The organism is Exiguobacterium sp. s26 (assembly GCF_018618235.1).
Classification (GTDB): Bacteria; Bacillota; Bacilli; order Exiguobacteriales; family Exiguobacteriaceae; genus Exiguobacterium; species Exiguobacterium chiriqhucha.
The window spans coordinates 168995-283976 of record NZ_JACSLS010000005.1; the positions used below are offsets into that span (position 1 = coordinate 168995).

A 114982-nucleotide genomic window follows, 5' to 3' on the forward strand; every position below is an offset into this window, starting at 1 on the left:
TTGACTGTACACGAGGAGCCAGCTGACCATGATGGCAACAGTCATGCCTTTCCAATGAAAACAAATGAGTCCTGTCATAATCAATAACAGCACCGACCAATGTAAATCATAAAAATCGAACAATACTCCGTGCCAAATCACGACGAGGCTACTCGACCCAGCGAGCAACCAGCGATTCAGGACGGGGGTCGTCATCAACCGAAGGATGTTGAAGACGATGGTGATGAGGACGATGCCGCCAATCAACAAGCCATAAACCATGATTATCCCTCGTTTCATTAAATCGATTCACCTATACTTTTTATTATAAGTCGAATCACGGGTAACTTGCCGAAATTCATTGAATCACTTACCAAACTTTCAATTACTTTGAAATATTTACCACAAGAACTTGCGCATGATGATTGTACTTTTGATATGAGTGATTTCACATAATCCTTTCATTTACTTTAGCGAAGTAACGTGGAATGATGGAATTAACTAACCCATTTAAGCGAGGTGGAAGCGTGACCCGTACCGAACATCTTGAAGCAACACGGATTTTACAGCATTTGTTTAACGCATCTTCCTTCGTCGGAATCGACTTCGGTTCTGGCCCCAATCATCATCTACTCTACTTCAACCGAGACGGCAACGAGTCGTGGCTCTCGATTGAAGGACCTTGGTACGTCCATTCATCGGGACCGTTGTTCAACGAAGATGAACAACTCCATCACCTCGTCGGACTCCGACGTGAACGCGTCCGTTCCATCCTGTTATCTGAAGACAATCCCCATCTTGAACTGACATTTGAATCTGGAGCCGTCCTGTTCGTGAACGGCTATCACGAACAGTATGAAAGTTGGCAGGCCGGAGACGCCCGTCCGCTCGGAGGCGAACACTTCTTACTCGTCGCCATGCCTCAAGGGGACTTGGCTGTCTTCGCGGAGGAGGATGTCTGATGACAGCTTGGATGGAGATTCTCACGTATATGTTGATTGCCGGTGGCGTCAGTCTCGCCATCATCGTCTTGCGCAAAGTCACGAAGTCATAAGAAAAGAGCGGCCGCGGCCGCTCTTTTCTTATTTCACCGTCTCGTCCTCGAACAAGCTCGCCCCGTTCGTCTGGATGACGTCTTGATACCAGAAGAACGAGTCTTTCCGTGAACGCTCGAGTGTCCCTGACCCATCGTCGTGCTTATCGACGTAGATGAAACCGTAACGTTTGCTGTACTCCCCGGTCGATGCGCTGACAAGGTCGATACAGCCCCAGCTCGTATAACCGATGACGTCGACACCGTCTTCAATCGCCTCCACCATCGCTTTCAAATGGTCACGCAAGTACTCAATCCGATAATCGTCATGGACCGAACCGTCCGCTTCGACCTTATCATAAGCCCCGAGACCGTTCTCGACGATGAAGAGCGGCAATTCATAACGCTCATACAGTTTGTTCAAAATGACGCGAAGTCCCATCGGATCGATTTCCCAGCCCCAGTCGCTTGCTTTCAAGTAAGGGTTTTTCACACCGCTCATGATGTTCCCTGCTGCTTCGTCTTCTGTCTTCTCCGCTTTCTCGGTACGCGACATATAGTAGCTGAGTGAGAAGAAGTCGACCGTGTGTGCTTTTAGCGTCTCGAGATCGCCATCTTCCATCACGAGTTCAATCCCGTTCTCACGGAAGAATCGTTTCGCGAACGACGGATATTCACCGCGAACGTGAACGTCGCCGCAGAAGAAGTTCATCATGCGCTCGGCGTCATGCGCGTACCAAATGTCTTCCGGGTTCGAGCTGTACGGATAGACCGGCGCCGCGATGAGCATGCAGCCGATTTGCATCGACGGGTCGATTTCGCGTGCTGCTTTTGTCGCGAGCGCACTTGCCACGAGTTGATGGTGCAACCCTTGATATGTCAATTGCAACTGGTCGTCCCCTTCACGGATCGCCATCCCGAGACTGAGCATCGGCATGAATTGGGCCCCGTTGATTTCATTGAACGTGAGCCAATATTTGACCTTGCCTTGGTAACGTTCGAACAAGACACGGCTGTACCGCTCGAAAAATGTCACGAGGCGGCGGTCACGCCAACCACCGTATGCTGTCGCCAAGTGGAGCGGCAACTCATAGTGCGAGATGGTGACGAGCGGCTCAATCCCCTGCGCGACGAGCTCGTCGATGACGCGATCATAGAATTGAAGACCTTCCTCGTTCGGCTCGAGTTCGTCACCGTTCGGGAAGATGCGCGACCAAGCGATCGACATGCGGAATGTTTTGAAGCCCATCTCTTTGAAGAGAGCGATGTCTTCCTTGTAGTGATGATAGAAGTCAATGCCTTCGTGGTTCGGGTACGTATACTCGTCATGTAACTCGAAATCGAACGTCGGGTCATGGATGATTTTCATCCGGTCCTTGCCGCCCGGCATCACATCCGCGATCGACAGTCCTTTGCCGCCTTCTTGATATCCGCCTTCAAATTGGTTCGCCGCTGTGGCGCCACCCCATAAAAAGTTTTTCGCTACTTGTTTCATATCCATTTCCTCCTTTTAGGCTAAGACGCGCAAGACGCCGTGGTTTGGTTCGACGATGCCGCTATGTGTCGGCAAGACATCTAAGTAATTCCCTGTATTTGTGACAATTACCGGAGTTATCGTGTCGTAACCGGCTTGAGCAATGGCTTCTAAATCAAATTTCACCAACACGTCGCCTTCGGTCACTTGTTGTCCGTCTGTGACGAACGATTCGAAATGTTGGCCTCCGAGCTGGACCGTGTCGAGCCCGACGTGAATCAATACTTCGACACCGCTATGCGACCGGAGTCCGATTGCGTGCTTCGATTGATAGACCGTGACGACTTCCCCGTCGAACGGCGCATAGACGACGCCTTCCGTCGGCATGATGGCAATTCCTTTCCCCATCGCGCCACTCGAGAACACTTCATCGCGAACGGTCTCAAGTGCGACGACTTCCCCTTTGACCGGTGAGGAGACCGGTGTACCGACGTGATCAGTCAAGACAGGTGCTGATTCGACACGCGGCGACGTTTCTTCCGATGCTACTTCTTTATGGAATGCGAACGTGAGTCCGAACGAGACGAGCGTCGCAACTGCCATCCCAATCAACGCACCATAGAATGTCATATCAAGGCCCGTTGCCGGAATCATGACCGGGATACTGAACACGCCGAGACCACCCATCGCATAAGCGGCCGTCCCGAGCATACCGCCGACGACACCGCCGGCCGCGCCGCCAACCATCCCAAAGACGAACGGTTTTTTACGCGGGAGCGTCAATCCGTAAATCGCCGGCTCGGTGATACCGAACACACCAGCGATCGTCGACGAGGTACCAAGTCCTTTCGTCTTCGGGTCACGCGCCTTCAATGTGATGGCGAGCGTTGCCCCGACTTGACCGAATGTCGCCATGAGGACTCCGACGACGATCGTGTCCATGCCGACGACTGCCAAGTTGTTGATGATAATCGGCACGAGCCCCCAATGGAGACCGAACATGACGAGCACTTGCCAAAATGCACCGATGAAAGCGATGGCGACGACTGGACTGAGTTCATATAAGAACGAGTAGCCGCCGGCGAGACCTTGACTCGCGTATGTTGCGACCGGACCGATGGCGAGGAACGTGAGCGGGACGACAATCAAGAGTGCCATCATCGGGGTCGTGAAGTTACGGACCGCCTCATGCGTGTGTTTGTTGAAGAACGTTTCGACTTTCGATGACACGTACGCCGCCAAGATAATCGGGATGACCGAGGACGCGTAGCTCATCAAGACGACTGGCACCGTGAGGAATGAGAGTGACTCGCCCGCACCTTGTATCGCGACGATAGCCGGATAGACGAGCGCACCCCCGATAATCATCCCAATATACGGATTGCCGCCAAACTTCTTCGCTGCCGAATGGCCGAGGATGACCGGTAAGAAGTAGAAGAGCGCGTCGGCCGCTGCGTTCAAGACGATGTATGTGCCCATGTCTTGTGTCAGTAAGCCGAGGGCGACGAGAATGGCGAGCAACCCTTTCAATAGACCACTACCGGCCATCGGACCGAGAATCGGGGTGAAAATCCCCGCAATCACATCAATCAAACGGTTAAAGACGCCCGTTTTTTCCGTATCGTCGTTCGATGACGTCTGGAATCCACCCGCCTCGACCACGTCTTGATAGACGTATGGGACGTTGTTGCCGATGACGACTTGGAATTGACCGCCGCTTTGGACGACCGTGATGACGCCGTCATGATTTTTTAACGCTTCAGGATTGGCTTTCTGTTCATCTTTCAATTTAAAACGTAGCCGTGTTGCACAATGGAACACGCTTTTGACGTTATCTTTCCCGCCGACGTGACGAATGATGTCCGCGGCGAGCGTTTTTGTTTGGCTCATAATGTTCACTCCTTCAATTTGGGTAAAAAGAAAAACCTAAATGAACGCACACGGGAGGTGCCGTCATTTAGGTTTGGCCTGCATCATCAGTAACCATCCTTAGGATCGTCGTTCTTTCATTAAGTTTTCGATATGAATCATCATATACAACCGCTCATCGGTCGAAACCTCGTAATTGTACTTCGTGGCGATTAGACCGGCGATTTTCTCGACACATTCGTAAGCATCCGGATAGCGCAGCTTCACCATCTCGAACAGTGTCTCGTCGCCCCCCTGCTTAATCTTCTCACCTGAGGCAAGCCGTTGGACGAAATACTTCAAGTGGGTCAAGAATCGTGAATAGGCGTATGATTCTTCATCCAAATCAATTTGAAAGTGGTACGTGATGATGGTGAGGATTGCTTGTGTGGCGCGTGTCATCTCGGTGACGAGATGCAAATTTTCACCTTTGGCGCCCGACATCGTCGCGTTGACGAGATGGAGCGCGATGGCGACCGCCTCGTCTTCGTCTAATTTGACGTCGTGCCGTTCATTGATGAGGGCGACCGCTTCTTTCCCGATGGTGAACTCGGGTCCGTAAAATCGTTTCACTTCCCAAACGAGCGGGTTCCGAATGATGATTCCATCCCGATACCGACTGAGGGCGAAATGGATGTGGTCGGCGAGGGTCACATATAGCGAATCATGGACCGACTTCTCAAGCCGCGTCTCCGCCAACTTGACGATTTCTTTGACCGTATCCATCTCCGCCGCTGGCATCTCATTCAAAAAATGAACGAACCGTTCGTGGCTCTCTTTACTCTCGAGCGTAAAGACTTTTTCAATCCGCGCTTGATCAATCGCATCACCCGGACGTTTTTGAAACGCAATCCCCCGTCCCATGACGACTTGTTCTTGACCGTTCGCTTGAATGGCCACGACGTTATTGTTGAACACTTTTGAAATCTGCATGGAATCAATTCACCTCCGCTCAAGTTCGAGTGAAAAGAAAAAAACCTAAATTCACACCGGTCCGCCCAAATTTGGATGATCGGCATCAATTTAGGTTTTGCCTGCTTGACCAGTAACAATCCCAAAATGGATTTTCTTCTTCTCGCTACTAGCATACTCCCTTGAAATCTTGACGTCAACATAAAAATAAAACGCTTACACCGTGACCGTTTTCACTCGAACAGGATGCGTTGCATCCGTTCTGGTGCCGCTAGAAAGTCACGCATGACACGGACGTGCTCGAGTTCGTCGAACGTCGTCGGCCGGAGTCCCGTCTCGACTTGGAGTATGTCGGCGTCAGGATACGACATGAGGATTGGTGAATGGGTCGCGATGATGAATTGACTGCCCGATTGGACGAGTTCATGCATCCGCGCGAGCATCGTCAACTGCCGCATCGGGGACAAGGCGGCCTCAGGCTCGTCCAATATATAGAGCCCGCCATCCCGGAAACGATGGAGCATGAGCGACAAGAACGCCTCCCCGTGCGATTGCTCATGGAGCGATCGACCGCCGTAAGACGCATAGAACCGTTCCGGGTCGGGCGACGTTCGTGCAATCTCATCCACATAACTCGACAATTGATATGCCGTCTCGGCCCGGAGGAAAAATCCGTCCTTCGGTCGATAGGCACCCCGAATCGGACGGAGCGCCTCGAACAACGGGCTATGCGTTGCCTCGGTCTCAAAACGGAACGTCGTCGCCCCACCTTCCGGATTGAATCCGGCGGCGATGGCCATCCCTTCGACCAACGTCGATTTTCCACTCCCATTCTCGCCGACCAAGAACGTGACCGGCTTCGTCAGCGTCAGTTCATCAAACCCCTCAAAAATCGGTAGCGAGAACGGATAGCCAGGTGTCTCAATCCGGTCCCGTTCCAAGCGCACACCCCGCAAAAATAAGTTTATTCCCATTCGATCCAAAACAGTGCCCCCTCTCTCGACTCAATCCCGTACGACAGCCCTTGTGCCTCGAGTAACAGCTTATTGATAGCCAGACCAAGCCCGTGCCCGTTCGAACGGTCGCCTTTCACATACATGTCCCAGATGTTGGCACGCATCGATTCTGTGATGCCCGGACCCTTATCCTCGATTTCAAGCCGTCGCTCAGTGAGCCTGATTGTAATCACACCGCCAATCGGACTCGCGTGATATGCGTTCTGAAGAAAGTTCGACAGGATGCGCTCCATCGCCAACCGGTCCGCCTGTACTGTCACATCCTCAAGTTCAAGCGTGACCGTCACTTGCTTGTGCCGGAACCATTCCTCCATCCGCGCGACCGTCGCTTCAATCAATTCATTCATGTGAACAGTTTCAATCGTGAGCGCCAGCTTGCCTGCCGATAGCTTCGAGTATTCGAGCATCTGGGTGACGAGCCGGTCGATGCGATCGACTTCTTCGGTCATGCTACGTCCCGTCGCGGCCACGTCTTCTTGTTTAACGACACCGAGTTCAAGCATTTCTGCCTCGTTTCGGACGATGGCGAGCGGGGTGCGGACGTCGTGCGTGATTCCCGAGATGAACGTGTTTTGCAGTCGCTCTTTCTCTTCAAGCGACGTGTTCATCTGACGGACCGCTTCTGTCAAATCGCCGATTTCATCGTCAGTGACCGGTGGCAACGTGAGATCATGACGACCCGACATGATGGACGCGGTCGCCTGCTTCAGCTCGATGAGCGGGGACGTCAAACGCCGACCCATCCAATACGTGACACCGACGGCGACGAGGAGTGCGAGCAAAAAACCGCTGCCAAGAATGACATAAATTTGGCGAAACTGAGGGTTCGACAGCGGGATAGGTGCATACGTCACGATTTGAACATCTCCTTCTTCCCGAAGGAACGTCAATAGCCGCATCCCGTTCACGCTGACCTCGTCTCGTTCGGACAATCCGTCCGGGTCGAGCATCGGCGTCATCTGTCGACGCATCCTACCTCCCCGTTCAAGATTGACCGCCTCCCCGCCTTGAAACACGAGGACATCGAGCTGTCCGGGTATGCCGCGCCCATCCACGAGAGCCTCGTAGACGATATCCGCCTCACGCGCTAATTGGTCATAGCTCTCTGTCTCAGCGAAACGTCCAATCAATAGCGACGTCAGGCCGAACGTGAGCAACGCCATGACGACGAGGGGAAGGATTGCCGTCCAAAGCAATTTCTTCATCAAACGGCTCATCAGACTTCCTCCAATCGATAACCGACGCGGTGCACCGTCTTCAAGTACCGCTTCATCGTCGGCAATTTGTCACGCAACTGTTTGACGTGCGTGTCGACCGTGCGCGTGTCCCCGGCGAACGTATAATCCCACACCTCGTCAAGTAGGCGGTTGCGATCGAGCGCTTCTCCACTATGTTTCAAGAAGAAGAGGAGCAACTCGTATTCTTTATTGGTCATCCGAATCGCTTGGCCGTGATCGGTCACCGTACGGGATCGTGCGTCCACCATCATGTCGCCGAACGAGATCTCGTCCGTCTGTTTGACGAGACGTTTCAGGCGAATTTCGAGTTCCTTTAACACGATCGGTTTGACCAAATAATCGTCGGCCCCGAGCTCGAGGCCGAACACACGGTCATCCGCCTCTCCCCGTGCCGTCGCCAAGATGATGGCCGGCCGTGGCTTGAGCGTCTTCAGTTTTGGAATGAGCGTCCATCCTTCCCCGTCCGGCAGACGAACGTCGAGCAGGACCGCATCGAACGGTTGCTCGAGTTGTCGTTTCGCCTCGGCGAGTGTACCGGCCACACTGACATGAAACCCCGCGTACGTTAAAAAGCGGGCGAACCCGTCCGCTAATTTCGGTTCATCTTCGACTACGAGTACGTTCATCTTTATCGCCTCCACCCCCATTATATCGCATCGCGAAACGAACCCATCATTTCCCAAAGACAATTTGCAGAAACCTTGCAACTCCCTCACAACTTTTGAACGTCCACGTCCTACACTTGAAGTAGTAAAGGAGGAGATTAATATGAAAACATCTAAATTAGCCATCGCCCTGGCCGGCCTACTTGCCGTCTCAGGAACCGGCGTCTATGCCGCCACGAACGATACGACAACAACCGACGGAACGGAAACGACGACCCAATGCGAACGCGGAGAACGCGGCGAGCGGGGCATGTTCGGTGACCGGGCAGCCGGGCAGGCCGCTTTGCTCGAGGCGCTCGGTTTGACCGAAGCCGAAGTGGAAGCAGCGCGAGAAGAAGGACAATCGCTTCCTGAACTCGCGGAAGAAACAGGAATCACCATCGAACAGTTCATCGAGGCGATCATCACTTCTCATGAAGCGAAACTTGAGGCAGCCATCGAATCCGGTGACTTGACGCAAGATGAGGCCGACGCGATTCTTGCCGACCACGAAGAACGTTTTGCTGACATCACGAGTTACGACGACTTAGGCGACATGCGCGGCTTTGGCGGTGGACGTCACGGAGGCGGGCATGGCCCTCATCACGGTGGTCAATTCGGTGGCCCGAACCAAGATGAGGACACACCTGCGGCCGATGATAACGTAGACAATCAGAGCACCAATTCACTGTAAGCAAAAAGGCAACCGCGAGGGTTGCCTTTTCATATGGCCAATAACAGTAAAGCGTATCCGATGAGCCCGACAGCAAACGCACGAAAGCTGCTGTCTCGTTCTTCTGGCAGCTCTTCTTTCATGACGTTCAAAATAATCCCCCCGGCCAAGAACGCGACAATCATCGACAGCGTCACTTCATGGAGCGCTGAAAATGAGCCGACGCCCCACCCGGCAAGCACGGCCAACGACAACCACAATCGGCCTCGCCTGTCGTACGACTCCTGATGGTGATGCCTCAGACCCTGGTCGACCGTGATGAAATGAATCCCTAATGCGACAAAGTAGAGTGTCATTGCCCATGCCGTATCGAACTCGCTCTCCGCGAGCACATAGCCGATGCTGAAGTTGTAGACGATGAACAACGCCATGTGAATCCAAAAAACGCTGTCGTTGCCACGCCGTTTCATTTGCGTGGCCAACCGTTCCAAGCCATAAAACACTGCCAGACCGAGCATGCTGACGACGAGGATATGATTCTCGATCGAGGCAAATAGCCCACTCTCGAGATGTCCTTCGAGTTCTTGTTGATATTCGTTCAGTTCAGGCAAGAGATGAAGAAACACATACGCGACGGCGACTCCGCCGGCGAGTGACAGAAACCGGCTCCGCGGCGTCTCGCGCACGTGAATCAACTGTCCTGAAAAGTAGTGAATCAAGGCAAATCCGATGGCGAACAACAAGCTTAACCAAAACATCCAGTCACCTCCGACACGTTACCCGAAAGCCGAACTGTACGTGATGACTCCCGGTCCTTGTTCCTTACCCGAGTGTCTTCCCGGATACACTCATTTGCTTCGTTCGGCACGTTGCCGCGCCCGAATCTCTTTCTCGACGCGACGGAGCGCCTTCTTCGAACCGCGAGCAAAGTCATGGGCTTCTTTCCGGTCCCGGTAATCGATGAATAACGTTTCCAGGTCATAACCAGCTGGATACAAGTCGAGCGCTTTCGCCTCGCGTCGAACTCGGCGGAGCGGTTGCTCACTGTAGACACCGTCGACATAGACGGTGACTTGGCGCAACGATTCGTCCATCGCATAGACAAGACCGACTTGATCCGTCTCGAGCAGGCGGACCCGGTCCCCTTTTGACAGAACTTGATCTGGTTCGATGACGGATGAGACGACTGCTTGCGTCAGACGTGCCGGATCGACGAGCGACTGGTCGTACGTCTTGTCGTGCATATAGCGGGCCGCCTGCTTCAAAATCGATTCGGGCAATTTCATTTTCCGGGCAATGAATAAGGCGTTGCTGTCGCCGGACTGCCCAATCAACAGCCGATACTTCGGTTCGAGCGTTTCCGGGTCGAACTGCATGGCCGCGTTCATGAAGTCCGGATGCGTCTCGGAGTACGCTTTGATTTCGCCGTAATGGGTCGAGGCGACGACGAGATGTCCGTGTCCGGATGGGCCGGGATATGAAGCCCGCTCATCGTCATCAAACTGAGCAGACCGATCGTCTTCAAGACGACCGTCTTCCCGCCGGCGTTCGGTCCGGTGATGATCAGACCGCGGTACGTGTCCCCGAGCGAGAAGTCGAGGGGGACCGCCCGTTCGAGGAGCGGATGGCGGACTTGTTTCAAACGGATTTTCCCGACAGCGTTCACGCGAGGGGCGATGCCATCGATGGCTTGGCTATACTTCCCTTTCGCGAACACCATATCGTATTGGGCGATGACATCAAGCGTCGCCTCGATGGTCGGCAACGCTTCCGCCACCATGCCGGTGAGCGTGGCGAGCACTTGATAGATTTCGACCGCTTCCTCCGTTCGTTTGACGACGAGTTCCGCGTTCAACTTCGCGACCGCCTCTGGTTCGATGAAGACCGTCGTCCCTCGGCTCGACGTGTCGATGATTGCCCCAGCGACTTTATGTTTATATGACGCTTTGATTGGAATCGTGAATCGATCTTGTTTCTTCGTCACAAAGCCGTCTTGAATCGCTTCCCGGTTCGCAGCGCTCTTCAAGAACTTGCTCAACCGCTCCTCGATCCGTCCTTCGAGAATGTCGATTTGTTTGCGGACGCGTTTCAATTCTTTGGACGCCTCGTCGACGACCCGTCCCCCACGAATCGATTGGACGATGTCTTCCTCGATGCTGCGCCACTCGCTCATCTCTCCCGCGTAAAGGGACAAGAGCGGGGCAAAGAACGCCTGCTCGGCCATGAACCGCTTCAGTTTACGGGCCCCGCGGAAAAATTCGGCGACGGCTTCGAGTTCGCTTGCCTCGAGCTGGATGCCACGGCTGATTTTACCGATGAGTGGTTCCATATCGGATACCCCGATAAAGGGGACGTGTGACGTCGCGTCGAGAATCGCGCGTGCTTCCGATGTCTCTTGAAGCCGTTTTTTCACCGTTTGCAGATGGCTCGTCGGACGCTGGTTTCGTAACAAGTTGCGTCCGAATCCGCTGATGCAGTAGCGTTCGACGTGATGAATCAAGTCGTTGTATTGTAGTTTGTCTAATGTTTGTTCATTCATGATGGAGTCTCCTTATTTTGTGATGGAGATACCGCGCAAACAAAAAGCGTCGGCCGATGACGACCAACGCAAAAAGACAGACCGGTGTCTGGCAGTTTATGAAGGGCGGTATCTGTAACAGAACATGAAGGCATGACAAAGAGACGCGTCATCCAACATTTTTCAGTTCGTTAGGCAGATACAACCTCACTCATTAACATGCAACACCTTTCCCATTCAGTTTCGCCCTAACTATACAACAGATTTTCGAAGAAGTAAAATTTCTAGAGAACGCTTTCAAATTAGGTCTTGATATCTATACATCGGCGTGCTATCTTGAGGGTGACGAAACGAATAATGATCACATGTGACTGATTCGATCAGGCATGGGGTAAGACGAAAGGCTCACGCCACCCGTCTATACTCCATGCCTGTTTTGTTTTTTCACAATCATTTTTCAAGCGAAAGGATGAATCGAACATGTTATTGAATAAGTGGATGAAGAGACATACACTGACACTTTACGCACCCATGGAAGGAGACATCATTCCACTTGAGGAAGTGACCGACCCCGTCTTCAGCGAGAAGATGATGGGCGACGGGATTGCCATCATGCCGACGGACGGAACGGTCGTCGCACCGGTAGATGGAACCATCATCCAAGTCGCACCGACGAAGCACGCGATCGGTATCCGTTCGGGAGACGGAGCTGAAATTTTGATTCATGTCGGACTCGATACGGTCGAACTCGCGGGTAGCCCATTCAACGTCCACGTCAAAGTCGGTGACACGGTCACGACCGGACAGCCACTGTTGACGGCCGACTTGGAACAAATCCAGCGAGCCGGTAAAGACACGGTCACTCCGATGGTCATCACAAACGGGAGCACGTTAGAGCACCCGTATTCGTTCCATGCAGGAGGCCCATCGCTTCCCGGGAAAACCGTCGTCGCTCAAGCGGAACAATGACTCCTCGTTAGGAGGACACATGTTAAAAATTAAAAAGATTTTAAACAACAACGCGGTCATCGTCTCGGACGAGGGCGAAGAGAAGATCGCCATCGGACCAGGCGTCGCGTTCAAGAAGGCTCGCAACGATATCGTCAATCCGCATAAGGTGGAAAAGCTGTTCGTCATGTCGGAGAATGATAAGTTTCAACAACTGCTGACACGGATTCCAATTGAGCACTTCACGATTTCAGAAGAAATCATTTCGCATGCGGAAAAACGGCTCGAGACGACGTTCAACGAACACATCCATATCGTGCTCACCGATCATATCTCGTTTGCCATCGAGCGCGAGCAAGAAGGCATCTCGCTCCGCAACAAGCTGTTGAACGAGATTAAGATTTTATATCGCAACGAATACGAAATCGGGTTATGGGCGCTTCACCTCATCGAGGACAAACTCGGCGTGAAGATGCCCAAAGATGAGGCGGCCTTCATCGCGCTACACATCCATACACTAAAAGTGAAGGGAGGTGATTTACGCAAGACGGTCAAACAGACGACAATCGTACGTGACATGATTCAATCGATTTCGAGACGGCTCGATCTATCTATAGAAGAAGATGACTTATCCTATCAACGCTTATTAACTCATTTACGATTCGTCATGGATCGAGTCAACCATTACGATCACCATACGATCGACGAAGATATGCTTCAGATGATTCAAACGAAGTTCTCGTCTGCCTATGCATGTGCGTCTGACGTCGCAAACGAAATGGAAGACTTATACGGCATCGTCTTGCCCGAATCAGAGCTTGGTTACATCACGCTCCACATTCAACGCTTGCAAGATCAACACCATCAAAAAGGAGGACATTCACAATGATGAACTTTTTACAACGTCTCGGACGTTCCCTCATGTTGCCAGTTGCCGTACTTCCTGCAGCTGCCATTCTCATGGGGATCGGTTACTGGATCGACCCGGTCGGCTGGGGTTCTGAAAACATCGCCGCCGCATTCTTGATCAAAGCCGGTTCAGCGATCATCGATAACATTCCAATTCTCTTCGCAGTCGGGGTCGCCCTCGGGATGGCGAAAAACCGTGACGGCTCAGCCGCTCTAAGCGGACTTGTCGCCTTCCTCACGGTCACGACACTCTTGTCTTCGGCAACGGTCGCCTTGTTCCAAGGTGTCGACGTCGAAGCCGTCAACCCAGCGTTCGGTAAGATTGCCAACGCGTTCGTCGGTATCTTGTCAGGTATCGTCGCCGCTCAAATGTACAACCGCTTCAGTCATGTGAAGCTACCAGATGCACTCGCCTTCTTTAGTGGGAAGCGTCTCGTGCCAATCATGACGGCATTCTCGATGATCCTCGTCTCGGTCGCCCTTTACTTCGTCTGGCCGGTCGTGTACACAGGACTCGTCGGATTTGGGGAAACGATCTCTAAAATGGGTGCAATCGGGGCAGGCCTTTACGGCTTCTTCAACCGTCTGTTAATCCCAACTGGTCTTCACCACGCCTTGAACTCGGTATTCTGGTTCGATGTGGCCGGCATTAACGATATCGGTAACTTCTGGTCAGGTGAAGGTGTGAAAGGGATTACTGGACGCTATCAAGCCGGGTTCTTCCCGATTATGATGTTCGGTCTTCCGGCAGCAGCCCTCGCCATGTACCATACAGCGAAAACAAAACGTAAAAAACAAGCGGCCTCGCTCCTTCTCGCCGCAGCGTTCGCATCGTTCTTCACAGGTGTCACGGAACCGCTCGAATTCTCGTTCATGTTCCTCGCACCAGTTCTCTACCTCGTCCACGCGGTCTTGACAGGGGTTTCCCTCTTCATCGCGGCGACGTTCCAATGGACGGCCGGATTCGGCTTCAGCGCCGGTCTTGTCGACTTTGTCCTCAGCTCACAGTTACCGCTCGCGAACCAGCCGTACATGTTGCTCGTTCAAGGTCTCGTCTTCGGTGCCATCTACTACGTCATCTTCCGCTTCATGATCGTCAAGCTCAACTTGGCCACACCTGGCCGTGAGTCAGACGAAGCGGTTGACGCAGTCGCAACGGAAACGACTCCTGAAGGCGAAACGAAGACGGCTCCAGTCGCTGCCGGCGGTCAATATTCAGCGATGGCAGTGATGATTTACGATGGTCTCGGTGGCGATCAAAACGTCACAGGCATCGAGTCATGCGTCACACGTCTCCGCGTCGATGTGAAAGACATGGATACGGTCGACCAAGCACAAATCAAGAAAGCGGGCATCCCTGGTATCAAGGTTGTCAGCCCGAACCATATTCAAGTCATCGTCGGAACGAACGTCCAATTCGTCCTCGAAGAGATTGAAAAACTCCGGAGCCATCGCGCCGGGTAACTGACGAAAGCCACCTCGCGCGCGAGGTGGCTTTTTTTACTGTCTTTGCTCATATGTTTTGTAAAATTGAATCAAAAAGTAAAGAAAGATCCATGGCAACACGTATGTCGTCATCCACATGAATGCCTCGATGAGTAATCGCCACGGGTTAAATCCGAAAAAACCGAGTATAGATAGCCCGATGAACAGCGCTAGTCCGATCCATAGACGCGTTTGACCGTTTTAATCATGTACCCTCTTCCACTCAGCTCTTCTTCTTAGCTGACATCAACATGAGCGAAACCGTGATGGAATAAATCAATAAAAATAGGACAATGCCTAACTCGAGTGCCGATTCAAACATGGAATCTCCTCCATTTCATCCTCTTTTTTCTATCATTCCCATTTAATATTGATACAAACTGAATTCGCGAAATGAGTTGGTCCTATTCACGTACAAAAAAGCCCTCTTCTAAAAAGAGGACCTTCGTTATAGGCTACATACTGCGAAGTCTGGCAATCCGTTCAGCCGGGTTCGGGTGCGTCGAGAACAGACCGCTCAGCTTTTTCTTAAGCGGGTCTGAAAAGTAGAGCGACGCCGAGGCGCGAGAGGCTTCCTTCACCGGTGTTTGGATATTCGCGATTTTCTCTAGCGCCGACGCGAGCGCATCCGGATTACGCGTCAACTCGGCCCCGCTCGCATCCGCCAAAAACTCGCGATTTCGCGAGATGGCCAAGTTGACGAGCGTGGCGATGAGCGGCGCAAGAATCAATAACACCAGCCCGACGATCATAAAAATCGGGTTTTGGTTGTTGTCGCGGCGGCCGCCGACACTTCGGAAGAAGAGCATCCGCGACCCGATATCGCTTATGATGGCGATGACCGAGACGAGGGCGAGCGTCACTGTCGCCAGTCGTACATCGTAATTTTTGATATGGGCGACTTCATGGGCGATGACACCTTCGACTTCTTCGCGCGTCAACTGGTCGAGCAGTCCGGTCGTCACGGCGACAGCCGCCTTTTCTGGTTTCAGGCCGGTCGCGAACGCGTTCGGTGACGCATCGTTGATGATGAAGATGCGCGGCATCGGGACACGCGCGACCATCGCCATATTCTCGACGGTGTGCCAGAGAAACCGATGCTGATCGACCGACGTGATCTCTTGGGCATGGTTCATCTTCATGACGATGTTCGTGCTCGACATGATGACGATCCCGATATAAAACAGCGAGAACACCGGCGTGAAGATGAGGCCTGGGAGCGGGTCACCATAATTCAAATACGAGATGACCACCCCGACGCCTAAGACGAGAAGGACGAATCCGGCCACGATGAACACGGTCTTGATTTTATTTTTCCGAATCTGTTCATATAAAATCATCGTCGCCACTCCAATCCATTAAAATGAAACTCGCACGTTTTCGCGTTCTTCTTCACGAGCTTCGAGCATGTCGCGTTTTTCGAAGTTGTGAACGGAGGCGATGATGTTCGTCGGGACCGATTCGACTTTCGTGTTATATTTCATGACCGTATTGTTATACAACTGTCGTGAGTAGGCGACTTTATTTTCGGTCTGCGTCAGTTCTTCTTGGAGCATCTTAAAATTCTCATTCGCTTTCAAATCTGGATATGCCTCACGGAGAGCGAACAAGTTTTTCAGCGCGCCGCTCAATTGATCGTTCACTTCCATCTGTTCTTGACGGCTCGTCTTCGACCCGAGCTGATTCCGGAGCTCGACGACTTTCGCAAGCGTCTCTTGCTCGTGTTTGGCATAGCCCTTCACCGTTTCGACCAAGTTCGGAATCAAATCGTAACGCCGTTTCAACTGTACATCAATCTGTGCCCACGCCTCGTCGACCCAGTTTCGATATTTGACAAGTCCGTTGTACATCGAGAAATAGACGAACGCCAAGACAACGATAATCCCAATTGCGATAATCCAACCCATTTCGACACCTCATTTCATGATTTTCTCCTGTATTAATTCCCTCTCGTCGTATACCATAAGCATAACTTAGGAAAATATAGTAAATGATTCGTGATGATTATGTGTCACCCCGTTCACGAGAGGGGTTACATACTGGATAACCATAAAACCAATTAACTGACAGGAGTGCTTGCTATGCTAGTGACTAACCTCGATTCACGATTGACGGAACTGTACGACGAAATGGTGACGCTTCGACGTCATTTCCACCAACATCCCGAACTCTCGTTTGAAGAGCAGGAGACGCCACGGACGATTGCGGCGTATTTGCGTGAACTCGGGCTCGACGTGCGCGAACACGTCGGCGGCAACGGTGTCGTCGGACGGATTCGGGGCGGAGACGGTCCGACCATCGCGTTCCGGGCCGACTTCGATGCGTTACCGATTCAAGATTTAAAAGACGTCCCGTATCGTTCGAAAGTGAACGGCTCGATGCACGCCTGCGGTCACGATGCCCATACGGCGACGCTGCTCGTCCTAGCGAAAGCACTCACGGAAATCGAACTTCCAGGAGACGTCGTCCTCATCCATCAATTCGCGGAAGAACTCGCGCCGGGCGGGGCCAAACCGATGATTGAAGACGGCTGCCTTGACGGGGTCGACTACATTTACGGTTCTCATATTTGGACGCCGCTTCCATTCGGCACGATCGGTGTGAAGACCGGACCGATCATGGCGGCGGCGGACCGGTTCGAACTGACTGTCAAAGGCAAAGGCGGGCATGGGGCCATTCCGCAACATACGGTCGATGCCGTCATAGTCGGAACGAACATCGTCAGCCAGTTGCAACAAGTCATCAGCCGCCGCATCGACCCGCTCGAACCGGCCGTCTTGACCGTCGGGACGTTCGTCGCCGGTCAAGCGTTCAACGTCATCGCCGACGAGGCGAAACTGTCCGGCACGGTACGGACGTTCACCCCGGAGACACAGACGCGCATCATTACCGAGATGGAGCGCACCATCGCCCACATCTGTTCGGCGAGCGAGGCACATTATGAGCTCGATTACATTCGCGGCTATCCCGCTGTCATCAACCATGCGACCGAGACCGACCATGTGCGTCGCAGTGCCGCGCGTGTCGTCGGGACGGATGGCGTCATCGAGATGGCACCGCTCATGGTCGGAGAAGATTTCGCCTACTATATGCAACACGTCCCCGGTAGCTTCTTTTTCACAGGGGCCGGCAATCCGGAAGTCGGGGCCGTCTTCCCCCACCATCACCCTCGGTTCGATGTGGATGAACGGGCGATGCTGCATACCGCCCGCATCCTCATGCAGGCGGCGTTCGAGACGTGGAACATGCACAAAAAAGAAGACTGACGCCGCGGCGTCAGTCTTCTTCTGTTTGATCAGATAGCATCGACACAAGTACTTGGTCGACACGTTTTCCGTCCATATCGACGACTTCGAACCGGAGTCCGTACGCCTCGACGACATCTCCCCGTTTCGGGAAGTCACCGAGCGAATAAATGACGAGACCGGCAAGCGTATGATAGGAATTTCGTCCTTCATCGAAGCGATTGTCTCGAATCCCGAACGTCCGCTTCAAATCCTCGATGCCGAGCAATCCATCGGCCAAATATGAGCCGTCTTCACGGCGCACGACTTCCGGTGTTTCTTCTTCAATCATCACTTCGCCGACGATTTCTTCCAAAATATCGAACAACGTGACCATTCCAAGGAACCCACCATACTCATCGAGCACGAAGGCGATTTCGACGCCATTCTTTTGCATCATCTGCAACACTTGGCTCGCTTCTCGCTGTTTTGGCACGACGAGCGGTTGTTTGATTCGTTTCAAGATTTGCGATGGCTCCCGAAGCGTCGGTAACGTCAAAATATCACGGACATCGATATAGCCCACGAATTCATCGAGCGTATCGCGACCGACCGGGAGTTTATTGTGTTTACTCTCATAAATCGATTTCTTGATATCGTCCATATCATCTTCGAGGTCGACCCATTCGAGCGTCGTCCGCGGCTGCATCAACTCATAAATCAACTGGTCATGGAACGCAAACACGCGCTCGACCTGTTGTACTTCTTCGTGAGCGAACGCCCCTTGTTGGGCCCCTTCGAATAAGAGCTGTTTAATCTCGAGCTCCGTCTCGCCACTCGATTGTTCTGCTTTCAAGCCGAGCAGTTTAAAGAGGAACAACGTCGATTTCGATAAAATCCAAATGAACGGTCGCATCACTTTGCTGAATACATCCAACGCTGGAATGATGGCCATCGTGACTTTCTCTGGTGACACGAGGGCAATCCGCTTCGGCACGAGTTCACCGATGATGAGCGACAAGTATGTGATAATCGTGACCACGACGACGTAACCGACGGTCGGTGCGTATTGGGCACTCATTCCGAGCTGTGCGAACAATTCGCCGAGCGGTGCCGAGAAACGCGCACCCCCGTAGGCCCCGTTAATGATCCCGATTAACGTGATTCCGACTTGGACCGTCGATAACAGGTCGGTCGGATCTTTTGAATACTTGAGTGCGATTTCGGCACTGCGCTTACCGCGGTTCGCCTCGACTTCAAGTTTGGCCGGTTTAGACGAGATGAGCGCGATCTCCGTCATCGCGAAAATCCCGTTCAACACAATCAAGAATAAAACAATCAGTAAATCGATTACTATGGAAGAATCCACCGTTTTCATCACCTCTACGTATATTTCGTACTGCTTCCCTCTCTATCCTATCAGAGATTCGTTATCCACCTGTACCCGTTTTGCTCAAAAAGAAGCCACTTCAACGTGAAGTCGCTTCGTTTGAACTTTCTTGCTGAAGAGCCGTTGCTTGTGACTGCTTGAAGACGATGACACCGAGAAGTAGCACCATCAGTCCGATGACCTGACCTGGGGACAATGACAACCGTGGCATTCCGAACGCTCCGGACAAGTCGACACCGAGTGCCCAAATCAATTGAGAGACGAGGATAATCGACACCGATAAAGTCGGCCCGAGCAATTGAATGCTTCGCATCACACAGAAGACGACACCGACACCGAGCAGACCGCCGAGCGCATAAATCGGCGAGATGTCAAACAGCCCTTGCAGATTACCGCCAAATAGAACAAGTGGAACGAGCGAACCGAGCAACCCGACGATAAAGACGAGCACCGTCGTCGCCCAGGCGCCTAAATAGACGTTCATTTTTGCATTGACCGCCGCTTGGACACTTATGAATGCGCCGGCCACTGCCGAACAGATGATTCCTACTATCATGAATTTCCTCCTTATTCGTACAACATGCCATTGGCACGTTCTTTTAATCGAGTCGCATCTAAAATCGTCACTTGCGTCCGTGTTTTCTCGACGAGTCCCTCATCCGCGAACGCCTGTAACGTCCGGTTCAAATGGCGATAGCTCGTCCCGAGCCATTCCGCGACTTCTTTTCGCTTCAACTGGCTCATCTCATCTTGGAACAACTCATTCCCTGACTCGCTGAGCGAGACGAGATAACCCGCCAACCGTTCTTCGAGCGTCGACATGAGATGGTTCGATGAGGCGTTCGCCTCGATAAACAACTTCTCAGACACGCCACGGAGAAGGTGCTCCGTAAATTCGATTGTCCGGTTATGTGTGCGCAACACATCGAACGGGATGCGCAAACACGTCACCGGGCCGACTGTCTCGACCGTGTGGAGCACGTTGCGTCCACTCGCATATTCGATATCTCCAATCAACGTCGGGGCCATCTTTAAACGCAGTAAGCGCAACTTGCCTTCCTCACTTAACGTATAGATTTTGACACGTCCCGACAACACGACGAAGAGTGACTCAATCGGGTTACCATTCGTGCAGAGCATCGCCCCGGACGGATAGGTCATGATTGTCGACGCCTCTAACGTTTGTCCTGAAAACAGATGGGCCCACCCGAGCCGTGCTAACGCTGTTTCTACTCTCATCTGGCTCCTCCTTACGTGAACGTGTAAATCCCAATCCCGATGATCATTAAAGCGAGCCCCAAAAGCTGACCTTGATTGACGGGTTTCTGTTTCACCCCGAACCATCCGTTCACATCAATCAAGAACGCTCCAATCAATTGGGCGACGAGCAAAACGCAAATGGCCCATGTGACACCGAGCTGTTGAATGGCTGTCAATTCCCCGAAGACGACGAAGACTCCGAACAAACCGCCGAGGCTGTAATACCAAGGCTCGCGCCGAAACGCCGTCAAATCTGCATCCCGTTTGAACGCATAAATGAGGAGTGCGAGCACGAGACCGACGAGATGGACGACTGTGACCGACAACCAGGCGCCGACCGCGTAACCGAGCTTAGCGTTAAAAATACCTTGCAACGCGATGAAGGTGCCCGAGAGCACGGCAAATAAAATTCCCAAACAAGTTCCCCTCCTATCTCCTCGTCTGACTGTACGTGAGATGGAGCGCTTTGAAAAGGACATATGTCCGAAAAAAAGACAGCTTAGGAATGACTCCCAAGCTGTCTTCACGATTATCCAAGCAACTTAACGATTTCGGCGCCGACTTGTTCTGACGACTGCGGGTTCTGACCCGTGACAAGGCGCTCGTCCACGGCTACGTTGACGGCCCAGTTGTCGGCGTTATCGAACTTCCCGCCACGCTCGCGCATCGCCGATTCAAGCAGGAACGGCACCGCTGAGTCGAGTTGCATCTCGCGCTCTTCTGCGTCCGTGAATCCTGTCACGCGCTTGTCTTTGACGAGCGGCTCTCCGTTGCTCAACTTGACGTTGACGAGACCGATTGGGCCATGACAGACGGCCGCGACGACGTTTCCACCTTCATACGTGTCACGGATGACACGCTGTAACGTCTCACTGTTCGGGAAGTCGACGACCGTCCCATGCCCACCCGGAAGGAAGACCGCGTCATACGTGTCATCCGCCACTTGATCAAGTCGGGCTGTATCTTTCAATAGATGTTGCGTATCCAACACCTCTTGCGGTAATTCGCCCTCTAAGCTGTTCGCATCGATTGGCACGTCTCCGCCTTCGATGCTCGCCACCGTGACTTTATAGCCTTGCTTCTCGAATTGAAGATACGGTGCAGCGAATTCCTCGAGCCAAAGCCCTGTCGCGTGACCGTTCTCTAATTGATCGGCAGACGTCGTGACAATCAGTACATGTTTAGACATTGAAAATTCCTCCTTCTAAATTAAGCATACGAAAGACTTGTTCCCGCTCTGGTTCCATTCAAACCTCTGGATCTGCGACGTCGGTCTTTTTTTGACCTGGTCCGATTTTGGAAATGGCTTTTGCTTGCCGACCGTCTATACTCATTACATGCTGGCAGAAAGGAACGATTGTGATGAGATACGTACTCGATTGGGGATTTCTTGCCGTCGCCGTCTTAATTGTATTACTCGTGATGATGAGTGGGCTGTGAAAGAAGTTCGGTTCGGATTCACCGAGCTGTCACAAGGATGGCTGTTTGAAGCTAGGGTTGAATCGGGAACAAATCTACTGTTGTCCTGTCGTGATTGCTACTTCAGAAAGGATGTTGAATATGTCAGAACGCGTATTTATCAGTCCAGCCAAGTACGTGCAAGGCAAGAATACAATCGATCGAATCGGGGACCATGTCGGTCACTTCGGGTCACAAGCGTTGCTCATCGCCGATGACATCGTCTGGCGCTTGATCGGGGAGCGGGTGACCGATTCCCTTAAAGCGAGCGGCGTCAACGCTGAGAAGGCCGATTTCGTCGGTGAGGCCTCCCGTCACGAGATTGAACGGATTGCCAAAGCGGCCGCAGAGAGCCATACCGCAGTCGTCATCGGGATGGGCGGCGGGAAAACGCTCGATACGGCCAAAGCCGTCGCTGACGAACTGGACGCCCGCATCGTGATCGTGCCGACCATCGCTTCGACGGATGCGCCGACGAGTGCCCTCTCTGTCATCTATACGGATGAAGGAAACTTTGAGACGTATCGGTTCTATAAAAAGAATCCAGATTTGGTTCTCGTCGACACGAAACTGATTGCTGAAGCCCCGGCTCGGTTCCTCGCCTCAGGAATTGCCGACGCGCTCGCGACATGGGTCGAGGTTCGAAGTGTCCTTGCTTTTGGCGGAAAAACGATGGCGGGCGGTGTCCCGACCATTGCCGCGGAGGCAATTGCCAAACGCTGTGAAGAAGTGCTGTTCGATTACGGGATTCTAGCTTACGAATCCGTAAAAGCCAAAGTCGTCACGCCGGCACTCGAGTCCGTCGTCGAAGCGAACACGCTCTTGAGCGGTCTCGGGTTCGAGAGTGGTGGATTAGCCGCTGCGCACGCCATCCATAACGGATTCACGGCCCTGCATGGCGACATTCACCATTTGACGCACGGCGAAAAAGTCGCCTTCGGCACACTCGTCCAACTCGCACTCGAAGGCCGGACGCAGGCAGAGTTCGACCGCTATGTCGCCTTGTATATGGCGCTCGAGTTACCGGTCACGCTTGAAGACGTGAAATTGAAAGATGCTTCCCGCGAGGACATCTTAAAAGTCGGCCAAGCCGCGACCGCAGAAGGCGAGACGATTCATAGCGGATTCGATGTCACCCCAGAACAAGTCGCCGATGCCATCATCGCGGCCGACCGCTACGCCCGCCTGTATCAAAGTAAACTCCGCTAAACAAACAAACGAGGAACGGCTAGTTGAGCCGTTCCTCGTTTGTTTGTTTGCGGGTGACGAAGGAAAACGCCACTCCAAGTGCCATACAACTGACCGTCAGGACGAAAAACGTCAATTGGTTCGCATAAATGATGTTCGTGAACTGATTCCATCCTGACGCATAGGCCGCGTTCTCAGAAGCACGGATGCCAGCGCGGAGCGAAGCGGCCTGCTCGGCGTTAATATAGAAACCGACTCCCGCCATGACGAGACTCCCCACCAAGAGACCGATTCGCGCCAAACGGTTTACCGATGCGACGGTGCGCTGCGCGAGCCGAATCGTAATCCAAATGAACAACAGGATGAACGGCCAACCGACCAGCAAGACGAGCACGTATGGATTCCCCTCGCCCGCCGATTCCGTATATGCGGCGGTCATCGTCTCACCTAGCTTAAAAAGCACAAATGTAATGAGCGTGATGATGAACCACGCCTTAAGCAATTTATCCATGACAACACCTCGTCCTCAGTATAGCAAAAAAACACCATGCACTTTCGCACATGGTGTCCGGTCAAGCTTTCGGACGGACGGCATAGTAAATCAAGATGACGAGCCACGTCCAGACGCCAGTGAAGATCCCGATAATCCCGATGATGAAAAATCCGAGAGGAATCATCGATTTCGTCCGATTGTAATCTTTCCACATACTCGATAGCCCTTTGATGTTGAAATACAAAAAGGCAAAGAATAGGACAAGTAGTAACAATGGTAAACCAAAAATGAGTTCCATATATGCCCACTCCCTTCGCTGCGTCGATCTATCTCTTCCCTATACGATAAGTGTATCGTTTTTGAGCTACCGGCACATCGGGCTCAGGCAGTACACACTTCAGGTCAAGAGACGGAGATGATTTATGTCTTATTCCCTGATTCGTTATCTTTTCATCATTTGAAAAAAGGAAAGGATGAGTGGACACAAAAAGGAGGTGCTGGCATACTAACGAACCATGGCATCTCCGGTACGTCGGTGTGAAAGAAGCGACGACGATGAAACAACAAAATTGGACGTTCGAGGAGTGGTGGGCCACACGTTGATGCGAGCATCTCGAGCGAGGCATCGATCGTGTTCCATGTATAATGAACGCGTACGATATCGCAGAGGAGGACATGTGCATGTGGATTGTCATGAACAAACTAGACGTTGAAAAAGGGAAAGTTGAGGCGGTCACCGCTCGTTTCCAAACGACGAAAGGCATCGAGTCGATGGATGGATTCGTCCGGATGCAAGTGTTGACGGATACATCGGATGAGACGAAGGATCAGGTCGTCATCATGACGACGTGGCGCGACGCGGCGAGCTTTGAGAATTGGCGCGATAGCGGTGCGTATAAACATGCCCACAAAAAACGGGACGATGGCACTTCTGAAGTGAAGCCCATCGTCCTCGGAAACACGGTCACCCAATATGAGGTCGCCATCGAGCACGGCGCCTCAACCGATGACGTATAAAATATCTTGTGGTCTGATAATCCCGAGTAACGGCTCATTTTCTTGTCCCGTCTCGGTAATGAGCAAGGCATCGAGACGGACGCCGTCCTTCATACTGATAAAATGATGGTGCGCCTCGATGACCGACGTCTCTTGCGCGATAAACCGGTACCGTCGCAGGTGCGGGTCGTGATGGAGTACGTCCTTGACTTGAACGCCTTCGAGTGACACATGTGGCCCGTCGACCGTTTCGGCGAGCCAACTGGTCACTCCTTTTTTCGTCAACAACCCTCGCCACGACCCGTCTTGGTTATAGACGGGGAACTGCGAATAATTCTTGTCTCGAATCTCACCGAGCACGGCGACCAGCGAGTCATCGGCGTTGAACGTCGTCACGATTTTACGGAACAGCGGGATGACTTGACGCGGATGGAGGAGTTCTTTCTCCACTTCGAGAATCAAATTGACGATGGAGTCATGTGGTTCAGCGATGATGAAGTCCGGCTCCCGTCGTTCGTGGACGATGGCGTTCCGCAACTGACTCATTTGATGTAAATCTTCTTTATATCGATCAATAATCGGATTATGTTTGGCAAGACGGTTGACCATGTTGCTGAAACTGAAATGCTGGCCGTCCCCCATCTCTCGACTTAAATAATCTTCAATCCGATGATACGATGCGATAAACTCTTCAGCTCGACTCATATATTCACGCTCCTTGTCGCCTATATATACCCTATTTTTTTAAGTTCGAGCAGGAAAGCGTGACCCAATCTCGAATCCACAACTAATCATCTATGAAATGGAGGGGTTCTCATGGCAACTCCGGTCTCGCAAATGACACCGATCCCGAACAAGGACGCCTTCCGTTCCGGCATGCGTGCCGGCATTCCCGTCGCCGTCGGCTACATCCCGATTGCCATCGCCTTCGGTCTGCTTGCGAAATCATTCGATATGCCAAACGTCATCACGCTCGCCATGTCATTATTCATTTTTGCCGGCGCCAGTCAGTTCATCGGTGTCCAGTTGATTATGGCCGGTTCGATGTATTGGGAGATTATCTTGACGACGTTCATCCTGAACTTACGGCACTTCCTCATGTCGGCGTCGTTGTCCCAGCGTCTCGAGACGACCTCGAATCGATTTCTGGCCGCCATCGCGTTCGGCGTGACCGATGAGACGTTCAGTGTCGCCTCGACGCGTGACGAGTCGACGCGCGGCCACTTTGTGCTCGGGCTAAACCTAATCGCCTTCTTGGCTTGGAACGTCGGAACATGGATTGGCGTCTTTCTCGCCTTTGGCTTGCCCGCCTCTGTCCAAACGAGTATGGGCATCGCCTTGTACGCCATGTTCATCGGCCTACTCGTCCCATCCCTTACCCGCAAACCGGTCATCGTCGTGGCTGCAATCGCCGTCTTGACTCAAGCCATTCTCTACTTCGGCGTCTCTCCATTCATCCCGCTGTCGTCCGGTTTGAGCATCATCTTGGCCACGATGGTCGCAGCCGGCATCGGCGCTTTGGTATACAAGGAGGATGAGGCATGATCAGTCTGTTTTTGCTCGTCCTGGCCATGGCGTTCGTCACATACATCCCGCGGCTCGTTCCGCTGCTTTGGCTCCGGGACATCAAGTTGCCGCCGTTCTTGAAGCGATTTTTACTGTTCACGCCTTATGCGGTGCTCGCCAGCCTGATTTTTCCGGGCATCTTACAGGCGACGAACAGTCTCACGTCCGCTTTAGCGGGTGGGGGCGTCGCCGCAGCGCTCGCATTACTCCGGGCCAACTTGATGCTCGTCGTCATCGGCGGCATCGCCGGGGTGTATCTCGTTGATGCGCTCCTCTAACAAACAAGTCCGCCCAAATCGGGCGGACTTGTTTGTTTAGGCAGAGACGGCCTGACGTCGTAATTGAACGAACACGTCGACGAATGCGGCATCCCACTGGGTATTACGTCCACTCTCGAGAATTGAGAGTGCTTTTTCGACAGGCATCCCTTTCCGATACGGACGGTCCGATGTCATGGCGTCATACGCATCGGCAATCGCCATGATGCGACCGAAGAGCGGGATCCCTTCCCCAACTAATCCGTCCGGATATCCGCGCCCGTCAATCCGCTCATGGTGAGACCGGACCCCGGCCATAATCGGTTGCAGTGACTCGGGCAAGGCGATTTGATTCAATATATGAATGCCGATCGTCGGATGCTCTTGAATCTGAGCGAACTCGTGGTCCGTCAGCTTCCCTTCCTTCAACAGCACATCGTCACGAATCCCGATTTTTCCGATATCGTGCAGCAACGCCGATTTGCGGAGCAACTCAATCTGTTCATTCGGCAACTGAAGCGCCTGCGCCAATTCGACCGAATAAGCGGCCACCCGCTCAGAATGTCCGGCCGTATACGAATCGCGGGCGTCGAGTGTCGCGGCGAACAACACAAACAGGCTATTTAAGAGTTGCTCGTTTTCCTGATCACGGTACGTGACGTTCGTCACCATCTGGTTGAAGCCGGTGACGAGTTGGGCGAACTCATCGGAGTAAGGGTTGTCGATTGTGTTCAACCGCCCGGCATCCAATGCGGCGACCCCTTCGGTCAAGGCACTGATCGGACGTTTGATATTGTCATACAGCAAAAAGCTACTGAACGTCGCCACTCCGATGATGACGACCAAAATCAAAGCTGCCCATTGCCAATACGCATCGGCTTGTTCCACCGTCGACAGCTGCACGCCGGACGCCAGAATGAATAACGCGACCGGAAACACCCCGATGACGAGCATGCTAATCAACAATTTCGTCCGGACGCTGATGGACCGGTACGTCGCTTGCAGCGGGCGTTGATGCAAGCGATGACTCATCTCTTGCAACTGGAGCAACATCGGTTCCACTGACCGGTACGTCAAGAAGAATTCGATGAGCGCGTGTAAGATGGCAATCAAGATGGCACCGAACGCCGCCAGACCAATCAACCGGTATGGGAGATTGACCCAGCCTTGATGAATGGCGAACGCCGTCAAACTCATCGCCGGGACGGATAACCCGAATAAGTGTGGACCCAGAATCCGCTTTACCGTCAACGTGGGAAAGTGACTCGTCTGATTGAACGCCTGCTGTAGCGCCTCATAGGTTGGCGCATCCGTATGGAACACGTGATAGATGGGCCGAATATGACGCCGATAGAGAAGGAGTTCAAGTCCGATCATCGTCATGCCCGACATCCCCATGATGACGGCCAAGATGAACATCTCGGCCTGGGATAGACTGAGCGTCTGAAAAATGAACAGTCCCCCGACGCCGAACACGGCGATGCCTGATCCCCATATGTAGTTCATAATGAGCGTACGTTGAAACTGTTTGAACATGGATCTGTCACTCCTGCCTTCTTGCCAATCTATTTCTTATTATATCGACAAAAGTGACACTATTTTACAGCAAAACAAAACGGGCCCCAATATAGGGACCCGTCATTCACGGTTATGGACGAAGTGGACCTTCGTTGTCATCAAGTGAACGGTTATCTTGATCTGGTGTGATGTTGTCATGGAACGGGTTCGGTTCTGGACCGTCTACGTTCGTCACATCAGATTGTGGGGCTTGGGGACGATTCGTTTCGCGTTTCAATTCTTGTTTCGTTTGATTCGCTTCACGTTTCGACTGATCCATTCCTTGTTTCGCCTGTTGCTTCGCAGCTTCGGCTTCTTGATTCATTTGCGCTTTCTCTTGCTCGAGACCTTCTTTCGATACTTCTGTCTCATCGATTCGTTTCTCAGCTTTCTTCAAGTAGCGAGCCGCTGTCTCACGTCCGCCAAGACCGAAGGCAAGGCCGAAGGCGAGAGCAACCGCACCGAGGATGAGCAAGAATGCCGTATTGACGATCATCGGTGCGATGCCGAGTTGGCTGATCGCCATGAAGAAGGCGATTCCAAGAATCGCGTACTTCGCGACGTGGCGCAAGACGCTCGGTTGACCAGCTCCATCTACGAGCACACTGCCGACGAGACGCTCTGCCATGTTCGCGAGCCAGAAACCGACCGCCAAGATGACGATGGCTGCGATGACCATTGGCAAGTAAGCAAAGATTGCTGTTGCGAGTGAAGCCATAAAGTCGAGGTTCGCGACTTGAAGTGCTTCCGATACGAACAACAAGATGATGATGATTTGAACGATTGTACCGATGACTTGTGCAATCGATGTCGATGACGTCGAGCGGCCACCTAGACCCATTTTGCTAGCGAGTGAATTGACGCCCAAGTTCTCAAGGAGAGAAACGACGACACCTTTCAACCACTTGGCAATGAATACACCGGCGAGAATCAAGACGATTGCCACGATGATATTCGGAATCATCGCCAAGACATCATTGAGCATCGAGATGGCCGGATCTGAAATTCCACGAACATCAAGTGCTTCAAGCGCTGAAATCGTGACCGGAATCATAATCAAGATGAAGACGATCGTTCCAACCGCTTTTGCGAGACTTGACCCTTTCACGTAATCAGCCAAGTGAAGTTTCTCGGCGAAGCGGTTAAGACCTGCCGCTTCCAAGAACTTCGTCAAAATATCGCGGACGATTTTCGCAACGACATAACCAATCGCGAAGATAAGGGCTGCAGCGACAAGTTTTGGAATGAAGGCAAGGAAACTGTTCAACAAGTCTTCAAACGGACCGCTGATGCCTCGTAACCCAAGCGCATCGAGTACCGCTGGAAGAGCTAACAATAGGACAAGGTAAAAGACGATATTGGCGACCGTGTCAACCCATTTCGTCTGATTGACACTAGTCGACTCTTGGCCTGTCTTCTCCATCAACTTGTTCAAGTTGAGACGATGACCTGCCATTTGAATCCCTTTTTTCAAGAGCGTGGCGATAATCCATGCGACGAGCAGGATGAGACCTGCTTTAATCACGCCTGTGATCAAGCCAGAGAAGCCGGCATAGATTTGACTGAACGGTTGAGCGACAGCTGGTACGTTCAAGAATTCAAAGATAATTAAGAATGCGAGAAGCAGTACGCCGAAGAAGACGACTTTTGCGATGATGCGTTCAGGCGTCCACCGCTTTTCCTCTCTTCCAGGCTTTCCGGGTTCACCTTCTTGTTTTACCCCTACACGGTCGTCAAGACGTGCTTTGCGAAGCGCTTTGCGCGTCACGTTTTCAAGAACTTTCGCCAAAATGAATCCGACGACAAGAATGACCAAGGCAAGCAAAAGCTCAGGCAGCCATGACATGAACGTGTTGAAGTTATAGGTAGTATTGTTCATTTAACATCTTCCTCCAATCTCTTTTTGAAATGATTTCATTTATTTGACTCTTTGTATAAATACCAACATTTGCAGTTGCCTAAACCTTGCCAGTTCTTATTCCTCTATACATGATTCAAGTCAAAACGTTTTTTTAGAAAGTGATTCTAGTAAGAAAGAAGTCGTGTCTTTCTCAAGTAAATGTGATACGAATTAAAAGAAGAAGTCTTTTGAGGAGGAATCAAGATGAACATCGCCCTGATTGCCCACGATAAGAAAAAAGATGATTTGATCGTGCTCGTAAAAGCGTATGCCCACGTCTTGCAAAAGCATCAATTGTTCGCGACCGGCACAACCGGGAAGCGCGTCGCCGAAGCGACCGGTTTGCCGGTCCATTGTTTTCAATCCGGTCCGCTGGGCGGGGACCAAGAAATCGGCGCCGCCGTCGCCCGCGGCGAGATGGACATGATTATTTTCTTCCGCGACCCGTTGACGGCCCAGCCACACGAGCCCGATGTGAGCGCCTTGATGCGTCTCTGTGACGTGTATTCGATTCCGCTAGCGACGAATATGGGAGGCAGTGAGATTCTCATCCGTAGCATCGAACAAGGTGACTTCGAATCATTGACGCTATCGCATAACGACCCACCCCCGGAATAATCTAACTATGAGAAGAGAGGAATTTTTCTGAAATCACACGTATCGAACGATCCAATCGTTCAACAGTTTTACGATCAAGTCCGAACGCACTTGCACGACCTGCTCAATGATGAGACGAAAGCCGATCGGTTGCTCGACAGTTTAGCGGGCTATATTCGACAGGCGGAAAAGAACGGACAGTCGCTAGAGGGGCTGACCAAGCAAAACCCGAAGGATTATGCCTTATTCTTAATCGAACAACCGACGACGAACGAAGAGTATCGCCGCCGCTACCATACGATGATCGAGGCGTCAGAAGAATTGAAATCGCATGAGAAAACTCAAGCCAATCGGGAATTCGACTGGGCCATCGATCGGCTCAACGACGTCCAGGTCAAGCTTCAAGATGTCGAGATGCGTGACGTCTCCTTTTTGGCCTATACAAAAATCGAGGCCATCAAATCATCGCGTCGCGTCTGGAATCAATTCGGTTGGCTGCTCGGCATGATTTTAGCGTTCGCCTATGCGAATCTGTTGCTCGTTATGGATGACGTGTTCAGTTTGCGCTTGTTCACGGCACCGGCCACGCCTTACCCGCTCGACTACTTCGGATTCGTGCTCCCCGTGTTGTTGACTGGTGCCGTGTTTGGACTTTTGACGCGGTTTCGCCATCACTTTCAGACGTTAGGACGACGGATTCTATTCGCCTTGCTCATCATTGTCGTATACGTCGGGTTCGTTTTATTGACCCAGCCCATCCTGTTCTCGCTCGGATGGTCATTCTTGATTCAATTGACGCCTGTGTATGCGCTCATTCTGCTCGCGATCAGTGGATTCATGGCCATGTGGACACTCGTCGAGTTCGTTTGGAAGAACACGCGATGCCATCTCGGAAACGAAACATTAATGATTTATTATTGATGACGCCATTCTCGTCTTGAGATGGCGTTTTTTGTTTGAACCTTTGTTAGAACGGAAATTACTAATAGCGTGACGTCGATTTAACAAATAAACGATTACGAAGGAGGCACAACATGTCGGATCGCAAAATCATTGGGTTATTCCATAATGAGCAAGAAGTCATGGATAAGGTGAATGAACTCAAGCAAGCTGGGGAAGCAGAGAAAAACATGCACGTCGTAGCCAAGCGGGACGGGGAAATTTCTGCCTTGCGTTACCACACCGATGTGAATGCCGAATCGGGGATTCGTGATGTCAACTGGTTGGACCGTGTGAAAGCGTTCCTTCACGGAAGCGACCGCATTCGCGATGAGTTGCGGAATATGGGGCTTAGTGACGCGGAGGCGGAAGAATATTACACGTCCATCGACGCCGGCAAATTACTGCTTTACGTCGATAAGCATTCGTACGAACGCTATCCGAACATGTACAAAAAAGATAGTGCGCTCGACCATGATAAAGGGGAAGAAGCGGATGGCATCGCTTTCGATGCGAAACCGTTCAATGATCACGACGAAGAACCACGTGGCACGAAAGAGGACCCGATCGTCCGCGGACATTCTGGCTTAGAAGACCATCGCCGATTATAAGGAGGAAGACACTATGAGTGAGAAACGATTCATCAGCATGTATGACACGCAAGACGCGGCACTCGGCAAAGTCGAGGAGTTGCGTGCGAAAGGCTACAAAGATTCAGATATCTATGTCGTCGCCAAGCATGAGGACAATGTATCGATTTTGCGTCGTCAGACAGACGTCCATACCGAAGCGTCGCACCATACCGGATGGTTCGATAAAGTTCGGGCGTTCTTGAGCGGGCATGAGGATGTCCACGCGGGACTTCGAAATATGGGATTGAGCGAAGAAGAGGTAAATCGCCACTATAGCGATGTCGAGGCCGGAAAAATCTTGATTTATGTGGACGAAGATTTCGAACGTCGCCACAATGAAGGACTGACGGTCGATTCGACGCCTTATAACGACTCGAGACACGACTCGAGCCATCAAGGCCACCATACGGCCGACGGTCTCGAAATCGATTCGACTCCATATAATGAACCAAAACATGCCACACATGATGCGAACCGTTCTGACCGCCCGTCATCTGATGGCTTAGAGGTCGATTCGAAACCGTTCAATGAATCGGTCGGTGATGACCCGAACCGGGCCGTCGACCCTGAACAGGATCGCTTGGACAAAGAATCCCATATAAACGACCGCGAGAACAAATTGCGCGGACTCGATGATCGGGCACTCCGGAACGACTACGAAGACCCAGATAATATCCGTCGCTTCTAATACGTAAAAAACCTGACCGCGGTCAGGTTTTTTTTGTTACGTCAATCGATTCTTCGGCTCATCCCCGTCGAGCACGTTCATGATGGCTTCCCGATTGAGCGCCATCATCGCGAGCCGTGTCTTGATCGAGGCGCTGCCGATGTGCGGGAGCGTCGTCACGTTCGGGAGCGTCAAGAGCGGATGGTCCATCGCCACCGGCTCTTTGGCGAACACATCAAGTCCTGCCGCCCAAATCCGCTGTTCTTTTAACGCCTCGTACAACGCCGCCTCATCGATAATCTCGCCACGGGCGACATTGATGAAGCTGGCCGTCTGTTTCATTTTGGCGAACTGTTCCGCACCTAACATCCCACGTGTTTCCTCGGTGAGGGGCGCAAGGACGACGACGAAATCGGATTGTTCGAGCAGTTCATCGAGTTCCGCGTAGACGAACCCATACATCGATTCCGATTCATGCCGTCGCGTCCGATTATGATACAACACGTCCATGTCGAAGCCACGGGCCCGGCGTGCGACCGCCTCGCCGATACGTCCCATTCCAATAATCCCGAGCTTGGCCCGATACAAGTCCATGCCGACGTACCCCATCGGCGTCCACGACTTCCACTCCCCGGCCCGTAAATCACGTTCCGCTTCCCCAAGCCGGCGTGCCGTCATCATCATCAGTCCGAAGGCGAGGTCGGCCGTCGTCTCGGTCAACACGTCTGGCGTGTTCGTCACGATGATGCCACGTTCTTTCGCCGCCTCGATATCGATATTATTATAGCCGACCGCCAAGTTCGAGATGACTTCGAGCTGTGGGGCTTGTTCAATCAGTTCCCGGTCGATCGTGTCACTGAGCATCGTCCAAAGCGCATGCGCCGATGCCGCTTCTTCCACTAACACGTCGCGTGGGACACTCTTCGCTTCTTCCTCCCACATGCGGACCTCGTACTTGTCCCGCAACGGTGCCACAGCCTCTTCCGGTAATCGCCTCGTAATGTAAATTCGTTTCTTCATAATCGTTTCCCCCTTTTGTCTCGTCTCGACCAGTGTATCAAACCGGTTCGATCAAGACTTGTTTTTCGTCACTGGATTTTGTTCCATGAACTTTTCGAACAACGAGCCAAAGTCGCTGTCGAGCAGTTGCTCAATCGTCTTCGATGAGTCCATCGCGTTCCGGTACGCGACTTCGTTGATGGCGAGGCCGATTGCCCACGTGATGCCTGAGGCGACAGTCGCATTGATGACGCTCGCCGCCGCGTTCGCCCCCGGGAAGAATTTCATGACGTTCAGTAAAATCGTCTTCGAGAGCGCCCGTCCGATTTGCGGGATGATGGTGCTGCCAATCAGCGTCTTCAGCATATCATCGTTCGCTTTCACGCCCCAGTAGCGAAATAAGTGGACGCTCATCGTCACTTGAATCGGTGTGAGCGCGATGGCATCAGCGAACGGGAGTGGCACGGCGGCGGCCGTTCCGGCACTGGCGACATACCCTGAGATGATGCGGTTCGCCTTCTTCCGCTTCAATTTGAGCATCGCCTCACTCTCGGCATGAATCTCCATGAGCAACCCTTCTTGGAGCGAGTGGTCGAGCTGTTCGACCGACCACGTGACAAGACGTTCCCAATCGAGATGGGCCCGTAATTCCGGGTCATTCAACAGCTCGGCGGCGACGCTGACTTGGAACACGGCCTCTTCCGGTACCACATCCATTAATTCCTGTCGGAGGGCCGTGAGCTCATCTACATCGACTTGGTCGATTTGTGTCAACAGGACGGCGACCGACGTCGCTTCGTTTAACTGCTTGATGAGCGCCCGGTCGAGCGGGGTGACCCGTTTCATCGAGGCGTTGATGACGTACCAGACGAGATGAATCTGTTCGGCCGCCCCTTTCGTCTGCGCCCGCTCAACGAAACCGATGACTTCATCGGCATACGCCTGTTGCCGGGCGCTCCCGATTTCATATCCTTCACTGTCGTAGAGCACGATGGCGATCTCATCACTCATGAACTGATGAATCCCTCGTGTCACCGGTTCACCGGCGGCCACTTTCGTCAAGTCGCGACCGAACACGTGGTTGACGACGGAACTCTTGCCTGATCCGGTCGCTCCCGCGATTAAGATATTCGGTTTTTTGACTTTCCCTCGCAATCGGTCGAGCTCTTCCTTCAAATCGTACGTATCAAAATTGAATGGGGTCTGTTTATCCATGTCCGTTCCTCCTCATTGATTGAGCGTCCGGCCGAGCCGTCGCATCTCTTCCTCGAATCCGCGGTGCACGTCCAGCTCGATTGTCTGTTTGACCAGCTCGTATTGTTGATTGACGGCTTTCTTGATGCCGCGCTCCGCCGTTCGCCGTTTGAACGCCCAATAAATGAAATGGACGCCCGGAATCATGCCGAGCACCATCTTTCGGACGGTCCGGTTAAACGAATAATCAAACCCGAGCTCGACCCGACGCGTTTTAAAGACAAGGTCGGACGGGGCACCGACGAGCGGGTAGCGTTCCATCAATTGAATATAATGCCGAACGCCTTGGGCCATCGCCGCCTCTGTCGTCTCAGCGGCCGCTTCGAGCGTTCGTTCCAAGTCTTTTTCGATTTGCCGGGCTTTCCAGCTGATCATCACTTGCGGGGTGATCATGCGAATCGTCTCAGCCGAACGATAGCTCCGGGCGCGCCACGCCTCTAACTCGGTCAATAAATGACGCGTCAAGTTATGCGGTAGCTTTCGTTCGATGTCTTTCCAGAGGTTGGTCCGATTACGTTGCCACACCGCCTCATAGCCGATATGCGGCACGACTTGTCCGCCGAGCAATTTCTTTTCGACACTGTTGACGCGAATCATCGCATCTCGTGAAATTCCGAGTTCGCGTATGAGCACGTCCTCCATCGCTTCCGCCTTCTCGACGTTCATCGCACTGTCTGGGTTATAGTTCGTCAAGATGATTGTGACATTGCTTCGCTTCGCGTAGAGCGGTTTGAGAATCGATTCGAGTTCGTACGCCTCGACGCGCCCCGAGTTGATCGAGAGTAAATAATAGATGGTATGGAACCAGTCGGCGATATCGAGCGCACCTTCTCGCTTGTTGACGATGGAGAGGACCGCTTCATGCCATTCGTCGGATCGGTCCGCCTCGAGTCCCCACGTATCGAAGAAACGGAACAGGATACCGCGCTCGAGATCGTAGTACTCGTATTCGTGAAGTCCTTCGGCCGTCACCGGGCTGCCGGCACGTGACTCAGCAACGTCACGCCCATAAATGTAATTTAAAAAAGCGCTCTTCCCGACCCCGGTCTTCCCCGCGATCAATATGTTCGAGACAAGCCCCGTGTTGTCCATATGGTTCCCCCTGCATTCGTTATATAATAACCATTATACTAAACGGACACATTTGAAACGTCCGACGGAAGGATGAGACCGATGCTGCACCATGTCGAACTGTACGTTTCGGATTTAACGAAGAGCCTCAACGCTTGGGACTGGCTTCTCACCGAACTCGGCTATACCGTCTATCAACAATGGGACGAAGGGCGAAGTTATCGCTTCGGCGCCACGTATCTCGTCTTCGTCCAAACTGAGGCCGACCACCTCGAACCGCCGTATCATCGTAAAAAGACAGGGTTGAACCACCTCGCCTTTCATGCCGCGTCATTGGAGCACCTCGAGCGACTGCGCTCGGAATTGCCTCAGCACGGATTCACGGAGCTCTATGCCGACCGCTTCCCTTATGCCGGTGGTCCGAACTATATCGCTCTTTATTTCGAGGATCCCGACCGCATGAAAGTCGAACTCGTGGCAACGATGTGAACAGTTGAAACGGCTTTCAAAAAAGTTTGTGAAAACAATTGCAAACTTTTGTTGGACCTCCTAGACTTAAGTTGTCTAAAGGAGGCCGTGTTCAAATGGAAAAACAAGCTGTCGAGTATATGGAAGAAGCCGCCTATAAAAAAGCGACGCTGTTGCGTCATGCGTTCGGTCACTACGCACTCCGTTCCATCGTCGCTGGTTTTCTAATCGGGATTGGGGTCGTCTTTGCCTTTTCGGTCGGTAACATGTTCATCGATGTGCCCGGGACGATGCTGTTCGCCGGGATGAGTTTCTCGGTCGCGCTCGTCTTTATCGTCTGGATGGGCGGCGAACTGTTCACGAGCAACACGATGTATCTGTATACGGGCGCGAAACGCGGACGTGTCGACTGGCGCGATTTGACGGCCGTCTGGGGCATCAGCTGGCTCGGTAACCTCGTCGGTGCGCTCATCCTCGTCGGGCTCGTCATCGGTGCCCACAGCATGGGTGACGTCGACACGGATCATCTCTTGTCCGTCGTCGCTGCAAAAAAGATGGGCGGCGAGGCGCTCGCGATTTTCTTAAAAGGGATTTTGTGTAACATCCTCGTCTGTATCGCTATCTTCATGCCGCTGAAAACAAAAAATGATGTCGCTAAAATCATGCTGACGATGCTACCGGTCGTCGTCTTTTTTGCCGCCGGCTTCGAGCACTCGATTGCCAATATGGGCATCTTTGGGCTCGCGCTCTATTATGTGCCGTCCGAGGCGATTAACATCGGTCTCGCACTGCATAACCTCGTCTTTGCCACACTCGGCAATATCGTGGGTGGCGCGCTGTTCGTCGCCGGGACCTACGTCCATTTGAACGCAAAACCTGCCGAGGGAAATATCGAATCGATCCGCCAAAATGCATAAAAAGACAGGGGCCCCGATGCGCAGGGCCCCTGTTGTTGCTTATATGCTGAGATTAACCTTTTGTCGTATCGGCAGCGGCCGCTTGGACCGCACCTTGCGCGACTTCTTCTTCTTCGACGTCCCAACATTCCGTATTCTCGATACCGAGTTTACGTGCCGAGAAGCGTGGGTTGAGACCTTGGGCACGCTGTTCTTCGTAGTCACGAAGGACTTTGAAGGCGACACCGCCGAGTAACGTGATGGCCGAGATGTTGATTAACGTCATGCCTGCCATGAACAAGTCAGCCAAGCTCCAGACGAAGCCGAGGCTTGCGACTGCTCCGATGAAGACGAACGCCATTGTCGCAATGCGGAAACCAAGAACTGCTGTTTTGCTCTTCTTGATGAACTCGATATTCGTTTCACCGTAGTAGTAACTACCTGCGATTGAACTGAAGGCGAACAAGAAGACACTGACAGCGACGAACGCTGGCGCCCATGATCCGATTTGTTCGCTCAATGCGTTTTGAAGCATAACGATTCCTTCTCCGTTACCGGCAGCATAGCTGTCTGAAAGGAGGATGATGGCTGCTGTTGCAGTACAGACGATCAACGTGTCCAAGAAGACGCCGAGCGCTTGAAGGAAACCTTGTTTCGCTGGGTGTGAAACTTCCGCGGCGGCTGCTGCGTTTGGTGCCGAACCCATACCTGCTTCGTTCGAGAAGAGACCGCGACGTACACCCATCGAGATGGCTGCCCCGACCGATCCACCGAACGCTTGCTCGAGACCGAACGCGCTCTTGAAAATCATCGCAATCACGCCTGGGATTTCTGTGATGTTGACGACGACGACATAAGCTGCGATTGCCAAGTATAAACCAGCCATAACTGGAACGACGAACGTAGAGAAGTTCGCGACACGGTGTACGCCACCAAAGATGACAATACCTGTAAGAACGACAAGAATGGCTCCACCGACGACGGCGTCGATGCCGAACGCGTTATCAAACGCGGCTGCGATTGTGTTCGATTGAACCGAGTTGAAGATGAGACCGAACGTCACCGCGATTAAGACGGCGAAGACGATACCAAGGGCCCGGTTGTTGAGTCCTTTTTCAATGTAGTATGCTGGACCGCCGCGGTACGCGACGTCATCTTTTACTTTATAGACTTGTGCGAGCGTGCTCTCAATCATCGCTGTCGCTCCACCGAGAAGCGCGACAATCCACATCCAGAAGACCGCTCCTGGTCCACCGACCGTCACGGCGACGGTGACACCGGCCAAGTTACCCGTCCCGATTCGTGTGGCTGCTCCGATGAAGAACGATTTCATTGAACTGATGCTCTTGCTGTCTGTGACCTCCGGTTTTTCAGCGACGACCCGGAACATCTCTTTTAAGTAACGGAACTGCATAAAGCGTGTCCTCACTGTAAAGTAAATCCCGGCTCCGACGAGCGCGACGATCAGAACATAAGTCCATAAGATGTTGTTCATGTAATCGACGCTTCCTTGTAACATGCTTTGCACGGCTTCCATAAGTAAGTTCCTCCCTGTTGTGTGAATCTAAAGTTGTTTAAAAATTTTATGATGTCTTAGTTCTGAATTATACAAAGATTCTGACAATTAGCAATAATTTTTTTATAGGTCAGTTCACACAATTTTCATATGTTATATAACAAAAGTTGAGCAATAGCTTTATTTAAAGCGCTTACAAATCCTTTTAAAAGAAATAATAAATCTTTATTTCCCCGATTTTTTTTGATGTCCCCATTCAACTTGTTTCAAACTATTCGCTTTGTGAATAGGTTTTAAAGTATAGAAAGTATTCATTCAAGTTCGCTATTCATTTGGGAAATAAAAAAACAGTCGCTCATGTGAGCGGCTGTTTGTTAAACGCCTGTCCGTTTCTTCTGGTTGTTCGGCTTCTTCGTCAACTGGTTCGTCAACGGTTTCTGCTTCGTCCCACGAAGTCCTGTCGGCACTTTCGTTTCGTTCTGTTTCTTTTCAGCGAGCTTTTGCTTCATCGCCTCTTGAAAACTTAATTTCTTTTCAGTCATATTATTCACCTCCAGCTTCGATCACTTTCACCCGACCGACCTGTCCATCGCTTAAGCGTACTTTAATGCCGTGCGGGTGACGCGGCGAGTTCGTCAAAATGTCTTTGACGACGCCTGACGTCAACTTCCCACTCCGCTGATCTTGTTTTAGGACAATCTGGACGTGGAGCCCTGGGCGAATGTCCGTGCGTTTCGTGCCATCCATACCCGACACCCCTTTCCGTATAGTCAACCTCTATCATATGCTCTTTTCCCTCGTTTGTCACAATCTATTCCACGATGCCGATTTGTCCGACCGTCCTCGTCAAATAACTTTGATCGGTCTTAAATCGGTTCGTCCCCTGTCCCCAAGCCGTCTCGACCTCGACGCGGCCTCGTTCGAACGAGATTGTCAAAATCACTCGCCCTGCCTCATTTTGTAATCGGGCCACTCCTTGCAACGCGTGAAAGGCATGGGTCAACTCCCGTGCGAATTGGAGATACGCCTCCGTCCGGACCGTCTCGATGACTTGTGCATGGACGAGTCGTAACGTGTCGCGTGACGCTTCCGCGATGACGAACTCGAATGTCGTCTCATCGTTTCCCATCTCTATTTGATGCTGCATCTTCCTACCTCCTAAAAAGACACCTTCGCCGGGAAGGTGTCTTCTCATTATAAGCGGTACAGTCTTGCTTCGAACGGACGCAGCATAAACGTGTCCGTCTCGATTGTCTCAGGATCCATCTCATTCGTTAACACGAGCGTCGCTTTGTCGAGACCAGGCAGCGTCGTCTCGGCAGGGTTTGCCGTCAAGTTGACGATGACATAAAACGTCTGTTGTTCGAACGTGCGCTCATAGGCGAACACTTGCAGATGTTCCGGCAACAAATCGCGGTAACTGCCGTACGTGAACGTGTCTTCCGTACGACGAAGACGAATCATCGCCTTATAGAACGAAAGAATCGAATGGGCATCCTTCGATTGGGCGTCGACGTTGAGCGTCTCATACTCTTCATGAATCGGCATCCATGGCGACGCTGTCGAGAAACCAGCGTTCGGTGACGCGTCCCATTGAACCGGGGTGCGGACGTTGTCGCGTGATGTGCCCCATACGTGCTGCATCGAATCGATTTCGCTCATCCCGTTGGCAATCCGTTCGAAGTATTCATTTTTCGTCGCCACATCGTCATAGTCATGGATGGACGGAAGCGGCACGTTCTTCATGCCGATTTCCTGCCCTTGATAGATGAATGGTGTCCCATGCATGAAGAAATACATCATGCCGAGGGCGGTCGCGCTCTCACGCCAATAGTGGTTCTCATCCCCGACGAGCGAGACGGCACGGACCATGTCATGGTTCTCGATATAGAGGGCGTTCCATCCCGTCTCGAGCAAGCCTTGTTGCCACTTGTCAAAGATGCGCTTCAGCTCGACGACATCGAGCGGCGCTAGACGTGATTGACGCATGATGTCAACATGATCGAAATGGAACGCCATGTTCATCGCCCCGTTTTCCGGTCCCATCCATAGATCGGCGGCTTGCGGTTCAATCCCGTTCGTCTCGCCGACCGTCATAATATCGTAATTGGCGAACGTCGCTTGTTTCATCTCTTGGAGATAGTCGTGGATGCCATCGATGTTCGAATACATCGAGAACGCCGTGACGTGCGGTTTTCCGTCTGGAGACGGCAACATCGTCTCGGTTGGCATCTTCTTGATGTGGCTGATTGCATCGACCCGGAATCCGTCGATGCCTTTGTCGAGCCACCAGTTGATCATATCGTAGACGGCACCACGCACGTCTTCATTTTCCCAGTTCAAGTCCGGCTGTTTTTTGGAGAAGACGTGCAAATAGTATTGCTCGGTCGTCTCATCGTACTCCCACGCCGAACCACCAAAGATGCTCGCCCAGTTGTTCGGGGGTCCCCCATCCGTCCCATCGCGCCAGATATACCAGTCGCGTTTCGGGTCGTCTTTCGAGCGTTTCGATTCGACGAACCACGGGTGCTCATCGGACGTGTGGTTGACGACGAGGTCCAAGAGCAGCTTCATGCCGCGTGCATGGACGGCCTTGAGCAAGGCGTCAAAGTCTTCCATCGTCCCAAATTCTTGCATGATGTCTTGATAGTCCGAGATATCATAGCCGTTGTCATCGTTCGGAGATTTGTACATCGGACATAGCCAAATCACATCGATGCCAAGGTCTTCTAAATAATCGAGCTTCTCGATAATACCGCGGAGATCCCCAATCCCGTCTCCGTTCGAATCTTTAAAGCTACGCGGGTAAATCTGATACGCGATCGCTTCTTTCCACCACGTGCGGGTAACCGTTTTTTTCGCCACTTGTTCTCTGCTGACCATTGACTCCATACGCCGCTTGCCTCCTACATCTCATCATTTATATTTTATATTCTTGAACAGCAATACCTGTTTTAGGCTGAATCTAATCCTACAATAGCACTTGTGCAAGCGTTTGCAAATAATGAGATATAAAAAATGTAGTCCGGAGACTACATTTTCGGGGCTGTCGCAACTTGTTCACAGAATGCGCCGATGACGTCCGCTAACCGCTCCCGGTCATGGTCCATCGTCGCCACATGATACGACTGTTCGAGCACCTCTCGTTGTTTTGGGGCTTGAACAGTCTCGTACAACCACATCGAGTCCTCGGGCGGCACGACATTATCGATGGCCGAATGGATGACGCACGTCGGCACGGTCACCTCGGCCGCCATCGGTCGCACTTCCTCGATGAGCGCGAGTAATTCCCGAATGGCTGACGTCGGCACTTTGTCGTAGACGATCTCGTACACGCCCGGTGCACAGATATCCGGTTCGTCTTCATCAATGAAACGACAGACATCGTCCGTGGCGTGACAGGCATAGCCTGGCACGGACAACGCCGCATTGATGGTGACGATTGCATCGGCCTGCCCGGCCAAAGCGGCCTTCATCGCCAGCGTCCCGCCCATTGACTGCCCGACAACGATGACGTGTCGACATCGCTCACGCAAGAGACGGATACCGGCTTCCATCGACTCATACCAGCAGCGGCGTGTCGATTGCCGAAACTCTTCCGGATCCGTCCCATGTCCTTTGAGCCGCGGTGCGAAGACGGTGAATCCTTTCTCCATCAAGGCGATTCCGACGTCACGCACACTTTGAGGCGTCCCGTTAAAGCCATGGCATAACAAGATGCCGATATCATTTCCTTCACAATAAAACGCGCCCGCTCCCGGGATGACCGGATAAGTAATTGTCGTCATTCGTTTCCTCCCCATTTAATCCACAGTTAACCGATACACTTAATTGTATTAATGAATTGTAAGAGTTGGGGGACGTCCCGTCAACCCGATTGCCTACTTGCTCAGTTCTCTTCAAGTCTGTAATCAAACTGTAATATGAACTTCGCAATAAGTGGATTGAGTTCTGACGTCTGCTTGGTTATGTTTAACATGTAGTTGAAAAGTTGGTAAATGATAGTGAAATCCGTCAATCGATGGAGGGAGTACGAACGCAACTTCCTTACGTCAAGTCGAGTAATGTAAGCGCTATCATTTTTTTGGCCTAAAGGGGCATCCGCTCAAGCAAGTGACCACACGAACTGGGACATCGTATCGGCCATCTACATAATCAAAGGGAGACTAACACATGGGGAAACCACAAGCACGTTCATTCAAACAAATGACCGGACTCGCCTTATCAGCCGGACTCATCGTCAGCAGCATGACGCCGATCGCGGCAAACGTACACGCAGAGACGCTGAACGCTTCAGACCTATTCATCTCGGAATACGTTGAAGGCTCGAGCAACAATAAAGCGATCGAACTGTTCAATGGAACGAATGCGGCCATCGACCTCTCGGCCTATAAACTTGAACTGTATTCAAACGGCGGTACGGCTCCAGGCACGACCCTCAACTTGACAGGTACGCTCGAGCCAGGTGGCACGTATGTCATCGTTAACGCCAGCGCGAGTGATGCCTTGAAAGCGAAATCGAACACGACAAGCGGTGTGACGAACTTTAACGGCGACGACACGCTCGTCTTGAAAAAAGGGGACACGGTGCTCGACGTCTTCGGTCAAGTCGGATTCGATCCGGGTACGAAATGGGGAACGACGGTCGCCACGGCTGACCAGTCGTTGGTTCGGAAAGATACGATCACGACAGGGGATGCGAACGGCGCGGATGCGTTCGACCCGGCCACTGAATGGAACACACAACCAATCGATACGTTCACGAACCTCGGATTGCACACGTTCCAAGGCGTCGAATACGGCGATGGCGGTACGGTAGAACCACCGGCGCCGGTCACTCCGATTTCAATCAGTGACGCTCGTACGAAAGCAGAAGGTGAAACGGTCACGATTAAAGGAATCGTCACGGCGAAATTGGCCAATACGATTTCGATTCAAGATGCGACAGGCGGCCTCTCGGTCCGTCCGACGTCACTTGCCGTCAACGTCGGTGATGAAGTCGTCGTCACAGGTGCCATCGGTTCGTATCGTGAATTGCTTCAATTGAACAGCGCCGTCGTCGTCTCGAAACAAGCGGCGAGCGTACCAGCTGCGCAAGTCCTAACTGGCGAACAAATCAATGAGGACGTCGAGTCTGAACTCGTCACCGTCAATAACGTCACCCTCTCAGGTAGCGGGCAAAACTTGACGGCCACGGATGGAACGAAAGAGTTCGTCGTGCGTGATGAGCGCGGCATTCTCGATTTACAGACGGACGTCAACTACTCGTCGATCACGGGTATCGTGCAACAGTTCGATAATACGTATCAAATCATTCCGCGCGACGTATCTGACGCAGTAATCGACGCATCGGTACTCCGTCCGGCAACAGCGAAGCCAGGTGCAGGCACGTTCGTCGGTCCACAAGACGTGACACTTTCGACGACGACAGCGGGCGCTGACATCTATTACACACTCGACGGGTCGGACCCGAAAGTGAACGGTACCCTTTATACGTCACCAGTCCGCATCGAGGAGACGAAAACGCTCAAAGTTGCCGTCAAATCGGGTGATGCGTTCAGCGCCGTGACGACGTTCGACTATAAAATCACGGACAAAATCCGCATTCATGACATCCAAGGCGCAAGCCACACGTCACCGATGAACGGACAGACTGTTGAAGGCGTCGAGGGCGTCGTCACGTACTCGTTCGTCTCGATGGGTACGACGTATTACTATATCCAAACGCCTGACACGGAAGCCGACCAAGATGCACGCACGTCAGAAGGAATCATCTTGTATGGTGGCCGTTCAATCGCGGGCATCCAAGTCGGTGACCTCGTCAACGTGAAAGGTCTCGTCAGCGAGTACGCCATCGAAGGCTACAGCGACCGTCAACAGACGGATATGAAGATGACGCAAATCGATACACGCAACGGAAGTGTCAACGTCGTCAAGAGCGGTGTCACACTCCCGACGCCAGTGAAAATCGACGCGTCGAACTTGCCGACCGAGTTCATCGACAGCGATGCCCTCGCCGTCTTCAACCCGGACAAAGACGCCATCGACTTCTGGGAGAGCCTTGAAGGGATGCGCGTCGAGACGGGCAACCTCAAATCGGTATCACCGCAACAGAACGGCGACCTCGTGACCGTGCTCGAAGCAACACCGACCGAGACGTTCAACGGTGGTATTCTGTTGAAAAAAGATGATGCCAACCCGGAACGGATTCAATTCCGTCTCGAACCAAATGCCGACGCTCGTGATTTCGATGTCGCGACCGGTGACCGCTTCAACGGCCCGATTGTCGGTGTCGTTGGATACTCGTACGGCAACTATAAGATTCAAGCTGGTCTTGATGAGATGAAGGCTGCCTTCGTCAAAGGTGATGCCAAGCGCGAGACGACGTTCATCGAAGCTGAAGAGGACAAATTGACAATCGCCTCTTACAACCTCGAGAACTTCTCGAACAACGTCAAAGAGACGTCGGACGAGAAAGCCCTCAAACTCGCGAAAGCGTTCGTCGAGGAGTTGAACAGCCCGGACATCATCGGCGTGACCGAAGTCCAAGATAACAACGGGGAAGGTACAGGCGATTCTGCGGCTGATCAAAGCTACCAACGTTTGATCGACAATATCGTCTCGATTGGCGGCAAATCGTACAAGTACGTCAACATCGACCCTGAGTACAATAAAGACGGCGGCGCACCAAATGCCAACATCCGTGTCGGCTTCTTGTATGACCCGGAACGTGTCTCGCTCACAGAAGGCATCCCTGCCGGTGACGCAACGACAGCTGTCGGTTATGAAAACGGCAAGTTGACGCACAACCCGGGCCGCATCGACCCGCTCAACCCAGCGTTCAACAGCTCACGTAAACCGCTCGCGGCCCAGTTCGACTTCCAAGGCGAGAACGTCGTCGTCATCGCCAACCACTGGAACTCGAAAGGTGGCGACACTGGTTTCTTCGGCTCGAAACAGCCGGTCGTGCTCGGCAGTGAAGTCCAACGAAAACAAATCGCTCAAATCGTCCATGACTTCGTCGCTGACGTGAAAACGGACAACCCGGACGCGAACGTCGTCGCCCTCGGTGACTTCAACGACTTCGAATTCTCGGATGCGATGCAAATCTTCAAAGGCGACTTGATGACGAACATGGTCGAGAAAGTCCCAGCTGTCGACCGTTACTCGTACGTCTATCAAGGGAACTCGCAAGTGCTCGACCATATCCTCGTGTCAAACCGTTTAGCGGCGACGACCGAAATCGATATGATTCACGTCAACGCTGACTTCACGGAAATGTCGGGCCGCGCCAGTGACCACGATCCGGTCCTCGCACAAATCGACCTCACTCCGGAGCCAGAAGTGGAATTGACGCGTTACACAGTCGTGAACAACAAGGCTGCACGCCTCGTCCTCCAAGATGACTTCATCGGCGTGACGATCGGTAAAGGCACGAACTTCAAGAACGGCATCTTCGTACGCGGCGCCTACACGGAATTGACAGGTGACCCGCTCAAAAACATCGTCGTTCAAGTGAAACCGAAAGAAGCCGGTGCCATCATCGACTTCGACGGCGCAACTGTCAAAGAAGTAATTGTCGATGGAACGAACTTGGCTGAAATCCGTGGCGCAGAGAATGTGAAACGGATCAGCTACACGAAAGGCGCATCCGCGAACATAGTCGTCATCAAAAAGTAACGATTGAATCGAATACGCAAGCCGCAGACAGATTGTCTGCGGCCTTTTGCGTTTTCATTCGTGAAATTCGGGGATTAAGTAGAAGATGCTGATTATCGGAGGATGACGTCATGGAGATGCACAACGGGAACTTATATTGGCCGACCACAGAATCGGAACAGATCGTCTTACAAAAACCAATCAAGAAAGAGCGCTACGACGTACTCGTCATCGGCGCGGGCATGTCGGGAACGCTGACAGCCTATACGCTTTACAAGGACGGTGTCGATTTCGCCGTCATCGACCAAGGGAAAGTCGGAGCCGGGAGTACGGCCGCGAACACAGGGCTCATTCAATACTCGAACGACATCATGTTGCACGAACTGGCCGAACAAATCGGTGAAGAGGACGCGGTCCGCTTCTATCAACTGTGTGCCGAGGCGGTGGATGCGCTCGACGAGGTCGCCGGGACAGTCGACGCCAAGGACGTCTATATCCGGCGTGACAGTCTTTGCTTCGCCAGCAGCGAAGCGGATGTCTCCAAATTGGAACGAGAGTATGAGATGCTGACGAAACACGGACTCGCGGTCGAATGGCTCGACCGGGAGGCGTTACAAGAACGCTATCCGTTCGATAAACCGGCTGCCTTAATTACGAACGGCGATGCCGAGGTCAATCCGCTCACGCTCAGCCGTCAGGTCGTCCGCTACTTGTCGACCCAAAACGTCCCCATCTTCGAAGAGACGGACGTCACAGAAGTCGTCTCCGACGGAGACGACTGGCTCGTCTTGACTCCCGCAGGAACGTTCAAAGCGGGCCACGTCATCTTCGCGACCGGCTATCGTCCGGCCCCGCTCCTCGACACGCATCGGATCGAGCTCAACCGCTCTTATGCGATTGCGACGAATCCCGTCCCTGACTTCGACGAGTGGGAAGGTCAGGCGCTCATTTGGGAAACAAAACGGCCGTACCTCTATTTACGGACGACCGTCGATGGCCGCATCATCGCCGGTGGACTCGATGAAGAAAAAGCAGAGACCCCGCATAGCGAAACGCTCATTCAAAAACGGGCCGAGCGGTTGCGCCAAGAAGTCGAGGCTCTGTTCCCGATGTATGATTTGACAGTTGAATACGCCTGGGTGGCCCTGTTCGGTGAGTCAATCGACCAGCTACCCTTTATCGGGGAACATCCGGACCGTCCGAACCTCTACTATTTACTCGGATATGGGGGCAACGGCACGGTCTACAGCATGTTAGGTTCTAAAATTTTGAGCGAGTTGGTCCGCGGCATCGACAATCCAGATGCTCGAATCGTACGATTAGATCGGACACGTTAATCCCCTGACATCAGGGGATTTTTTTATACATACGCATTGGAGTGAGTGAAATGACAACAAAACAAAAACCAAAATGGGTGTATCGCCTGAGGCGCGGTCTTCTCTTCATCCCTGCCATCGCCTTGACCGTCTACGTCTGGCCGCATGAGCCGGCCGAAGAAACGCCAGAGGAAACCGTCACGCAAGCAGAGGCGACAGACGATGAGCAACGCTACACGATTGAAACGAGACAAGCTGTGACAGAAGACGAGGCCGTCCGCTATACGTATGACATTGTGGTCCACGGACAACCTGACGTCGAGACGCTCCAGTCCATCAGTCAGGATGTCATGGACGAGGTGACGGCGCGCGATACGTTCCAAGCCGCCCTCCTCCGTTTTTATGATCACGAAGCCTATATCGGTACCGAATCACCACTCGGCGAAGCCGTATTTGCCCCTGAAGGCGATTGGAGCCTGGCGAGTACGGTCCAACCCGGCGCCTATGAGGAGATGTCGTTCGGCTGGCAATTGAAAGAGAAAGAATGGGACACGCAACTGTCGGACAAGGAAGCGCGCGTCTGGCAAGTCTGGAATCGCGTCTACGAGGCCGAGCAATCGGACGACCCTGACTTGAAAGCGAAAGTGACCCGAACCGTTTCAACGAAATATGATCTCAATCCCGAAACGGTCCAACGTATCGTCCTGAAGCAGAGTGTCTGGGCCGCATTATAACCTGATTCATCCAAAAAGATAGTACGAATTTTCCTTTCTTTGGCTAAATATATAATTGTATACTAATTGTATACATGTAACCGTTGAACGGTCGGAGAAAGGAAGACGTTATGAAACGATGGATGCTTTTATGCCTACTTCTGGTTATGATCGGTGCCACTTTGACGCCGCGACAGGTCGACGCCGCATCAATTTCACCTTATGAGGTGAGTGCGCCTACTGGCACGACGCTTTATCAATTTGTCGGAAAGACGCTCAAGTCGAAAGGAACGTTGCGCGCGGCGAAGCGGTTCAAGGCGCTCAGTACGTCCGGTCACTACTATAAGATTCAAGACGGAAGAACCATCTACTACGTAAAAAAGCAAGCCGTCACACTAGTGGCGACGAACTTGTCGCTGACGACGTTTTCCGGTTCGACCTACTCACGGCTGACGCACGAGTATATGCGCTCGCTCACCCGGGGACAGACGCCTTACTATTACGATGAGTTGACCGCCAAGACGGCCATCGCCCGGGCCGACGCCGCCATGAAGGGGAACTGGTATATCCCGTCCCCGCCCTATCAGTTGCGTGTCCCGAACATCGATACATACCGTTTTGATGTCAGCGTCCCTGCGGTCGATTCGACGTCATTCAAGTTTCAAATCCATTATTTCACGACGTTGAACCAGTTGACGCAAGCGTATGCCGCCACCGGACGAGACGATTATCTCCGCTACGGGAAGCGAATCGTCACGAGTTGGACCAAGCAATACCCGGCCGCGAACTATACACGCTACCGCTGGCCGTATCACGACCATGGCACCGCCATCCGGACGTTCCATTTGCTCAATTTTTGGAATGAATTCCGCTCGTCCGCGGTGAACACCGATCCGGCCTTCTCGCAGCTGTTCGCCAAGACACTGTATGAACACGCGACACTGCTGGCGACGCCAAGCTTTTATAAACCGAACAACAATCACGGCATGTTCCAAGATATGGCCTTGACCGCCGTCGCGGAGACACATCGGAGCTTTTATCGTTCCTCGGCCTGGCGCTCTCTCGCGACGAACCGGCTCACCCAGCAGTTGAACCACAGCTTAAGCACGGACGGCGTCCATCTCGAGCACTCGCCGTTCTATCAAATCTATCTGTACGACACGCTCGCCCGTTTCAACGACTGGGCGGCCGCCAACCGCTTCGCCCTATCGAGCCGGATGCGTGACGTCAAAGATATGCCGAGCGCGCTGACGTATATGTTGAAACCGAACGGGACGTTGCCGATGTTTGGCGACACCCCGTCCATCACGCACCGCACGGACGCGATTCCGTATATCGATCGCTATCCGCACTTGAATTACGCGATGACACAAGGGAAATCGGGAACCCAACCGTCGACACGGGTCGGTAAGCTATCGAACCAGTACGCCTTCTTCCGTCAACATTGGGGCGGGGCTTCTGGTCCGTTCCGGGACGCGGTCCAAGTAATGATGACGGCCGGCTATCATAGCAACATCCATAAGCACGCCGACGATTTGTCGATTGACCTGTACGGCTATGGCCGCGACTTCCTCGTCGAGAGCGGACGCTACGCCTATACGAACCGTCCCGAGCGCAGCGTCGTCATGCAGGCCGCGGCCCACAACACCGTCCATGTGGCAGGTAAGAGCTTTAACTTGACGACGAACAACTTGCGGAGAAGCCAAATCACATCGGTCGGTGCCGCGTCGACGCAATGGACGGCCGCGGGAACGAGCGGGCTGCTCGGTAACGGGATGACGCACACGCGTCGTATCGCCTACGACCGCGACGGGACGGTGCTCGTATACGATGACATCACCAGCCCGACCACGACCTCGTTCGTCCAGCGATTCCATCTCGGGACCGGTTTGAATCGCGTCTCGAGCGGCAGCCGTCATGCCATGTATAAGGACAACGAGAACCGCTCGATTCATCTGTTACAACTCGAGGTCGGCACGACGCCGAAAGTCGCCGTCGGTGCGAGTTATGTGTCGTATCGGGACTACGACTGGCAACGCCGCAATCAAGTCGTGACGACAAAGCGTGGCAAGCAAGTCGAGTATTTGACGCTGATTCATATCGGCGAGAAGACAACCAAAATCACGTCCGCCACGGTCCAGACGACGTCACGCCACTATGTCGTGCGCTACAAACTGTCGGACGGCAAGACGAAAACCTTATCGATGTTACGCTAACCTCCATTTCAAAAATGGGGGTTTTTTCTTGAAGTGTTAGGGAACATTCGTAAAGTAGGCCAAAATGTGGCTTACGACGTGTGCGCATACTTAAAGGGGAGGCAACAACATGGGGAACAAGAAAGAAGAGCAGTTAAAACAACATACGATTGATAACGAGCAGCAAGCCGGGCTCACGACGAACCAAGGGCTGAAGATGGCCGAGGACGAGTTCTCGCTCAAAGCCGGACGTCGCGGACCGACATTGATCGAGGATTTCCACTTCCGCGAAAAGATGACGCACTTCGACCACGAACGGATTCCTGAACGTATCGTGCACGCACGAGGCGTCGGGGCGCATGGAGAGTTTCAGGTGTATGAGTCGCTCGCCGAGTATACGAAAGCCGACTTCTTGAACGACCCGTCGAAAGTGACGCCGGTGTTCGTCCGTTTCTCGACGGTGCAAGGTTCGCGTGGGTCTGGGGACACCGTGCGCGACGTCCGAGGGTTCGCGACCAAGTTCTATACTGATGAAGGCAACTATGACCTTGTCGGGAACAACATGCCGGTCTTCTTCATCCAAGACGCCATCAAATTCCCGGACCTCGTCCACGCCGTGAAACCGGAGCCGCACACGGAAGTACCTCAAGGCGGCAGCGCCCACGACACGTTCTGGGACTTCGTCGGACAAAACCATGAGACGGCCCATATGATCATGTGGGCGATGAGCGACCGGGGCATCCCGCGTAGCCTTCGCATGATGGAAGGGTTCGGTGTGCACACGTTCCGTCTCGTCAACAAAGAAGGCAAGGCACACTTCGTCAAGTTCCATTGGAAACCAAAACTCGGTGTTCATTCACAAGTCTGGGACGAAGCGCAGAAAGCGCTCGGTAAGAACGCTGACTTCCACCGCGTCGACTTGTACGAGGCGATTGAAAAAGGCGACTATCCGGAATGGGAGCTCGGGCTTCAAGTCATCGCCGAAGAAGACGAGTTCAAGTTCGACTTCGATATTCTCGATCCGACGAAACTTTGGCCGGAAGAAGATGTGCCCGTCAAACTTGTCGGGAAGATGATGCTCAACCGCAACGTCGACAACTTCTTCGCCGAGACCGAGCAAGTCGCGTTCCACCCTGGCCACCTCGTGCCCGGAATCGACTTCTCGAACGACCCGCTCCTTCAAGGGCGCCTGTTCTCGTATACGGATACGCAACTGTCACGTCTCGGGGGACCGAACTTCCATCAAATCCCGATCAATAAGCCGGTCTGTCCGTTCCATAACAACCAGCGCGACGGCATGCATCAGATGGCCGTCCATAAAGGGCAGACGAGCTACCATAAAAACGCGCTCAACAACAATCAACCGGAGCCCGTCCCAGCCGACCAAGGCGGATTCGAGCACTATCAAGAGAAAGTCGACGGCCATAAGATTCGGGGCCGGAGCGACAGCTTCCTCGACTTCTACTCGCAAGCGAAGATGTTTTATAACAGCATGACCGACGTCGAAAAGCAACACATTCAAGACGCCTGTAGCTTTGAGCTCGGCAAATGTGAGTCGGACATGGTCAAAGAGAACGTCGTTGATTTGTTGAATCGAATCGACCGTCACCTCGCCTCGGTCGTTGCCGACAACCTAGGTGTCGACCTCCCGGCCGAGAATAACGAAGTCGTCTCGGACAAGGCATCACCGGCGCTCAGCATGGCCAACACGATTGCGAAGCCGGACACGAAGAGCGTCGCCGTCCTCCTTGCCGGAGACGTCGATGCCGCGCAAGTGAAGGCGTGGGTGCAAGCGCTCGCCGATCATAAGGTCAATTACAGCCTCGTCGGCAAGAAATCATATACGCTCGGCGATCTTAAAGTGAAAGAGACGTACGACACGGTCGACTCGAGCCTGTTCGATGCGGCTTTCCTCGTCAGCACCGCGACCTCGGTCGAAGACGACGTGCTCGAGTTCATCGAGAACACGTATAAACACTTCAAACCGCTCGCGTTGCATCTTCATCATGATGAAGTGCTCGACCGTTGCCGCGTGAAGACGGACCAACCTGGCGTCTACACGTTCAAACAACATAGTCTCGATGGCTTCGATACGTTTATCGACGGCATCGCAAAGGGCCGGTTCTGGGACCGCCAATAAATGCTTGACGTAACCGATTCGCTTCAGCGAATCGGTTTTTTGATTAGAATGCGTCTGTTCGGACAAACCCCTCTTCGTTTGTTATACTGCTTTAGTTATGTTTATTAACTATTTATAATCAAATGAAACAGGAGGCGGGTGGCAGATGCATTTAACCGCACAAAAACTATGGACGAAAGACTTCCTCATCATCTCTCTCGTCAACTTCTTCTTAACGCTCATCTTTTTCTTATTGATGGTGACGATTGGTGTCCACGCCGTCTCGGCATATGGGGCTTCGACGAGCGAGGCTGGCCTTGTCACCGGCATCTTCATTATCGGGACCCTCGTCGGGCGACTCTTTATCGGGCGCTTGATCGATTCGATTGGACGTCGCAAGACGCTCCTAATCGGCCTCACGTTCTTCACCGCTACGATTTTGCTCTATTTCCTCGACTTTGGCATCGGCTTCTTACTGTTCACCCGCTTTGTCCACGGTCTCGGGATGGGACTGTCGAGCACGGCGACGGGAACGATTGTCGCCCAAGTCATTCCCGGCTCCCGAAAAGGTGAAGGCATCGGCTATTACAGCATGAGTTCGACGCTCGCCACCGCCATCGGACCGTTCGTCGGTTTGATGATGAGCCAATACACGAGTTTCTCGGTCATCTTTCTCACCTGTCTCATCGTCGGTCTCATCAGTCTCGGGAGCGCCTTGTTCGTGAAGGTGCCTGAAGCTGAGAATCCGCAAGTCATCCGAGGGTTTTCGCTCGGTGCATTTGTCGAACCGAAGGCGTTACCGATCGCGCTGATCATCGGCGTCGCCGCCCTCAGCTACTCGAGCGTGCTATCCTATATTAATTTCTATGCGAGCGAGCTCGACCTTGTCGAAGCCGCGAGTATCTTCTTCCTCGTCTATTCGATTGCCGTCCTCATCTCGCGCCCGATCACGGGTCGTCTGATGGATGCACGCGGCGCCAATGTCGTCATGTATCCGGCTATCGTCCTGTTCGCCATCGGCATGCTCGTCTTGAGTCAAGCGAACAACGCCGTCATGCTGTTACTCGCTGGGGCATTGATCGGACTCGGCTTCGGCAACATCCAGTCCGGCACGCAGGCGATCGCCGTCAAGGCTGCGGACCCCCATCGGATGGGCATGGCCACGTCGACGTTCTTTATCGCGCTCGACGCAGGCCTTGGATTCGGCCCTTACTTGATCGGATTGCTCATTCCGTTGACCGGTTTCTCAACGCTGTATCTGTTGCTTTCCGGTGTGGCCTGCTTCACCGTGCTCCTCTACTACTTGATGAACGGCCGCCGCGAGCGGACCGAAATGAAACGAGCAGCCTGACAGGACTTTTCACAGTCCTGTCTTTTTGGAATGTTCACACATTTTGTCTCAACTTGCGGTAATATGAAAATGACGCGCCGAAAAGTTTTTGATTGAAATGAGGGACATGATGCACGCCGACCAGACCATTCAACACTATTCCTCCGTCCTGCTCCGTACGTTCGACAAAATTTCAGATTTTGTCTTCTTCATGGAAGTGGACGGTTCAACTTATCGCTACTTATTTGTAAATGAACCGGGACGACAGGCGATTGGCTGGACAGATGCCGATATCGGGAAACGTGTCGAGGACATGGTTCCGCCCGAGACGGCCACTCTCGTCACACGCCATTATGACCAGGCCGTCCGCGAACGAAAAAGTCTCGTCTTCGAGGACTATCGCTTGGCCGAACCGTCTTATACGACATCGTCCGTCTCACACGAGATTCGCTTGCCGGTTCATTACTATGAATCCGAGGTGACGCCGGTCTTCGATGAGTCGGGTGCCTGCACGCACGTCATCTCGGTTGTCCGAGAAGTGACGGACCGGAAACGTCGTGAACTCGAGCTGTCTATCTTGAAAGACCAACACGAATCGCTCCAACGCTATTCACCTCACGGCATCTTCGTTCTTGACGACGCATTACGTGTCCAATCGGTCAATCCTGCCGTCACGCAAATCACTGGCTACGAGGAAGCCGACTTGTTGGGGCAGTCTTTTCTGTCATGGCTACCCGAGTCGGAACGGGACCTTGTCGATGAGGGCCTCCGCTTCGCCTTGTCCGGAACGCCGCATAAATACGGCATGACCGCACCTCAAAAGACGGGCGACTGGCTTGATTTGGCCATCTTGAACATCCCGATCGAGGTCGGGGGACACATCACGGGACTGTTCGCCATCATTATCGACCATACGCCGGAGAAGAATGCCGAACGGGCGACCCAGGAGAGCGAACGTCGTTATCGCCAATTGATTGAAACGATTCCTGAAGGCATTATTGTCCATAAAGACGGTGTGATTCTATATGCCAACGCCTTGGCGCTAGAAACGATTGGCGAGAGGTATATCGAGAATGAATCGATTTTCACGTTCGTCGCCACGGAATATCATGAGACGACCAAGGCACGCCTTCATGCGTTGCGCCAAGGCGATCCGGTCCAAGACACCGAGGTCGTGCTCGTCACCCCGGCTGGACGAAAGCTGCATATGGATATCGGCAGCCTGTTAATCAATTATGAAGGAACGACTGCCGTCATGACCTTGTTGCGCGACGTGACTGAGAAGCGTGAGATGGAGCGGGCCCTGCATCAGAGCGAGACGCAATATCGTCTCATCACGGAGAACATGAGCGACCTCGTCTGTATTCTCGAGCGTGACGGACAAGTTCGCTACGCCTCGCCATCCCATCAAACCGTGCTCGGATATGCCCCTTCTTTCTATGAGGGCAAGAACACGCTCGACTTCATCCATCCGAACGACGTCGAACCGGTTAGACAACAACTTCGGATGATGACGGCGACGAGCGAGCCACTCACGCTCGAATTCCGACATCTGCATCAAGATGGCCGTTGGATTTGGCTCGAGACGAAGATTCAAGCGATTTATGACGACAGCGGGCAACTACTTCATTATTTGACCGTCACGCGTGAAATCATGAAACGAAAAGTGCTCGAGAAGCAGCTTAAGCATTTGGCTTATCATGATACGTTGACCGACTTGCCGAATCGGCGCTACTTCCTTACCTATTTAGAAGAGACGTTAGCACGGTTCACAGAAGAAGACGAGGCACTCGCCATCTTGTCGCTCGACATCGATCGGTTCAAACAAATCAATGATACGCTCGGTCACGACATCGGTGACGAGTTGCTGCGCCAATTCTCCGCTCGTTTGACCGACGTGTTGCGCAACCAAGATGTGATCGCCCGCTTCGGCGGTGACGAATTCTCAGTGCTCATCCGCTACACAGAAGCAGACGCACCAAAACGGGTGGCCGAAAAACTGATCACCGCCCTACAACACCCATGGCAACTAGAAAACCATTCGTTCGTCACGACTTCAAGCATCGGTGTGGCCCCGTACCGTGCTGGCATGTCGACGAAATTGTTGCTTAAACAGGCAGACTTGGCCCTTTATCAGGCGAAAGCCAACGGGCGCAATCAATACGTTGTGTATGAAGACCGCTCTTAAAGCGGTCTTTTTTCACGTGAAACATTTTAAATTATCATCTAAACACGAACATTAAATACAATTAAACGAAAATCATAAAGAATTTTTACCTTCTATCACCATATTCCTTTGACATATATCTCGATTTAAGTTACATTACCGAATGGGCGAAGTATTTACCAATCAACAAATCAAATTGTTCGTAAATAGGGGTGTGACAACATGGATAAAGTATTTGATTATGAAGATATTCAATTAATTCCCGCAAAATGTGTCGTTGATAGCAGATCTGAATGTGATGCGAGCGTGACGCTCGGAGGCTTCACGTTCCGACTGCCGGTCGTTCCAGCCAACATGCAAACGATCATCGATGAGAAAGTGGCGTTATCACTCGCCGAGAACGGCTATTTCTATATCATGCATCGCTTTAACCCGGAGACGCGACTTCAGTTCATTGAAGATATGCATGGACGCGGTTTGTATGCATCGATCAGTGTCGGTGTGAAAGAGGACGAATATCGCTTCGTCGAGATGCTCGCGGAAGCCGGACATACGCCGGAATTCATCACAATCGATATCGCCCACGGCCACTCGAATGCGGTCATCCGGATGATTCAACATATCAAACACCATCTTCCAGGTTCGTTCGTGATCGCCGGGAATGTCGGGACACCAGAAGCGGTCCAAGAACTCGAACATGCCGGGGCGGATGCGACGAAGGTCGGCATCGGGCCAGGTAAAGTCTGTATCACGAAAATCAAGACGGGCTTCGGCACGGGCGGGTGGCAACTCGCCGCGCTCCGTTGGTGTGCCAAGGCGGCGACAAAGCCGATTATCGCGGATGGGGGCATCCGGACACATGGAGACATCGCCAAATCGATTCGCTTCGGGGCATCGATGGTCATGATCGGTTCGCTGTTCGCCGGACACGACGAGTCTCCGGGTGAGGCGTTCGAACAAGACGGAAAATTGCTCAAAGAATACTTCGGGTCGGCTTCTGAATTCCAAAAAGGGGAACGGAAAAACGTCGAAGGCAAGAAAGTGTTCGTCGAGCATAAAGGGGCGCTCCAAGACACGTTGACCGAGATGGAACAAGACCTCCAATCGGCCATCTCTTACTCGGGTGGGGACAATCTCGATGCATTGCGCACCGTCGATTACGTCATGGTGAAAAATTCAATCTTTAACGGGGATAAAGTATATTGAAAAAAGGCGACTCACGCGAGTCGCCTTTTTTCAATCAGCTGTCAGTTGCTTCGTCATCATATAGTAGTCCGATCCCGGCGGATAATCATGGAGCACGCCGGCGACTTGATAGCCGAAGCGCTCATAAAACGTCTTCGCTTGAAAGGAGAACGTCGTCAACTTGACGCGCGTCGCCCCGAGTTCACTGGCCAACCGTTCCCCTTCCTTGAGCAGACGGCTCCCTAGGCCAGCTCCCGCATGTTCTGACGCGACCCAGAGTCGGTCCAAGTCGAACCAGCCCCAATAGACGCTCCCGAACAACCCCGCGATCACGTCCCCGTCCTGTTCCACTTTCAACTGAACGACCGGGACGTCGGCGTTGCGAATTTTGCGATGGTGTACCGAATGAGCGTCATTGAATGTTCGCAATCGACTGGTCAAAAATTGTTGAAACGCTTCGTCCTCATCGTGAATTCGTTTGATGTCCATCACGCTTCCTCGCTCGAACCGTTCACGAAGAACGAGATCAACTCTTGTGTTTCTTCGTCGACGGTTCGACCTGTCAGACGTTCGTATTGAGCGGTTATCGCTTCTTTATTTCCTGGGAAATTAGTGGTGATTCGGGCCAAATGGCGTAAAACGTCTCGGTCTTTCTCATATTCGGGACGGGTCACGACTTGGCCATGCGACCAGACGTACGCCTCGGCCTCAAACTGATCGAGTAGTTCTAAGAGACGCAATGTCCGTGCCGGGGTCATCCTCCAAGACGGCGCGTACAAGTTCGCATAGAGGGCATCCCCTAAAAACAGCACCTTTTCCTCTGGCACATAAGCGACGACCGCATCAGCAGCGTGATCTCCACCAACGTGCTTCAGAATGACGTGTACCCCGCCGAGGTCGAGGGTGAGCGTATCATCGAACGTCAGCGTCGGTAAGACGACGCGCATCGACCGCTCCGCACCATATTCGAGTTTGATCGCTTCCGCACAAAACGCAATCTCTCGTCCGTCTTCGACCCGGTCGGCTAAGGAAGCATCGTCCCACGCATAGGGCAGCAACCGTTCCATCCCGGCTTTTGTCGCCGTGCTTGCGATGGAGACGGTGTCAGTCAGCGCCGACAATCCAAAGATATGATCCCAATGCCAATGCGTCAACGTGACGATTGACGGTCGTTTGATGCCCCGCTCGGTCAAGGCGTCTAGAAATAAATTCGTGTGCGCCTCAGAGTTCCCCGCATCAATCATGAGCGTATGGATGTCGCCGACGACAGCCCCTAAAATGGGACGATCGGTCTCCGCGACCGGGTCCATATACCAAAATCGGTCCGAATGCTGTTTAAGTGACTGCATGATTGGCCCCCTCCTTCATCTGTAATACTTTAAATGCCTCCGTATCAATTTTCTTGATGTGAGTCGTACACGTAATAGCCATCTCCCCCGCATTTTTTGGCGACATACATCGCCGCATCCGAGTGATGGATCATCGCATCGAGCGAAGCGTGGTCTTGTGAGCAAGCGACGCCGATACTGGCCGACAACCGCAAGGATAAGCCATCTCCGACGTTCATTTCCTGGGAAATGAGATGGTTTAACTCCTCAAATCGGTCTGCCTCGACTATTTCTCGCTCCGTATCGATGACGATTAAAAACTCGTCGCCCGCGAAGCGATACGCCTTCCCGTCATACGTTTGACTGAATGAGCGAATCCGTCGTGCCGTCTCGATGAGCACTTCATCCCCGATCAGATGACCGTAGGAATCGTTTACTTGTTTAAAATCATCCAAATCGATGAACAACAGCACGACCGACTGCTTCCGATTCATCTTTTGTCTCATGTCGGTCATGAACGAGTGCCGGTTCGCCAGTTTCGTCAAACTGTCTTGGGTGATGAGTTCGATGACTTCCTGATGCTTACGTTCGCGCCGAATCTCGTTCTCCATCCACCGGGTCACGAGCAATATCGTATCCGTCATCTCGTTGATCGTCGCTGCGTCGACTATGTCGTTCAAGCTACCCTGTTCGGCCAAGAACACGACCCAACCGAACGTCTTGCCATCATTGGACAACGGCAGACTGATCATCGAGCTAAACTCGATTCCATCGATCACAAGTTCGGCACGACCTAATTTTTGGTGCCCGATTGTCGTCAAAGCATGAAGTTGTTGCAGGGCATCACTCGTCCAGTCGAGCTTGCCTTCCCCGTCCTCGGATAAGACGCGATGTTTCGACTCCGTCGAGAAGACGACGGCATGGGAATAGCCGATCCAGCCGCGGAGCACCGTCTGAATCCGTTTTAGTTTATTGCCGAACGGTTCATGAAGTGCCGTCACCTCATAAAGTGACTCGAGCGTCTGTTGACGTTGTGCCTGGGCCCGTGCCTGTTCCGTCAATTCGATTTCAGCCATGACCCAACGCGCGAAATCTTCAAGCGACTGCAACGCTGCCTCGTCAAACGTGCGAGCTCGTTCGTCCGTTACACAAAGCGTACCGATGACATGTCCGCTTCGCGTCGTGAGCGGAACACCGGCATAAAAACCGAGGTTTTCAAGCAACGGATTGTTTGTCCCGGCCTCAGACGTCTGCACATCCTCGATGACAACCGACGATTGGCCAGTCACGACCCGATCACACAGTGTCCATTCCCGGTCCACGTGTGGGCTCTCAAGCAAGGGACCCGCGCAGGACTTGAACCATTGTTGGTCTGTCGTCAAAATCGAGATGAGCGCGACCGGCATGTTCAGCGTGCGCGCGACAAGTCGCGTAATCCGATCATAGCGCTCCTCTCGCGGAGTGTTTAAAATCTCAAGGCGCAGAATCGTCTTCAATCGCTCGGCTTCTTGCTCATCAAGTACCGTCGACGGAGAAGTCGTGGCCAACTCGAGTTGCCGTAGCGCCGCATGTTGATAGACGAGCGCATCGAGCGCCTGTTGGAGATCATTCAGCGGGAGCGGACGACTGAAGAAATACCCCTGAATCTCATCACAACCGAGCTGTTCCATCACCCGATACTGTGCTTCTGTCTCGACCCCCTCGGCCGTGACCTCTAAATTCAATTTTTTAGCGAGTGAGACAATCAATTTGACGATTTCATACTCTTTCAGGCCGTTGTCTTTATCTAATTGACTGATGAATGAGCGGTCGATTTTAATGCCGTCGATTTCAAACATCTTCAAGTAATTGAGGGAAGAGTAGCTGACGCCGAAGTCGTCAATCAACACGCGAAAGCCTTTCGTTTTCAAATAGTCGACCGTCTGAATGCCAAGGAGCGGTTCTTGCATGAGCGTATGTTCCGTGATCTCAAACTCGAACTGTTCTGGTCTCAACCCGTATGTCGCGAGCACCTGTAATAACTGTTTGATATAGTCTTGCCGAAACAACACCGGGGATACATTGACCGCGACACGTCGCCCTGCAAACAGGTCCGGTTGCTCGATCATGTCACGACAGACACGGTCGAAAACGAACCCGGTAATGTCTTCAATCAAGAGCGACGTTTCGGCAATCTTAATAAACGTTTCCGGTGAGACGTTACCGAGCGCCGCACTATGCCACCGCACGAGCGCCTCAAAATGAACCATCCCGTCCTGACAGCCAACTTTCGGTTGATAGACGACGCTCAGTTCATCTGCTTTCAGTCCCTTGATGAGTTCCATCTCAATCGTCATCTCATCGATATAATGTTGGACGTAATCGTCCTTTTCGTACACTTTGATGATTTGCTTGCCCGCTTGTCTCGCTTCGAGGAGCGCCGTTGACGCATTCATGATGACCCGGTCGGCGTCCTCGCTCCCCGCGCTGATTCCGAGACAACCGGATAAAGCGAACTCGGTCTCGGCCACTTGGTACGTGTACGCTGCAATGGCCGCAAGCAATCGTTCGCCATGTATCGTCGCCGTCTCGATTGAGGTGTAGGGCAGCACAGCGATAAAATCTTCCCCGTCTACGCGTCCGATAATCGATCCTTTCGGCAACAGGTCCGATAAGTGCCGCGTCATCTCTTTAATCAGGCGATGGGACTGTTCCACACCTTGAAGGGATAAGATGATTTTAAAGCGATTGATGTGCAAGCGCATAACACTCGTCGCTTCCGCTCCTTCTTGTTTCGTGAACAGCTTCTCGAGCTCGAGCTTCACTTTCATCAAGTTTGGCATCCCGGTCAAATAATCGATGTTCTCGATGCTACTCAATAGCTTCATTTCTGCCTCTTCCGACAAATCGGTCGTCAGCCCTAATACATAGCGCACGTTACCCGCCTCATCTTCGAGCGGCATGAGAACGGAGGAAGCAAAACGGGCCGTATTGGTCTCGATATTCATTTGTGACATGAAATAGACCGGTGCGCGCGTCGCGACGACTTCGTCATAATGCACGATTAACTCGTTGGCGACATCGTCCGCATACATATCATGTAAATACAAGCCACTCACATCGTCCGGGAGCGAGGACGCCAGTTTCCCCTGTTCACTGACGCGTGCGTACCGATATCCCTCAGGCGTCACTTCCATCAAAAACACCATCCGGTATAATTGAACGAATACGTCAAACAAATAGTGCGGATCGATCTTCATCTGCTGCATACTGTACCTCCAGGCAATCTCCGTTTCTTCTAGTTTAGTGGTTTTAGCCGGTCTTGTTCACGAAACCGTTTAAAAAAAGGGGAAGACGTTTTTAACGAGCGGGTAATAATCGGGTATAGATAAGTAAAAGTCGCAAAAATGAGGTGAACCATCATGCTCAGTCGAAACGTCTATCCACAGACACGGCCCGGAAAATGGTCGGTCCTCTTGTTGCTTGCGGTGTTCGTGCTCTTACTCGTGTCTGCTCTCATCGTCCAATCCGCTCAACCGTTCAACTTCGACACGTTATTCGACAACACGTGGGCGGCTATCGTATCGATGTTGGCCATCGCCGCCACACTCGGTGCGTTCGTCGTGGGGGTGTATACGATCTTACGCAATCACGAACGTTCGGTCGCCGTTTTCTTTACCTTCTCGCTTGGCGGGCTTGTCGCTTTGTTCGTGCTCATGCAACTGTTCCTCTAATCAAAAACTGCACCGGTCCCCGTTAGGACCGGTGCAGTGTTCGTCATAGAAGTTCTTTGGCGAGCAACCGATAGACGTTCAAGCGGCTCTCTTGTGTATGCTGGATGCTGCAAATCATCGCCTCATCAAATCCATAATGGGCTGATTCTTCCTGCAGTTGCGTCGCAATCTGCTTCGGTGTCCCGACGAGATGGATTTTTCGGTTGTTGGCGATTTGAATCTTGTCGATTTCGGTGAGCGGATAGTCGTGTGCTGCCTCCGGACTCATCAATTGGCGGAGCTGGCCTTTCATCAAGAACAGGCGCGATAGATCGGATGGACGTGCCAAATACTCGGCCTCTTCTTCCGTCTCGGCCGTCGTGACGAGATACGTGACGCTGATGTCCGGCTTCTCCATGAAAGCGGACGGGGTGAAGTGCTGACGATACGCGTCAAGCGCCGCGACACTCAGTTCCCCATTGAAGAATTGAGCGAAGGAATAGCCGAGCCCCATCCGTCCTGCTTGGATGGCGCTGTTCCCGCTCGACCCGAGGAGCCATGCCTCAGGGAGCTTCACCCCCGTCGGCGCTGCCGGCGTATTCTTATACCATCGTTCTTCCGGCGCCTCATCGTTGATGAGTTGGAGTGTCGTCCCGAGTTTTTCATACAGGCCGTCCATCATCGGTTTTTGCCCTTGCGACATCGCGTAAATGGCGTTGGCGTCTCCACCCGGTGCCCGCCCGACTCCAAAGTCGATGCGGCCCGGTGCGAGCGCACTGAGCGTCTTGAATACTTCGGCCATTTTGAGCGGTGAATAGTGCATCATCATGATGCCACCTGACCCAAGACGAATTCGTTCTGTCTTGGCCGCAATATAAGCCGCGACGACTTCCGGTGCCGAGCTAGCGAACGACATGCCGCCGTGATGTTCGGCCATCCACATCCGGTAATAGCCGAGCTCTTCTGCCAATTGGGCCAGTTCGACCGCACTTTGTAACGCATGTTCTGACGTATGTCCGGATGTCACCGGCGCTTGATCCAATACACTTAATCTCATCTGTATCGCTCCGTTCCTAAAGTATATATGGTGAATATCTCGATTTTGTAAGACTCGCCGTCATCATACTAAAGTGAGCCGGAGAATACGAATAGTTCGCTCTTGAGAACGCTTTCTTTTTTCAGAAAATTACAACGGGTTGTTGCCTGCTGGATGTTCACTTCTCTATAATGAACGAGAAGAAGCTATTCCTTCATAGCAATTCACGTAACGCACGATGGGGACGTGCCAGTGAAGCGCACACTACACTTTCGGGGAAAAGGGGTAAATTGAATGAATCACACACCAAACCGGTCCGGTCATGACGGGCCCAGATTCACATCAGCAGATTACATGAAATTCATCATTCCATCGTTAATCGGGATTCTATTCTTCATCGTCCCAATCCCGTCTGGTGACGGGTTCACCATTCCCGTTGCCTTTTTATCGAACTGGCTGATTGATTTGATTGGCGACTTCGTACCGACGATTGCCGTCATCATGATGGGAATCTCGGTCGTCGGTTCACTCATCACGTACGCGGTCAAACCGGCGTTCATTTTAGAGCGTCCACACATGAACACGTTATTCAACGTCACACCGTTCTGGTTTGTAATGCGCGTCATCGGTTTCATCGCCGGCGTCATGACATTACTCGTCATCGGTCCCGAGGCGATCACGTCCGAGTTCACGGGTGGGTTGTTGTTATATGACTTAATCCCGATTTTGTTCGCGACGTTCCTGTTCGCCGGGATGTTATTGCCACTCCTGTTGAACTTCGGATTGCTCGAGTTCGTCGGCACGATGCTCATCAAAGTGATGCGCCCGCTGTTCCGTCTACCGGGTCGGGCCTCGCTTGACGCGCTCGCGTCTTGGGTCGGGGACGCCACAATCGGAATTTTATTGACGACAAGACAATATGAAGAAGGCTACTACACGAAACGGGAAGCCTCGATTATCGCCACGACGTTCTCTGTCGTCTCGATCACGTTCACAATCGTCATCTTGTCGTACATGAAACTCGACGCCTACTTCCCGCATTATTACGGAACTATTATCTTGTCTGGTATCGTCGCCGCGCTCATCATGCCGCGCATCTATCCGTTGTCCCGTAAGCCCGACACGGCATATGAAAAAACGGAATTGAAATCGGAAGAACCGGTGCCGGCGAATGTCCCAATGCGCGTCTGGGCACTACGTCAAGCGTTGCTCAAATCAAAATCGAGTAAAGGCGCCGGCGCCACGTTCAAAGACGGGTTCCAAAACGTGCTCGACATGTGGCTCGGCATTTTGCCGGTCGTCATGGCCGTCGGAACGATTGCGCTCGTCATCGCCGAGCACACGTCATTGTTCACGATTCTCGGCAAACCGTTCGAACCGATTCTCATGCTGTTGCAAGTGCCAGAAGCAGAGGCCGCGGCCCAAACGATGGTCGTCGGGTTCGCCGATATGTTCTTACCAGCCGTGCTCGGCAGCGGCATCGAGAGCGAGTTGACGCGATTCGTCATCGCCTGTGTGTCCGTCACCCAGCTCATCTTCATGTCTGAGGTCGGTGGATTGTTGCTCGGCTCAAAATTGCCAATCTCGTTCTTCGATCTCGTCCTCATCTTCTTGTTGCGGACGATCATCACGTTACCGATTATCGTCGGGATCGCCCATCTCATCTTTTGACGACGACACGCCCGTTCTCTCATTCCAGAGGACGGGCGTTGTTTGTATAATAAAGAAAAAGGGAGGTGCGTCATGGACGAACATTATGCCGGACAGCTCGAAGTAGCGAAGAAAGGCTATGCTGGAATCATCGACCCTAAGGCCTACGTGAACGACCGCTATCACGGCCATTGGACGGTCAAAAGCGAGAAGCGCATCAGCGGGGTTCCAGTGTTGCTTCAAAAAGCGTTCAGCGGGGGCAAGAACAATTGTACGCTCACCTCGATGACGGCCATTTTCCGCTATTACCATGACCTTGGCTATGAGCGCATCCCAGAGGACGTAATCGAGATTCAACGAGACGCGCGTGAGATTGCGCTCGCCCATCAGTTCAAAGACGAGAAAGGCACACCGCCGACTCGAATCAGTACGATCGTCACGAAACTATGGGCCCATTACGGCTACAAAGGGCACAGCAGCTCACGTTATCTATGGAAATGGTCGACATTCGAGCGTGAACTCGCGGCCGACCGCCCCTTCATCTTGAATATGGCGAACGGATTTTATAAAAATCACTCCGTGACCGGAATCGGGTACATCATCTTCCACAAGCCCGGCTTTCCAGACGTCATCTTGCTCGAGGTGCTCGATAACCGCTCCCGCGACATCCGCTATATCGATTTCAACGAGTTCAACTTTTGGGGCAGTATCACACGCGTCCAGCCGCCAAAGCTTGACGTTCAGCCAAAATAACGACGAGCGCTCGCTTCGATGGCCGCCCCGATTTGCATCAGATGCTCCCGTTTCGCATACGAGCCATGGTGAAGCCCGAACGCGTCTCGACCGTTCCCGAGACCGACGAACACTTCAGACGGTTTGAAATGTAACCCGATTATCGGGATACCGAGCGTCATGTGATAACCGAGTTCGAACCGGGCACTCGGATACGCGTCGAGCCGTTCACTGTGCGTGAACCCAGTAAATGCCGCACAGTTATCCCGCCCCAGGACGATCAAACGGGACGGGGTCACATAACGAATCGTCCGTTCGAGCAAATCGAGCGATGTCGGGTGCTCCATCCACTGGCGTCCCGTCTGCAATTGGCCCATCTGACGCGACGTCGCATATTTGAAGAAGTCGATATGGAGTGCCGACCCATCGTAGAATGAGCGTCCCATGCCCTCAAGCAGAGCCTCGAGCTTCGCCCCGCCCGGTTTGCCGAACCAACTCGTCGTCGCCCGTCCGCCCTCAAAGTAAGTCGCAGCATAGTCAAGCGTCGCTTCGAGCGCACTTTCATCTTGTAAGTAGGTATCGAGTGATTCGTCACGCCAATAGAACTTTTGCGATTCCCCACTTCTGACGGTGCCGTCCCGTTCGTAAAATTCGCCGCGCGACGGGTTCGTCCCGACGGTGAGCCACTGTTGCTCCGTCGGGCGCCCATACCATAAGACCGGCGAGGCGCCATCAATCAGTTCCGCCTGAAACGACGACGTCATGAGCGCTTGTTGAAATCGAATTGCGTCTTGCAATAGCACACATGCCTGATCCATCGTGCCACATCCTCTCTACTCGGTCGTTTCCCGCTTTCAGGCACATGTAAAATAAGTTATAGTGAGAGGACGAAGCCAAAAAAAGGACGTGGATCTATGCGTATCAACAAATTCATCAGTGAATCCGGCAAGGCGTCCCGCCGCCAAGCCGACCGTCTCGTCGAAGAAGGACGGGTCACCATCAACGGGAAGAAAGCGAAAATCGGCGACCAAGTGAACCCAGGAGACGAAGTGCTCGTCAACGGTTCGGCCGCCCGCGTCGCACGAAACAACGTCTATATCGCCGTCCATAAACCGGTCGGGATCACGAGCACGACCGAGAAGAAAGTCAAGGGCAACTTGGTCGACCTCGTCAACCACCCGCTACGCATCTTCAATATCGGCCGTCTCGATAAAGACTCGGAAGGGCTCATCTTGATGACGAACGACGGTGATATCGTCAACGAAATCCTTCGCGCCGAGGGCGAGCACGAGAAAGAATACATCGTCTCGGTCGATAAGCCAATTACCCCGGAGTTCGTCGAACAGATGGAAGCCGGCGTCAAAATCCTCGGCCAGAAGACGTTGCCGTGTAAAGTCCACCAACTGTCGAAGTTCGATTTCAACATCACGCTGACGCAAGGACTCAACCGCCAAATCCGTCGCATGTGTGAAGCGCTCGGCTACGAGGTGTACCGTCTTCAGCGCGTACGTGTCATGAACATCACGCTCGGCAAGCTCCCGCCCGGACAATGGCGCGACCTGTCGAAGAAAGAGCGCGAGCAGTTGTTCCGCGAATTGAATTACGAACCGAAAGAATGGTATTAAAACAAGCCCAGACGCTTTTGTCTGGGCTTGTCATCGTTCATAGAGCGATGCGACATGGTCGGTCTCTCGTCGGATAAAGCATTTGAGTTGGGCGCATAAGTCATCGAGTTGCCCCATCGTCGTCTTGAACTTGAAGGTCGCATGGAAGTGGTCGAACGGATCGTGTTGCCACTCGTCATGGATGAAGACGTCGACTTGAATCGTGCCTGTCCGATCAATCATCGTGAACGTGAGGCTGATTTTATGGTCATCCGCATCAGGGTCCAACAACTGCCAAATCACGGGTTCCTTGCCCCAGGTGTTGTTGAATCCAGCAATCGAGTCAATCAGTTCTTGCAGTGTCTCATCCTGCATATATACATCTTGATTGCTCGAACAGACAGATGCATGGAGCTGAAGCCTAATCTGATAGAACAGCTCCGTCTCGTCCATCCAAATCCGTTCCATCTCGAATTGAGTTTTCATTTTCTATACCCGCTTTCTCGTTTTGACCTAGCCACTTATTCCGGACGAAGCGATTCGACCAGGTCGGTTTCGCGCGCCAAGAAAACAGACAGTTGTCGCTGCAAATCATCCATCTGCCCCATCGTCGTCTCAAACGAGAACGTCACCTGCATGTCCCCGCCATCGCCTTTCATTTGCTCGACCACGGCGTTGACTCGAACGGTCCCTCGCCCATTCGCCAGTTCGAACGTCAAGGAGACATGAACGAGCGGGACATCGAGTGTCCACGTCTGGGGCGACTTCCCATTTCGTGCATTGAACGCGGATAAGGTGGAGATCAGCGTGTCGATGTCGGATGCGGGTACATACTCGTCCACCGTGACCTCGCACCATTTCCCTTTCAGGGTCAATACGACTTCCATTTCCAAACCGTCTTCCCACATCCGTTTCATGTTGAACTGTTCCACTGTTCCCATCCCTCGCTCTCTCATTTCGACTATATCATGTCGTTTCCACGAAATCCGCCAACTTTTCGTCAAAACGGGAATAGTTCTATGCAGATGATTTCGCAACGAAAAGAGGTGAATCGTCATGAATGGCGCCTTGTTCCCTCGTACCTCGGTCGGCAAGTGGTCGATCATCCTCATCGGCTTGTTCCTAGCCATGTACGTGCCGTTCCTCCTGCTCGATAACTTCGATACGACCTTCCACTCGGCGCTTTGGAGCGACAACGCCGCGAACATGCTCCGGCTCAGCTATATGACCACGTTCTCCGTCCTCGGGCTCGGAGCGTTCGTGACCGGATGGTGGGCCATCTTGAAACAAAAAGAGTACGCCGTGCTCGTCTTCTTCGCTGCCGCGCTCGGTTCCGGACTATTCGTTTTATTGGTCATGGAGCTCCTCGGCATCCTCGAGTAGAAAACAAAACAAGGAGTTCGCCGCGGCGAACTCCTTGTTGCTTGCGCACTTATTTGACGATGACTTGCTTCATCTGGCTGGCGCGGCCTTTCGCATCTTCAATATGAACCGAGAGACGCTCTCCTTTTTTGAGCGTGCGTGTCTTCGTGACGAACGATCCTGTGAGTCCAGTCGTCCCTTTCCCGATGACGCGGCGCTTCGCATCACGCACGATGACCGTCATTCCAGCATCGGCGCGACCCGTCACTTGCTTCGCGTTCGCACGCGGCGTCGTGACGACCGGCTGTTTCGGACGAGCTCCTTTCGTGACAAGGAGACGTTCGCTCGAAACGAGCTTGCCGTTGCGATAGACGACACGGAGTGTCGTGCCTGCTTTTTGTGCCCCGACGTTCAAGGCGACACGAGCCTGTTTCGATGTTCCTGTCGCAAGACGTTTCTCGCCGTTATAGACCGTCACGTTCGTCCCGCTCTGCACACTCGCGGAAAACACAGTCGAATTGTCACGGACGATCCCTGGCTTGGCGTAGAGACGTAGCATCGAAGCCGCATAATGCACGTTCACTTTGCCGTATCCGCTGATGTAATCGTAGTTGAACGGAAGCTCTTCTTCAGACTCATCCATGAAATAGCTGAGTCCATCTTCGTAGCTCATTCCGCCAGTCGCGTCGCCACCTGAGAACGCGACCGGTTGCGCTGTACGATGGAGCAATTGACGTACTTCTTCCACTTTGAGTGTCGGACGTGTCGATAACAACAAACCAACGACGGCCGAGACGTGCGGTGTCGCCATGCTCGTTCCGTCCATATAGACGACGTTACCGTTTGGCACGAGGCTCGCGACTTTCGTTCCCGGTGCCACGACGTCGACGCCGTATCCGTGGTTCGAGTAATCCGAGACGATGCCGAACGTGTTCGTCGCACCGACCGAGATCGTGTATTTCGATGAAGCTGGGTATGACACACTTGAATCGCCATCGTTCCCGGTTGCCGCCACGACGACAACACCGCGGTCATACGCGTACTTCAACATGTAACCGATTGTCCGGCTCTCGCTTCCGCCTAGGCTCATGTTGATGACTTTTGCTCCCGCATCGACAGCATACTTGATGCCGAGCGCGATTTGTTCTGTGTCTCCAGAACCGCTCGCATCGAGCACTTTGACCGGGAGAATCGAAACGGCCGGCATCATACCGCGCATCGATGTCCCGTTGTTTTGAATCGCACCGATGACGCCGGCGACATGTGTCCCGTGGCCGTGGTCATCGATGGCACTGCCTTCCCCGTTCGGGTCGACAAAGTTCTTCTCGTTGGCAATATCGACGCGTCCTTTGAAGTCAAGGAGGCGATAATCGACACCCGTATCAAGCACGGCCACTTTGACCGATCGTGCCGGCAAGTTGAGTGCCTCGTAAGCGTCAATGCCGATTCCAGCATCTTGGAACGGCGCCAATACCGATTTTGAATTGAGTGACCATTGATAGTCGTAACTCGTGTCGGCCATGAACGCTTGATACGTCTGGACCGGCTCGATGAATTCGACGTTCGCGTCACGCTCGAGCGTCGACTTGGCCGTCGCTTGCGTTTTCGTGTTCGCCGCTTCGATGTCGACGACCGCGAAGTGGTCACCCGGGCGACCGAGATCGACTTTCTCCGCTGAGACGTTCGACAATGCGTTCATCTTGCCGAGCGACTTGCTCGGTGACGACTTGTATTTGACGATATAACGCGGCGCGTCATCGACTTCAATCGATACCCCGAATTTACCCATTACATCTTGGAGCGGTGTTCCGGCAAGCGTACCCGTTCCAAGCTTAGCTGCTACCTTGTCGACTTCTGCTTGCAATGCTGTCGGCACGCTTGACGTCACGAGCGTCTGTAACCGTTCGATGGCCGCTTCATCCGCTTGCGTGAGCGTGTATGATTTCCGGTCGACGAGCGCGTTCATGAGTGGCTGTAATGCCTTCAAATCGTTGTACGCTTGTTGGCGTTTCGCGCCGTCTTTCACCATCGCTTTGATGAGGTATGGCGACGTCCGATAGTACAAGGCGGCCAAATCGTTGCCTGACTCCGATTGTGCCAACACTTCCGTCTGAATGCGACGGATGAGTTTCAACATCGAGTCGCGCTCTGGTGCCGGATTTAAAATCGATTCGACGGCACACATGCCCGCCTCCGTCTCAATGTTTTCATACTTGACCGGCAATTTGACCGGGTTGTAGACGAGTTTGATGTCTGAAGGCGACACCGTTTCTTCTTCCATCATCGGGAGATACTCCACTTTGATGTAGTACGGGCCTTCCCATGCATACGGGAAACGAATCGTCGCCGTTTGCTGTCCCTCTTCTTGTGTCGCGCTCGAACGATACTGCTCGAACGTTTCATCTTTTGCGGCCAAATCGGCGCTTGGATAGACCGAGATGTTCGCGAGTTTCGTCGAATCGAACTGAACTTCCATATGCGTCATCGCTGATGGAGTCCCCCGTTCCATTTTGAACCAGTATGTATTCGTGGCGTCTGTCCCGGTTTCGAACGTGACTTCTACCCCTGGGCTGAGCGTCTTCGCCTCTTGCATCCCCGCTCCAGCGTCCGCACTCGCTTGTGGTGGAATCAATGCCAATACGAGCATGAGCACCGTGACGAATGATAAAACCTGTTTCCATGTTGCTTTCATCTGTTCTCCTCATTTCTATATGTCCAAAGCTTCAACCGACGGATCCGTCAATTCATGTATACGTGATAATAGCTTGAAGGTTCCAACAATTAACTACAAAAAATCACTTAATTTCATTATTTTAGGAAACTCTCGATTTGTCTATCTCTAATATGGTTTTTTCGAAAAATAATTTAAAAAAAGGTCAGAGGAAAATTCCTCCGACCTGAACGAGTGGTATAGCTTATTTTGCTGTGACGCCCCCATCGACCGGAAGTTCGATTCCCGTGATGTGATTTGCTTCATCCGACGCGAGGAAGAGGACGGCCGTCGCCACTTCTTCAGCCCGACCGAGATTCGGCAAAGCGATTTGATTCAAGAAATGTTGTTTATAGTCCGGGTGCTCCATATGCGGCGCACTCATCGGTGTCACGATATAGCCCGGATGGACCGAGTTGACGCGAATGTTGTGCTTGCCGTAATCGACGGCCGCCGCTTTCGTGAGCGACCGGACGGCTCCTTTCGAGGCCGTATAGGCACCGGCACCGGCCATACCTGTGAGCGCTGAGATGGACGAGATGTTGACGATTGACCCGCCGCCGTTTTGCTCCATGAGTGGAATCGCATATTGCGTTCCGAGCATGACGCCATCGATATTGATTCGATACGTGCGCGCCCAGTCTTCCTCCGTCTGATCCAAGAACGGTTTTGCGAGCGCGATGCCCGCATTGTTGACGAGCACATCGAGCTTGCCGCACACGGACTGGACTTCGTTATAAATGTTTTCCCAATCGTTGCGTGACGTGACGTCGTGTTGAAGCGCGATCGCTTCTCCTCCGTTTGAACGGATCGTTTCCACGACGCGCGTCACCGCTTCAAGATTGATGTCTGTCGCGACGACGGTCGCCCCTTCTCGTGCGAACAACTTGGCCGTCTCTTCTCCCATACCACTGCCTGCCCCCGTAATGACCGCTACTTTCCCCGTTAACCGCATAATCCCAACTCCATTTCTTTAAATATGATAGTCTAACTATCATTATAGTAGTCGATGCACATTCGATTCTCAACGAAACTGCTTCGACACGGTATAATAACGAGATACAAAGAGGTGATTTCATGAGTAAACGACAACAAAATAAAGAAGAACGAATGAATCGCATCATCAAGCAAGCCGAGGTGCTCTTTTTACAAGACGGATTTGAACGGGTGCAAATGCAGGATATCGCTGACGCGTCCGAGCTCGGGGTCGCGACGTTGTTCCGTTACTTTCCGAAAAAAGACCAATTGATCGTTGCCGCGGCCGTGCGCAATTTGGCACCGACGCTCGACGCGTTCAAACAACTGACGAGCCGGCCTGGAAATGCCTACTCGCGACTCGAAGCGATTCTCGACTATTTACTCGATCAACAAGTGAAGCGTACAAGCCACTCTCGTTTCCGTGAGGCGTTCGAGAGTTATGCCTCGTCCGTCGCAAGTCCCCTTCCCGGGATTGACGACTATATCGAATTGCAGCGCGAAATCATGGAGACGCTCGAACCGCTCATCGCGGACGGGAAGACGGACGGTTCGCTCCGGAGCAATCTCGACGTGAAAGCAACCGTCGTCACCATCATCAACGCGTTCGGTACGTTCGGTAACAATATCATTTTGAAGTCTCACATCAGTTATTTAGAGGACGACATCGAGCCCCTCATCCAACAGCGGGTGTTGCAAGAGATGCTCTTGTCTTACGTGCGCCCATAACGAAAGCCCCTTCGTGTGAAGGGGCTTTATTCGTGCAGTTCGAGCGGCAGACCGTCTGGGTCAAAGAAGAACGTCATCTTCTCGCCCGTGAACGTGTCAAACCGAATCGGTTCCGTCGTGACACCGTACGTATTTAGTTCGGCGACGACCGACTCGATGTCGTCGACTTTAAAGGCGAGATGACGGAGTCCACACGCCTCCGGGAAGCTCGGCCGTTTCGGACTGTCCGGTTTGATGAACAGCTCGAGCTCGTACGCGCCGAGCCGCAGGTCGATCTTGTGATCGCCTTTGTCCGGACGATGATGCTCGCGGATGACGTCGAAACCGAGGATATCGATGTAGAACCGTTTCGCCTCGTCATAATTTGAGGCGATAATCGCCACGTGATGGATGGTATGTAGTTGCATCATAATCCCCCATATACAAAAAAATGAGCACCTCTCACTAGAGGTGCTCTCGAAAAGTCTACCGCGTCGAACCACGCTCCACAACGTGCTCCCGAAGGAATGTCCGCCGTCTTACATAGACCAGCTCATCGCATGTACTCAACTATAGGTGAATCTGAGCCCCGCGTCAACGTTTTGTTTGAATCGGGTTGACATCTTCCTAAAAATTAGGATAATCAATAGTGTTAGCACTCTTATCATCAGAGTGCCAAAATCGAACAAATAAAAAGGAGAACGATCATGACAAAGAAACAGTTTCAAGCCGAATCGAAACGAATTTTAGAGTTGATGGTCCACTCAATCTATACGCATAAGGACATCTTCCTCCGTGAGCTCATCTCGAACGCGAGTGACGCCATCGACAAAATGTATTACCGGGCCCTGTCGGATGAGGCAATCGACTTCAACAAGGACGACTACTTCATTAAAGTCGAGCTCGACAAAGACGCCCGCACAATCACCATCCGTGACACCGGAATCGGGATGACGGCCGATGAGCTCGAATCGAACCTCGGGATCATCGCCAAGAGCGGCTCGCTCGCGATGAAGCAGGCGACGAAGATGGAAGAAGACCACAGCCTCATCGGCCAATTCGGTGTCGGCTTCTACTCGGCGTTCATGGTGGCAGACCGTGTGACGGTCCGCACCCGCTCGGTCGACAGTGAACAAGGCTACTTGTGGGAGTCGGAAGGCACAGACGGTTACACGATCGAGCCGACGGATAAGACCGACATCGGGACTGAGATCACGTTGCACGTGAAAGCTGACACGGACGACGAGACATACTCATCATTCCTCCAAGAGTACGAGATCCGTTCGCTCATCAAGAAGCATTCGGACTTCATCCGCTACCCGATTAAGCTCGACGTGACGAAGCACCGTCAAAAAGACGATTCAGAAGAGTACGAGGACTATATCGAAGAAGAGACAGTCAACAGCATGGTTCCGATTTGGCGCAAACGGAAGAGCGAGCTCTCGGACGAGGACTACAAGGCGTTCTATCACGAGAAGCGCTACGGCTTCGACGAGCCGCTCCAACACCTTCACTTGAACGTCGACGGCTCCATCCGGTATCAGTCGATTCTCTACATCCCATCGACGGTCCCGCTCGACTATTACACGAAAGAGTTCGAGAAAGGGCTCGAGCTGTATTCGAACGGCGTCTTGATTATGGAGAAGTCGCCTGACCTGCTTCCGGACTATTTCGGTTTCGTCAAAGGGATGGTCGACTCGGAAGACCTTTCGCTCAACATTTCCCGGGAGATGCTGCAGCAGGACCGCCAACTTCGCGTCATCGCCAAAAACGTGAAGTCGAAAATCAAAGGCATGCTCGAGAAGATGCTCCAAAACGAGCGCGAGGACTACGAGAAATTTTATGAATCGTTCGGTCGCCAGCTCAAGTTCGGCGTCTACGACCAATTCGGCGCTGCCAAGGACGAGTTGAAAGACTTGCTCTTGTTCCACTCGTCGAACGAGAAGAAACTCGTCACGCTCAAAGAGTACGTCGAGCGCATGAAAGATGACCAGAAGTACATCTATTACGCGACTGGCGAATCGATTCACCGCATCGACCTTCTCCCTCAGGCGGAACGCTTGAAAGAAGAAGGGTTCGAGATTCTCTACTTCACTGAAGAAATCGACGAGTTCGCCATCAAAATGCTCCAGTCGTATGACGACAAAGAGTTTAAGTCAATCGCGAGCGGTGACCTCGGGCTTGATGACGAGGCGGCCGATTCGCTCAATGAGGACAACAAGGACTTGTTCGCCTTCATGAAACAAGAACTGGGCGACCGCGTCAAAGAAGTGCGCGCATCTACACGTCTCAAGTCACATCCGGTCTGCTTGACGGTCGCCGGCGACGTCTCAATCGAGATGGAGAAGATTTTGAACGCGATGCCGAACGGCGGCGGCATGAAAGCCGAGAAAGTGCTCGAAGTGAACGCGGACCACGCCATCTTCCGGACATTACAGCGCGTCTATAAGGAAGACGAAGCGAAAGCGAAACAGTATACGGACTTGCTCTATCAGCAAGCGCTCCTCATCGAAGGGCTACCGATTGAAGATCCGGTCGCCTATTCGAATGCGGTGTGTGCGTTGATGTCAGAATAAGTGAAAGGCAGAGGGCGACCTCTGTCTTTTTAACTTTGAAGTTGATAATAAAAACTCTAGTCACGATTTCCCTGTCGCGACTAGAGTTTTTTATTTGAAGTTATTGTACGTACCTAACAACTGCATTTGAATCGCTTCCTGCAAGATGTTCTGATTATCCTCTTGCTCGTGGACCTCTGCGATTCGATGGCTCATCCGCTCAATCAATCCGACGACAAGGGCGTTCCCCATCGTGAAGTAACGTTTGCGGTCCGTCATTGTATTCGTCCATCCGTAAGGGAATCCGTTTAGACCTTCGCACTCTTCGGGACGAAGGTAACGGAGTCGTTTCGTCTGTGGATCTTCGATGACATGGCTCGAGCGGTTGCACGTGCCTTCGCTCGTCAACATCGTACGGCCAGGAAGGTCAAGCGAGTCCGGATACGACATACCGCCCTCTGCGTACACATACACGTGACCACTTGCCGAGGTCCGTTCGATTTTCTTCGGCCCTTTCAAGTAAGCCAACTCTTCCTGCTCGTTCCGACCCGACTTTTTAATCGTCTCGGTGTCCAAATAATACTGTTCGGGTGTAGGACCGAACTGCTCATAGACTTCTTGGACCACTTCACCGAGCGTCTTCGGCACTTCGCGTTTCGGTAATGTTTCAATCGTCGTCACCCGGTCGCCCGACATGATGCCCGCATTGCGGTACGTTGCCGAGAACGTGTCAGAGATTTCGACGATATCTTTCGGAAGTTCGAACTGCGAGCCCGGATGTTTCTCACTTGTTAGCTCATGGACCGGGAATGCAGGTGCGAAGAATCCTGACTCGAGCAGCCATTCTTCTGGATCCGCCTGCTTGGCACGCGCTGAATGGTTAAGATCCGTCCGGGTCGCGAAGATGAAGATGCGACGACGGCGTTGCGCGAACCCATAGTCAGCCGCATTGATGACACGCCATTCGACCGTATAGCCTTGGTCGGCGAACGCACGTAACATGACACTGAAGTCACGTCCCCGTTGCTTGGCAGGCGACTTCATGAGTCGATCAACGTTCTCAAGCAATACGTAAGGCGGTTTCTCCTGCTCAATGATATTCATGATTTCCCAGAACAAGACGCCCTTCTTCCCTTGAATGCCTTGCTCATTCTTGAGGCTGCGTGACACGCTATAGTCCTGGCACGGGAAACCACCGACCAACAAGTGGTGCGGGCCCGCCTCCATCCACGAGAGGGCAATGTCTTCGTTCGAATGTATACCTCGGTCCTTGAACCGTTCGGCGTAGCAATCGAAGGCCGGTTGACTCTTCGTCGCCGGTTCCCATTGATTGCCCCAAACTACATCGAATTTGTCCGATGTAGGCTCGGCATTCACGTCTTTAATTCCTTCAAGCGCGATGCGGAAACCTCCTACACCAGCAAATAACTCAACTACTTTAATCAATGGGAACACCCTTTCGTATTTTCTATCTTAAATTTACTCTATTTTTAATTTCGACTCAATGGAAATAGTGTATCACGAACGATGAATTCGATCAAGCGGTACGCTATAATGGTTATATATGTAAACTGTAGGAGGAGTTATTTTGCGGTATGAAACGATTCAAGAATTGATGGACAAGGCAAGAGAGGCCGAAGGAAAGACGTTCGGAGAAATCGACGCGACCGGGCGCATCAAGAATGTCCGCTCGAAAGGTTCCCTTGGACACATCATCGAGGAGAGCCATTTCGGCTACCCAATTAACTCGGACGCACGGCCTGATTTTGAAGAACTCGGCATCGAATTGAAGGTCACCCCTTTCAAGAAAAACAAAAATGGTACATATTCATCGAAGGAGCGGCTCGTTTTGAACATGATTGATTATCATAACGAGCACGAGTATTCGTTCGAGACGTCGAGCTTCTTGTCAAAAGCCACGAGCATGCTGATCATGCTTTATCAATATGAGCCAAACATCCCTATCGACGACTACCGTATCTATAAAGCGTTCTTGAATGAGTTCTCAGAAGAGGATTTGGACGTGATGCGGCAAGACTGGGAGACAATCGTCGCAAAAATCAAACGTGGCGAGGCCCATTTGATCTCCGAGGCCGATACGATGTACTTGTCAGCCTGCACGAAAGGGGCGAACGGCTCGGTCGTCCGTAGCCAACCGTTCTCAGAGCAACCAGCAAAACCTCGGGCCTTCTCACTCAAAGCTTCTTATATGTCGGGACTCGTCCGTCAGTACTTAACCCCAGAGTTGATGGAGTCAATCGCCAATCACGGTGAATTGAAAGAAATGTCGATTGAAGAACTCCTCGAGGCAAAACTCGCGCCTCATTACGGGAAGACGGTACTCGAACTATGCGAAGAGACAAGCATCCCATATAACCCGGGCAATAAGGCGATGATTCCACGAGTCATGGCAAAACTTTTAGGAGTCAGGAAGACTGATTTGTCGAGCATCGAAGAGTTCGCGAAAGCGAACATCAAGTTCAAGACGATTGCGCGAGAGCCTGACGGCAAGATCCGGGAGCACATGTCGTTCGGAAAAGTCGATTTCGACGACTTGTCTCGAGACGAATGGGAAGAATCCGACTTGTATGACACGTTCGCCGAACAGAAATACCTATTCCTCGTCTTCCGATATGACGAAGAGTACGTGCCCAAACAAAAACGTATCCCTCGTTTCGAAGGGATACGTCTATGGAACATGCCGCTTGAAACGGTCGATGGCGAGTTGAAGTCGATGTGGCTCGAGGCTAAACACATTGTCCATACTGGAGTAAAACTGACACCTTCGGGGAAACGAGTGAAAAACAACCTTCCCGGCCCGAAGTTCAATCAGGTCGCCCATGTGCGCTCAAAAGGAGCCGACGGTCAGGACAAAGTGAAACTCCCAGACGGTCAGTGGATCACAAAACAATCGTTTTGGTTGGACAGAAGCTACATCCAGCAGATTCTAGACGCGTAAAATGAGTACTTATCTCCCTCACGTGGAATCTTCCTATTAGAGGGAGGTGAAGGTATGGCCAGAAATGTACCAAAAGCATCGAGTCCAGCCGTCTTCAAGACGATGAGCGGCAATCGCGGTAAGGACACGAAGATGGAAGTGAAGGTCCGGAAAGCACTATGGGCTGCCGGATATCGATATCGGAAGAACAATCGGAAGTTGTATGGGACACCGGACATCTCGTTTCCCGGACTCCGTGTTGCCGTCTTTTTGGACTCCTGCTACTGGCACGGCTGCCCCCTTCACTTCAAACTTCCGAAGACGAACGCCGAGTTCTGGCGTCAGAAAATCGGTCGCAACATCGAACGGGATGCTGACGTTACAAGACACTACGTCGAAGAAGGATGGGTCATCCTCCGGTTCTGGGAGCATCAGGTCAATGAAGACTTTGATCATGTGATTTATACCATCACCCATTTCGTAGACATGGCCAAAACCAATCGACATATACGAAGTGGATAATAGAAATTACATGTCAATCTAAGTCCTCATCAAACAATGGCTCATCATAAGTTTCTGTTGCATCATCGACAATCTGGTTCGTGTAGAATCCTTCTACACGGCCTCTTTTTTTGCCCTTTTCATTAAAATGCTCGACAATCCTGAACGTGTCGGGTGCTTCAAGCCCGATGATGACGATTGGTACGGTCAACTGAGTGTTCAACGGTTTCAAATGGTGGACATATTTCTCATATGTACCGATGGCGTTGTCGAAATTTCCGGCACGCTGAAGTCTTTGGGTTGCACAAATAATCACACCAATTCGTGTTTGAATTGCCTTCTCGACATGATTCAACTCGCTCGCAATGACCGGTTTCAACAGATTCCATGCAATCGTTCCCGAATGGTTGAAACCTACTTCCAGCGAGATATTCTCTTTGGCAAAATCGAGACGCCACACATTCTCTGAATAGTCACGGTCTTGGAAGATTGGACTTTCGCTGGCCCATCCTCTCTTCGAAAACTCTGATTTGAATAAATCATTCAAGGTTGAGGACAGACTTTTATTCTTGTCCGCATACTTCTCTTCGAATTTTTGAATGATGTCATCATCACTTATGGAATATATGATGTCATGAATTTCTCTCCAAATCTCTGTGAACTCCTCATCATTTTTAAGTATTGTCTCCCCGAAGCGGTGTGAATGAATTCGATAGTCCAACTGTCTCACCCTTTTATATGTAATTGATAATGATGTACTTCGTGACGAGAATAATCTACTTTCCTTCACTCGATTCAAACTCTCGCTACTCCTAATCACTTTATCAGGATACAGGATTGAAAACAAAAGCACATTTATTTTGTAATCGTTTTCTTTCCTTTCATCAAGCGATTTATCCATTTAACGTTGATATATCAACATTTTACCAGACATGCAAACGCCTTGACATTTTTGGCGGGTTATATGAAGTTAGTATTACATTATAATTATTCTAGTAGAGAAGAAAGTCCACTAGAGTAAAAAAACAAGGAGGACATATCCCATGTCATTAATCGGCAAAGAAATCTTACCTTTCAAAGCACAAGCATTCCAAACAGGTGAATTCCTCGAAGTATCGGACAACGACTTCAAAGGTCAATGGAGCGTCGTTTGCTTCTACCCAGCTGACTTCACATTCGTCTGCCCGACTGAACTTGAAGACCTTCAAAACGAATACGCGACACTTAAAAACCTCGGCGTCGAAGTCTACTCAGTATCGACTGACACACACTTCACGCACAAAGCATGGCACGAAACGTCTGAGAAAATCGGTAAAATCGAGTACATCATGATTGGTGACCCCTCACACACAATCTCACGTAACTTCGACGTCTTGAACGAAGAAGATGGCCTTGCTGACCGCGGTACGTTCATCATCGACCCAGACGGCGTCATCCAAACAGTTGAAATCAACGCAGGCGGCATCGGCCGTGACGCGAGCACGCTCGTCAACAAAGTCAAAGCGGCACAATACGTCCGCAACAACCCAGGCGAAGTTTGCCCGGCGAAATGGGAAGAAGGTTCTGCGACACTTCGCCCGAGCCTCGACCTCGTCGGCAAGTTGTAAGGAGCGGATTTCATGTTAGAAGCAGATATTAAACAACAGTTGGACCAATATCTCCAGCTCATGGAGGGCGATGTCGTCCTCCGTGTCAGCGCTGGAGACGACGCGGTCTCTAAAGAGATGCTTGACCTCGTGAACGAACTCGCGAGCATGTCGTCACGCATCTCGGTCGAGAACGTCACGCTCGAACGCACACCGAGCTTCAGCGTGAGCCGTCCGTCTGATGAGACAGGAATCGTCTTCGCAGGAATCCCACTCGGTCACGAGTTCACGTCACTCGTCCTCGCGTTGCTCCAAGTGAGCGGCCGGGCGCCGAAAGTGGACGCGGATGCGATCAAACAGATTCAAAACATTCAAGGCACGTACCACTTCGAATCGTATATCAGCCTCAGCTGCCATAACTGCCCGGACGTCGTCCAGGCACTCAACGTCATGAGCGTGCTCAACCCGAACATCTCACACACGATGATCGACGGTGGTGCGTTCAAGGCAGAAGTGGAAGCGAAAGAAATCATGGCTGTCCCGACCGTCTTCTTGAACGGTGAGGCGTTCGGCAACGGACGCATGTCACTTGAAGAGATTTTGGCGAAACTCGGAACTGGTCCTGACGCTTCGGCGTTTGACAACAAAGACCCGTATGACGTCCTCGTCATCGGTGGCGGCCCAGCTGGTGCGAGCGCAGCGGTTTACGCGGCTCGTAAAGGTATCCGGACCGGCATCGTCGCGGAACGCTTCGGTGGACAAGTGATGGACACGATGGGGATTGAGAACTTCATCGGCACCTCTTACACGGAAGGCCCGAAACTCGTCGCGAGCTTGGAAGAGCACGTGAAAGAGTACGGCATCGACGTCATGAACCTCCAGCGCGCGAAGCGCCTCGAGAAGAAAGACCTCGTCGAAGTCGAACTTGAGAACGGTGCCGTCTTGAAGAGTAAGAGCGTCATCCTGTCGACTGGTGCACGCTGGCGCAACGTCAACGTCCCAGGTGAAGCTGAGTTCAAAAACAAAGGTGTGGCCTACTGCCCGCACTGTGACGGCCCGCTCTTCGAAGGCAAGCGCGTCGCAGTCATCGGTGGCGGTAACTCTGGAATTGAAGCAGCCATCGACCTCGCTGGAATCGTCAAACATGTGACGGTGCTCGAGTTCGCTGCCGAACTCAAAGCCGATCAAGTGCTTCAAGACCGTCTCCACAGCCTCCCGAACGTGACCGTCGTCACGAACGCACAGACGACAGAAATCACGGGTACGGATAAAGTGAACGGCATCTCGTACTTGTCGCGTGAGACGAACGAGACGCATCACGTCGAACTCGAAGGCGTCTTCGTCCAAATCGGCCTCGTCCCGAACACGGACTGGCTCGACTCGGTCGAACGCAACAACTTCGGTGAGATCGTCGTTGATCGTCATGGCGCGACGAACGTTCCAGGTGTGTTCGCAGCAGGTGACTGCACGAACAGCGCCTACAAACAAATCATCATCTCGATGGGATCTGGTGCGACTGCCGCACTCGGTGCTTTCGATTATATGATTCGCAACTAATCAGAAACGCGTCCTCACATTGGAGGACGCGTTTTTATAATGTCTCCTGAATCGGGTAAAAACAAGACTCGGTCCCCTGAATCGATTTCAAATAAATAGACACGGTTTGGTTGAAACGGATTCCAGCCTTCGTTCACCACCCCGACATCATTCACATAGTTCACGTTCTTATGTACTTGTTTCAGGTTATGTTCTGCCTCAGCGACCGAATAATTCGGCAACCCGAAGTAAATTGCTCCAGCAATCAATAATGAAAAGATGACTCCCATTCTTATCCGATATCGGTTTTCTAAACTCTTTAGGCCAATCAACGTCACGATAATCATACTGGTCGCCGTTCCAAACGCCGCCGAGTTTCCATACCAAGCCTCATTTACGACCATCATTCCTCCAATGGCCAATATCCCGAACATCCACCACCACTTCATCCCCATCACCTCACTTCAATTATCCCAAAAACAGGAAAATGAGCAACTGTATTTCAGTCTTCTTCAACCGATTCAAACGTTTGATTCCCCGGGAAAGTGGAATATCGGACAAGAGAACGGATTCTGAATGAGGAGGCATTTTATGAACATCCCTACAATCAAACTACATGACGGTTACGAGATTCCGGCCATCGGACTCGGCACCGTCTATTTACGAGGTGAACCGGGCGTCGACGCCATCACGAGCGCCATCCGCAACGGTTATCGCCTCATCGACTCGGCGATTCGTTATGACAATGAAGGGACGGTCGGCGAGGCCATTCGCCAAGCCGGCATCCCCCGCGAGCAACTGTTTTTGACGTCGAAGCTCCGCGCTCAATACTTCGATTACGACACTGCGCTCGAGATGATTCGCGAATCGCTCTACCGGGCGAACCTCGACTATTGGGACTTGTTCCTGTTGCACTGGCCGAACCCGAAACAAGACAAATACGTCGAGGCGTGGCGCGCCCTCATCCAAGCGAAAGAGAACGGATGGATCCGCTCCATCGGCGTCTCGAACTTCATGCCCGAGCATCTCGATCGTTTGATCGAGGAGACAGGTGAGACACCGGTCATCAACCAAATCGAGATGCACCCGTACTTCTCACAAGTCGAGCAACGTCAGGCCGACAAAGAGCGCGGCATCATCACGGAGGCATGGAGTCCGTTGAGCCGAGCCCGGACCGTCACGCATGACGAGACGATCGCCGAGATGGCGCGACAAAAAGGCAAGACCGTGTCCCAAGTCATTTTGCGTTGGCACGTCCAACTCGGTGTCATCCCGCTCCCGCGTTCATCGAGCGAGTTGCATCAAAAAGAGAATCTCGACGTCTTCAACTTCGAATTGACGGAGGACGAGATGGAGACGCTCAATGCACTCACGAAGCCGGACGGCCGCATCGACAACCAAGACCCGAGAGAATACGAGGAGTATTAAAAAAAGATTGAGCCGCCTGGGCTCAATCTTTTCTCGTTAAAACGCCGGAATCGCCGTTTCGTCGTAATTCTCTTCCAAGAACGCACGGACTTCGTCGCTCGTGAGCGCTTCGCCGAGTTTCTGGATCGCTTCTTCATCTTTATTATCTTCACGAGCCACGAGCGTGATCGCGAAGTCGTTCTCGACACCCTCCGTCAAGAGGGCATCGCTCTTCGGCGTCAAACCGAGTGGCGCCGCGTAGGCCGGCGTCATGAGGACCGCATCGACGTCGTCATATGCACGCGCGAGCATGAGCAAATCGACTTCCTCGAACTTGAGATTCTTCGGGTTTTCGGTGATATCGGCTTGCGTGTAATACGAACCGTTCTTCTCACCGAGCTCGATCACATCATGCTGTGCGAGCAACGAGAGCGAGCGGTCGATGTTCGACACGTCGTTCGCGATGGCAATCGTCGCGCCTTCCGGGATATCGTCCATGTTGTCATACTCTTTCGAGTAGACACCGTAGTTGGCGAAGTAAATCGGTTCGATTGGGACGAGGTTGGCGTCATTGCTGCGGTTGAACTCTTCCATGTACGGGACGTGTTGGAAGAAGTTCGCGTCGACTTCTTTTGCTGCGAGCGCCGTGTTCGGTTGGACGTTGTCACCGAGGACGACGATTTCGAGCTCGATGTTGTCTTCTGCGAGTTGCTCTTTCGCGATTTCAAGCATATCCGTCATCGGTGGGATGAGCGATGCGACTTTGAGCGTCTGCGGCTCGTTTGACGGGGCTTCCGTCGTGTTCGTTTCTGAATCGTTCCCACACGCCGCGAGGACGAGTGTGAGTGAGGCGAAAAGCGCCAATAATTTTTTCATAAGTTCTCCTTCTTTCTTTAGGTAATTAGCGTTTGTCGATGAGCCGAGCCACCGTCGTACCGGTGAACTGAATCATCTGAACGAAGACGAGCATGATGAGAATCATGTACATCATCAGCTCCGTCTTGAACTGTTGATAGCCGTAGCGGATGGCAAAATCGCCGATGCCACCGCCCCCGACCACCCCCATGATGGTCGAGTACGAGATGAAGCTGATGATCGACGTCGTCAGGCCGAGGACGAGTCCGGAACGGGCCTCGACGTACAAGAACTTGAAGATGACGTCTTTGATGGACGCCCCCATCGACACGGCCGCCTCGACGACGCCGCGCGGGACGTCAAGGAGCGACTGCTCGACGAGTCGCGAGTAATGGGCGATGGCGATGATGGCGAGCGGCACGGTTGCCGCCGCCGTCCCGATGGCCGTTCCGATGATGAGTCGCGTAAATGGAATCAAAAACACGACGAGTAAGAGAAACGGGAACGAGCGGACGATATTGACGACCAAGTTGAGCACGGAGAAGACGGCCCGATTTTCGAGCAACTGCCCTTTTCGTGACAAGTAGAGCCACGTCCCGAGCGGCAGACCGAGAAGGACGGCCGCGAGAATCGAGACGCCGACCATGATGAACGTCTCCCCGATCGATTGCCAAATCTCGGTCTGATATTGCAGGAGCACCTCAGGCATGTGGTTCACCTGCCTTCTTCAGTCGATTGACGAACCAGGACGGATTGTCGTCGATGTCTGCGACCCCGCTCGGCACGACGTCAATCGTCTCATACACCGAACCTTCCGTCATGACGGTCACGCGGTCGCACACTTGTTTGATGACGTCCATCTCATGAGTCACGATGACGATGGTGACACCGAGCCGCTCGTTAATCGACTTCAACACACCGAGCACTTCGGCCGTCGTGTTCGGGTCGAGCGACGACGTCGGCTCATCACATAACAAAACGTGCGGTTCGTTCGCGAGCGCCCGCGCGATGGCGACGCGCTGTTTCTGCCCGCCGCTGAGCTGCGCCGGATACTTGTCTTTAAACGACTCGAGCCCGACGAAACGCAAGCACTCGAGCACCCGGGCCTCATGCGTCGAGCGCGGTCGGCCAGCCAGTTTCAGCGACGCGGCCACGTTGTCATAGACGGTCTTGTTGGCGACGAGATTAAATTGTTGGAAAATCATGCCGATGACGTGACGCTTCTCGCGCAGCTGTCGACTCGACAGGCTCGTCAACTCGTCGCCATCGACGGTGACTTGCCCAGTATCCGGTATCTCGAGCAGGTTCATCAAGCGCAGCAACGTCGACTTGCCGGCCCCGCTCGCACCGATGATGCCGTATACCTCGCCCCGATCGATGTGAAGCGAGACGTCACGGACCGCTGCGTCGCGGCCGAACTGTTTGCTGACATTCGTTAACGTGATCATAGACGATTCCTTTCTCTCATGGGAAAACTAGGTTAACCACGTCCCCATTTTAGCGAACTAAAGCACGCTTGTCAGTTGAGGTGCTTCATAAAAAAGAACCGCACAGTGGCGGTTCACGTCAGCGGATGCTGTTTGAAATGGTCGGCGATATGACTCCGCATCGATTCGCGGTTCTCGGCAAAGATGCGGTGCCGGTGGCCGTTGCCTCCAGATGGATGGGGAAATCCGCTCACGACGCGCTCCGGCGCGATGATGCCCTTGTCGACGAGCGTCTCGACGGCCCGACGCACGTTGATGCCCATCGGCAAGATGAGGGCGTCCTCGAGGACACTCATCTCGTCGGCAAAACCGCCCTCAACGTAAGATTGAAATAAAGCTGTCCTCAAGATGTCCGGGCTCGACCCGTTGTAATTCTTCCCTTTATAGAAGACCGGGTACGGCAACACCGCCGTGTTCTGCACGAGATGGTTCGCCTCGCCGAACAAGTCGAGCGTCGTCGGGATTCCGAGATGGTGATGCAGATCCAAGTCGTCGAGCATCGTCACCAGGTTCTTGCGAATCGGTCCCGAGAAGCTGCCCCGCTGTTTGACGGCTCGGAGCGCCTCCTCATCGGGCGCGTCAGCCAAATCACGAATTGCCTCGAACGATTGCCGCATTTGATACAGTCCCGGCGTGATTCCTGCGATGACGACTTTGGCGTTCGGGTTGATGTATTCGAACGGCGCATAATAAATCGTGAGTTGTTTGTTCGGGTCCTCTTCGAGTAAGAACGGTTCACTCTTCAGTGTCTTCTCCTCCAAATCCGGTAACTCCAAAATATGTTGTTTATAACGTTGAAATAAATCGGTACGTGTCGGCATGTAAGTTCCTCCTCTATTTTTCTGTTCCCTAAACCGGCAAATCCTATCAGAGCTTCATGAACTCGTTTCGCGCATTGACGCGACACATCGGCTTTTGTATAGTTAGGAACGACAAAAACGAATAGGAGTGACCAATTTGACTCCAACAGAACCGACGACACGATTCCTCGATCTCCTAAGCGAGCGTCACGACCAAATCCGCCGCATCAGCGAGCGGGCTTGGAACGAACAACACGATATCTATATCTCCAACTCCGAATGGTACGTGCTCGCCCGGATTTATCGAACGAAACCGACCATTGCCGAAGTGACGCGCAACGTCCACATCTCCCGTCAAGCGATCCATAAGCTCATCAAGAACTTGAAAGCGAAAGAACTTGTCACGGTGACTGATCACCCGACGAGTCGAAAAGATAAATGTATCGAGCTGACCGAGCTCGGGGTCCGTTGCTACGAACAGAACGAGGCACTGAAAGCCGAACTCGAGCAAAAAATAGCCGATTCACTCGGTGACGACGCGTTCCGACAACTGAAAATGTTGTTGAAAGCCGACTGGAATTTGTAATCTCTCCTACATGATTGGGAGGGATTTTTTTGTGTCATATCTCACCTCAAATGTCAACCGAGTTGACATTTCGTGTCATGAACTACTATACTTGATGAAAGGAAGAGGTGATCGATTTGTTCAAAACTGGTGATTTAATCATCTATTCGACCCACGGAGTTTGCCGTATTGACGACATTTCCGACATGACGGTCGCGGGTGAGACGAAGTCGTACTACACGCTCCATCCCATCAATAACGCACAGAAGTTGCAAATCAGTATCCCCGTCGATAGTGATAAAGTGATGATGTTGACGCTCCTTGAAGCGAAAGAAGCAAAAGAGATTCTCGAATCGTTCCGCTCGCCGGGTGTCGAATGGAATCCCCATCCGAACAACCGCAATCGCGAATTCTTGAACGTCGTGCACTCGGGTAACCGTCACGAGATCGCTCAAGTCATCAACACGCTTGCCCGTCGCCAAAGCGAGGCGCTCGCGTTGAACAAAAAGTTATATGAACAGGACCGTAAGATTCTAGAGAACGCTAAAACGATCCTCGTGAAAGAACTTTCGCTCGCGCTTGAATTATCGGAAGAAATCATCGATCAACAAATTGCTGCTTATTTGAGCGAAGAACCTGTCGCCACTACTTGATTGGCCCCTTCCGTGCGAAGAGGTCTTTTTTTATGCAAAAATTGAAAAGAAAAAGCGAGAATATGTTCATATCCTCGCTTTTTCTCGCTTAATTGTGGACGACGCCTTTCTCTTTCAGGCCAAGCGCCATCGCTGTCGATTCGTGAATTGTCTTGAACAGTTCCGGGTGATCGGAGAGCGAGACGCCATAAGACGGCACTATCTCTTTGATTTTCGGTTCCCATTCCGGCATCCGGTTCGGGAAGCACTGTTCGAGCACTTTTAACATGACGTGTACGGCCGTCGATGCACCGGGTGACGCACCGAGCAGCGCTGCGACCGATCCGTCTTCGGCGCTGACGACTTCCGTTCCGAACTGGAGTGTCCCTTTGCCGTCCGACGTGTCTTTGATGACTTGCACACGTTGTCCAGCGACGACAATTTCCCAGTCCTCATTCTTCGCGGTCGGAATGAATTCGCGGAGCTCGTCCATCCGTTTGTTGTGCGACAAGAGCACCTGCTCAATCAAATATTTCGTGAGCGGCATCTCTTTCGCCCCAGCCGCGAGCATCGTCACGACGTTGTATGGTTTGACCGATTGGATGAGATCGAGGTTCGAGCCCGTCTTCAAGAACTTCGGCGTAAAGCCGGCGAACGGTCCGAACAACAATTCTTTGCGCCCTTCGATGAAGCGCGTGTCGAGGTGCGGCACCGACATCGGCGGTGCGCCGACTTTCGCTTTGCCGTATACTTTCGCGTTGTGCTGTTCGATGACGTCACGGTTCTTACAGACGAGGAACAAGCCGCTCACCGGGAACCCGCCGATATGTTTCGACTCTGGGATACCCGTCTTTTGAAGGAGCGGCAGGCTACCACCACCGCCGCCGATAAACAGGAACGGCGCCGTGTGCGTCTCAATCGTGTTCGCCTCGATGTCTTTCACTTTCACTTCCCACAAACCGTTCGCCAACCGTTTCACGTCCTCGACGCTATGCTTGTAATTGACCTCGACGCCTTGGCCGGTCAAATGGTCAAACAGCATCCGTGTAAGCGCACCGAAGTTGACGTCGGTACCTGAATCGATTTTCGTCGCCGCGATCGGCTCATCGACGGAACGTCCTTCCATGACAATCGGCATCCAGTCACGGAGTTGTTCCGGGTCATCCGATAAAACCATCCCTTCAAACAACGGATTATTTGTTAGCGCTTCCAAACGTTTCTTCAAGAAGCGGACATCATTCTCGCCTTGGACCATACTCATATGTGGAATCGAACGGATGAACGCTTCCGGATTTTGAATCAAGCCTTTGTTGACGAGATGCGCCCAAAACTGACGCGAGATTTGGAACTGCTCATTGACGTTGATCGCTTTCGAGATGTCGAGCGTACCATCCGGCTTCTCGGTCGTATAGTTCAACTCGCAGAGGGCGGCATGTCCCGTCCCGGCGTTGTTCCATTCGTTCGAACTCTCTTCCCCTGCACTTTCGAGCTTCTCAAACACTTTGACTTCCCACTCTGGTACGAGCTCTTTAAAGAGCGATCCGAGCGTCGCACTCATGATGCCTGCACCAATCAAAATGACGTCTGTTCTCTTTTGAACACTGCTCATGAAAACCCCATCCTTCTCCCCTGGATTTGTGTATGAGACGATTCGGTAAATCCCCATTCGCCGACTCGCCCCGTTTATAATTGTTATATTGATTATAACGCTTTTGTGATGTTTGATAAGGGTTAAGTACGGATTTCATCCATGAAACTTTTGAAGGGGGGAATGCAATCCGTGAAGCGCGGCATCCGTTTTAAAATCCCGAATACATATGGACGCTTTCTGGCCGACATGTTGAGTCCCATCGATATCGCCTCTTACAGCTGGTTCGTCGGTGGTGAGGAATCGTATCGTGTGAAGAACGGCGACCTCGATCAACCGTTGTTTCCTGGAGAGACCGAGGTAGATGGAGAAACGTTTTCTGATTTGATTCATCAGGATGACCACTATCTTATCTCTGCGAATTTAAAAGCCTTTTCGAAAGAACCGGTGAAAGACATTGAGACGTACGAGGCGTTTCGTGATAGCCATTGTGACCTTGCCCTGCTCATCGTCGACTCCACGTTCGTCGACATGTACTGCAAGGATGAGCCTCTGCTTGAATCGCTTTATCAGCATGCTCTCGCTTGCAGATTTGAGGACGTCTCTTACTTGACCGATGCCAACGATACGAGAACGAGTTTGACCGTCTGGTAAGCACTTAACCTTATAATGAAGGAGAATTTTTCATGCCTACGTTCTATCTTATCCGCCATTGCTCCGCCACCGGCCAAGAGCCGGACGCCCCGCTCACCGAGGCCGGCGAACAGCAGGCACTCGCCCTCGCTGACTTCTTTCAGGATGTTCCCGTCGATCGCATCATCTCGAGCGACTATACGCGAGCCATCGCCTCGATTACACCGCTCGCTACAGTTAAGCAGTTGACCATCGAGACGGAGCCGAAGTTGCGCGAGCGCATCCTCTCGCTCGAACCGCGCGACGATTGGTTCGAGCTGCTCCGTCATTCGTTCACCGATGCCTCGTTCCGTCTGCCGGGCGCCGAGTCGGGTCAAGATGCGACGAATCGGATTTTGAGTGTCATCGACCGAATCGACGACGGAAACGGTGTGACTATCCTCGTGACGCACGGCAATCTGCTCGCGCTACTGCTCCAACATGTGGATAACTGCTTCGACTTCGACACGTGGCGCACACTCAGCAATCCTGACGTCTATCGCCTCGACATTGTGGATAACTTTTGGTCCGTAAAACGCGTTTGGACCGTCCCTGCCTGTGGATAACGTTATCCACAGAAAAAGCCGTCTCGCAGATGAGACGGCTTTCGTTTTATTTTTCTACGAAAAACATCGAGATGGCCCCGAGACCGACGTGCGTCCCGACCGAGACACCCATCTGCATCAGGTAAATCTCGCCGTCAAAGTCGGATTCGGCTTGAATCTTCGCCTTCAAGTTCTCGGCAATCTTTTGATCTGACGTATAGCCAATGATGACGAAGTTGGTAATGTCTTTGTCGCAGCGTTTGATGAACTCGTCCGTATAGTGCTTGAGCACTTTACGCGTTCCCCGCTCTTTGGCGACGATGGCGCCTTTGCCGTTCTTCATGCTCATGATTGGCTTGACCATCAACAACTTGCCGATGATGGCGCTCGCATTCGAGATGCGTCCGCTCTTAATCAAGTGGTCCAAATCATCGACGGACAAGAAGTGCTTCACTTTCATTTTATACGTCTCGTTGAACTCGACGAGCTCCTCGAACGTCGCCCCGGCTTCGCGCATCTGCGCGCTCTTCATCAACAACCAACCGCTCCCGTGGCTCATCGAACGTGAGTCGACGATATGAATCTTCACCGTCGAATCTGGATGCGCCTCTTCGAAGTATTCTTTTCCGAGCACGGCCGATTGATACGACCCGCTCGTCCCGCTCGACATACAGATGCAAAGAATCTCGTCATGTCCGCTCTCGACGGCCTCTTCCATCAATTTCATGAACGTTGCTGGGCTCGGCATCCCCGTCGTCGGGAATTCCGGTAGCGCTTCCAACATTCCGTAAAACTCATCAGGCTGGATGTCGACACGGTCCTCATACGATTTATTGTCAATCGTAATGATGAGCGGCGCGACGCCAATCTCATATTTTGCTAAAATCTCATCGGATAAATCACAAGTTGAATCTGCTAGTAATTTTATCATGGTACCCTCCAAATAATCGCCCCTAAATGACGAGAATCGTCCTAGACCACTACGTCGATTCAGACGTCACGATAGGACTTCTCCATTGTATCAGATATGGAGGGGTAGATGTTTTTTTGCCAGGCTCGGATGTGCGTTTGTTTGCTCGTGTCGAAGCAGCCATTCCTTTCGCCAGAGGCCGCCCGCATAGCCCGTCAACGTCCCGTTCGATCCGATGACGCGATGGCACGGGATGACGATGCTCAACCGATTGCGCCCGTTGGCACTGCCGACGGCCCGCACGGCGCGGTCCCGGCCGAGTGTCACGGCCAGTTCGCGATACGAGGTCGTCTCGGCGTATGGAATCATGACCAGCGCCTGCCACACGTCCTGTTGAAACACCGTCCCCTCGACTTCAAACGGGAACGTGAACGATTGGCGACGTCCGTTGAAGTACTCCTCGATTTCTCGGTAGCACGTCTTCAACACGTCCAGCGTCGTCTCATCCGCTTCAAAGCAGACGTCAGTACGTTCAACGAACAGGATGGAACGGATGGCCGTCTCTGTCCCGACAATCTCTAGAATTCCAATCGGACTCACATAGTCCAGTCTATACGTCTCCATATAAGGACCTCCATAAATAGAATGTGGCGTACGCTTCCCATCCGGCAAAGCGTTCCCCGTACTGCCTCACTTCGTCTGCCGTCAACTTGTCGCTTCGCCCGAGGTGATGCTTCAACGCCTGATGCAGACCGGCGTCCGCGGCCGGGAACGCCGTCGGATCTTGGAAACACTTCATCCGCACATATGCGGCCGTCCACTCCCCGACACCACGCAAGCTCAGCAACCGTCCATGCATCGCGTCGGGTGGCTCGCTGCGTAACTGTTGTTTCGACAATCGTCCGTCCGTCATTTCCTGGGCGATGCCGATGATATATTCTGCTTTTCGGGTGCTGAATTGGAGCGGTCTCAGTTCACTCGGGTCGAGCAGCGCGATCGTCTCAGGATTTGGGAACGCCCAGTACGTCACGCCGTCCACTTCCCGGGATGGTCCATACTGCTCGACGAACCGTCGTTTCAACGTATAGGCGAACGACAGCGTGATCTGTTGACCGATGACGGCCCACGCGAGCGCCTCGAACAAGTCCGGGAACCCGATCAGGCGTAGCCCCTCGTACTCTCGGACGAGCGGACGCAACAGTCCATCCGTCTCGGCCATCCGCACGAACGCCGCGACGTCTTGGTCGAGGTCGAACCAGTCGCGGACGTAGCGCTCCACGTGTTTCTGTTCCGAGCTCGTGATGTCGTCTTCCGGGAACGTGATGACGAGGCCGTGAGACGTCTCCATGATGTCCCCGAGCAGCAATCGTCCGTCCACATCGAACAGCTTTGAGACGGACGTTTGACTTGCGACATGCATCACTTCATCGTCAGAGCGTCGCAAAAATTGCAGACATTGTTGAAAGTTAAACGGAACGGTGACGTGAATCTCGAACGATGAGCGACTCATCGGCTCCCCCCTTTCGATACATGCTCGGTGAACAACCCTTTAGCCGTCGGAAGACGCGATAAAAGTTGGATGGGGTTTGAAAGCCGACCTCATAACAGATGGCGAGATTGCTCATGTCCGTCGTCCGCAACAGATTGGCCGCCTTGTCGATGCGAACCTTTTCGAGCAGACGGCGCGGCGTCTCGCCCGTCGCTTGCGTGAACGTCCGCTCGACGTAGAACGGGCTCAAGCTGACGTGCTCGGCAATCTCCTCAAGCTTGAGCGGCCATTTGTAATGCGTGAGCACGAACGCCGTCACGTCATGGACGAGCGCGCTCGCCGGACTACGGTCGACCTCGGGCTGACATCGTTTGCACGGCCGAAAGCCGGACGACTCCGCTTCAGCTTTCGTCTCATAAAAATCGACATTCTCCCGCTTCGGCTTCCGCGAGCGGCACGAGGGACGACAGTAAATCCCGGTCGTCTTGACCGCGGTATAAAACTGTCCGTCATACGTCGCGTCACAGACGAGCACTTTCTCCCACTTCTCTTCAAACGTCAGCATCTCGTCACCCCCTTTGTTCCACTGTATCAGATTGATTTTCGTTCACTCGTCCTATTTCTTGCGTTTACAGTCTACATTCCCGCGATTCACGAATCTCATTTATTTTGAATCCGTCTTCCCGTCTGACTCGTACTATGATTACACGACTCAATTGAGTACACTTTAGCTAATCAAGATTTCGATAGTTTGTCAGAAGGAGCACATACGATGCAAAAGCGATTTTCCTGGAAACAACTGAAATGGTTGCTTCCATTCCTATTGATTGGATTGATTCTTTATCAGAGCGGTCAGGAGCTCCAAAACCTTTCGCTCGCCGCGGCGTTTCAAACGTTAGAGGCATTGACGGGCTTCGAACAGATTGCCTTGATCGGCCTCGGCCTCGTCGCCGTCTTGTCGATGACCGGATACGACTACTTTTTACTGCGCTCGCTCGACGTCCAGCTCCCGCTCTCGAAGTTGCTTCGCGCGGCATGGATCACGAACGCGATGAACGGCATGATCGGGTTTGGCGGCGTCATCGGCATCGCGCTCCGAACGTCGCTGTATCGTCCATATACGGACACGTTGCGTTTGCTCCGGGCCATCGGTTGGATGACCCCGACGCTCATCAGCGGCTTGTCGCTGCTTGCCGCAGGAGTGCTCATCGGACTTTTCCCGGCCGGCGTGCTCACCGGAACGAAACAATGGATTTGGCCCGTGCTCCTCACGACACTCGCCGTCCTGCCGCTCTACATATACGTGACGCGGAAACGCTCGAACTTGGATTGGACGACATTGCTCGGCTATATCGCGACGTCGCTCGCCGAATGGGTGACGGCCGGACTCGTCGCCTTGTATGCCCTGCATTTGCTCGGAGGCGAAGCACCGCTCACGGCCATGATGGGTGTCTTCATCGTCGCGACTATCGTCGGGGTCGTCTCGCTCGTCCCGGGTGGTGTCGGTTCGTTTGATCTATTATACCTCGTCGGGATGACCCAGCTCGGCATCGACCAAGAGATTGTCCTGTCTTCTTTGATCGTCTATCGCTTCGTCTACTTCATCGTCCCGTTCATGATCGGCCTGTTCTTGGCGGCCCTCGTCTTCGGGGACCAGGTCGTCAAACAGATCGAGTATAAACCGATGATCGGGTCGTCCTATGAGATCGGGACCGTCGTCTGGCGCATCGTGTCGCGCACACTCGCCAAGACCGGACGGCTCGCCGGAAGCCTGATCGCATTGATGACGAGCCTCGTCTTGTGGTTCCAGACGCTGTTACCAAGCGTGTCACCGCTCTATTCGACCGCCCTCTGGTTACAGTGGGTCGGCACGCTCGCGCTGTTCACGGCCGGTCTGTTGACGCTACTGACCACGTTCGGGATGTACATTCGGACAAAGCGTGTGCTCTGGCTCGTCGGGGTCGCAGTTTTCATTGCCAGTATCGGTGTCATCGCGCGCGGCTTCAATCTGTTTGAAGCGTTCGTCGTCGGTGGGTTCGCCTTGTTCGTCTGGTTGACCCGGACCCAGCACAAACGCTATCGTTCCATCGTGACCGTCAGCCGCTTCGTCCGCAACGTCGCCTATGTCGGCCTCTACGTCGGCACGCACGCGTTCCTGCTGCAGTCGTTCAGTCAGACCGACACGATTTTCTTCGATCCGGAAGCTGCCGCCGGGTTGAGCATCGCTTCCGTCGTTTTGTCCGGACTGCTGATGATCGGCATCTTCACGCTGTTCAACCGGTTGAAACGTCCAAAGCTCGGCACGTCGTTTGAACCGTCCCGTTTCGCGGCGTTTCAAGCCACGCATGCGACGACGAGCACGTTCGATTTGGCCTATATGAACGACAAGCTCGTCTATTATGGGCCGGACGACGAGGCGTGTCTTTTGTTCGCCGTATCCGGCAATCACGCCATCGTTCTCGGGGATGTGCAAGGAGCGCGAGACGCCGCGTCACACCTGTTGCTCGCCTTTATCGAAGAGACGGACCGGCTCGGCTATATCCCGCTCTTTTATCAAGTCACCCCGGACTGGATGCCGCGCCTGCACGACGCCGGGTTCACATTCTTCAAGCTCGGTGAAGAGGCGACGGTCGATGTTGCCACGTTCTCGCTCACTGGCAAAAAGCGTGCCAACATGCGCTCGCTCCACAACCAATTTACGAAGCGAGGCTATACGGCTGACATCGTCATGAATCCGTCTTCCGAGCTGATTGCGTCATTGCGCGGCATCTCGGAAGACTGGCTCGGTAATCGAAGTGAGAAAGGGTTCTCGCTCGGGTTCTTTCATGAACAGGCGCTCGCGCACTATCCGCTGGCGCTCCTCCGGGATGAGACGGGTGCTGTCGTCGCCTTCATCACCTTGCTGCGGGGCCGCGACACCGTCTCCATCGATTTGATGCGCTCTGGGGCTGACGCTCCGCCCGGCTCGATTGAAGTGCTGATTCTGCACGTGATCGAGTGGGCACGGGCCAACAACTACGCCCATGTCGGCCTCGGCATGGCGCCGCTCGCCTCAGTCGGGGAGCAACCGTTCGCGTACTGGCCGGAGCGGATTGCGGCCGATATTTTCGAGAACATCAGTTACATCTATCCGTTCAGTGGGCTCCGTCAGTTCAAACGCAAGTTCACACCGACGTGGGACGCGAGATATTTGGCCATCCGCAAGCGTCGGAAATTGCTTCCGTCCTTGCTGCGAACGGCGCGGTTGATTAGCCGAAAAAAAGTTCAATGACAGGAGAAAGGAGCGTCTCGACGTAATCGAGGCGCTCCTTTTGTTCAGTTATTTCGTTGTCACACTAACATTATCAATCGTCACATCGTGTGCACCGAGCGGCGAGCCGTCCGTGCGGCCGAGCAAGAACTTCATGGCTGTCATGTCCGTCTGGCCCATCGTGAGCTCGAACTCGTACGACTTCGTCTCAGGAGTAACTTGGACGATTTCGCTCAAGTAACGCGTGTACGCAGCGTTCTCAATCGTCACTTCCATGTTGCGGGCTACTGTTGATTTGGCATCAAAGCGCACGACGTACGTTTGACCTGCATGCAACTCGAGACCGCCCTGTTCCATGAGCACGCTCCACGGCTCGGTTCCTTCTTTTCATAGCTATAGATGGCGCCCCACTGTTTGCGCATCGAAAACAATAGCGAAATCATCGATTCATAATACGGGATGAACGTTCCTTCTTGAATTCGCTCAAGAATCGTCGCCTCATCCGCCCACTGCACGGCCTGTACTTCCGATTCTTGAAGCGTCAGGCTATCCAAATCGACTTCTGTCTCGACGAGGTAGATGTCGTCGAAGCCTTCGTCAAAATTGACCGTCAAATGCGGTCGTGTTTGGGCTAAGTCGAGCTTCAGCCCAATCTCTTCTTCAAGTTCGCGCATCGCCGCCTGTTGGCTCGTATCACCGACCGTGGCACTGCCCCCGACCGTGATGTCCCACATGTTCGCCCAACCGTCCTTGAACGGCTGGCGTTGCTGAATCAACATCTGTCCGTCTTTGTTGAAAATGCAGACGTGAATGACGAGATGATAATCATCTGTCTCTAGGCGGGTGCCCCGTTGCCACGTCCGCCCTGTCTTCTTGCGGTCCACATCATACACATCCCAAAACTCCATCGTTCCATCCCCTTTATGTTGCCGCGCTAGCACCTGCAGCTTGGTCTGCCTTCGCACAATCGATTGCGACGACGATTGAGATGAGCATGTGCTCCATTGTCTCGTCCATCACTTGAATCTCGTAACTATCGCCCCATGATAGCCATTTCTTTTGGACGCTGCCGATGACTTGACCGTTCTGCATCACTTGGAAGTCCATGTCCCACCAGTTGCCTTGCACATCGATTCCGGCCGCATCAATCGTATATCGCGGCTTGAATAACGTAAACTCTTTCGAAATCGTGACCGTCTCTTGGCCTTCGACATCAACATAGAACTTCGGCAAGAAACTGAACGTCTTTTTCGTGATGGTCGTAATCTCATGCCCTTCTTTGTCTGAGATCGTGAACGACTTCGGCAGCTTCATGAAGCTCCCTTCGACGAAGTACCGATCGTTCTCATCCGCATCTTTGATCGTGAAACGTCCGCGCAGGCTGAAAACCTTTTGTTTCATGTAGAGCGTGTTCATCGTCATCCCTCCGATTTGGTCGTGATACCATGTATACGAGTATTTACCCAACTATGGTTCAGTTCATTGTATTTTTCTGTGCTGATCGTTGAGAGGAGTTTTTATGAACAGTCAAGTTTCAATCGAAGTGGATCTCGACTCTTTAACTTATGAGACACACATCATCGGCAATATTGCCTTCGTCATCGATGCTTATGCTTATTTCCCGGGACAAGGATGGTCTGATTTCGTCGCCGTCGTCTTGAACTGGTGGATTCCTAATGCCCGCGCCCTCTTATTCGCACCATTGCATGAGACATACTCGTTTCAATTCATGGACGGCCCGATCCGGATAGCCGCTAAAAAGGTGACCGCCACAGAAGTTGAGCTCACTTTTGTAGAAGATGTTCATTCTAAGACGCCTGTGGGGACTGTATCGCTTGAGGAATTGAAAGATGCCCTCATCAAAGCGACACGTCAGTTCATCAATGCCGTGGATCGACTCGGCTGGAGAAACGAGGACGTCGAGACGTTACGACACGCAATCAAAGTGCTACATACAAGCTAAATCTAACCAAAAAGACGACGCGGCAACTGTCCGCGTCGTCTATAAATCCGATTTTATTATTTGATTTTTCCACGGTTTTCTAACAACTCAAAAATGCGCGCGGCTTGATCCGTGTTATCGATCATGCCCGTGAATTGCTCTTTTTGAGGACCGTACGCATAGACCGGCACGTCGTCCCCGGTATGACCGTCCGTCGTCCAACCAGTCCCTGAGCGGACGTCGAAGATTTTTTCAATCGCATTGTCAATCTTCGTCACGTCTTTCGTTTCGGCAGCTTGCTGGACCGATTTGATTTCCGCATCCGTCAAGTCGAGGTCGATCCATTCGTTCAAGACGGCTTCGACGTCTTTTCCTAACTCGATTTGTTTCGCCATGAAGTCCGGCGTGCGTTTCGCGGCTTGGATTGGAGCCGCATCCCAGTTATAGTTGCCGTCCGAGCCAATCGAGAAGCCGCCGGTCGAATGGTCGGCCGTGACGATGACCAACGTCTCTCCGTTCTCTTTCGCGAACTCCTCGACTTCCTTGAACGCATTCTCGAAGTCTTTCATCTCACTCATCGCGCCGACAACATCGTTGTCATGACCGGCCCAGTCGATTTGACTGCCTTCGACCATCAAGAAGAATCCATCTTCGTCGTCCTCTAAGCGGTCGAGCGCCGACATCGTCATGTCGGCCAAGCTCGGTTGGCTGTCGTCCCGGTCGATCATCTTATCGAGTCCGACCTCGGCGAACAGACCGAGCACTTGTTGATTGTCGTCCTGCTTCATCTCTTCCGCCGATTTTACATAGCTATATCCATCTTGTTGGAACTGTTTCGCGATATTGCGGTCCGAGCGTTCGAAGAAGTCGGTCCCGCCGCCTAGCATGACGTCGATTTTATGTTCCCCATTAATCAACTCATCATAATAATCGTTGGCGATCGCGTTCTCACTCTTGCGTTCTTCTTCGTGGGCACCGTACGAGGCCGGTGTCGCGTGTGTGATTTCCGACGTTGCGATGATCCCGGTCGACATGCCGTTCTCTTTCGCCTGCTCGAGGACCGTTTTCACGTCCGACTTGTCGTTGTCGACCGCGATGGCATTGTTGTACGTCTTGACACCGGCGCTCATCGCTGTGGCCGCTGCTGCTGAGTCCGTCACGTTCTCGGCCTCATCCTCTGGATACGTCGACTGCAAGCCGACCAAGTGTGGATCGAACGCCGTCTGTGGCATGTCCACTCCTTCTGTGTCGTTCATGTAGCGTAGCGCCGTCGTATATGGAACGCCCATCCCGTCCCCAATCATGAAGATGACGTTTTTCGCTTTGCCGTTCTTGCCTTCCTTCGCCTGTACCTCTGTCTCGTTTTGTTGCATCCCGACAAGTCCGCCGATTGCGAGCGTCGACACGACGGCCAACGGAATCACTTTTTTCATCGATTTCTTCATTTCCTTAGTCCCTCCCGAATATGTACTGCTTGTGCTGACTTTTGTAGACTAAAGGATTTTTGTTAAGAAGCTTTTTCAACACCGAGTCAATCCTGTATAGGTTTTGTAAAGACGACAAAAAAGAATCGACGCATGGTCGATTCTCTGTTCACTCTTTCAACGCCGTTTCGACGAACGTCATCAAGGCGTCCAAATTGGTCATGTTCTCGTTGCATGAGGCACTGTCTGTACAAATATACGTCCCAATCGCTTTATAATAGTCAGGATTTTTCGCTTGTTTCGCTTTTGTGATGGTGACACAGTACGAGACTTCTGCAAACTGGTTACAGAAGGCGCAAATATTTTTCTTCGCGTTCGAGCTTGCCTTGAGCTCGATTCCCATGAGCTGATGATCCTTCTCGCAAACGATATATTTCCGATTGGAACGTAAGTCGTTCCAGCTCATGTAGGACATCCGATTCACATTAAAACTCACTGCGTCCGGAAGCCTTAGCTTTTTCTGTTTGGGAAACATTTTTTTCACTTGTAGTTCCGTAACTTGAGGGAATGACCGGACATGAGGTCTTAACCCTTCTATGAAAACGTCATACGATTCATCTGTCTTTAAATTGGATACGTCCATCATCGCAAGCTGAGATGGCGTCGCATCTGGAAACAGATATGCGATTTTAGCATTAGCCAAATCGATGACGGCTTGTAATACGGAAGCCGGTAAGCTTTTCTTTCGACTATCTCGAATGATTTCGACTTGTTCTCGAATGAAGTTGAATTGGTGGTTTTCCATAAAACGCTCTGACATGTTCAGTCATCCTTTCTCCATCCTGACTTCTTTTAGTGTAAAGGATTTTGCAAGACAAGATTGCACCGACTTCCAGTTAGAACTGTTTTATACAAAAAACGGCACAATCGCAACTATGCGTTGTGCCGTTGATTAATTTGAAGAGTAAACGATTTTTCGAATGGTCGTGACGGCCAAATGGTATTCAGCCGCCAACTGGTCAACCCGAGTCCCCTTCGCATAGGATGTTCGAATCGCTTCATTCCGCTGTTCAAGCAGCTGTTTGCCACCACTGACTGTTCCCCAGCGCTTCTTTTCTTGACAGGTCCGGGGGACGTAAAGCGTCTCCCCTTGGACGTATCGTTGAACTTCCTGAAGCAACTTCTCCGGAAGAATCTGTTGCGCATTTACGTACTTCATATCTGCTCGCTCCTTATAGAAAATCCGACAATAAGGAAGCAAAGCCATTGTTGTAAAAGATTACCTAGCGATCAAATAAACCGTTCTGCCCCATGCAAACGATCGCCCTTGTGACAACTGGCTTTGCATGAGTGATTGAAGACTTAGAAAATCTCAAACGATTTTCCACGTATATGCGCCCCCCTTTCAAATCACAAGATGTTGACCTCATTATACAAAATATCTCGTGATGTTTGAAAGACAGGCGAACATATACGATGAAGAGCTCTTGTTGGTCATCCGTTTTTCATGCTGAACGAGTCGACGAGCGTGAACGTGATGTCTTTCACGTCGAGACCGCCGAGTGCGAAGTAGAGCTGCAAGTAGTTGTGCTGGTTCAAGAAGAACACTTGCTTCGTCTGCGTCACCCATTCCCCGTCCGTCCCGTTGAACGTGAACGTCGGGCCCGGGATGTTGTTGGCGAACAACGTGACCGGCATCTGGGCAAGTTCACCCGCGTCCGATTTCGCCGTGATCGTCACGTCGTACGTGCCCGTCTCATCGACCGAGACGGCAAAGACGTGCGTATTCCCTGTCGATGTGTCGGCGTCACTCAGGCTGACAGCTTCACCGCTCTCAAGATGGCGATACGTCACATCGAAGTCGATGGCCTGTCCGGCTTCCTCGTCGAGACCGATCACCTCGACCGTGCCGTCGTGAATGCCGAGCTCGCGTTCCATCGCCGGTGACTGTAAGACGAAACGACAGATGTTCGCCGCGCTCCGGAGTAGTTCACCACGAGTGAGCAAGCCCTCAGCGAGTGCCGCGCCCGTGTTGTCATCGAACGAGTTCGTGTCCGGACGGTCGACGACCATATACAAGTCGTTTTGCGACTGAACCATCGCCGCCGTGTTCTGACGGTTCGCCGGCTCGTCTTCATGGTGGTTCACTTTCGCCCACCAGTCGGTCATGACGATGCCGTCAAAGCCCCACTCGTCACGGAGGATGCGCGTGTTCTGGTCGTATAATCCGGCCGTCCAGACGCCGTTGACGGCGCCATACGTCGTCATGATTGATGTGGCTTTACCTTCTTTGACGGCCATCTCGAACCCTTTCAAGTAAATCTCACGCAGCGCCCGCTCCGAGACGATGGAGTCGATATCGTGACGGTGCGCCTCTTGGTTGTTGGCGCTGAAGTGCTTGAGCGTTCCTGTCACACCGACGCGATGCATCCCGTTCAATTGGGCGATCGCCATCTTGCCGGTTACATGCGGGTCTTCCGAGAAGTACTCGAAGTTCCGGCCGTTGAGCGGGTTGCGGTGAATGTTCATCCCAGGTCCGAGCAGCGTATCGACGCGATTTTTCCGCATCTCGAGTCCGGTCATCTCGAACAGGTCTTCCACCAATTGGACGTTGAACGTCGAAGCGAGGAGCGCCCCGTTCGGAAGAGCGAACGCCTTCGTCCCGATGTCCATCCGGATACCGGACGGACCGTCCGCGCAACATGCCGCTGGAATGCCGAGTTCGTTCAAGCGGTCCGATACGCCACCGAACGCGGCGGCCGTCCCCGGCGTCACGCGCGGCGAGTTCATCCCTTGTCCCCGGACGATGCAGGCGAGATCCTCATCCGTCAATTGATCGAGGAACGCATCGAGCTCGACCTTGCCCGCATAAACGTCCTTCAGTGTGAAGCCGTTGTCACCGGCGTAGTCGCGCGTGACCGGACGTTCGGCGAGGTAGCGCGCCTCGACATCGACCGCTCGGAGCGGCGTCGGCACATACTCGACCAAATAGCCATGCTCGCCGACGACCGGCTTGATCCGGTCGAACGGAGTGACCGGGACCATGTTCTCGCTGAGCGTCTCGACAAGTTGTTGGGATGCCACTTCATACGCGAACACCGGTCGTGCCGAGCGCACGTCGGTCCCGAGGTGAAGCTCATATGCGCCGGCCTCGAGAACGAAGCTTGACGCGTGCCCGGTCGCGCCGTTGTCGTCATAGCTCGCGAAGTCCGTGACCGGGACGCTGAGTGTGAGTGTCGTCCGTTCCCCCGGTGCGAGTGTGTCCGTTTTATCGAAGGCGACGAGTGCACGTGCCGGGTTGCCGAGCATGCCTTGCGGCTTCTCGACGTAGAGCTGGACGACTTCTTTTCCGTCAACGGCGCCCGTGTTCGTCACATCGACGGTCACCGTGATCACGCCGTCCTGTTCGCTCGCCGTCGCGACGTCGGTCGTGAACGTCGTGTATGACAAGCCGAAGCCGAACGGATAGAGCACCGCGTCCTTGGCGAACGTCTCGAAATAGCGGTAGCCGACATAGATGTCTTCTTGATAGATCCCTTTGTCGGCATGTCCGAAGTTTTTCGTCGACGGATAGTCCTCAATCGATTTGGCAATCGTATCGGTCAACTTCCCAGATGGCGTGACCGCGCCCGTCAACACGTCGACGAGTCCGGTTCCACCCTCCAGTCCGCCTTGCCACGCATAGAGGATCGCGCTCGGTTGAGACGCCCAGTCCATGTCGATGATATTGCCGACGTTCAAGATGACCGCTGTCTTCGTGAACGTCTTCGATACTTTCTCAATCAACGCCCGTTCGATGTCCGTCAGCAAGTAACTGCCCGGGTCGGCCGTATTGTCCCGGTCTTCCCCCGCTGTGCGCCCGATAAAGATGAGGGCCACGTCCGACTGCTCCGCCGCTTCTTTGACGAGTTCATCCGTCACCGCCATCTCAGGCTGTGACCACGGTTCGCCGGCCCAGCCGACGCCTTGGTCGAACGGGTTCGCCTCGACCCACGTCTCGTACGTCTTGAGAAGCGAGTCGTTCAACTGAATCCCTTCTGTCGCCTGAAGCGCCTCGAGCGGACTCGTCACGTGCGAGACGTTGACCATCCCACCTGAACCCGTGCCGCTCTTATAGTAGTTGAATTGACTCCGTCCGAAGACAGAGACGGTCGTCCCATGTTGGAGCGGAAGCGTCGCCTGCTCGTTCTTTAACAGGACGGCCCCTTCCGCGACGGCTGTCCGTGCCAATTGTTTATATGTATCCCAGTTCAATGTGTAAGTTTTCATCATGTCATCTCCTTCATTCCGTTTGCGATTTCGGTCATGCAGTCTTCGGCTTGCGGGAAGTCGCCGAGCTTGTCCATAAAGGCGTGGTCCATCCCGCAGTATTGAATCAATCGTGTCTTCACACCGGCGCGCGCCAGTTTCCGTGCATACGCCTCGCCTTCAAGGCGCAGATAGTCGTACTCGGCCGTGATGAGGAGCGCTGGCGGAAGACCCGCCACATCCTCAGCGAACAACGGGGAGACGAGCGGGTCGGTCAGCTCGGTCTTGCCTTGTAAGTACACATGGTTGAGCAAACCGTCCGAATCACCGAGCGCCATGATGACGCCACGAATCAAGTCGTGGTGTTGCTTGATCTCATAGTCGTCGAGTCTCCATTCATAATCGTCTGTCGGGATCGATCCTAGATTGACGACCGGATAGACGAGCGCTTGATAGTGAATCCGATTCAACCCTTTCGAGCGCTCGAGCAGACAACAGGCCGTCGCCAAGTTCCCACCGGCACTGTCGCCCGCGACCGCGAGGCGATCCTGCAACACGTTCAATTCGTCGGCCTGCTCGTATACCCATTCGACCGCCTGATAACAGTCGTTCAATCCGGCCGGAAACGGATGCTCCGGCGCGAGCCGGTAGTCGACCGAGACGACGAGGGCGTTCGCTTTCTCCGCCAGTAACTTACACGGGTTCTCGACCGTATCGAGCGTCCCGCCGAAGAACCCGCCGCCGTGGAAGAATACGATGGCCGGTAACGCCTCTTCCGTGCGCGGCCGATACAGGCGTGCCGGGATGTCACCGTCAGCGCTCGGAATCATGACGTGGTCTGTCGTGATGTCCATCGTCGTCACATCCCGGTTCGGCCAGCCCATGCTGGCACGGGCAGACGCCAAGTCGAATGACGTCTCTGGCTCGGCTGCGGCATAGCCCTTGATGACGGCCAACACGCGCGGGTCCAAATCCCCGCTGACATCCGAATCGGGAATCGGTTTGATGATTGTCTCGATGCCGTCATGTAAGACGATGTTTCTCATTTGGCCCAGTGTTGTGACGAGCATATCCTGCTTATTTTCCATGATTCATCTTCACCCTCTCTTATACCCATATATAAATATTACAAGGTGGTAGTTGCACCCACCTTCTACCCATGCTACGTTTGAACGTAGATGAGTTAAGGAGCGTGTTCTGTAATGTCTCAATGTGTACGTTGTCAAAAAAATCGTGAATGTGTTCAAACTGATGAATTTGGTCACTTCGGCGATCCAGTTAAATCGTATTGTGCCGAATGTTTCGTTCATGAGGTGAAATCCGGTTTTCACCGGTACGAAATCGGTGAGTGTACGGCTTGCCAGCAATCCCTTGTTCTACAATATGATGATGAAGAAACGTTTTCGCTCGCCCAAGAAGAAGGTTTGGTCCATTACGTCTGTCCGGAACTTAAGGCAGCTTTTCTTCAACAAAACGAAACGGATATTGAACGATTGTGGGATTCACACGATGAACTCATTTTGTATATCATCCAGCCTAATCCGATGGAGCCGGACTTTGGCTGAACCACTTCGATTCGCTTTCCTTCATGGATTCGGTCTATAATGGACTGTATTCAAATATGCTATTGAAATTTTCTAAAGCAGAAGTTTTCACTAAAGAATGAGGTTAACTATGAGTAAACAACAATTTTCTGACTATCGCCTAAGCGAAGATATCCAACGCGCACTAGGCATCATGAAATACGAATCACCGACCGAAGTCCAACAGAAAGTCATCCCGCTCGCACTTGAGCGCAAAGACTTGGTCGTCAAAGCCCAGACCGGCAGCGGGAAGACGGCAGCGTTCGGGATTCCGGTAACGGAACTCATCGAATGGGAAGAGAACAAGCCGCAAGTGCTGATTCTCACACCGACGCGCGAACTCGCCGTCCAAGTCCGTGAGGATATGACGAACATCGGTCGTTTCAAACGCATCAAGGCGACTGCCGTCTACGGGAAAGAACCGTTCTCGAAACAACGTGAAGAATTGAAGCAGAAGACGCACATCGTCGTCGGGACACCGGGACGCGTCATGGACCACATCGAACGGGAGACGCTCGTCCTCGATAAAATCGATTACTTGATTATCGATGAGGCCGACGAGATGTTGAACCGTGGCTTCCTCGCTGACGTCGAGGCGATTCTTCAAGAATTGCCACGCGACCGTGTGACGATGGTATTCTCGGCGACGTTCCCGAACGACATCGAGCGCTTGTGCCAAAAGCACATGAACGAACCTGTCCGTGTCGCCATCGAATCGAGCGGTGTCACCGCCTCGACGATCGAACACGGCTTGATTGAAGTGCGCCGCGAAGACAAGCTCGCCGTGCTGAAAGATGTGACGGTCGTCGAGAATCCGGACAGCTGCCTCATCTTCTGTCGGACGAAAGAACATGTCGACACGGTTTACACCGAGCTCGATCAGGCCGGTTACTCGTGCGAACGCCTCCACGGTGGCCTTGAGCAAGAAGACCGTTTCGCCGTCATGGAAGGGTTCAAGATGGGCAACTTCCGTTATCTCGTCGCGACCGACGTCGCAGCACGTGGAATCGACGTCGATAACGTCAACCTCGTCATCAACTATGACGTGCCGATGGAAAAAGAGAGCTACGTGCACCGGACCGGACGCACAGGCCGTGCCGGCAACGCCGGAAAAGCGATCACGCTCGCGACGCCGCATGAAGGCAAGTTCGTTCGCGCCATCGAAGCGTTCATCAAGTTCGATATCCCGGAGATGGATGCACCGACTGAAAGAGAAGTCGCGCGCAACCAAGCCGCGTTCGAAGAGAAGTTGAGCGGTCGACGTGTCGTTCGCAACAACAAGACGGCCCGGATCAACCAAGACATCATGAAGCTTCACTTCAGCGGCGGGAAGAAGAAAAAACTCCGCGCCGTCGACTTCGTCGGTACAATCGCCAAAATTCCTGGCGTGTCGGCTGACGATATCGGCATCATCACGATCAACGACCAGATGACGTACGTCGACATTTTGAACGGCAAAGGCTCACTCGTCCTTCAGGCGATGGAATCGACACCGATTAAAGGTAAAAAGCTAAAAGTTAGTAAAGCCCATAAATAAACAATCCAGGTTTCGGAGAGGAAGATCTCTCCGGGCCTTTTTTGTGTTTAACCAACATTACCGAAAGCGCTTTCGGAAACATTTAAAAAAATAAGACTTATGGAGAGAACGCTTTCAAGAGCATCATACCGATAACCGTTCCGAAATTCAACTATCCTCACGTGATTGACAAAAAAAGGCTCAGACGATTGTCTGAACCTCAGTCTTCCAAATGAAGAAAATCAATCTTGTCCTCTCGAAGCGAACGATGTCTCGACAGGAGGACAGCAAGGGCGGTCATCCGCTTAGAGTCAGTCCAACAGTTCTTCTGAAATAAGCTTGAATCCTTCGATTTCCGTGTCTTCTTCTAGTTCAATCAACAGGCAACGTTTCCCTTTCACGTTCACTTGTCTCACGTACTTCAAGTCTTGCGGGCTGATTGAGATATTGGCGACTTTCGTATTGATTTTAATCGATTTCGACGTGTATTTCGGGACGACGCTGCTCGCCTTCATCTCATATTGGCGGTCGTCGACGACTTGTTGGAACGCCTGCTCGACCTTCTCCGTCGTCACGTCCTCGACACCACTCGCTTTCAAGACGATTTCGACAGTGCGGGCGTCAATCATCGGCACGCTCTCTTCCTCGTCCTCACGCTCCGCTTCGGCGAGGATCATTTGGTTGATTTCATCGTAAACGGTAGCGAGCGTCCCCACGTTCACTTCTTCGCCGATGACGGTTTTGACGACTTCCTCGAACATCGCCTTCTCCTCGACCGCCGTCACAATCTCGGTCCCGTTCAAGACGTTCTCGATAAAGCCAAAGTCCGGTTGATGAGCCTTTTGCGCGGCGTACAAGATATGGTTGACGTCGGCCGCGTTGTCCGTGAAGCACGGGAACATGAAACCACCAATCGGGGCATCGAGTTTGATGACCGGATTGATGAAGATATTCGACTTGAACTCCCGCTCGATATAATCGAACACGAGCGACTGTTTCGGGAGCTCGGTCTGGTTGATGCTACATAGGATGAATCGTGACGTCCATACCTCGTCACGCATATCGATTTCCGTCTCCTCCGAGTGACGGCGTGTCGGCTTATTGTATTTGAAGCGAATGAACGTGACGACCATATCTTTCTCAAACGGTGCCTCCTGGACCATCTTGAGCGCGATCCGCTGCATCATACCGGCCCACTCTTCGATCTCGTCGGTCCGAAGCGCCTCATACAACAACGTCTGCGTATGGTCGGTCTGGCCCGGCTCCGGATGTTGAAACTTCACTTCGAATAGCTTCTCGTCGATTTTGCCGCCGAGCACTTTCTTGAAGTTGGCGAGAAACAGCTCTTGGTGCTCCTGCTCGACAAACGGGAACGAGCGTAACTCCTCGTAAAAAATCTCGTTGCTGTCTTGGCGAATATAAATATTATAAATGTCAGCGATTTTGACCGCTTCCGCATTCAACTTGAAATGCTTGCGGATTGCCGCGATGTCTTTTTGATTCATTCATCCCAACTCCTTCGTCCTTTACTACAAACCGCCTTCATTATACCAATAGTTGGTGCCTGCGCGTATGCCGATAGTGCTAAAGCCGGGACGTCTGATGTCATGTATCATGTCCCTGACCTCAACTTTTATAATCTTTGGATTCATTTTTTGTAAATTTGCGTATTTCTCACTTCCTTGCCATGTATAGTCGATGTGCATCGTGCGTTTACGATGCGCGTCGTTCAGTCGTCATACATAATAGGAGGCACAAACATGCTTAAAAAATGCATCAGTTCTTTATTCACGATCATCTTGGTCGCCACGTCGCTCCACTTCACGACGCCGACCGCCTCGGCACTCCCGCCCAATATTCCATCGAAATCGAGTGCGCTCACGAAGTTGAACGCGTTGACCGTTAAAACTGAAGGAACGATGACCGGCTATAGCCGTGACCTGTTCCCGCACTGGAGCGGACAAGGGAACGGCTGCGACACGCGTCAAGTCGTCTTGAAACGCGACGCCGATTCGTACGTCGGTGACTGTCCGGTCACATCAGGGTCATGGTACAGTTACTATGACGGCATCACGTTCACGTCACCATCTGATTTGGATATCGACCACGTCGTACCGTTGGCCGAAGCGTGGCGTTCAGGTGCCAACAGCTGGACGACGACGAAACGTCAAAGCTTCGCCAACGATTTGACCGGACCACAGCTGATTGCCGTCTCGGCCAGCTCGAACCGTTCAAAAGGGGACCAAGACCCGTCAACATGGCAACCGACACGCACCGGTGCACGTTGCGCTTATGCGAAGATGTGGGTCGAGACGAAGAGCCGCTGGGGTCTCAGCCTCCAATCTACAGAAAAGACGGCCCTTCAAACGGCCATCAATGCTTGCGTCTATTGATTCAGAAAGGAGTCTACGATGAACCAGCAATCTTCAGTATTTAAAGCCACTCACGGCGTCATGACCGAGGAAGTCGGCGTCATCAGTGGAGATCTTGAATTACGGACGACATGCCAGGAAGACGGCACGCTCGAGCTCGCCATCACGTACGTCGGCGCGGCCGAGTGGTACACATTGCCCGGGAAAGACTACAAACTGCATGACGTGCGCGACCACGAGGTCGTGCATCGCTTGCTCGTGAACGTCCTCGTGCGGGCATAACAAATGAGCCGACACGGCATCGTGTCGGCTCATTGTTTGTACTTCTCTAATAATGTCTTCGGGATATGGCAGTAATCGTCCGGACATCGCTCAAGCCGGTCTTGATGCTCATCCGCGCTTCGGACGTAGTTCGTGAGCGGCAATACCTCGACCGCGATTCGGTCCGCATCGCTTCGGTTGTCGATCAATGTGCGTGCGACTTTCAAATGGCGTGGGTCTGCACTATAGACGCCGGTCCGATACTTTTCGCCGACATCTTCGCCTTGGCGATTGACGCTATACGGGTCGATGATTTCAAATAAGTAATTCATCAACTCCTTCATCGTGACGACGCTCGGATCGAACGTCGTTTTGACGCATTCGGCGTAGCCGTCATATGCTCCGTCAAGCGTATCCGTCGCCCCGTTCGCCCGTCCGGCCTCTGTTTCGATGACACCGGGTAACGTCTTGATGAACGCTTGGACGCCCCAGAGGCAGCCACCTGCTAAATAAACGGTTTCGATCAGTCTCACTCCTTGTCTGTCAGGTTTAGGTAATTCTAGTTATACTATCGTTATACATGATTATATCCAAAAAGGAGCACCATTTTGAAAACAATCAGACTCGCTCTTCTTCTATCCGCAGCACTCCATGTGATTTATGTTGTCGCCACGTTCGGAATCGGCTTCATCCGCACGCTCAATTATGAACCCGACATCATCGCCGAGGCGGATAACGTCACCATGCTTCAAAACGAGGTGACCCTCGGGACGACTGGGTCGCCATTGATCTACGTCTTCACATGGATTGGTCTTGCCGTCCTTCTGGCGCTTGGGATGTTCACCGCTCAACGGATTCGCCAAACGCGTTAACCAAGAATACATGCGTTACACGGTTACAGATGCCACTTTAGGAGGGATATCGTTTGAATCTTATTCAGCAAATCAGACAAATCTACGTACCGGTGCACGACTTGGATCGCGCGGTACGTTTCTACCGGGACACGCTTCAACTTCCGCTCTTATTCCAAACAGGCAGCCTCGCCTTTCTAGAATGCAACGGCGTTCGGCTCATGTTGTCGCGTCCCGAGAATGAAGATTTTGCAAAAGCGAGCTCCGTGCTATATCTCCAAGTGAACAACATCACTGAGGCGTATGAACAGCTTTTGGCGAAAGATGTTCAGTTTATCGACCAGCCGCACCTCGTCGCGAAAATGAAGAACCTCGAGACATGGATGGCTTTTTTCAAAGACTCCGAGGGTAACACGCATGCGTTGATGAACGAGATTGTTTCGTAATAGGAGCAATACGAAAAAGGAAATCTACGCTGCTGTAGATTTCCTTTTCTTATAGATAGCCAAGTCGTTTCAAATCCTCATAGACGAGAGAAGATAGGAGCGTTCTCCCCTTCCCGTTCAAATGGTCTGGATTGTGAAAGTACTCGCGCTGATGGATGAACCGTTCGTCATCCATATAGTTTAAGAACGGGACGTCCAACTCGAGCGCGGCCAGATGTTGATAAACGAGTCGGTCCATGACCGCTTGATCAAAATAGGCGTTGTAGGATGCGTGGACCGGCTCCATCGCCAACACGACGCGATAGTCTTTCGCCTGACAATACGCGATGATTTCTTTCAATCGTTCCATATTCTGCTCGATGTCACGATTCTCCACAGCCTGTTTATACTGCGCTTCGACCATCTCGTATTTTCGTTCCGAATAATTCTGGCCATTGTTCACCCACGGTTTATGAGACTCCCATCTGAAATCGCGAATCTCTCGTGACAGCGCCGTATACACGCTCCCACTGTTCAATGCAGGAATTGACGTGTACGTATAGTAATCAAACGTACTGACCGGTTCGATATCTTCCCGTTCCAACACCTGATAATAGTTTTCTTTCCGGGCAATCTCCGCATTGCTGAACGTGATTTGCGAGAGCGAGACGATGACGACCCCACCCGGACGCAGATGTTCGTCGTACTGTTTCAACATCTTCAAGTCGTATTCAATCGTTTGGCTCGGCAACGCTAAATCGAGATGCGACAGACCGAGCGGTTTGAACGCATAGCCGAACATCGCGTGAGACGTACCTAGGTTGATGATATCCAACGAGGACGGGTTGTCTTGGAACGCCAACACGCCGCGGTTGTTATTGTACGCCCACGACTGTTTGACAAAGTCGTTGAGCGGAATCAATAAGAGCGCAACGATGATCAACACCACTGAAATTTTCATCCATACACTTCTCATAGCCATTCCTTTCACTTAGAACCCACCATAAATGAACCCTTCACTCGACACGCCGAACACCAAGACCGACACAATCACGAACAGTTGAATCGCCACGTTCGTGAGAGCCGAACGCTCGGACAGCCAGTCCCAAGCCGAACCTTTCGTCCGTTCGATATACTGAAACACCTGAACTGTCGTAAAGAAGAAGAGGAACACGAGTAAATCGAGTAACGAAAATAATTCAAGTGCCTGCAGCATTTCAACCGGTGCCCATGACGAAGGTGTCACATACAACCGAGCATGGTGAAACGCTTGGGCGACCGAGTCAGATACGAAAAAGACGCGCGAGAAACAGACCAACTGGAACGTGACCGCAATCTTCAGCCATTTATGAAGCTCGGGCGTCCGGTCCAATCGAACGAAGGACGCCATCTGTTCCCGCTGATGTTTCGTCGCATCCCCGAACACGCGGTACATACCATGAATCAGACCCCATAAGACGAAACTCCAGGCGGCCCCGTGCCAGATGCCGCTCACCAAAAATGTGATGATGATGGCGACATAGATTTGATGTCGTTTCTTTTTCCCTTTGCATAGCGGGATAAAGATATAATCTCGGAGCCACGTCGACAGCGAGATGTGCCATCGGTTCCAAAAGTCGGCGATTGATACCGCGAAATGAGGCTGTCGGAAATTCTCCGTCAACTTGATGCCAAATAGTCTCGCTGTCCCGATGGCGATATCGCTGCAAGCTGAAAAGTCTGCATACAATTGAAGCGAGAACAGCATCGTCCCGAGCACGATCTCGGAGCCGGTCGGGTCTGGCTGACTGAACACGCTCGCGACCATCGGCGCCAACCGGTCGGCGATGAGCGTCTTCTTGAAGAAGCCCCAGGCAATCCGCTTCATTCCATAGCTGACATGTTCATAGTCGAACCGTTGCTCCGCTTTAAATTGAGGTAGCAACTTCTTGGCTCGCTCGATCGGTCCCGCCACGAGCTGCGGGAAGAAGGCAAAGTAAATCGAGAAATAGCCATAATGGCGCTCGGCTTTCAGCTTTCCGCGATATAGATCAACGAGATAACTGATGGCCTGGAACGTATAAAACGAAATCGCCAGCGGCAAGACGATGTCTCGATACGGGATGTCATAGTTCCAACCCAGCGATGTCGCCATGGTGCGAAACGAGTCGTTCACGAAGTTAAAGTATTTGAACCAGCCGAGGAACAATACCAGCGTGGAGACGCCAATCATCATGAGGCGTTTCTTCTGTCGCTTCTCGTCTTGTCGTTCAATCAGGATTCCCGTGACGAACGTAAAGGCTGTGCTCACGAGCAACAACGGGATGAACTGGATACTGAGCGTCGCATAAAACAAATAGCTGGCCGCCAGTAACAGTACCCATCGGAAGCGATGCGGCACCACATAATATACCGCCACTAAAATGGCGAGAAACAGTAAAAACTCGATTGAAATAAACGTCATATCTTCACCTGATTATTCTAAACTTATACAGCTTTCAACAAAGGCTTCACTTGCACCCGCTTATTGGTTCAGGTGGTGACGAGCTCTCGTTTCGGTAATGCGGCATACAGAATTTTTCCAGATTCGTTCCGGGGAATGGCATCGATTTGTAGAATCGTGACCCCTCTTGTATGCATCATGTCCTTGATGACTTGTTTGATGGCGGGACGGTCATCGTGCAACGTGTACACGTACAGCTCATCATCCGTTCCCGTACAGACACACTCATGTCCGTGTGCTCGTAACAGGTCCTCCACTTCATCGAGGCTAATCCGGTTCCCATGCATCTTAATCATCCGCTCGATGCGGCCGACGATAAAGAAATAGCCGTCTTCATCCATATACGCCAAATCACCCGTCTGCAGGACGCCCTCGTTCTCATCTCCGCTCGCGAGATCGGATAACGCCTCGGCATACCCGAGCGACACGTTTACTCCCTGATACATCAACTCTCCGACGATGTTAGGCGCAGTGATCAGTTCACCTGTTTCCTTGCGAAGTGTCAATTCACCGCCTGGGATGGCGATACCGATGCTACCCGCCTTCTCCTGATTCTGGTCAGGAGGCAAATACGACATGCGGGCCGTCGCTTCCGTTTGACCGTACATCGTGAAAAACTGAATGCCTTTTCGTTCGCAGATGTCGGTAAACGCACTCGCTAAATCCGGATTCAATTTTCCTCCAGCTTGCGTCAGTTTCGTCAAACTCGGCAGCTCCATTGTCTCGAACTTGAGCCGGTGTAGCATCTCGTAGACGAACGGCACGCCGCCGAACGTCGTCACGTGCTGGTCGTGGCATAACTGCCAAAATTCCTTCTGCATGATTGACGCCTCCGTCACGACGATGGTCGCCCCGGACACGAGGTGGCTGTTGATAATCGATAGGCCGTACGAATAGTTCATCGGCAACGTCGTGATTGGACGGTCGTCTTCAGTGATAGTTAAGTACGACACGATCGATGCTGCGTTATGGAACAGGTTGCCGTAGCTGAGCCGTACCAGCTTCGGACTGCCCGT

The 114982-nt window shown here is 52.6% G+C and carries 114 protein-coding genes (2 of these 114 cut by a window edge); 48 read left to right on the top strand and 66 right to left on the bottom strand.

Going from position 1 to position 114982, the window contains the following annotated elements:
* A protein-coding gene (locus KNP82_RS09995; protein WP_131471689.1) for a sensor domain-containing diguanylate cyclase crosses the window boundary here: on the bottom strand, window positions 1–279 show its start. The gene continues 1257 nt to the left of window position 1, outside the view; only the first 279 of its 1536 coding nucleotides appear in the window; it begins with the start codon at window positions 277–279; its stop codon lies off the left edge, out of view.
* A gap of 227 nt (window positions 280–506) precedes the next feature.
* On the opposite strand from KNP82_RS09995, the gene KNP82_RS10000 reads away from it, so the two are divergent.
* Window positions 507–941: a hypothetical protein gene (locus tag KNP82_RS10000; RefSeq protein WP_131471690.1), complete on the top strand. Its 435-nt coding sequence runs from the start codon at window positions 507–509 to the stop codon at window positions 939–941.
* 120 nt (window positions 942–1061) lie between these two features.
* Here KNP82_RS10000 and KNP82_RS10005 read toward each other — a convergent pair whose 3' ends face one another.
* The 6 genes from KNP82_RS10005 to KNP82_RS10030 form a co-directional block, all read right to left on the bottom strand.
* Window positions 1062–2513 carry a glycoside hydrolase family 1 protein gene (locus tag KNP82_RS10005; RefSeq protein ID WP_031200425.1) on the bottom strand — a complete coding sequence of 484 codons (1452 nt, stop codon included), beginning with the start codon at window positions 2511–2513 and terminating at the stop codon, window positions 1062–1064.
* Window positions 2514–2522: 9 nt separating this feature from the next.
* Entirely contained in the window at window positions 2523–4376 is a 1854-nt protein-coding gene (locus KNP82_RS10010; RefSeq protein WP_021067991.1) for a beta-glucoside-specific PTS transporter subunit IIABC, read from the bottom strand.
* A 99-nt stretch (window positions 4377–4475) separates the two neighbouring features.
* Window positions 4476–5327: a BglG family transcription antiterminator LicT gene (licT, locus tag KNP82_RS10015; protein ID WP_021067990.1), complete on the bottom strand. Its 852-nt coding sequence runs from the start codon at window positions 5325–5327 to the stop codon at window positions 4476–4478.
* Between the two features lie 212 nt (window positions 5328–5539).
* Window positions 5540–6280 carry an AAA family ATPase gene (locus KNP82_RS10020; RefSeq protein ID WP_029596342.1) on the bottom strand — a complete coding sequence of 247 codons (741 nt, stop codon included), beginning with the start codon at window positions 6278–6280 and terminating at the stop codon, window positions 5540–5542.
* Entirely contained in the window at window positions 6271–7539 is a 1269-nt protein-coding gene (locus KNP82_RS10025; protein WP_214827776.1) for a HAMP domain-containing sensor histidine kinase, read from the bottom strand. The genes KNP82_RS10020 and KNP82_RS10025 overlap by 10 nt, the downstream gene beginning before the upstream one ends.
* Window positions 7539–8186 (bottom strand): response regulator transcription factor, encoded by a 648-nt coding sequence (locus KNP82_RS10030; protein WP_214827779.1) that lies wholly within the window; start codon window positions 8184–8186, stop codon window positions 7539–7541. Before KNP82_RS10030 ends, KNP82_RS10025 begins: the two co-directional genes overlap by 1 nt.
* Window positions 8187–8328: 142 nt before the next feature.
* Here KNP82_RS10030 and KNP82_RS10035 point away from each other — a divergent pair, with 142 nt between their 5' ends.
* Window positions 8329–8898 (top strand): hypothetical protein, encoded by a 570-nt coding sequence (locus tag KNP82_RS10035; RefSeq protein WP_214827782.1) that lies wholly within the window; start codon window positions 8329–8331, stop codon window positions 8896–8898.
* 29 nt (window positions 8899–8927) lie between these two features.
* Here KNP82_RS10035 and KNP82_RS10040 read toward each other — a convergent pair whose 3' ends face one another.
* The 3 genes from KNP82_RS10040 to KNP82_RS10045 form a co-directional block, all read right to left on the bottom strand.
* The gene (locus KNP82_RS10040; protein WP_029596346.1) at window positions 8928–9635 is read right to left on the bottom strand and encodes a membrane protein; all 708 of its coding nucleotides are present in this window, start codon (window positions 9633–9635) and stop codon (window positions 8928–8930) included.
* Between the two features lie 90 nt (window positions 9636–9725).
* Window positions 9726–10265, bottom strand: coding sequence for a hypothetical protein (locus KNP82_RS15730; protein WP_408584501.1), 540 nt, complete (start codon window positions 10263–10265; stop codon window positions 9726–9728).
* Window positions 10262–11416 (bottom strand): MutS2 family protein, encoded by a 1155-nt coding sequence (locus KNP82_RS10045; protein ID WP_408584502.1) that lies wholly within the window; start codon window positions 11414–11416, stop codon window positions 10262–10264. The genes KNP82_RS15730 and KNP82_RS10045 overlap by 4 nt, the downstream gene beginning before the upstream one ends.
* Before the next feature lie 459 nt (window positions 11417–11875).
* On the opposite strand from KNP82_RS10045, the gene KNP82_RS10050 reads away from it, so the two are divergent.
* The 3 genes from KNP82_RS10050 to nagE are packed head-to-tail and all read left to right on the top strand — an operon-like array spanning window position 11876 to window position 14716.
* Window positions 11876–12364: a PTS sugar transporter subunit IIA gene (locus tag KNP82_RS10050; RefSeq protein ID WP_051627763.1), complete on the top strand. Its 489-nt coding sequence runs from the start codon at window positions 11876–11878 to the stop codon at window positions 12362–12364.
* 19 nt (window positions 12365–12383) lie between these two features.
* Window positions 12384–13232 carry a PRD domain-containing protein gene (locus KNP82_RS10055; protein WP_029596349.1) on the top strand — a complete coding sequence of 283 codons (849 nt, stop codon included), beginning with the start codon at window positions 12384–12386 and terminating at the stop codon, window positions 13230–13232.
* Entirely contained in the window at window positions 13229–14716 is a 1488-nt protein-coding gene (gene nagE, locus KNP82_RS10060) for an N-acetylglucosamine-specific PTS transporter subunit IIBC (RefSeq protein WP_214827785.1), read from the top strand. Before KNP82_RS10055 ends, nagE begins: the two co-directional genes overlap by 4 nt.
* Before the next feature lie 476 nt (window positions 14717–15192).
* Here the strand turns inward: nagE and htpX are convergent, their stop codons facing one another.
* Both htpX and KNP82_RS10070 read right to left on the bottom strand, forming a co-directional pair.
* The gene (gene htpX / locus KNP82_RS10065; protein WP_353049062.1) at window positions 15193–16074 is read right to left on the bottom strand and encodes a zinc metalloprotease HtpX; all 882 of its coding nucleotides are present in this window, start codon (window positions 16072–16074) and stop codon (window positions 15193–15195) included.
* Window positions 16075–16095: 21 nt separating this feature from the next.
* Window positions 16096–16644, bottom strand: a complete 549-nt coding sequence (locus KNP82_RS10070; RefSeq protein ID WP_021067978.1) for a LemA family protein — start codon at window positions 16642–16644, stop codon at window positions 16096–16098.
* Between the two features lie 174 nt (window positions 16645–16818).
* Here KNP82_RS10070 and KNP82_RS10075 point away from each other — a divergent pair, with 174 nt between their 5' ends.
* Complete coding sequence (locus tag KNP82_RS10075) at window positions 16819–18003, top strand: M20 metallopeptidase family protein (protein ID WP_214827791.1); 1185 nt, start codon at window positions 16819–16821, stop codon at window positions 18001–18003.
* Between the two features lie 10 nt (window positions 18004–18013).
* Here KNP82_RS10075 and KNP82_RS10080 read toward each other — a convergent pair whose 3' ends face one another.
* The 5 genes from KNP82_RS10080 to KNP82_RS10100 all read right to left on the bottom strand — a co-directional run bounded on the left by KNP82_RS10080 (window position 18014) and on the right by KNP82_RS10100 (window position 21800).
* Entirely contained in the window at window positions 18014–19339 is a 1326-nt protein-coding gene (locus KNP82_RS10080) for a hemolysin family protein (protein ID WP_029596354.1), read from the bottom strand.
* A gap of 91 nt (window positions 19340–19430) precedes the next feature.
* Window positions 19431–19907, bottom strand: coding sequence for a DMT family transporter (locus tag KNP82_RS10085; RefSeq protein WP_029596355.1), 477 nt, complete (start codon window positions 19905–19907; stop codon window positions 19431–19433).
* Window positions 19908–19918: 11 nt separating this feature from the next.
* Window positions 19919–20590 carry a Crp/Fnr family transcriptional regulator gene (locus KNP82_RS10090; RefSeq protein WP_021067973.1) on the bottom strand — a complete coding sequence of 224 codons (672 nt, stop codon included), beginning with the start codon at window positions 20588–20590 and terminating at the stop codon, window positions 19919–19921.
* A gap of 11 nt (window positions 20591–20601) precedes the next feature.
* Window positions 20602–21027, bottom strand: coding sequence for a DMT family transporter (locus tag KNP82_RS10095; protein ID WP_214827799.1), 426 nt, complete (start codon window positions 21025–21027; stop codon window positions 20602–20604).
* A gap of 113 nt (window positions 21028–21140) precedes the next feature.
* Window positions 21141–21800 (bottom strand): type 1 glutamine amidotransferase domain-containing protein, encoded by a 660-nt coding sequence (locus KNP82_RS10100; RefSeq protein WP_021067971.1) that lies wholly within the window; start codon window positions 21798–21800, stop codon window positions 21141–21143.
* Between the two features lie 371 nt (window positions 21801–22171).
* Between KNP82_RS10100 and KNP82_RS10105 the strand changes: the two genes are divergently transcribed.
* The gene (locus KNP82_RS10105) at window positions 22172–23278 is read left to right on the top strand and encodes a glycerol dehydrogenase (RefSeq protein ID WP_214715230.1); all 1107 of its coding nucleotides are present in this window, start codon (window positions 22172–22174) and stop codon (window positions 23276–23278) included.
* A gap of 19 nt (window positions 23279–23297) precedes the next feature.
* Here the strand turns inward: KNP82_RS10105 and KNP82_RS10110 are convergent, their stop codons facing one another.
* Together KNP82_RS10110 and KNP82_RS10115 are read right to left on the bottom strand one after the other, a co-directional pair.
* Window positions 23298–23768 (bottom strand): hypothetical protein, encoded by a 471-nt coding sequence (locus KNP82_RS10110; RefSeq protein WP_029596358.1) that lies wholly within the window; start codon window positions 23766–23768, stop codon window positions 23298–23300.
* A gap of 61 nt (window positions 23769–23829) precedes the next feature.
* On the bottom strand, window positions 23830–24048 hold the full coding sequence (locus KNP82_RS10115) for a hypothetical protein (protein WP_021067968.1): 219 nt from the start codon (window positions 24046–24048) through the stop codon (window positions 23830–23832).
* Window positions 24049–24431: 383 nt separating this feature from the next.
* Between KNP82_RS10115 and KNP82_RS10120 the strand changes: the two genes are divergently transcribed.
* Window positions 24432–24767 carry an antibiotic biosynthesis monooxygenase gene (locus KNP82_RS10120; RefSeq protein ID WP_029596360.1) on the top strand — a complete coding sequence of 112 codons (336 nt, stop codon included), beginning with the start codon at window positions 24432–24434 and terminating at the stop codon, window positions 24765–24767.
* Here the strand turns inward: KNP82_RS10120 and KNP82_RS10125 are convergent.
* A complete protein-coding gene (locus KNP82_RS10125; protein ID WP_058765318.1) occupies window positions 24750–25451 on the bottom strand; it encodes a CBS domain-containing protein in 702 nt (233 codons plus the stop codon). The genes KNP82_RS10120 and KNP82_RS10125 overlap by 18 nt on opposite strands.
* Before the next feature lie 111 nt (window positions 25452–25562).
* On the opposite strand from KNP82_RS10125, the gene KNP82_RS10130 reads away from it, so the two are divergent.
* Both KNP82_RS10130 and KNP82_RS10135 read left to right on the top strand, forming a co-directional pair.
* Window positions 25563–26291, top strand: a complete 729-nt coding sequence (locus KNP82_RS10130; RefSeq protein ID WP_021067964.1) for an AzlC family ABC transporter permease — start codon at window positions 25563–25565, stop codon at window positions 26289–26291.
* Window positions 26288–26590, top strand: a complete 303-nt coding sequence (locus KNP82_RS10135; protein ID WP_214827802.1) for an AzlD domain-containing protein — start codon at window positions 26288–26290, stop codon at window positions 26588–26590. The genes KNP82_RS10130 and KNP82_RS10135 overlap by 4 nt, the downstream gene beginning before the upstream one ends.
* Window positions 26591–26626: 36 nt before the next feature.
* Here KNP82_RS10135 and KNP82_RS10140 read toward each other — a convergent pair whose 3' ends face one another.
* Window positions 26627–28105: an HD domain-containing phosphohydrolase gene (locus KNP82_RS10140; protein ID WP_214827805.1), complete on the bottom strand. Its 1479-nt coding sequence runs from the start codon at window positions 28103–28105 to the stop codon at window positions 26627–26629.
* A 112-nt stretch (window positions 28106–28217) separates the two neighbouring features.
* Window positions 28218–30005, bottom strand: a complete 1788-nt coding sequence (locus tag KNP82_RS10145) for a mechanosensitive ion channel (protein WP_214827808.1) — start codon at window positions 30003–30005, stop codon at window positions 28218–28220.
* Between the two features lie 225 nt (window positions 30006–30230).
* Here KNP82_RS10145 and mgsA point away from each other — a divergent pair, with 225 nt between their 5' ends.
* The 4 genes from mgsA (at window position 30231) to KNP82_RS10165 (ending at window position 32882) form a co-directional block, all read left to right on the top strand.
* Window positions 30231–30644, top strand: a complete 414-nt coding sequence (mgsA, locus tag KNP82_RS10150; protein WP_214799423.1) for a methylglyoxal synthase — start codon at window positions 30231–30233, stop codon at window positions 30642–30644.
* A 90-nt stretch (window positions 30645–30734) separates the two neighbouring features.
* Entirely contained in the window at window positions 30735–31544 is an 810-nt protein-coding gene (locus KNP82_RS10155; RefSeq protein WP_251128711.1) for a hypothetical protein, read from the top strand.
* Window positions 31545–31657: 113 nt separating this feature from the next.
* Window positions 31658–32173 carry a YflT domain-containing protein gene (locus KNP82_RS10160; protein ID WP_021067958.1) on the top strand — a complete coding sequence of 172 codons (516 nt, stop codon included), beginning with the start codon at window positions 31658–31660 and terminating at the stop codon, window positions 32171–32173.
* 13 nt (window positions 32174–32186) lie between these two features.
* Complete coding sequence (locus KNP82_RS10165; protein WP_214827811.1) at window positions 32187–32882, top strand: YflT domain-containing protein; 696 nt, start codon at window positions 32187–32189, stop codon at window positions 32880–32882.
* Between the two features lie 36 nt (window positions 32883–32918).
* Here the strand turns inward: KNP82_RS10165 and KNP82_RS10170 are convergent, their stop codons facing one another.
* Genes KNP82_RS10170 through KNP82_RS10180 form a run of 3 tightly spaced genes read right to left on the bottom strand, consistent with a single transcriptional unit; the run spans window position 32919 to window position 36206 of the window.
* Window positions 32919–33881 (bottom strand): 2-hydroxyacid dehydrogenase, encoded by a 963-nt coding sequence (locus KNP82_RS10170; protein ID WP_214827814.1) that lies wholly within the window; start codon window positions 33879–33881, stop codon window positions 32919–32921.
* A gap of 51 nt (window positions 33882–33932) precedes the next feature.
* The gene (locus KNP82_RS10175; protein ID WP_214827817.1) at window positions 33933–35075 is read right to left on the bottom strand and encodes a YcjF family protein; all 1143 of its coding nucleotides are present in this window, start codon (window positions 35073–35075) and stop codon (window positions 33933–33935) included.
* 12 nt (window positions 35076–35087) lie between these two features.
* Window positions 35088–36206, bottom strand: a complete 1119-nt coding sequence (locus KNP82_RS10180; protein ID WP_214799432.1) for a GTPase — start codon at window positions 36204–36206, stop codon at window positions 35088–35090.
* An 81-nt stretch (window positions 36207–36287) separates the two neighbouring features.
* Here KNP82_RS10180 and KNP82_RS10185 point away from each other — a divergent pair, with 81 nt between their 5' ends.
* Complete coding sequence (locus KNP82_RS10185; RefSeq protein ID WP_214827820.1) at window positions 36288–36674, top strand: VOC family protein; 387 nt, start codon at window positions 36288–36290, stop codon at window positions 36672–36674.
* Window positions 36675–36769: 95 nt separating this feature from the next.
* Window positions 36770–37570: a formate/nitrite transporter family protein gene (locus KNP82_RS10190; protein WP_214827822.1), complete on the top strand. Its 801-nt coding sequence runs from the start codon at window positions 36770–36772 to the stop codon at window positions 37568–37570.
* Between the two features lie 52 nt (window positions 37571–37622).
* Here the strand turns inward: KNP82_RS10190 and KNP82_RS10195 are convergent, their stop codons facing one another.
* The 6 genes from KNP82_RS10195 to KNP82_RS10220 all read right to left on the bottom strand — a co-directional run bounded on the left by KNP82_RS10195 (window position 37623) and on the right by KNP82_RS10220 (window position 42853).
* Window positions 37623–39086, bottom strand: coding sequence for an alanine/glycine:cation symporter family protein (locus tag KNP82_RS10195; RefSeq protein ID WP_214827825.1), 1464 nt, complete (start codon window positions 39084–39086; stop codon window positions 37623–37625).
* A 353-nt stretch (window positions 39087–39439) separates the two neighbouring features.
* Window positions 39440–39607: a hypothetical protein gene (locus tag KNP82_RS10200; protein ID WP_021067950.1), complete on the bottom strand. Its 168-nt coding sequence runs from the start codon at window positions 39605–39607 to the stop codon at window positions 39440–39442.
* Window position 39608: 1 nt separating this feature from the next.
* Entirely contained in the window at window positions 39609–39812 is a 204-nt protein-coding gene (locus tag KNP82_RS10205) for a YwbE family protein (protein ID WP_029596375.1), read from the bottom strand.
* A 64-nt stretch (window positions 39813–39876) separates the two neighbouring features.
* A complete protein-coding gene (locus KNP82_RS10210; protein WP_214827828.1) occupies window positions 39877–40212 on the bottom strand; it encodes a hypothetical protein in 336 nt (111 codons plus the stop codon).
* Between the two features lie 47 nt (window positions 40213–40259).
* Window positions 40260–41957, bottom strand: a complete 1698-nt coding sequence (locus tag KNP82_RS10215; protein WP_214827831.1) for a glycoside hydrolase family 13 protein — start codon at window positions 41955–41957, stop codon at window positions 40260–40262.
* Window positions 41958–42097: 140 nt separating this feature from the next.
* Window positions 42098–42853 (bottom strand): alpha/beta hydrolase, encoded by a 756-nt coding sequence (locus KNP82_RS10220; RefSeq protein ID WP_214827833.1) that lies wholly within the window; start codon window positions 42851–42853, stop codon window positions 42098–42100.
* 385 nt (window positions 42854–43238) lie between these two features.
* Between KNP82_RS10220 and KNP82_RS10225 the strand changes: the two genes are divergently transcribed.
* From KNP82_RS10225 to guaC, 8 genes are all read left to right on the top strand, one after another.
* Window positions 43239–46745, top strand: coding sequence for a chitobiase/beta-hexosaminidase C-terminal domain-containing protein (locus KNP82_RS10225; protein WP_214827835.1), 3507 nt, complete (start codon window positions 43239–43241; stop codon window positions 46743–46745).
* Between the two features lie 110 nt (window positions 46746–46855).
* Window positions 46856–48061, top strand: coding sequence for an NAD(P)/FAD-dependent oxidoreductase (locus tag KNP82_RS10230; RefSeq protein ID WP_214827838.1), 1206 nt, complete (start codon window positions 46856–46858; stop codon window positions 48059–48061).
* 50 nt (window positions 48062–48111) lie between these two features.
* Complete coding sequence (locus KNP82_RS10235; protein ID WP_021067942.1) at window positions 48112–48774, top strand: hypothetical protein; 663 nt, start codon at window positions 48112–48114, stop codon at window positions 48772–48774.
* 110 nt (window positions 48775–48884) lie between these two features.
* Window positions 48885–50969: a heparinase II/III family protein gene (locus KNP82_RS10240; protein ID WP_214827841.1), complete on the top strand. Its 2085-nt coding sequence runs from the start codon at window positions 48885–48887 to the stop codon at window positions 50967–50969.
* 109 nt (window positions 50970–51078) lie between these two features.
* Entirely contained in the window at window positions 51079–53088 is a 2010-nt protein-coding gene (locus KNP82_RS10245; RefSeq protein WP_214827843.1) for a catalase, read from the top strand.
* 145 nt (window positions 53089–53233) lie between these two features.
* Window positions 53234–54418 carry an MFS transporter gene (locus tag KNP82_RS10250; protein ID WP_131471984.1) on the top strand — a complete coding sequence of 395 codons (1185 nt, stop codon included), beginning with the start codon at window positions 53234–53236 and terminating at the stop codon, window positions 54416–54418.
* A gap of 109 nt (window positions 54419–54527) precedes the next feature.
* Window positions 54528–56585 carry a PAS domain S-box protein gene (locus tag KNP82_RS10255; RefSeq protein WP_029596385.1) on the top strand — a complete coding sequence of 686 codons (2058 nt, stop codon included), beginning with the start codon at window positions 54528–54530 and terminating at the stop codon, window positions 56583–56585.
* Window positions 56586–56786: 201 nt separating this feature from the next.
* Window positions 56787–57770 carry a GMP reductase gene (gene guaC / locus KNP82_RS10260; RefSeq protein ID WP_214827846.1) on the top strand — a complete coding sequence of 328 codons (984 nt, stop codon included), beginning with the start codon at window positions 56787–56789 and terminating at the stop codon, window positions 57768–57770.
* Between the two features lie 30 nt (window positions 57771–57800).
* Here the strand turns inward: guaC and KNP82_RS10265 are convergent, their stop codons facing one another.
* Genes KNP82_RS10265 through KNP82_RS10275 form a run of 3 tightly spaced genes read right to left on the bottom strand, consistent with a single transcriptional unit; the run spans window position 57801 to window position 62325 of the window.
* Window positions 57801–58238 carry a GNAT family N-acetyltransferase gene (locus tag KNP82_RS10265; RefSeq protein ID WP_214827849.1) on the bottom strand — a complete coding sequence of 146 codons (438 nt, stop codon included), beginning with the start codon at window positions 58236–58238 and terminating at the stop codon, window positions 57801–57803.
* The gene (locus KNP82_RS10270) at window positions 58238–59098 is read right to left on the bottom strand and encodes an MBL fold metallo-hydrolase (protein ID WP_214827852.1); all 861 of its coding nucleotides are present in this window, start codon (window positions 59096–59098) and stop codon (window positions 58238–58240) included. The genes KNP82_RS10265 and KNP82_RS10270 overlap by 1 nt, the downstream gene beginning before the upstream one ends.
* 44 nt (window positions 59099–59142) lie before the next feature.
* A complete protein-coding gene (locus tag KNP82_RS10275; RefSeq protein WP_214827855.1) occupies window positions 59143–62325 on the bottom strand; it encodes an EAL domain-containing protein in 3183 nt (1060 codons plus the stop codon).
* 153 nt (window positions 62326–62478) lie between these two features.
* On the opposite strand from KNP82_RS10275, the gene KNP82_RS10280 reads away from it, so the two are divergent.
* Complete coding sequence (locus KNP82_RS10280; protein ID WP_029596390.1) at window positions 62479–62790, top strand: hypothetical protein; 312 nt, start codon at window positions 62479–62481, stop codon at window positions 62788–62790.
* 43 nt (window positions 62791–62833) lie between these two features.
* On the opposite strand, the gene KNP82_RS10285 is transcribed toward KNP82_RS10280, so the two are convergent.
* Window positions 62834–63826, bottom strand: coding sequence for an LLM class flavin-dependent oxidoreductase (locus KNP82_RS10285; RefSeq protein ID WP_029596391.1), 993 nt, complete (start codon window positions 63824–63826; stop codon window positions 62834–62836).
* Between the two features lie 273 nt (window positions 63827–64099).
* Here KNP82_RS10285 and KNP82_RS10290 point away from each other — a divergent pair, with 273 nt between their 5' ends.
* The gene (locus tag KNP82_RS10290) at window positions 64100–65476 is read left to right on the top strand and encodes a YjiH family protein (RefSeq protein ID WP_214715282.1); all 1377 of its coding nucleotides are present in this window, start codon (window positions 64100–64102) and stop codon (window positions 65474–65476) included.
* Window positions 65477–65548: 72 nt separating this feature from the next.
* Complete coding sequence (locus tag KNP82_RS10295) at window positions 65549–66208, top strand: C39 family peptidase (RefSeq protein WP_029596392.1); 660 nt, start codon at window positions 65549–65551, stop codon at window positions 66206–66208.
* Here the strand turns inward: KNP82_RS10295 and KNP82_RS10300 are convergent.
* Window positions 66196–67005 (bottom strand): hypothetical protein, encoded by an 810-nt coding sequence (locus tag KNP82_RS10300; protein WP_214715290.1) that lies wholly within the window; start codon window positions 67003–67005, stop codon window positions 66196–66198. The genes KNP82_RS10295 and KNP82_RS10300 overlap by 13 nt on opposite strands.
* 96 nt (window positions 67006–67101) lie before the next feature.
* Here KNP82_RS10300 and rluF point away from each other — a divergent pair, with 96 nt between their 5' ends.
* Complete coding sequence (gene rluF / locus KNP82_RS10305) at window positions 67102–67812, top strand: 23S rRNA pseudouridine(2604) synthase RluF (RefSeq protein ID WP_021067926.1); 711 nt, start codon at window positions 67102–67104, stop codon at window positions 67810–67812.
* A 30-nt stretch (window positions 67813–67842) separates the two neighbouring features.
* On the opposite strand, the gene KNP82_RS10310 is transcribed toward rluF, so the two are convergent.
* Complete coding sequence (locus KNP82_RS10310; protein WP_214715292.1) at window positions 67843–68277, bottom strand: hypothetical protein; 435 nt, start codon at window positions 68275–68277, stop codon at window positions 67843–67845.
* A 35-nt stretch (window positions 68278–68312) separates the two neighbouring features.
* Window positions 68313–68732, bottom strand: a complete 420-nt coding sequence (locus KNP82_RS10315; RefSeq protein WP_214715294.1) for a hypothetical protein — start codon at window positions 68730–68732, stop codon at window positions 68313–68315.
* Between the two features lie 115 nt (window positions 68733–68847).
* On the opposite strand from KNP82_RS10315, the gene KNP82_RS10320 reads away from it, so the two are divergent.
* The gene (locus tag KNP82_RS10320) at window positions 68848–69174 is read left to right on the top strand and encodes a hypothetical protein (protein WP_214715296.1); all 327 of its coding nucleotides are present in this window, start codon (window positions 68848–68850) and stop codon (window positions 69172–69174) included.
* 49 nt (window positions 69175–69223) lie between these two features.
* On the opposite strand, the gene KNP82_RS10325 is transcribed toward KNP82_RS10320, so the two are convergent.
* Together KNP82_RS10325 and KNP82_RS10330 are read right to left on the bottom strand one after the other, a co-directional pair.
* On the bottom strand, window positions 69224–71845 hold the full coding sequence (locus KNP82_RS10325) for a S8 family peptidase (protein WP_214715298.1): 2622 nt from the start codon (window positions 71843–71845) through the stop codon (window positions 69224–69226).
* Between the two features lie 223 nt (window positions 71846–72068).
* Window positions 72069–72818 (bottom strand): SDR family NAD(P)-dependent oxidoreductase, encoded by a 750-nt coding sequence (locus tag KNP82_RS10330; RefSeq protein WP_131472002.1) that lies wholly within the window; start codon window positions 72816–72818, stop codon window positions 72069–72071.
* Between the two features lie 122 nt (window positions 72819–72940).
* Between KNP82_RS10330 and KNP82_RS10335 the strand changes: the two genes are divergently transcribed.
* A complete protein-coding gene (locus KNP82_RS10335) occupies window positions 72941–73567 on the top strand; it encodes a TetR/AcrR family transcriptional regulator (RefSeq protein ID WP_214827857.1) in 627 nt (208 codons plus the stop codon).
* Between the two features lie 26 nt (window positions 73568–73593).
* Here KNP82_RS10335 and gloA2 read toward each other — a convergent pair whose 3' ends face one another.
* The gene (gene gloA2, locus KNP82_RS10340) at window positions 73594–73974 is read right to left on the bottom strand and encodes an SMU1112c/YaeR family gloxylase I-like metalloprotein (RefSeq protein WP_214827859.1); all 381 of its coding nucleotides are present in this window, start codon (window positions 73972–73974) and stop codon (window positions 73594–73596) included.
* Window positions 73975–74253: 279 nt separating this feature from the next.
* On the opposite strand from gloA2, the gene htpG reads away from it, so the two are divergent.
* Window positions 74254–76122, top strand: a complete 1869-nt coding sequence (htpG, locus tag KNP82_RS10345) for a molecular chaperone HtpG (RefSeq protein ID WP_214827860.1) — start codon at window positions 74254–74256, stop codon at window positions 76120–76122.
* A 90-nt stretch (window positions 76123–76212) separates the two neighbouring features.
* Here the strand turns inward: htpG and dcm are convergent, their stop codons facing one another.
* Window positions 76213–77547, bottom strand: a complete 1335-nt coding sequence (gene dcm / locus KNP82_RS10350; protein ID WP_214824166.1) for a DNA (cytosine-5-)-methyltransferase — start codon at window positions 77545–77547, stop codon at window positions 76213–76215.
* Between the two features lie 142 nt (window positions 77548–77689).
* On the opposite strand from dcm, the gene KNP82_RS10355 reads away from it, so the two are divergent.
* Window positions 77690–79060 (top strand): Sau3AI family type II restriction endonuclease, encoded by a 1371-nt coding sequence (locus KNP82_RS10355; RefSeq protein ID WP_214827875.1) that lies wholly within the window; start codon window positions 77690–77692, stop codon window positions 79058–79060.
* 54 nt (window positions 79061–79114) lie between these two features.
* Window positions 79115–79561: a very short patch repair endonuclease gene (locus tag KNP82_RS10360; RefSeq protein WP_214827878.1), complete on the top strand. Its 447-nt coding sequence runs from the start codon at window positions 79115–79117 to the stop codon at window positions 79559–79561.
* Window positions 79562–79574: 13 nt separating this feature from the next.
* Here the strand turns inward: KNP82_RS10360 and KNP82_RS10365 are convergent, their stop codons facing one another.
* On the bottom strand, window positions 79575–80261 hold the full coding sequence (locus KNP82_RS10365; RefSeq protein WP_214827880.1) for a BglII/BstYI family type II restriction endonuclease: 687 nt from the start codon (window positions 80259–80261) through the stop codon (window positions 79575–79577).
* Between the two features lie 322 nt (window positions 80262–80583).
* Here KNP82_RS10365 and ahpC point away from each other — a divergent pair, with 322 nt between their 5' ends.
* Both ahpC and ahpF read left to right on the top strand, forming a co-directional pair.
* The gene (gene ahpC / locus KNP82_RS10370; protein ID WP_021067918.1) at window positions 80584–81147 is read left to right on the top strand and encodes an alkyl hydroperoxide reductase subunit C; all 564 of its coding nucleotides are present in this window, start codon (window positions 80584–80586) and stop codon (window positions 81145–81147) included.
* Window positions 81148–81159: 12 nt separating this feature from the next.
* On the top strand, window positions 81160–82683 hold the full coding sequence (gene ahpF / locus KNP82_RS10375; protein WP_214827882.1) for an alkyl hydroperoxide reductase subunit F: 1524 nt from the start codon (window positions 81160–81162) through the stop codon (window positions 82681–82683).
* 14 nt (window positions 82684–82697) lie between these two features.
* Here the strand turns inward: ahpF and KNP82_RS10380 are convergent, their stop codons facing one another.
* Window positions 82698–83111, bottom strand: coding sequence for a hypothetical protein (locus tag KNP82_RS10380; protein WP_131472010.1), 414 nt, complete (start codon window positions 83109–83111; stop codon window positions 82698–82700).
* 142 nt (window positions 83112–83253) lie between these two features.
* On the opposite strand from KNP82_RS10380, the gene KNP82_RS10385 reads away from it, so the two are divergent.
* Window positions 83254–84090 carry an aldo/keto reductase gene (locus KNP82_RS10385; RefSeq protein WP_214827883.1) on the top strand — a complete coding sequence of 279 codons (837 nt, stop codon included), beginning with the start codon at window positions 83254–83256 and terminating at the stop codon, window positions 84088–84090.
* 36 nt (window positions 84091–84126) lie between these two features.
* Here the strand turns inward: KNP82_RS10385 and KNP82_RS10390 are convergent, their stop codons facing one another.
* The 4 genes from KNP82_RS10390 to KNP82_RS10405 all read right to left on the bottom strand — a co-directional run bounded on the left by KNP82_RS10390 (window position 84127) and on the right by KNP82_RS10405 (window position 87232).
* Window positions 84127–84945, bottom strand: a complete 819-nt coding sequence (locus KNP82_RS10390) for a MetQ/NlpA family ABC transporter substrate-binding protein (RefSeq protein WP_214827884.1) — start codon at window positions 84943–84945, stop codon at window positions 84127–84129.
* 25 nt (window positions 84946–84970) lie between these two features.
* On the bottom strand, window positions 84971–85633 hold the full coding sequence (locus KNP82_RS10395) for a methionine ABC transporter permease (RefSeq protein ID WP_131434434.1): 663 nt from the start codon (window positions 85631–85633) through the stop codon (window positions 84971–84973).
* A complete protein-coding gene (locus KNP82_RS10400; protein WP_214827885.1) occupies window positions 85626–86372 on the bottom strand; it encodes a methionine ABC transporter ATP-binding protein in 747 nt (248 codons plus the stop codon). The genes KNP82_RS10395 and KNP82_RS10400 overlap by 8 nt, the downstream gene beginning before the upstream one ends.
* Window positions 86373–86485: 113 nt before the next feature.
* Window positions 86486–87232 carry a hypothetical protein gene (locus KNP82_RS10405; protein WP_214827886.1) on the bottom strand — a complete coding sequence of 249 codons (747 nt, stop codon included), beginning with the start codon at window positions 87230–87232 and terminating at the stop codon, window positions 86486–86488.
* Between the two features lie 136 nt (window positions 87233–87368).
* On the opposite strand from KNP82_RS10405, the gene KNP82_RS10410 reads away from it, so the two are divergent.
* Window positions 87369–87797: a MarR family winged helix-turn-helix transcriptional regulator gene (locus KNP82_RS10410; RefSeq protein ID WP_214827888.1), complete on the top strand. Its 429-nt coding sequence runs from the start codon at window positions 87369–87371 to the stop codon at window positions 87795–87797.
* Window positions 87798–87904: 107 nt separating this feature from the next.
* The gene (locus KNP82_RS10415) at window positions 87905–88429 is read left to right on the top strand and encodes a CarD family transcriptional regulator (protein WP_214827891.1); all 525 of its coding nucleotides are present in this window, start codon (window positions 87905–87907) and stop codon (window positions 88427–88429) included.
* A gap of 88 nt (window positions 88430–88517) precedes the next feature.
* Here the strand turns inward: KNP82_RS10415 and mqo are convergent, their stop codons facing one another.
* Entirely contained in the window at window positions 88518–90017 is a 1500-nt protein-coding gene (gene mqo, locus KNP82_RS10420; RefSeq protein ID WP_214827894.1) for a malate dehydrogenase (quinone), read from the bottom strand.
* A gap of 162 nt (window positions 90018–90179) precedes the next feature.
* Between mqo and KNP82_RS10425 the strand changes: the two genes are divergently transcribed.
* Together KNP82_RS10425 and KNP82_RS10430 are read left to right on the top strand one after the other, a co-directional pair.
* Complete coding sequence (locus KNP82_RS10425) at window positions 90180–90650, top strand: DUF2691 family protein (protein WP_251128713.1); 471 nt, start codon at window positions 90180–90182, stop codon at window positions 90648–90650.
* A 32-nt stretch (window positions 90651–90682) separates the two neighbouring features.
* Window positions 90683–91234, top strand: coding sequence for a histidine phosphatase family protein (locus tag KNP82_RS10430; protein ID WP_214827896.1), 552 nt, complete (start codon window positions 90683–90685; stop codon window positions 91232–91234).
* 46 nt (window positions 91235–91280) lie between these two features.
* Here KNP82_RS10430 and KNP82_RS10435 read toward each other — a convergent pair whose 3' ends face one another.
* The 4 genes from KNP82_RS10435 to KNP82_RS10450 form a co-directional block, all read right to left on the bottom strand.
* Window positions 91281–92144: a DegV family protein gene (locus tag KNP82_RS10435; protein ID WP_214827898.1), complete on the bottom strand. Its 864-nt coding sequence runs from the start codon at window positions 92142–92144 to the stop codon at window positions 91281–91283.
* A gap of 90 nt (window positions 92145–92234) precedes the next feature.
* The gene (locus KNP82_RS10440; RefSeq protein ID WP_214827900.1) at window positions 92235–92747 is read right to left on the bottom strand and encodes a methylated-DNA--[protein]-cysteine S-methyltransferase; all 513 of its coding nucleotides are present in this window, start codon (window positions 92745–92747) and stop codon (window positions 92235–92237) included.
* The gene (locus KNP82_RS10445) at window positions 92734–93633 is read right to left on the bottom strand and encodes a DNA-3-methyladenine glycosylase family protein (RefSeq protein WP_214827902.1); all 900 of its coding nucleotides are present in this window, start codon (window positions 93631–93633) and stop codon (window positions 92734–92736) included. The genes KNP82_RS10440 and KNP82_RS10445 overlap by 14 nt, the downstream gene beginning before the upstream one ends.
* On the bottom strand, window positions 93590–94177 hold the full coding sequence (locus KNP82_RS10450) for a bifunctional transcriptional activator/DNA repair enzyme AdaA (RefSeq protein WP_214827904.1): 588 nt from the start codon (window positions 94175–94177) through the stop codon (window positions 93590–93592). Before KNP82_RS10450 ends, KNP82_RS10445 begins: the two co-directional genes overlap by 44 nt.
* 207 nt (window positions 94178–94384) lie before the next feature.
* Here KNP82_RS10450 and mprF point away from each other — a divergent pair, with 207 nt between their 5' ends.
* Window positions 94385–96883, top strand: a complete 2499-nt coding sequence (gene mprF / locus KNP82_RS10455; RefSeq protein ID WP_214827906.1) for a bifunctional lysylphosphatidylglycerol flippase/synthetase MprF — start codon at window positions 94385–94387, stop codon at window positions 96881–96883.
* 48 nt (window positions 96884–96931) lie between these two features.
* On the opposite strand, the gene KNP82_RS10460 is transcribed toward mprF, so the two are convergent.
* Genes KNP82_RS10460 through KNP82_RS10470 form a run of 3 tightly spaced genes read right to left on the bottom strand, consistent with a single transcriptional unit; the run spans window position 96932 to window position 98278 of the window.
* Entirely contained in the window at window positions 96932–97198 is a 267-nt protein-coding gene (locus KNP82_RS10460; protein ID WP_251128714.1) for a carbohydrate binding domain-containing protein, read from the bottom strand.
* Complete coding sequence (locus tag KNP82_RS10465; RefSeq protein WP_214827908.1) at window positions 97147–97770, bottom strand: NUDIX hydrolase; 624 nt, start codon at window positions 97768–97770, stop codon at window positions 97147–97149. The genes KNP82_RS10460 and KNP82_RS10465 overlap by 52 nt, the downstream gene beginning before the upstream one ends.
* A gap of 13 nt (window positions 97771–97783) precedes the next feature.
* Window positions 97784–98278, bottom strand: coding sequence for an LURP-one-related/scramblase family protein (locus tag KNP82_RS10470; RefSeq protein WP_214827910.1), 495 nt, complete (start codon window positions 98276–98278; stop codon window positions 97784–97786).
* Between the two features lie 103 nt (window positions 98279–98381).
* On the opposite strand from KNP82_RS10470, the gene KNP82_RS10475 reads away from it, so the two are divergent.
* On the top strand, window positions 98382–98825 hold the full coding sequence (locus KNP82_RS10475; protein WP_214827913.1) for a hypothetical protein: 444 nt from the start codon (window positions 98382–98384) through the stop codon (window positions 98823–98825).
* A 56-nt stretch (window positions 98826–98881) separates the two neighbouring features.
* Here KNP82_RS10475 and KNP82_RS10480 read toward each other — a convergent pair whose 3' ends face one another.
* The 5 genes from KNP82_RS10480 to KNP82_RS10500 all read right to left on the bottom strand — a co-directional run bounded on the left by KNP82_RS10480 (window position 98882) and on the right by KNP82_RS10500 (window position 105564).
* A complete protein-coding gene (locus KNP82_RS10480; protein WP_214827915.1) occupies window positions 98882–100249 on the bottom strand; it encodes an alkaline phosphatase in 1368 nt (455 codons plus the stop codon).
* Window positions 100250–100397: 148 nt separating this feature from the next.
* Window positions 100398–101048 carry a FusB/FusC family EF-G-binding protein gene (locus tag KNP82_RS15620; RefSeq protein WP_214827917.1) on the bottom strand — a complete coding sequence of 217 codons (651 nt, stop codon included), beginning with the start codon at window positions 101046–101048 and terminating at the stop codon, window positions 100398–100400.
* 132 nt (window positions 101049–101180) lie between these two features.
* Window positions 101181–101447 carry a CD3324 family protein gene (locus tag KNP82_RS10490; RefSeq protein WP_214827918.1) on the bottom strand — a complete coding sequence of 89 codons (267 nt, stop codon included), beginning with the start codon at window positions 101445–101447 and terminating at the stop codon, window positions 101181–101183.
* A 275-nt stretch (window positions 101448–101722) separates the two neighbouring features.
* Window positions 101723–104497, bottom strand: coding sequence for a glycoside hydrolase family 3 C-terminal domain-containing protein (locus KNP82_RS10495; protein ID WP_214827919.1), 2775 nt, complete (start codon window positions 104495–104497; stop codon window positions 101723–101725).
* The gene (locus KNP82_RS10500; RefSeq protein ID WP_214756489.1) at window positions 104497–105564 is read right to left on the bottom strand and encodes an alpha/beta hydrolase; all 1068 of its coding nucleotides are present in this window, start codon (window positions 105562–105564) and stop codon (window positions 104497–104499) included. Before KNP82_RS10500 ends, KNP82_RS10495 begins: the two co-directional genes overlap by 1 nt.
* Before the next feature lie 114 nt (window positions 105565–105678).
* On the opposite strand from KNP82_RS10500, the gene KNP82_RS10505 reads away from it, so the two are divergent.
* Together KNP82_RS10505 and KNP82_RS10510 are read left to right on the top strand one after the other, a co-directional pair.
* Complete coding sequence (locus KNP82_RS10505; RefSeq protein ID WP_214756490.1) at window positions 105679–106041, top strand: hypothetical protein; 363 nt, start codon at window positions 105679–105681, stop codon at window positions 106039–106041.
* A gap of 109 nt (window positions 106042–106150) precedes the next feature.
* Window positions 106151–107596 (top strand): DEAD/DEAH box helicase, encoded by a 1446-nt coding sequence (locus KNP82_RS10510; RefSeq protein ID WP_214827920.1) that lies wholly within the window; start codon window positions 106151–106153, stop codon window positions 107594–107596.
* A 290-nt stretch (window positions 107597–107886) separates the two neighbouring features.
* On the opposite strand, the gene KNP82_RS10515 is transcribed toward KNP82_RS10510, so the two are convergent.
* Entirely contained in the window at window positions 107887–109080 is a 1194-nt protein-coding gene (locus tag KNP82_RS10515; protein WP_021067885.1) for a DUF4317 domain-containing protein, read from the bottom strand.
* Between the two features lie 255 nt (window positions 109081–109335).
* Between KNP82_RS10515 and KNP82_RS10520 the strand changes: the two genes are divergently transcribed.
* Both KNP82_RS10520 and KNP82_RS10525 read left to right on the top strand, forming a co-directional pair.
* On the top strand, window positions 109336–109968 hold the full coding sequence (locus KNP82_RS10520) for an HNH endonuclease family protein (RefSeq protein ID WP_214753805.1): 633 nt from the start codon (window positions 109336–109338) through the stop codon (window positions 109966–109968).
* 18 nt (window positions 109969–109986) lie between these two features.
* Window positions 109987–110229, top strand: a complete 243-nt coding sequence (locus KNP82_RS10525; RefSeq protein WP_214827921.1) for a hypothetical protein — start codon at window positions 109987–109989, stop codon at window positions 110227–110229.
* Between the two features lie 29 nt (window positions 110230–110258).
* On the opposite strand, the gene KNP82_RS10530 is transcribed toward KNP82_RS10525, so the two are convergent.
* Window positions 110259–110732: a peptide-methionine (S)-S-oxide reductase gene (locus tag KNP82_RS10530; RefSeq protein ID WP_214827948.1), complete on the bottom strand. Its 474-nt coding sequence runs from the start codon at window positions 110730–110732 to the stop codon at window positions 110259–110261.
* Window positions 110733–110816: 84 nt separating this feature from the next.
* Between KNP82_RS10530 and KNP82_RS10535 the strand changes: the two genes are divergently transcribed.
* Complete coding sequence (locus KNP82_RS10535; RefSeq protein WP_114165064.1) at window positions 110817–111080, top strand: hypothetical protein; 264 nt, start codon at window positions 110817–110819, stop codon at window positions 111078–111080.
* Window positions 111081–111133: 53 nt separating this feature from the next.
* Window positions 111134–111505 (top strand): VOC family protein, encoded by a 372-nt coding sequence (locus tag KNP82_RS10540; RefSeq protein ID WP_214827923.1) that lies wholly within the window; start codon window positions 111134–111136, stop codon window positions 111503–111505.
* 49 nt (window positions 111506–111554) lie between these two features.
* Here the strand turns inward: KNP82_RS10540 and KNP82_RS10545 are convergent, their stop codons facing one another.
* From KNP82_RS10545 to KNP82_RS10555, 3 genes are all read right to left on the bottom strand, one after another.
* Window positions 111555–112445: a hypothetical protein gene (locus tag KNP82_RS10545; protein ID WP_251128715.1), complete on the bottom strand. Its 891-nt coding sequence runs from the start codon at window positions 112443–112445 to the stop codon at window positions 111555–111557.
* Between the two features lie 30 nt (window positions 112446–112475).
* Window positions 112476–113927 (bottom strand): MBOAT family O-acyltransferase, encoded by a 1452-nt coding sequence (locus KNP82_RS10550; protein WP_214827927.1) that lies wholly within the window; start codon window positions 113925–113927, stop codon window positions 112476–112478.
* A 68-nt stretch (window positions 113928–113995) separates the two neighbouring features.
* Window positions 113996–114982 carry the 3' portion of an AMP-binding protein gene (locus KNP82_RS10555; protein WP_214827930.1) on the bottom strand. Its footprint extends 420 nt past the window's final position, so 987 of the gene's 1407 nt are visible here — the last part of the coding sequence; the start codon falls outside the window, past its right edge; its stop codon occupies window positions 113996–113998.

Bases quoted from the DNA above. Each gene is read 5' to 3' on its own strand.
- KNP82_RS10235 (WP_021067942.1), top strand. From the start codon at position 48,112: ATGACAACAAAACAAAAACCAAAATGGGTGTATCGCCTGAGGCGCGGT.
- KNP82_RS10395 (WP_131434434.1), bottom strand. From the start codon at position 85,633: ATGCCTGAGGTGCTCCTGCAATATCAGACCGAGATTTGGCAATCGATC.
- KNP82_RS10245 (WP_214827843.1), top strand. From the start codon at position 51,079: ATGGGGAACAAGAAAGAAGAGCAGTTAAAACAACATACGATTGATAAC.
- KNP82_RS10120 (WP_029596360.1), top strand. From the start codon at position 24,432: ATGTGGATTGTCATGAACAAACTAGACGTTGAAAAAGGGAAAGTTGAG.
- KNP82_RS10195 (WP_214827825.1), bottom strand. From the start codon at position 39,086: ATGGAAGCCGTGCAAAGCATGTTACAAGGAAGCGTCGATTACATGAAC.
- KNP82_RS10130 (WP_021067964.1), top strand. From the start codon at position 25,563: ATGGCAACTCCGGTCTCGCAAATGACACCGATCCCGAACAAGGACGCC.
- KNP82_RS10440 (WP_214827900.1), bottom strand. From the start codon at position 92,747: ATGGAGACGTATAGACTGGACTATGTGAGTCCGATTGGAATTCTAGAG.
- KNP82_RS10040 (WP_029596346.1), bottom strand. From the start codon at position 9,635: ATGTTTTGGTTAAGCTTGTTGTTCGCCATCGGATTTGCCTTGATTCAC.
- KNP82_RS10300 (WP_214715290.1), bottom strand. From the start codon at position 67,005: ATGGATCAGGCATGTGTGCTATTGCAAGACGCAATTCGATTTCAACAA.
- KNP82_RS10230 (WP_214827838.1), top strand. From the start codon at position 46,856: ATGGAGATGCACAACGGGAACTTATATTGGCCGACCACAGAATCGGAA.
- KNP82_RS10480 (WP_214827915.1), bottom strand. From the start codon at position 100,249: ATGAAGAAATCGATGAAAAAAGTGATTCCGTTGGCCGTCGTGTCGACG.
- KNP82_RS10470 (WP_214827910.1), bottom strand. From the start codon at position 98,278: ATGAACACGCTCTACATGAAACAAAAGGTTTTCAGCCTGCGCGGACGT.
- KNP82_RS10265 (WP_214827849.1), bottom strand. From the start codon at position 58,238: ATGGACATCAAACGAATTCACGATGAGGACGAAGCGTTTCAACAATTT.
- KNP82_RS10185 (WP_214827820.1), top strand. From the start codon at position 36,288: ATGCTGCACCATGTCGAACTGTACGTTTCGGATTTAACGAAGAGCCTC.
- KNP82_RS10035 (WP_214827782.1), top strand. From the start codon at position 8,329: ATGAAAACATCTAAATTAGCCATCGCCCTGGCCGGCCTACTTGCCGTC.
- KNP82_RS10400 (WP_214827885.1), bottom strand. From the start codon at position 86,372: ATGATCACGTTAACGAATGTCAGCAAACAGTTCGGCCGCGACGCAGCG.
- nagE (WP_214827785.1), top strand. From the start codon at position 13,229: ATGATGAACTTTTTACAACGTCTCGGACGTTCCCTCATGTTGCCAGTT.
- guaC (WP_214827846.1), top strand. From the start codon at position 56,787: ATGGATAAAGTATTTGATTATGAAGATATTCAATTAATTCCCGCAAAA.
- KNP82_RS10525 (WP_214827921.1), top strand. From the start codon at position 109,987: ATGAACCAGCAATCTTCAGTATTTAAAGCCACTCACGGCGTCATGACC.
- KNP82_RS10475 (WP_214827913.1), top strand. From the start codon at position 98,382: ATGAACAGTCAAGTTTCAATCGAAGTGGATCTCGACTCTTTAACTTAT.
- ahpF (WP_214827882.1), top strand. From the start codon at position 81,160: ATGTTAGAAGCAGATATTAAACAACAGTTGGACCAATATCTCCAGCTC.
- KNP82_RS10115 (WP_021067968.1), bottom strand. From the start codon at position 24,048: ATGGAACTCATTTTTGGTTTACCATTGTTACTACTTGTCCTATTCTTT.
- KNP82_RS10075 (WP_214827791.1), top strand. From the start codon at position 16,819: ATGCTAGTGACTAACCTCGATTCACGATTGACGGAACTGTACGACGAA.
- KNP82_RS10545 (WP_251128715.1), bottom strand. From the start codon at position 112,445: ATGAAAATTTCAGTGGTGTTGATCATCGTTGCGCTCTTATTGATTCCG.
- KNP82_RS10310 (WP_214715292.1), bottom strand. From the start codon at position 68,277: ATGAAAACTCAATTCGAGATGGAACGGATTTGGATGGACGAGACGGAG.
- KNP82_RS10220 (WP_214827833.1), bottom strand. From the start codon at position 42,853: ATGACGACAATTACTTATCCGGTCATCCCGGGAGCGGGCGCGTTTTAT.
- mgsA (WP_214799423.1), top strand. From the start codon at position 30,231: ATGAACATCGCCCTGATTGCCCACGATAAGAAAAAAGATGATTTGATC.
- KNP82_RS10080 (WP_029596354.1), bottom strand. From the start codon at position 19,339: ATGAAAACGGTGGATTCTTCCATAGTAATCGATTTACTGATTGTTTTA.
- KNP82_RS10205 (WP_029596375.1), bottom strand. From the start codon at position 39,812: ATGGATGGCACGAAACGCACGGACATTCGCCCAGGGCTCCACGTCCAG.
- KNP82_RS10225 (WP_214827835.1), top strand. From the start codon at position 43,239: ATGGGGAAACCACAAGCACGTTCATTCAAACAAATGACCGGACTCGCC.
- KNP82_RS10425 (WP_251128713.1), top strand. From the start codon at position 90,180: ATGCAATCCGTGAAGCGCGGCATCCGTTTTAAAATCCCGAATACATAT.
- KNP82_RS10210 (WP_214827828.1), bottom strand. From the start codon at position 40,212: ATGCAGCATCAAATAGAGATGGGAAACGATGAGACGACATTCGAGTTC.
- KNP82_RS10325 (WP_214715298.1), bottom strand. From the start codon at position 71,845: ATGAAAGCAACATGGAAACAGGTTTTATCATTCGTCACGGTGCTCATG.
- KNP82_RS10285 (WP_029596391.1), bottom strand. From the start codon at position 63,826: ATGAGATTAAGTGTATTGGATCAAGCGCCGGTGACATCCGGACATACG.
- KNP82_RS10250 (WP_131471984.1), top strand. From the start codon at position 53,234: ATGCATTTAACCGCACAAAAACTATGGACGAAAGACTTCCTCATCATC.
- KNP82_RS10385 (WP_214827883.1), top strand. From the start codon at position 83,254: ATGAACATCCCTACAATCAAACTACATGACGGTTACGAGATTCCGGCC.
- KNP82_RS10005 (WP_031200425.1), bottom strand. From the start codon at position 2,513: ATGGATATGAAACAAGTAGCGAAAAACTTTTTATGGGGTGGCGCCACA.
- KNP82_RS15620 (WP_214827917.1), bottom strand. From the start codon at position 101,048: ATGTCAGAGCGTTTTATGGAAAACCACCAATTCAACTTCATTCGAGAA.
- KNP82_RS10135 (WP_214827802.1), top strand. From the start codon at position 26,288: ATGATCAGTCTGTTTTTGCTCGTCCTGGCCATGGCGTTCGTCACATAC.
- KNP82_RS10100 (WP_021067971.1), bottom strand. From the start codon at position 21,800: ATGTCTAAACATGTACTGATTGTCACGACGTCTGCCGATCAATTAGAG.
- KNP82_RS10360 (WP_214827878.1), top strand. From the start codon at position 79,115: ATGGCCAGAAATGTACCAAAAGCATCGAGTCCAGCCGTCTTCAAGACG.
- KNP82_RS10105 (WP_214715230.1), top strand. From the start codon at position 22,172: ATGTCAGAACGCGTATTTATCAGTCCAGCCAAGTACGTGCAAGGCAAG.
- KNP82_RS10270 (WP_214827852.1), bottom strand. From the start codon at position 59,098: ATGCAGTCACTTAAACAGCATTCGGACCGATTTTGGTATATGGACCCG.
- KNP82_RS10315 (WP_214715294.1), bottom strand. From the start codon at position 68,732: ATGGGAACAGTGGAACAGTTCAACATGAAACGGATGTGGGAAGACGGT.
- KNP82_RS10140 (WP_214827805.1), bottom strand. From the start codon at position 28,105: ATGTTCAAACAGTTTCAACGTACGCTCATTATGAACTACATATGGGGA.
- htpG (WP_214827860.1), top strand. From the start codon at position 74,254: ATGACAAAGAAACAGTTTCAAGCCGAATCGAAACGAATTTTAGAGTTG.
- KNP82_RS10110 (WP_029596358.1), bottom strand. From the start codon at position 23,768: ATGGATAAATTGCTTAAGGCGTGGTTCATCATCACGCTCATTACATTT.
- KNP82_RS10445 (WP_214827902.1), bottom strand. From the start codon at position 93,633: ATGAGTCGCTCATCGTTCGAGATTCACGTCACCGTTCCGTTTAACTTT.
- rluF (WP_021067926.1), top strand. From the start codon at position 67,102: ATGCGTATCAACAAATTCATCAGTGAATCCGGCAAGGCGTCCCGCCGC.
- KNP82_RS10505 (WP_214756490.1), top strand. From the start codon at position 105,679: ATGTCTCAATGTGTACGTTGTCAAAAAAATCGTGAATGTGTTCAAACT.
- KNP82_RS10510 (WP_214827920.1), top strand. From the start codon at position 106,151: ATGAGTAAACAACAATTTTCTGACTATCGCCTAAGCGAAGATATCCAA.
- KNP82_RS10330 (WP_131472002.1), bottom strand. From the start codon at position 72,818: ATGCGGTTAACGGGGAAAGTAGCGGTCATTACGGGGGCAGGCAGTGGT.
- KNP82_RS10070 (WP_021067978.1), bottom strand. From the start codon at position 16,644: ATGGGTTGGATTATCGCAATTGGGATTATCGTTGTCTTGGCGTTCGTC.
- KNP82_RS10160 (WP_021067958.1), top strand. From the start codon at position 31,658: ATGTCGGATCGCAAAATCATTGGGTTATTCCATAATGAGCAAGAAGTC.
- KNP82_RS10335 (WP_214827857.1), top strand. From the start codon at position 72,941: ATGAGTAAACGACAACAAAATAAAGAAGAACGAATGAATCGCATCATC.
- KNP82_RS10020 (WP_029596342.1), bottom strand. From the start codon at position 6,280: ATGGGAATAAACTTATTTTTGCGGGGTGTGCGCTTGGAACGGGACCGG.
- KNP82_RS10010 (WP_021067991.1), bottom strand. From the start codon at position 4,376: ATGAGCCAAACAAAAACGCTCGCCGCGGACATCATTCGTCACGTCGGC.
- KNP82_RS10030 (WP_214827779.1), bottom strand. From the start codon at position 8,186: ATGAACGTACTCGTAGTCGAAGATGAACCGAAATTAGCGGACGGGTTC.
- KNP82_RS10175 (WP_214827817.1), bottom strand. From the start codon at position 35,075: ATGGATAAACAGACCCCATTCAATTTTGATACGTACGATTTGAAGGAA.
- KNP82_RS10085 (WP_029596355.1), bottom strand. From the start codon at position 19,907: ATGATAGTAGGAATCATCTGTTCGGCAGTGGCCGGCGCATTCATAAGT.
- KNP82_RS10290 (WP_214715282.1), top strand. From the start codon at position 64,100: ATGAATCACACACCAAACCGGTCCGGTCATGACGGGCCCAGATTCACA.
- KNP82_RS10515 (WP_021067885.1), bottom strand. From the start codon at position 109,080: ATGAATCAAAAAGACATCGCGGCAATCCGCAAGCATTTCAAGTTGAAT.
- KNP82_RS10045 (WP_408584502.1), bottom strand. From the start codon at position 11,416: ATGAATGAACAAACATTAGACAAACTACAATACAACGACTTGATTCAT.
- KNP82_RS10450 (WP_214827904.1), bottom strand. From the start codon at position 94,177: ATGCTGACGTTTGAAGAGAAGTGGGAGAAAGTGCTCGTCTGTGACGCG.
- KNP82_RS10055 (WP_029596349.1), top strand. From the start codon at position 12,384: ATGTTAAAAATTAAAAAGATTTTAAACAACAACGCGGTCATCGTCTCG.
- KNP82_RS10390 (WP_214827884.1), bottom strand. From the start codon at position 84,945: ATGAAAAAATTATTGGCGCTTTTCGCCTCACTCACACTCGTCCTCGCG.
- KNP82_RS10240 (WP_214827841.1), top strand. From the start codon at position 48,885: ATGAAACGATGGATGCTTTTATGCCTACTTCTGGTTATGATCGGTGCC.
- KNP82_RS10405 (WP_214827886.1), bottom strand. From the start codon at position 87,232: ATGCCGACACGTACCGATTTATTTCAACGTTATAAACAACATATTTTG.
- KNP82_RS10320 (WP_214715296.1), top strand. From the start codon at position 68,848: ATGAATGGCGCCTTGTTCCCTCGTACCTCGGTCGGCAAGTGGTCGATC.
- KNP82_RS10025 (WP_214827776.1), bottom strand. From the start codon at position 7,539: ATGAGCCGTTTGATGAAGAAATTGCTTTGGACGGCAATCCTTCCCCTC.
- KNP82_RS10190 (WP_214827822.1), top strand. From the start codon at position 36,770: ATGGAAAAACAAGCTGTCGAGTATATGGAAGAAGCCGCCTATAAAAAA.
- KNP82_RS10275 (WP_214827855.1), bottom strand. From the start codon at position 62,325: ATGCAGCAGATGAAGATCGATCCGCACTATTTGTTTGACGTATTCGTT.
- KNP82_RS15730 (WP_408584501.1), bottom strand. From the start codon at position 10,265: ATGAACGCGGCCATGCAGTTCGACCCGGAAACGCTCGAACCGAAGTAT.
- KNP82_RS10200 (WP_021067950.1), bottom strand. From the start codon at position 39,607: ATGACTGAAAAGAAATTAAGTTTTCAAGAGGCGATGAAGCAAAAGCTC.
- mqo (WP_214827894.1), bottom strand. From the start codon at position 90,017: ATGAGCAGTGTTCAAAAGAGAACAGACGTCATTTTGATTGGTGCAGGC.
- licT (WP_021067990.1), bottom strand. From the start codon at position 5,327: ATGCAGATTTCAAAAGTGTTCAACAATAACGTCGTGGCCATTCAAGCG.
- KNP82_RS10280 (WP_029596390.1), top strand. From the start codon at position 62,479: ATGCTCAGTCGAAACGTCTATCCACAGACACGGCCCGGAAAATGGTCG.
- ahpC (WP_021067918.1), top strand. From the start codon at position 80,584: ATGTCATTAATCGGCAAAGAAATCTTACCTTTCAAAGCACAAGCATTC.
- KNP82_RS10145 (WP_214827808.1), bottom strand. From the start codon at position 30,005: ATGAACAATACTACCTATAACTTCAACACGTTCATGTCATGGCTGCCT.
- KNP82_RS10430 (WP_214827896.1), top strand. From the start codon at position 90,683: ATGCCTACGTTCTATCTTATCCGCCATTGCTCCGCCACCGGCCAAGAG.
- KNP82_RS10215 (WP_214827831.1), bottom strand. From the start codon at position 41,957: ATGGAGTCAATGGTCAGCAGAGAACAAGTGGCGAAAAAAACGGTTACC.
- KNP82_RS10495 (WP_214827919.1), bottom strand. From the start codon at position 104,497: ATGAAAACTTACACATTGAACTGGGATACATATAAACAATTGGCACGG.
- KNP82_RS10550 (WP_214827927.1), bottom strand. From the start codon at position 113,927: ATGACGTTTATTTCAATCGAGTTTTTACTGTTTCTCGCCATTTTAGTG.
- KNP82_RS10380 (WP_131472010.1), bottom strand. From the start codon at position 83,111: ATGAAGTGGTGGTGGATGTTCGGGATATTGGCCATTGGAGGAATGATG.
- KNP82_RS10435 (WP_214827898.1), bottom strand. From the start codon at position 92,144: ATGATAAAATTACTAGCAGATTCAACTTGTGATTTATCCGATGAGATT.
- KNP82_RS10500 (WP_214756489.1), bottom strand. From the start codon at position 105,564: ATGGAAAATAAGCAGGATATGCTCGTCACAACACTGGGCCAAATGAGA.
- KNP82_RS10465 (WP_214827908.1), bottom strand. From the start codon at position 97,770: ATGGAGTTTTGGGATGTGTATGATGTGGACCGCAAGAAGACAGGGCGG.
- KNP82_RS10520 (WP_214753805.1), top strand. From the start codon at position 109,336: ATGCTTAAAAAATGCATCAGTTCTTTATTCACGATCATCTTGGTCGCC.
- KNP82_RS10165 (WP_214827811.1), top strand. From the start codon at position 32,187: ATGAGTGAGAAACGATTCATCAGCATGTATGACACGCAAGACGCGGCA.
- KNP82_RS10180 (WP_214799432.1), bottom strand. From the start codon at position 36,206: ATGGACAACACGGGGCTTGTCTCGAACATATTGATCGCGGGGAAGACC.
- KNP82_RS10295 (WP_029596392.1), top strand. From the start codon at position 65,549: ATGGACGAACATTATGCCGGACAGCTCGAAGTAGCGAAGAAAGGCTAT.
- KNP82_RS10090 (WP_021067973.1), bottom strand. From the start codon at position 20,590: ATGAGAGTAGAAACAGCGTTAGCACGGCTCGGGTGGGCCCATCTGTTT.
- KNP82_RS10490 (WP_214827918.1), bottom strand. From the start codon at position 101,447: ATGAAGTACGTAAATGCGCAACAGATTCTTCCGGAGAAGTTGCTTCAG.
- mprF (WP_214827906.1), top strand. From the start codon at position 94,385: ATGCAAAAGCGATTTTCCTGGAAACAACTGAAATGGTTGCTTCCATTC.
- gloA2 (WP_214827859.1), bottom strand. From the start codon at position 73,974: ATGCAACTACATACCATCCATCACGTGGCGATTATCGCCTCAAATTAT.
- KNP82_RS10050 (WP_051627763.1), top strand. From the start codon at position 11,876: ATGTTATTGAATAAGTGGATGAAGAGACATACACTGACACTTTACGCA.
- KNP82_RS10255 (WP_029596385.1), top strand. From the start codon at position 54,528: ATGCACGCCGACCAGACCATTCAACACTATTCCTCCGTCCTGCTCCGT.
- KNP82_RS10125 (WP_058765318.1), bottom strand. From the start codon at position 25,451: ATGAGTCGAGCTGAAGAGTTTATCGCATCGTATCATCGGATTGAAGAT.
- KNP82_RS10170 (WP_214827814.1), bottom strand. From the start codon at position 33,881: ATGAAGAAACGAATTTACATTACGAGGCGATTACCGGAAGAGGCTGTG.